The sequence below is a fragment of the Streptomyces barringtoniae genome (assembly GCF_020819595.1).
GTDB classification, from domain to species: domain Bacteria; phylum Actinomycetota; class Actinomycetes; order Streptomycetales; family Streptomycetaceae; genus Streptomyces; species Streptomyces barringtoniae.
This window is the reverse complement of sequence record NZ_JAJHNP010000001.1, coordinates 286,427-401,769: the sequence shown is the minus strand read 5'-3', so window position 1 is coordinate 401,769 and position 115,343 is coordinate 286,427. Positions and strand designations below refer to the sequence as shown.

Here is a 115,343-nt window from a genome sequence, read left to right as displayed (position 1 = left end):
GGCGACGTCAGCGACCGTGTCGAGGGCCTGGAGATCGGCGCCGACGACTATCTGCCCAAGCCCTTCGCGTTCAGCGAGCTGATCGCGCGCGTGCGCGCCCTCGGCCGTCGTACGAGTGTTCCCCTGCCGCCGGTCCTGGAGCGCGCCGGAATCAAGCTCGACCCGAACCGCCGCGAGGTGTTCCGCGAGGGCAAGGAGATCCAGCTCGCGCCCAAGGAGTTCGCGGTGCTGGAGGTGCTCATGCGCAGCGAGGGCGCGGTGGTCTCGGCCGAGCAGCTGCTGGAGAAGGCCTGGGACGAGAACACCGACCCGTTCACCAACGTCGTGCGGGTGACCGTGATGACCCTGCGGCGCAAGCTGGGCGAGCCGCCGGTCATCGTCACCGTCCCCGGCTCCGGCTACCGGATCTGATCGGCCATGGCCGCCACACCCGCGCCGCCCCAGGCGCCACCGAAACCCACCTGGGACCCCAGAAGGCCGCAGGCCCCCTTCCCGTGGCTGCGCCCGACCATCCGCATACGGCTCACGCTGCTGTACGGCGGCATGTTCCTGATCGCCGGCATCCTGCTGCTGTCGATCATCTACCTGCTGGCCGCGCAGGCGATCAGCACCGGCAACCAGCCACTGTTCAAGATCGTCAGCGGCACGTCGATCCGGGTCTCCAGCGACAACTGCCCCGCGATCAACACCACCAGCCTGCCGCTGTCGGAGTTCAACGACGCGATCGCGCAGTGCGTGGACCACCAGCGCCAGGCCGCCCTGGACGACCTGCTCAGCCGCTCGCTGCTGGCCCTGCTGGGCCTCGCCGTGATCGCGTTCGCGTTCGGTTACGCGATGGCCGGCCGGGTGCTGTCGCCACTCGGCCGGATCACCCGTACCGCCCGCCAGGTGGCCGGTTCCGACCTGTCCCGCCGGATCGAGCTGGACGGCCCGGACGACGAGCTGAAGGAGCTGGCGGACACCTTCGACGACATGCTGGAGCGGCTGCAGCGGGCCTTCACCGCCCAGCAGCGCTTCGTCGGCAACGCCTCCCACGAGCTGCGCACCCCGCTCGCGATCAACCGCACGCTCCTCGAAGTGCATCTGTCGGATCCGAACGCGCCGATGGAACTGCAACAGCTGGGCAAGACCCTGCTCGCCACCAACGAGCGCAGTGAGCAGCTGGTCGAGGGCCTGCTCCTGCTCGCCCGCAGCGACAACCAGATCGTCGAGCGCAAGCCGGTCGACCTGGCCGAGGTCGCCACCCAGGCCATCGACCAGGTGCACGGCGAGGCCGAGGCCAAGGGCGTGAAGATCCGCGGCGAGCGCAGGCCGGCGGTGGTGCAGGGCAACGGCGTGCTGCTGGAGCGGATCGCGCTGAACCTGGTGCAGAACGCGGTGCGGTACAACGTGGCCGAGGACGGCTGGGTCGAGGTGGACACGGAGGTCCAGCACGGCCGGGCGGTGCTGACCGTCGCGAACACCGGGCCGGTGGTGCCGGCGTACGAGATCGACAACCTCTTCGAGCCCTTCAGGCGGCTCCGTACGGAGCGCACGGGCAGCGACAAGGGGGTGGGGCTCGGCCTCTCCATCGCCCGGTCCGTGGCCCGCGCGCACGGCGGCCACATCGTGGCGCAGCCCCGCGAGGGAGGCGGTCTGGTGATGCGGGTCACCCTGCCGCTGTGATCCGTGACCGGGCCGTTCCGACCGGGCGGCCCGGGCCCGCGGCCGACACACGCGGGAGATGTTCGCTTGACGCGGAATTTTCCAGCCGCCGAATGAGCTTGCTGTTGTGTGATCGATCACATGGGCGGATTTTCGGCCATGTACGCTCCGTGATCATGAAACATGGCGGAAAGCCGGGAAAGTCCTGGTTTTCAGGGCACTTGATCACGGGAAGTACACGGTGAGGCGCCTTTGAGGTGCGGCATTGGAACCGTGTACGGTCCTCACCGCCATCCAAGCCGATCACTCTTGAGGGGTCGGGTTGGGTGTCGATTGAGTAACAGACCTTGATGTGAGGCAAAATCTCCGCCTCAGGTCGGGCACAAGTCCGGCCTCTCACGCGTTACGTGCGCTGGAGACACCGCAGACACCCAGAGGGGGAGAGCGATATGGCAACCGATTACGACACTCCACGCAAGACCGACGACGACGTCGACTCGGACAGCCTTGAAGAGCTGAAGGCCCGGCGGAACGACAAGTCCACCTCGTCGGTGGACGTCGACGAGTTCGAGGCCGCCGAGGGCCTCGAGCTGCCCGGCGCCGACCTCTCGAACGAGGAGCTGGCCGTCCGGGTGCTGCCCAAGCAGCAGGACGAGTTCACCTGCATGAGCTGCTTCCTGGTGCACCACCGCAGCCAGCTGGCCCGGGAGAAGAACGGTCAGCCGATCTGCCGCGACTGCGACTGAGGTCGGGTCGGCCGTGTCTGGCTCGACCCCTCCCCGGAAGCGCCGCTTCCCCCTGGGGAAAGCGGACGAAGGGCCGTCCGACGGCCCGCACGGCGCGCGTGACGACGAGCGGGGCGCACCCGGAGTGGTGGCCCCGCTCGAACCGGCGACCGACCGGGCAGACCACCCGGCGCCGGTGCGGCAGCCCGCGCCCGCCGCCCGGCGGCGGGCGGCGGTGATGAGCGACAGGGCCCGCGCCATGGCCCGGGAAGGGGTCCGCAGGGGCGGCAGCCGTGCTCGCGCGGGCCTGGGCTACCTCGCGGACCGGATCATCGAGATCGCCCCGCGGGTCCCCGTGCGCGACCTCGCGACCCTGCGCCGGCAGTTCCCGGGTCTCGGCCCCGAAAAGCTCGCCGACAAGCTGGTGGCGGGCGCGGCGGCCGGCACCTCGACGGTCGGAGCGGGGATCGGAGCGGCGGCGATGCTGCCGGTGCCGCCCGCGATGCCGACCGAACTGGCCGCGGAGATCACCGGGGTCGCCGCGATCGAGCTGAAGCTCATCGCCGAACTGCACGAGGTCTACGGCGTACGGCCGCCCGGGAACCTCAAGACCCGCAGTACCGCGTATCTGTCCTCCTGGTCGGGGGAGCGCGGGATCGACGTGATGAAACCGGCGACGTACGACGCCGCCCTCGGCGGCCGCATGAAACGCGAACTGCGCCAGCAGATCATGAAGCGGATGGTCCGGGACCTGCCCAACCTGATGCCGTTCATGGTCGGCGCGGCGGTGGGCGCCGTCATGAACCGCCGGGACACCAGGAGGCTCGCCGCCCATGTCCGGGCCGACCTGCGCAAGATCCAGGTGCCGTGGGACGAACTGCCCGAGCTCCCGCCGCTGGAGGAACCGGCCGAGCCCCTGAAGCTGCGCGACCTTCCCGAAGAGCTCTAGACGCTCGCCAAGGGCTTCGAGGCGCTCGCCGGGAGTCTCTAGGCGTTCGCCTTGCGCGCGGCCTCGATCGCAGCCGCCAGCCGCTCCGGCTCCCGCGTCGACAGGTACAGGTACGGCGTCGGGTCCTCCGGGTCGGTGACCTCCACCCGCAGCGCCGTGGGGATGTAGGCGCGCAGCAGCAGGAAGGCGCGGGTGTCGGCCTTGTACGTCCGCCAGGCGCGGGCCTCCTCCGCGTCCAGCACCTCGGACTCGCCCAGCGCCGACACCGGGATCTTCGCCTCGCCCGCGATCAGCGAGTCACCCACCACACGGATGCGCTGGGAGCCGTACGCGCTGGCGACCACCGCCGCCGCGGCCGTACCGCCGACCAGGCCGCCGAGCAGCGGCAGGGTGCCGAAGGGAAGCAGGATCAGGGCGAAGGAGACGCCCACGAGAAAGCTGATCAGCCACCACGAGCGGGGGGCGGTGAGACGTTCTTCGTAGGGGGCGGCGGAGAGCTGCATGGAGCCAAGCTTGGCACGGGATCCGAAGCTGGCCACTATCAGGGGGAGTCAGCGCGAAGCGCTGTCAGGCGGGGCGCCGGTGGGTGACGGGCGGGCGGGTAAGGTCTGCGCCTGTGAGTGGTAGTTCCGCAAGCCTTCAGCCTCCCGCCGACGCGGTGAAACCGGTACGGCACCCCGACGCGCCCGCGCCCGGGGAACTCCTCGGTGCGCACTACGAACACTGTTTCGGCTGTGGCCCCGGGCAGTCGCACGGACTGCACCTGGAGGCCCGGGCCGGCGAGGGCGTCTCGCTGACCGCCGAGTTCACCGTCCAGCCCGCCCACCAGGGCGCCCCGGGCCTCGCGCACGGGGGTGTGCTGGCCACGGCCCTCGACGAGACCCTCGGCTCGCTGAACTGGCTGCTGCGGACCATCGCCGTCACCGGCCGGCTGGAGACCGACTTCGTGCGGCCCGTGCCCCTTGGCACCACGCTCCACCTGGAGGCCGAGGTCACGGCCGTCGCCGGCCGGAAGATCTACTCCAAGGCCACCGGACGCATCGGCGGTCCCGACGGGCCCGTCGCCGTCCGCGCCGACGCCCTCTTCATCGAGGTCAAGGTCGACCACTTCATCGACCACGGCCGCACGGAGGAGATCCAGGCCGCCATGAGCGACCCGGACCAGGTCCGGCGTGCCCGCGCCTTCGAGGTGAACCCGTGAGCCGTGGCCCCCTGAACGTGCTGCTCCGCCGCGTCGACCCCGACGTACCCCTTCCGGCGTACGAGCATCCGGGGGATGCCGGAGCCGATCTGCGCACGACCGAGCCGTGCGAACTGGGTCCCGGAGAGCGGGCCGTGCTCCCCACGGGTGTGTCGATCGCCCTGCCCGAGGGGTACGCGGCCTTTGTGCACCCGCGCTCCGGGCTCGCCGCTCGCTGCGGCGTCGCCCTCGTGAATGCCCCGGGGACGGTTGATGCCGGGTACCGTGGGGAGATCAAGGTGATCGTGGTGAATCTCGACCCGCGCGAGTCCGTGCGGTTCGAGCGCTTCGACCGGATTGCCCAACTGGTCGTCCAGCAGGTCGAGAGGGTCCGCTTCCAGGAGGTCGCGGAGCTTCCCGACTCCACGCGGGCCGAAGGGGGCTTCGGGTCCACCGGCGGCCATGCCGCGGTGGGCGGCGATAGCGGCACAAGCGGTCAGGCCGCCGATGGCGGTCCGACGGGTGGGAATCGATACGCTTCGGTCGTATCCGACCGGGAAGGACAGTGACGTGTTCGGACGTCGCAAGAAGAAGGGTGCCGCCGAGGACGCGGCCGGCGAGGCCGAGCAGGTCGTCGACAGCGTCGACACCGAGGCGGACGAGGAAGAGGAAGAGGCCGGGCGCGAGCGCGTCCGGCTGGAGCCCGGGCCCCGGCCCGACGGGCCCTGGGACAGCAGCGAGGTGCGTGACCCGGCCGAGGGCCGTGTGGACCTCGGCGGACTGTTCGTACCGGGCGTCGACGGCATGGAGCTCAGGGTCGAGGTCGCCGGTGACGCGATCGTCGCAGCCACCGTCGTGCTGCGCGACAGCGCCATCCAGCTCCAGGCCTTCGCCGCGCCCAAGCGCGAGGGCATCTGGGGCGAGGTCCGCGAGGAGATCGGGTCCGGCATCACCCAGCAGGGTGGCATCGTCGACGAGGTCGAGGGCCCGCTCGGCTGGGAGCTGCGCGCGCAGGTGCCGGTACAGCTGCCGGACGGCACGGGTGGTTTCCAGGTCGTGCGCTTCGTGGGCGTGGACGGCCCGCGGTGGTTCCTGCGGGGAGTGATCTCCGGGCAGGGCGCGGTGCAGCCGCAGGCCGCGGGGCTGCTGGAGCAGATCTTCCGCGACACCGTCGTGGTGCGTGGTGAGGGGCCGATGGCACCCCGCGACCCGATCGTCCTGAAGCTGCCGAACGACGCGCAGATGGTCCCCGAGGGGGTGCAGCAGGAGGAGTCCTCCCGCTTCTCCGGCGGCATGGGCCAGCTGCAGCGCGGGCCGGAGATCACAGAGGTCCGCTAGGCGCTCCGCTGGGTTCAGCGGGGATGTACGGGCCGTGCCTCTGCGGGGTGCGGCCCGTTTTGCGGGGTCGCGCCGTCGCCGGGTGCGGGTTCGTCGTGGCTGCTCGCGCAGTTCCCCGCGCCCCCTCCGGGGCGCCATACTGGCGCCCGGTCGACCGGGGGAGGCGGTATGGGCGGTCAGGTGGTCACCGGCACCATGGTGCGGGTCGAGGACGTCCACAAGTCGTACGGGCGCGGTGCCGCGGCCGCGCATGCCCTGCGCGGGGTCTCCCTCGAGGTGCGGCGGGGTGAACTCGTCGCTCTCAAGGGGCGTTCGGGGTCCGGCAAGACCACCCTGCTGAACATCGTCGGCGGGCTCGACACACCCGACCGGGGGCGGGTCGAGGTCGACGGGCGGCAGCTGGGGGAGCTCGGCGAGAGCGAGCTGCTGCGGCTGCGCCGGGACCGGATCGGGTTCGTCTTCCAGTCCTTCGGGCTCATCCCGATCCTCACCGCGGCCGAGAACGTCGGCGTACCGCTCAGACTGCGCCGTGCCGACCCGCGCGAGCGCGAGGAGCGGGTCGAGCTGCTGCTCTCCCTCGTCGGGCTGGCGGGGCACGCCGCCCAGCGGCCCGGCGAGCTGTCCGGCGGGCAGCAGCAGCGCGTCGCCATCGCCCGCGCCCTCGCCAACCGGCCGGCCCTGCTCATCGCCGACGAACCGACCGGCCAGCTGGACGCCGAGACCGGGCACGCCGTCATGGAGCTGCTGCGGGCCGTCGTACGCAGCGAGGAGTCGGCCGGCCGGGACGGAGCCCCGTCCGCGCTGGTCGCCACGCACGACGCGACCCTCCTCGACCTGGCCGACCGGGTACTGGAACTGCGCGACGGCGAGATCGTCGAGCACTGAACCGGCCGGCTGGGCAGCGGTCTCATCAGGGTTGCGTCAAAGTTGTCCGCCGCACGCCCCCCTGCCCCGTTTGCCGTAATTGTTGGCCGTAAGGTCGACGCTGCGTAGGCGGCAGTCACGGGAAGAGAATGGAGTCATGGCACGCGGCAAGCTTCGGATCTACCTCGGTGCGGCACCCGGCGTGGGCAAGACCTACGCCATGCTCTCCGAGGCACACCGCCGCGTGGAGCGGGGCACCGACTGCGTCGTGGCCTTCGTCGAGCACTACGACCGGCCGCGCACCGAGGTGATGCTGCACGGCCTGGAGCAGGTGCCGCGCAAGCGGCTGGAGTACCGGGGCGCCACCTTCGGCGAGATGGACGTCGACGCCGCGCTGCGCCGGGCGCCTGCCGTCGCCCTGGTGGACGAACTCGCCCACACGAACATCCCCGGCTCGCGCAACGCCAAGCGCTGGCAGGACGTGGAGGAACTGCTCGCCGCCGGGATCGACGTGATCTCGACCGTCAACATCCAGCACCTGGAGTCACTGGGCGACGTGGTCGAGTCGATCACCGGGGTGCGGCAGCGCGAGACCGTCCCGGACGAGGTCGTACGGCGGGCCGACCAGATCGAGCTGGTCGACATGTCCCCGCAGGCGCTGCGCCGCCGTATGGCGCACGGCAACATCTACCAGCCGGACAAGGTCGACGCGGCCCTGTCCAACTACTTCCGCCCCGGCAACCTGACCGCCCTGCGCGAGCTGGCGCTGCTGTGGGTGGCGGACCGGGTCGACGAGTACCTCAACGCCTACCGCAGCGAACACCGGGTCTCCAAGATCTGGGGCTCCCGCGAGCGGATCGTGGTCGGTCTGACCGGCGGTCCCGAGGGGCGCACCCTGATCCGCCGGGCCGCGCGGCTCGCCGAGAAGGGCGCCGGCGGCGAGGTGCTCGCCGTGTACATAGCCCGCAGCGACGGACTGACCTCGGCCTCCCCGAAGGAACTGGCCGTCCAGCGCACCCTGGTGGAGGACCTGGGCGGCACCTTCCACCACGTCGTCGGCGACGACATACCGGCCGCCCTGCTGGACTTCGCGCGGGGCGTGAACGCCACCCAGATCGTGCTGGGCTCCTCGCGCCGCAAGGCCTGGCAGTACGTCTTCGGGCCCGGCGTCGGTGCCACGGTCGCCCGCGAGTCCGGTCCCGACCTCGACGTCCACATCGTCACCCACGAGGAGGTCGCCAAGGGCCGCGGACTGCCGGTGGCCCGGGGCGGCCGGCTCGGGCGGGCCCGGATCATCTGGGGCTGGGCGGTGGGCCTGGTGGGCCCGGCGGTCCTCGCGGTGCTGCTGAACACCGTCGACCTCGGCCTCGCCAACGACATGCTGCTGTTCCTGTCCGTCACCGTCGCGGCGGCACTGCTCGGCGGCCTGCTGCCCGCGCTGGCCTCGGCGGCCTTCGGCTCGCTGCTGCTGAACTACTTCTACACCCCGCCCCTGCACCGGCTGACCATCGCCGATCCCAAGAACATCGTCGCCATCGCGATCTTCTTCGGCGTCGGCATGTCGGTCGCCTCGGTGGTGGACCTCGCCGCCCGGCGCACCCACCAGGCCGCCCGGCTGCGCGCCGAGTCGGAGATACTCTCCTTCCTCGCCGGGAACGTGCTGCGCGGCGAGACCAGCCTGGAGGAGCTGCTGGAGCGGGTCCGGGAGACCTTCGCGATGGAGTCGGCCGCACTGCTGGAGCGGGCGGGCGACGTCGAGCCGTGGACCTGCGCCGGGCGGGCCGGATTCGGGCGCCCGCTGGAGCGGCCCGAGGACGCCGACGTCGACATGCCCGTCGGCGACCACATGGCGCTCGCGCTCACCGGCCGGGTGCTGCCCGCCGAGGACCGCCGGGTGCTCGCCGCCTTCGCCGCCCAGGCCGCCGTCGCCCTGGACCGCCGGCGCCTGCAGGAGGAGGCCGACCAGGCCCGGGCGCTGGCCGAGGGCAACCGCATCCGCACCGCGCTGCTCGCCGCCGTCAGCCACGACCTGCGCACGCCCCTGGCCGGCATCAAGGCGGCGGTGTCGAGCCTGCGCTCCGACGACGTGGACTGGTCCGAGGAGGACCGGGCGGAGCTGCTGCAGGGCATCGAGGAGGGCGCCGACCGGCTGGACCACCTCGTCGGCAACCTCCTCGACATGTCCCGCCTGCAGACCGGTACGGTCACCCCGCTGATCCGCGAGATCGACGTGGACGAGGTCGTGCCGATGGCCCTCGGGGGCGTCCCCGAGGGCAGCGTCGAGCTGGACGTGCCCGAAAGCCTGCCGATGGTCGCGGTCGACCCCGGGCTGCTGGAGCGGTCCGTGGCCAACCTGGTGGAGAACGCCGTCAAGTACAGCCCGAAGGGCCGGTCCGTGGTGGTCTCCGCCAGTGCCATGGCCGACCGGGTCGAGGTGCGGGTGGTGGACCGCGGGCCGGGCGTGCCGGACGCGGCCAAGGACCGGATATTCGAGCCGTTCCAGCGCTACGGTGACGCCCCCCGCGGCGCCGGGGTCGGGCTCGGCCTCGCGGTCGCCCGGGGCTTCGCCGAGGCCATGGGCGGCACCCTCAACGCCGAGGACACGCCGGGGGGCGGACTGACCATGGTCCTCAGCCTCCGCGCGGCAGGATCGCGTCCCGAGCCCCTCGAAGCGGGCCGGGACCTCGCAGAACCAGAAAGGCAGACGACTCTATGACCCGGGTGCTCGTGGTCGACGACGAGCCGCAGATCGTGCGCGCCCTCGTGATCAACCTCAAGGCGCGCAAGTACGAGGTCGACGCGGCGCCCGACGGCCGTACCGCCCTGGAACTCGCCGCCTCCCGGCATCCCGACGTGGTCGTGCTCGACCTGGGTCTGCCCGACATGGACGGCGTCGAGGTGATCCGGGGCCTGCGCGGCTGGACCCGCGTGCCCATCCTGGTCCTGTCCGCCCGGCACTCCTCGGACGAGAAGGTCGAGGCCCTCGACGCGGGCGCCGACGACTACGTCACCAAGCCGTTCGGCATGGACGAGCTGCTGGCCCGGCTGCGGGCCGCCGTGCGCCGGGCCGAGCCGGTCGGGCCCGGCGAGGACGACCTGACGACCGTCGAGACCGAGGGCTTCACGGTCGACCTGGCCGCCAAGAAGGTCAACCGCGCCGGCAAGGACGTCCGCCTCACCCCGACCGAGTGGCACCTGCTGGAGGTGCTGGTGCGCAACACCGGCCGCCTGGTCAGCCAGAAGCAGCTGCTGCAGGAGGTGTGGGGGCCGTCGTACGGCACCGAGACCAACTACCTGCGCGTGTACATGGCCCAGCTGCGACGGAAGCTGGAGGCGGACCCCTCGCACCCGAAGCACTTCATCACCGAGCCGGGCATGGGATATCGCTTCGAGAAGTGAGCGGACCGCGAGGTGAGCGCCGCGAAGTGAGCTGGGCTACGGCGGTGTCGGTGTGCCCCGGTACGCTTCACGTATGAGTGCTGTTCCTCGTTCCGAAAAGCCGGCGGGCCGGTTCCGGCGCATGCTCGACCGGCTCTCCTCGTCGCAGGAGGACCTGGAGTCCGAGGAACTGCGCGAGGACGCCGAGACCACGGGCTGTACGAAGATCGGCGACTGCCACGACCGGCAGATCGTCACCGTAACTGGTACCTTGCGCACGGTCACCCTGCGTCCGCGCGCCGGGGTCCCCGCCCTGGAGGCCGAGCTGTTCGACGGCTCCGCGGCGCTGGACGTGGTGTGGCTCGGCAGGCGTTCCATCGTGGGCATAGAACCGGGGCGCATGCTGATCGCATCGGGCCGGATCTCGATGAGCCGGGGCCGCCGGGTGCTGTTCAACCCGAAATACGAACTGCGACCCCTCGGACGGGAGTAGCCGGTGACGTCCCTCGACAAGCCGACCGAAGGCACCGACCAGAGTCCGCCCGACGAGACCGGCGATGTCCGTGCGGTGACCGAGGCCGCGCTCTTCGAGGCGTTCGGCGGTGTCCGTGGCATGGTCGAGACGGTCGTGCCGGGCCTGCTCTTCGTCGCGATCTTCACGGTGAACAAGAACCTGCACGTGTCGGCGATCGCCGCGCTGGCCGTGTCCCTGGTCCTGGTCGTGGTCCGGCTCGCGATGAAGGACACCGTCAAGCACGCCTTCAGCGGCGTCTTCGGGGTGGCCTTCGGCGTCGCGTTCGCGATGTTCACCGGCAACGCCAAGGACTTCTACCTCCCCGGCATGCTCTACACGCTGGGCCTGGCGCTGGCCTACATCGTCACGACCCTCGCCGGTGTTCCCCTGATCGGCCTCATCCTCGGCCCGGTCTTCAAGGAGAACCTCTCCTGGCGCACCCGCAACCCCGGCCGCAAGAAGGCCTACGCGAAGGCCAGTTGGGCCTGGGGCCTGATCCTGCTGGCCAAGTGCGCGATCCTCTTCCCGCTCTACTGGTGGTCCGACACCGCCAAGCTCGGCTGGGTGCTGGTCATCCTGAAGATCCCGCCGTTCCTGCTGGCGGTCTGGCTCACCTGGGTCTTCCTCGCCAAGGCCCCCGCGCCCATCGACGTCTTCGCCGAGATGGAGGCCGAGGAGCAGGCCGAGAAGGAGCGCAAGGAGGCGCTGGCAGCCGAGGGCGGCGAGACGAGCGGGGGACGGCACCGCCGGGAGGCCTAGGGACTGTCGTCACGTTCCCGTCTGCCGCGCGACGCCCGGCACGCTCCCCCAGCGGGGGCACCCCCGCGACAGGCCCCTGCCGAGCGCGGCATCGCGGGTTCGCACCGGCCCGGGACCGCCGAGGTCCCGGGCCGTTCCCATGGCCTGCCTGCGGTGAAGGGGCGTGTGCTGCCGCGGCACCGGCGTGGGCGAGCGGCGCGCAGCCGGCGGTCAGGGGCAGCGTTCGAGCGTGACTGGCGGGTGGCGCTGCGCGTCCTCGCCCACCGCACCAGGCAGGCCGCCCTCCGTCACGTCGCCGCCGGGCCCGACGCCCGCTGGTCGAGCAGCTGCGCGCCGAGGCGCCGGCCCGCATCGAGGCCGGCGGCGGCCGGCCACAGCGGCTCGCCCGGCTGGAGGACCATCGGCGGCCACGGTGTCGAGGGCCGGCCCCCTGCCGCTGTTGTCCGCACGCGAAGGGCCCGGCAGATCCGACGATCCCCGGGCCCTCGGCGCGGCAGCGCACGGGCTAGCCCGACGTGTCCTCGCGGCGCACCGACAGCAGCTCCTCCAGCTGTTCCTCGCGAGCCTGGGCGGCCACGAAGAGGAGTTCGTCGCCCGGCTCCAGGGAGTCCTCCTTGGACGGGGTCAGGACGCGGGTGCCGCGGATGATGGTGACCAGGGAGGTGTCCTCGGGCCACTCGACGTCGCCCACCTGGGTGCCGGCCAGGGCCGACTCCTCGGGCAGGGTCAGCTCGACGAGGTTGGCGTCGCCGTGGCTGAAGCGCAGCAGCCGGACCAGGTCGCCGACGCTCACCGCCTCCTCGACCAGGGCGGACATCAGGCGCGGGGTGGACACTGCCACGTCCACGCCCCAGGCCTCGTTGAACAGCCACTCGTTCTTCGGGTTGTTGACGCGGGCGACGACGCGCGGGACGCCGTACTCCGTCTTGGCGAGCAGCGAGACGACCAGGTTGACCTTGTCGTCGCCGGTCGCGGCGATGACGACGTTGCAGCGCTGCAGCGCCGCCTCGTCCAGGGACGTGATCTCGCAGGCGTCGGCCAGCAGCCACTCCGCCTGGGGCACCCGCTCCACCGAGATGGCGGTCGGGGCCTTGTCGATGAGCAGGACCTCGTGGCCGTTCTCCAGCAGCTCGCCCGCGATCGAGCGGCCGACGGCACCGGCTCCGGCAATGGCGACCCTCATCAGTGACCGCTCTCCTCTTCCGGGCCCTGGGCGAACGCCGCCTCGACCTTCTCGACGTCGTCCGACCGCATCATCACATGCACGAGGTCGCCCTCCTGCAGCACCGTCTGCGAGGTCGGCAGGATCGCTTCGCCGAGGCGGGTCAGGAACGCCACGCGGACGCCCGTCTCCTCCTGCAGCTTGCTGATCTTGTGCCCGACCCACTTCGCGGAGGCGTGCACCTCGGCGAGCTGCACCCCGCCGGTGGGGTCGCGCCACAGCGGCTCGGCACCGGAGGGCAGCAGCCGGCGCAGCATCTGGTCGGCGGTCCAGCGGACCGTCGCCACGGTGGGGATGCCGAGGCGCTGGTAGACCTCGGCGCGACGCGGGTCGTAGATACGGGCGGCCACGTTCTCCACGCCGAACATCTCGCGGGCCACGCGCGCGGAGATGATGTTGGAGTTGTCACCGCTGGAGACGGCGGCGAAGGCACCGGCCTCCTCGATGCCGGCCTCGCGCAGGGTGTCCTGGTCGAAGCCGACACCGGTGACCCGGCGGCCCCCGAAGCCAGGGCCCAGCCGACGGAAGGCGGTCGGGTCCTGGTCGATCACGGCGACCGTATGGCCCTGTTGCTCCAAGGTCTGGGCGAGAGCGGAACCCACTCTCCCGCAGCCCATGATGACGATGTGCACGACCGTCCTTCCGATGTCAACAAGTTCTCTGAGGTTATTGACCTGGTCTTAACAGGTTCTCAGACCGAGGCCCAAAGCTACACATGGGCGCCGGGGGGTGGGCACCCCCCGGCGCGGGTTCCTCGTGATCACGGTCGGCGATCATGCGCCTGGGCGGCGTCAGCGATCGGTGTCCGCGATCACCGGGGGCGGGGGCCGGCGAGTGATGCTGCGCACGCTGCACAGGGTCAGGATTCCGAGGCCGAGCAGGGCGAGCGTCGCCCCGATCAGCTCCGCGGTCGCGGGCATGGGACCTCCGAGGTGCGATGACATGCGGGGTCTGCCATCTAGGCACGGGGAGTGCGCGGACCGCGGAATCCGCAATTCCGGGCGCCTCTGAATTCACTCGTGAGGCAGATCCGGGACACCGGGTGGGCGGGCGGCTGTTCGAAGGCCTACGATCCTCTCTCGTGTCCAAACTGACCGACGTGCCCAAACGGATCCTCATCGGGCGCGCACTGCGCAGTGACCGGCTGGGCGAAACGCTCCTGCCGAAGCGCATCGCACTCCCCGTCTTCGCCTCCGACCCGCTGTCCTCCGTCGCCTACGCGCCGGGGGAGGTCCTGCTGGTCCTGTCCATCGCGGGCGTGTCGGCGTACCACTTCAGCCCGTGGATCGCCCTCGCGGTCGTGGTGCTGATGTTCACCGTGGTCGCCTCCTACCGGCAGAACGTCCACGCGTACCCGAGCGGCGGTGGCGACTACGAGGTCGCCACCACGAACCTGGGCCCCAGAGCCGGCCTCACGGTCGCCAGCGCCCTGCTCGTGGACTACGTCATGACCGTCGCCGTCTCCATCGCCTCCGGCATCGAGAACCTCGGGTCTGCGATCCCCTTCGTGGTCGAGCACAAGGTGCTGTGCGCGGTCGTCGTGATCGTGCTGCTGACGCTGATGAACCTGCGCGGCGTGAAGGAGTCCGGCAAGCTCTTCGCGATCCCGACGTACGTGTTCGTCGGCGGCGTCTTCGTCATGATCGCGTGGGGCGCCGTCCGGGGCCTGATCCTCGGGGACGCCATGCGCGCCCCGAGCGCCGGCTACCACATCAACGCCGAGCACCAGGGCCTCGCCGGCTTCGCGCTGATCTTCCTCCTGCTGCGCGCCTTCTCCTCCGGCTGTGCGGCACTGACCGGTGTGGAGGCCATCTCCAACGGTGTCCCGGCCTTCCGCAAGCCCAAGTCGAAGAACGCGGCGACCACCCTCGCGCTGATGGGCGTGCTGGCCGTCACCATGTTCTGCGGCATCATCGTGCTCGCCATGACGACCAAGGTCCGCATGGCCGAGAACCCGGCCACCGACCTGATCCGGGGCGGCCACCCGCTCGGCTCCGGCTATGTCCAGAACCCGGTGATCTCCCAGGTCGCCGAGGCCGTCTTCGGCAAGGGCAGCTTCCTGTTCGTCGTCCTCGCGGCGGCGACGGCCCTTGTCCTCTTCCTGGCGGCCAACACGGCGTACAACGGCTTCCCGCTGCTCGGCTCGATCCTCGCCCAGGACCGCTACCTGCCGCGCCAGCTGCACACCCGCGGCGACCGCCTCGCCTTCTCCAACGGCATCGTGCTGCTCGCGGGCGCCGCGGCCCTGCTGACCGTCATCTACGGCGCCGACTCCACGCGTCTGATCCAGCTGTACATCGTCGGCGTGTTCGTGTCCTTCACGCTCAGCCAGACCGGCATGGTCCGGCACTGGAACCGGCACCTCGCGGTCGAGCAGGACCCGGCCAAGCGCCGCCACATGATCCGCTCCCGCGCGATCAACGCGTTCGGTGCCTTCCTGACCGGCCTGGTGCTGGTCGTGGTGCTGGTCACCAAGTTCACGCACGGCGCCTGGGTGGCCGTCGTCGGCATGTGCATTTTCTACGCGACGATGACCGGGATCCGTAAGCACTACGACCGTGTCGCCGAGGAACTCGTCGCTCCGGACGACCCGGACGACGAGATGGTCCGCCCGTCCCGGGTCCACTCGGTCGTCCTGATCTCCAAGATCCACCGCCCGACGCTCCGTGCCCTGGCCTACGCCAAGCTGATGCGCTCGGACACCCTGGAGGCGCTGACGGTCAACGTCGACCCGGTCGAGACCAAGGCGCTGCGCGACGAATGGGAGCGGCGCGGTATCGACGTACCGCTGAAGGTCCTGGACTCGCCGTACCGCGAGATCACCCGGCCGGTGATCGAGTACGTCAAGAGCCTGCGCAAGGAGTCGCCGCGCGACGCGGTCTCCGTGATCATCCCCGAGTACGTGGTCGGCCACTGGTACGAGCATCTGCTGCACAACCAGAGCGCCCTGCGCCTGAAGGGCCGCCTGCTGTTCACGCCCGGCGTGATGGTGACCTCGGTGCCGTATCAGCTGCAGTCCTCCGAAGCGGCCAAGCAGCGGGCCCGCAAGCGGCAGGAGTGGAGCGCGCCGGGTGCGGTGCGGCGCGGTCCGGCGGCGGACCGGCCCAAGCAGCCGTCGGCGACGAAGGACTGACCCCGGGGCTCGGCCTGTGGTGAGCGGCCGGACGACAGCCACGTAGACTGGTGGGCTGTTGTCCGGCCGTTTCCCGTTCCTGATCTGGAGTCACCCCGCCATGCAGGCAGAACCGAAGAAGTCGCTGGTCGGGGAGGAGTACGAGGTCGAGATCGGCCCCGTCGCCCACGGCGGCCACTGCATCGCCCGCACGGCCGAGGGCCAGGTGCTGTTCGTCCGGCACGCGCTGCCCGGCGAGCGGGTGGTGGCGAGGGTGACCGAAGGCGAGGAGGGAGCCCGCTTCCTCCGTGCGGACGCCGTACGGATCCTGGAGGCGTCCAAGGACCGCATCGAGGCCCCCTGCCCGTTCGCCGGCCCCGGCCGCTGCGGCGGCTGTGACTGGCAGCACGCCAAGCCCGGCGCCCAGCGCCGCCTGAAGGGCGAGGTGATCGCCGAACAGCTCAAGCGGCTCGCGGGCCTCACGCCCGAGGAGGCCGGCTGGGACGGCACGGTGATGCCGGCCGAGGGCGACAAGCTGCCGTCGGGCCAGGTCCCGCAGTGGCGCACGCGGGTGCAGTACGCCGTCGACGCCGAGGGCCACGCGGGTCTGCGCCGCCACCGCTCCCACGAGGTCGAGCGCATCGACCACTGCATGATCGCGGCGGAGGGCGTCAGCGAGCTGGGCATCGAGCGGCGGGACTGGACCGGCATGGAGTCGGTCGAGGCGATCGCGGCGACGGGCTCGCAGGACCGCCAGGTGATCCTGACGCCGCGCCCGGGCGCCCGCCTCCCCCTGGTCGAACTGGACAAGCCGGTGTCGGTCCTCCGGGTCGACGAGAAGTCCGGCGGGGTGCACCGCGTCCACGGCCGCCCCTTCGTCCGCGAGCGCGCCGACGGCCGTACCCACCGCGTGGGCAACGGCGGCTTCTGGCAGGTCCACCCGAAGGCGGCGGACACCCTGGTGACGGCGGTCATGCAGGGCCTCCTCCCACGCAAGGGCGAGATGGCCCTGGACCTCTACTGCGGCGTGGGCCTGTTCGCGGGGGCACTGGCCGACCGGCTCGGCGAGAAGGGCGCGGTCCTCGGCATCGAGTCCGGCAAGCGCGCGGTGGAGGACGCCCGGCACAACCTGGCCGACTTCCCGCGGGTCCGCATCGAACAGGGCAAGGTCGAGTCGGTCCTGCCGCGCACGGGCATCACCGAGGTCGACCTGATCGTCCTGGACCCGCCCAGGGCGGGCGCGGGCCGCACGACGGTCGCCCACCTCTGCTCCCTCGACGCCCGCCGCATCGCCTACGTCGCCTGCGACCCCGCGGCGCTGGCCCGCGACCTGGCGTACTTCCGCGAGGGCGGATACCGGGTGCGGACGCTCCGGGCGTTCGACCTGTTTCCGATGACGCATCACGTGGAGTGCGTAGCGATTTTGGAGCCCGCGGCAAAGGGGCTCTGACCTGCGGTTTTCCTGGGTTGCTCCGGCATGGCCGGGTGCGCTCGACCTGTTTCCCGACGTCCACCGCGTGGAACATGTCGCAGGCTCGCGCCGTGCGTCCCGCCTGCGGCTTCGCACAGCGATGCGCGGATGAGGGGCGCTTTCCCTCGACTTGTGAGGGTGGTTGAGGAAACGTCCTGACGCTCGTTCGACGCTGTCACCCGACTGCGGCTTGCCCCACGTAGGAGCAACCGATCGAAGACCGGTTGCCGGCTCGGGGACAGGAGCCGTGCCGGGCCGCGGCGTTGTTGTTGCGTGCTCGGTCAATCGGTTTGCGCGCGGTGCCGATGCCCTCCCCGGCGTGCCGCCGAAGACTGGACGCCCCGTCATCTGGAGCGATGAGGAGGCGGCGCGCGGTGCGGATCGTCTGTGTCGACGGTGGTCGCGAGTGGGACGTGGAGGTGCGTTTCGGCCGGCCGGACGCCACCCTCGCCGATCTGGCCGCGGCCGTGGGGATGCCGGGCCATGTGCTTGCCGTCGACGGCCGGGTGATGCCCCCCGAGACGGTCGTGCACGAGTCCGGCCTCGTGCACGGGTCCCGGGTGGCCGGTGCCCGGGGGCCTGTGGCCGGTGGGCTGCGGAAGCCGGTGGTCGTCCTGCGGTTGGTGGGAGGTCTGGAGGCAGGCCGTGGTTTCCCGCTGGCGGCGGGCCGCACGATCGTCGGGCGTGGAGCGGAGGCGGACGTCCGTGTGGCGGCCTCGGGCGTGTCACGGCTCCATGCCGCATTCGACGTCCTGCCCGACGGCCGGGTGACCGTCACCGACCTCGGCTCGGCGAACGGCACGGACGTCGACGGCGCCAGGATCCGCGAAACGGTCCAGGTCCATGCGGACGACCTGGTGTCGCTCGGCGGTGAACTGCTTCTCCGTGCACTGCCCGCCGACCGGCTCGGTCCGGTGCAGCGGATCAACGCCGTCCGCGAGGCCGGGCCCGGTGGGGTGCTGCCGTTCAACCGCCCGCCCAGGGGCGGGCGTCCGGCCGGCTCGGTGCCGATCGTCGTCCCCGCGCCGCCGGCTCGCACGCACAAGGCTCCCTTCAGCGTCGCGGCCCTGCTCGGCCCGCTGGCCATGGCCGCCGCGACCGTTGTGCTGACCGGCGATCCGCGCTACGCGGCCATCGCGGCGCTCACCCCGCTGATGTTCCTGACCAACTTCGCCGAGGAGCGCCTACGCGGCAGGTCAGCGCTGCGCCGGGGGAGCCGCGAGTACGCGGCCCGGCTGGCGGAGTTCGAGACGGTGGTGGAGCGCAGGCACACCGAGGAAGTACGGTCCCGCCGCGCGGCCCACCCCGATCCGGCCGAGGTGCTCCACCGGGCGACCGCTCCCGGGACCGCGCTGTGGGAGCGGCGTCCGGGCGCGGACGACTTCCTCCAACTCGTGGCCGGCACGGCTGACCTGCCCTGGGATCCGCCGTTGGACCGGGACTCCGGCGAGCCGCCCCCGGAACCCGCGGCCGTTCTCGCGCGCAGGTCCGTATTGCCGCAGGTGCCCGTGGTGGTGGGTGTCTCGGCCGGTGAGGCGGTGGGCTTCGAGGGCAACCGGAAGGCGTGCCTGGCCGTCGCCCGGTCCCTGCTGTGCCAGGCCGTGGTGGGCAGCGGGCCCGCGGACGTCACGGTCGCCGTGTTCACCGACGCCGACCGGCTCGCCGACTGGGACTGGACCAAGTGGCTGCCGCACGGGGCCGACGTACGGTCCGGGACGACACGGCTGGTGGCGGTCGGTCCGGAGCAGGCCGACGCGCTGGCCCGGCACCTGCTCGCCGCGAGGCCGCCCGCACAGCCCGCGGCCGGCCGGCCGGCCACAGGTCCGGTGCTGCTCGTGGTCGTGGACGGCGCCACCTTGCTGGAGGGCCGCCCCAACCGGCTTCGGGACCTGATCGCGGGCACCTCCGTACGCTGCGGAGCGCTGGTGCTGACCACCCGCCTGCCCGCGCTGTGCACCTCCGTGGTCACGGCCTCGCCCGAGGGCATCGGGCAGGTCCGTGACGTGGCCCTGGGTGTCACCGTGGAGCGGGTGGTGCTCGATGGCGTGCCGTTCGCCGAAGCGCGGGACACGGCGCGGGCGCTGGCCCGCTTCGAGGATCCGGAACTGCGGATCGAGGGCGCCGGACTGCCCGACCGGATCTCCCTGCTCCCTCTGCTGGACCTGGAGAGCGTGGACGGCGCCGCGGTGGCCGGCCACTGGAAGAAGCGGCTGCCCGAGCTCCGGGTCCGGGCGGTGCTGGGCGTCACCGAACGCGACCTGTTCACCGTGGATCTCGACGACGACGGTCCGCACGCGCTCATCGCCGGAACGACCGGTTCCGGCAAGAGCGAGCTGCTGCGCACCCTCATCGCGAGCATGGCGGTTGACGCGGACCCGGAGCACCTCACGTTCGCGCTGATCGATTACAAGGGTGGCGGCGCGCTGGACGAATGCGCCGCCCTGCCGCACACCGTCGGCCTGGTCACCGACCTCGACGAGCAGCTCAGCGAACGGGCCCTGCGCTGCCTGGAGGCCGAACTGCACCACCGCGAACGGCTGTTGCGCGAGACGGGCCTGAGCCACGTACGCGACTACCAGCGGCTGCGGGACACCGGGCGGACCGAACTGGAGCCGATGCCGCGGCTGGCCGTGGTCATCGACGAGTTCGCCACGCTGGTCAAGGCGCTCCCCGACTTCGTGGACGCCCTCGTTGGCATCGCGCAGCGCGGCCGCAGCCTGGGCGTGCACCTGATCATGGCGACGCAGCGGCCCGCCGGCTCCGTCAACGACGCGATCAAGAACAACGTCAAGCTCCGCATCGCGCTCCGGCTGGAATCCACCGGCGACTCGCAGGACGTCATCGACAACCCGGCCGCCGCCGCGATCGGCAGCCGGCAGTGGGGCCGCGCCTTCTACCGGCTCAGCGCTCGTGAAGTCGTACCGGTGCAGACCGCTCTGTCCACCGGCGTCACCCCCGAGACAGCCGTCACGGCCCCGGCGACCGCGGGCCCCTTCCTGCTGGCCCTGCCCGCCGCCGAGCCGAGCACGGCGGAGACCGACGGGGCAACCGACCTGCAGCGCCTGGTCGCGGCCGCCAGGGAAGCGGCAGAGTTGGCCGGTTTCGCCGAGCCACGGCGGCCCTGGCCCGACCCCCTGCCCGCTGTCGTACGCGCCGCCGATCTCCCGCCCGTCGCGGAACGCGGCCTGCAGACGGAGGCCGTCGGTCTCCCCGCGTACGCCCTCGCCGATGACCCCGAGCGGCAGCGGCAGTACCCGGTCGGCTGGGATCCCGCCGCGGGAAACGTCCTGATCTACGGCGGCGGCGGTTCCGGGACGTCCACCGCTCTGGCCGCCCTCGCCCTGGCCTGTGCCGGCGTCCAGGGGCCCGAGCGGTGCCACATCTTCGCCCTCGACATGGGCGCGGGCGACCTGGCGCCGCTGGCCGGCCTGCCGCACACCGGGGCCCACATCGGGCCGGCGGAACGCGAGCGGCAGATCCGCCTCGTCCGGCTGCTGCGCCGGGAACTCGACGAGCGCAAGACGCGTGGCGTCGCGGCATCCGGCCAGGGGGTGTCGGCCCCGGACTGGCTGGTACTCCTGGACAACCTCGGGGCGCTGCTGTCGGACTTCGACAAGGACATCGCCGGGATGAACCTCATCGACGAACTGGCCCGGGTCTACGCGGACGGGCCGGCCGTCGGCATCCGCTTCGCCGTTACCGCCGACCGCTCCGGCGCCGTGCCGTCCGCGTGGGCGGCACTGACCCAGCAGAAACTGCTGATGCGCATGGCGGATCCCGGCGAGTACGGCTACTTCGACGTGCCGCGCGGCGCGGTCCCCGGCTACGTACCCGGACGCGCACTGGTGGCCGCGAGCCGCCAGGTGATCCAGATCGCCCTGCCCGCCGAGGACCTCGCCACCGCGGTGGCCGCCTGCGCCGCCCGCCGGCCCGGCGCCGCCACCACCGCGCCCCGCGTCGGCACGCTGCCCGCCGAGATCACCCTCGGCGCCCTCGCGGCACCGGCTGCGGTGGCCGCCGAACCCTGGTACATCCCGGTCGGCCTGGACGCGGACACCCTCGGTGGCACGGCCCTGCGGCTGTACGAACAGGAACACGCGCTGATCGCCGGGCCGCAGCGCTCCGGCCGCTCCGGCGCCCTGAGCACGATCGCCCGCCAGGTGACCGCCGCGGCGGACCCGCCGGCCGTGGTCGCGTTCACCCCTCGCCGTTCGCCGCTGCGCGAACTGCCCGGGCTGACCGCGCTCGTCATCGAGTACGGCGCCCTCGAAGCGGCCCTCGCCGCGCAGCCGGGCCCCACCCTCCTCCTCGTCGACGACGCGGACACGGTCGAGGACGACCTCGGCGTCCTGGACCGCTGGCTGTCCGCGGCCGGACCCGGACACCACCTCGTCGCCGCCGGCCGCGCCGACGCCCTGCGCCGCACCTACGGCCACTGGACCCAGCGCGCCCGCGACAGCCGCTGCGGCATCCTGCTCGCCCCCGACCACGACCTCGACGGCGACCTGCTCGGCACCGCCCTGCCCCGGCACGACCGCCTGGCACCCCTCCCGGGGCGGGGCTATCTGGTCACTGACGGCATTGCGGGCGGGGTGCAGGTGGCGCGGTGACGGTGGGCCGGGGCACTGTGCGCGCAAGGTCAAGGGCATTGCGTCTCCCGTCAAGGACGGGCCGAGGAGTGGCTGGGAAAATTGACGGATGTGGACCACGCCCTGTCGGGAGGGGTTCGCCGAATGAAGACCGGTCGTCCGACGTGCGGAGTTCACCATGCCACCACAGGGGAAGGTCAAATACGACTTCGCTGCAGCCGACGAACTGAGCAGGGCGCTGAACCAACTGGTGGACAAAATCCACTGGTTGAACTGGTATCGCGACACCCGAAGCAGCAAGTACTTCGACTGCGGGCAACAGTCGTGGCGCGGAAAGAACCATGACCAGTTTGTTCGGGACCTCCACGCCCAACGGCGGGCCCTGAACGCACTTGCCGAAGAGGCGGCGAGCCTCAAGAGCCAGGTGGACGATGCGACCGCTGCGGCGACGGCGAAGCTGAGCGCCAACCATCACTGACAGGGAAGGACCATGACCGACAGCGGAACGGCGTCAGCGACGCCGCAGTTCCTCTTCGACTACTCCACGACGGCGACCAACGCGGCGCGTCTTCTGGAGGAGTTCGTCCGCGGCACGCTGGCTCCCGCCGTCGCCGGTTACCAGGCGACCGCCGTCGACTTCGGCAGCCACATCTTCCGGGCTTCCGCGGGATACGCGCCTGGTGCGCCGGGCACCATCGACGGGCAGGTGACCGCACTGCTGCCGCGGATCATCGCAACGGACGAACACGTGGCCCTGGTGGGCAAGCTGTTTCAGCTGGCCGGCGGCACCCGTGAGACGGTGGTGAACCGGGTGCCGTTCGTCAATGGACCGCGCCCGGTGCTGGGACAACCGCCCCTGGCTGCCCCGGATCCGATCCTGACCGTCTTCACCGACGATGCGGCGCTCGCCGCCGCCGAGCGGTCCGTCGGACACTACGGCGCCGGAAACGCCTTGGCACTGTCCTTCGACTGGAGTTCGACGGATACCGGCGACTTGGCGCCCGGGCTGAAGGAGCTTGCCAAGCACCAGGACGACGAGGCGTTCTGCGTGGAGTTCTTCAACTCCCTGCCGCGCGGCACGGTGGCGGAGCTCATCATCTACGGCGGTCCGACCGTGAACCACGCTTTGGCCACTGCCTATGCGAGCGGACTGCTGGACGCCCGCGTCGAACACGAGGTGGTGCGGTCGCTGGAACTGCAGATGGAGCAGCCCAGTGGCAACCCGGCGCCGGCGGCGACCCTCAACGCCCTGGCCGCCGACCCTGCCGCGGCGGCCGCCTTCGCCAGGTACCTCAGCAAGGATCCCAAGGCACTCCTGCATTTCATGGGCGGGCTCGGTTACCGGCATGAAGCGGACCCCGGTTACACCCTCGAAGCTCAGACCGGTTCGCAGCGCGCCTATCTGTCCCTGCTCACCTCCGCGGTGCCGGAGATGCACCCCGGGGAGGTGAAATCTCTGATCGTCGCGATGGGAGCCCATTTCCCCGACGTGACCCCGGAGGATCTCCAGGCGATTCTGCCCGACATGCGGCATTTCCTGGCCACTGCCGCCGGCGCCATGAGCGGTCCCCTGCCGAGTGATCACACCATCGCAAAACACCCCGAGGCCCTGTCCAAATGGGCCAACGGCTTCGGCGCCAACATGCGTGCGTTCAACGGGATCTACGAGCACATCGCGAAGGTCTTCATCGATGCCCAAGCGAGCGACGACAAGGTCCAGGGAATCCTGACCGATGCCATGTTCGCTGTGGGTTTCACCTTCGTCCCCGAAAGCGTCATGGCAGCCGGCGTCAGCCTGCCGCTCGGGAAGTGGGACGTCGGTTCCAAGGTCGCGTCCGCGGTGAACGAGGATCTGGTCAAGGTGATCAGTCCGCCAATACCCTGGCCCAAGGGCGGGGATGGTGCGAAGATCTCCGACTTCGTCCAGGCCATGAACAGGAACAGTGCCCTGTACTTCATGTGCAACACCCTTTACTCGCACGGCATGATCACGCACAAGTCCGGCGGGAAATGGGTCGCGACCAAGTGGCCCGACCTGAACGGACCGGACGGCCCGAACCAGCTCTTCGCGAGTCTGCGCGGCCCGCACGCGACGATGGACGACCCCGCCACGTCGGCATGGGCCTGGACCCAGCACGCCAAGGGCGGCCGGAAACTGGCGGAGCTGATCAATCAGTTCATGGCAACGGCCGACTCCGTGCCGACCTCTGCCCCGAGCGGCGGCTAGGCGTCGCAGGGCAGACGGGATTTGTCAGACTCGACCTGGTGCCGAAACCCGGATGGTGCCCCCTGCGCCGCGCCGTGGATTGCGCACTGCGTCATGCCGTGTGCACTCGTAATCAATGACGTGGCACGAGGTCGGTGGTGATACTGGCGAAAGTTCAGAAATCTCGAAGGAGAGAAAATGGCGACCGTAAAGTCCACCGACCTCGCGCATCAGGAAGCCGGGAAGATGCTGAGCCTCATCACCAGTCAGCTCCCCGGTCTGATCGGGCAACTCAACAGTCATGGGCAGACTTTGAGCGACCCCAACAACTGGGACGGCCCGCTGGCGCAGAGGTTCAGGGGTGAGGTGTGGCCGCAGGCCAAGGGGGACCTGGACAAGATGAGGGCGTCGCTGGAGCACCTGCAGCAGCAGGTCCAGAAGATCCTCACCAACATCTCGCACGCGGGCGGCGCGTAAGAGCCGCGAAGAGGACCGAGGACGCCCCATGCCCGAGAAGAATCCTGCTGCCTCCGGAGCCGACCGCCTGCCGACGGCCGAGTTGTCCGCGGACGACCTGGCACTGCTCGGCGCAGAGCCGCTGCGCCGGTCCGACCCGCCGGAGATCGGCCCCTACCGGTTGCTGGCTCGGTTGGGCGGCGGGGGGATGGGACGGCTGTACCTCGGGCGGGAGTCCGACACCGAGGGGACGTACGGGGCGGGGTCGCTCGTCGCGGTCAAGGTGATCCGCTCGGAGTACGCCGAGGACGAGCGGTTCCGCCGCCGCTTCGAGCGCGAAATCGAGGCCGTACGCCGGGTGCACGGGACCTACACGGCCGAGCTGCTCGACTCCGGCTTCGACCGCGATGAGCTCCTGTGGATGGCGACCGCCTACGTGCCCGGGCCCAGCCTGGGTGACGCCATCGAGCGGTGCGGGTCCCTGCCCGCGCCGGTCGTGTGGCGGCTGGCGTACGAGATCGGGCAGGCGCTCACAGCGATCGCCGCCGTGGGCATCGTCCACCGCGACCTCAAACCGTCCAACGTGCTGCTGGGGCCGGACGGTGCGCGCATCATCGACTTCGGGGTCGCGCACACCGCGGACGCCAGTTCGCTCACCATGACCGGTCAGCACCTGGGCACACCGGCCTTCATGTCTCCGGAGCAGGCGGACGGACGTGAAGTGGGCACGGACTCGGACGTGTTCTCCCTCGGCTCGGTCCTCGCCGCGGCGGTCACGGGCTCAGCTCCCTTCGGTGAGGGCACCACCGGTGACGTCATCCACCGGATCATCTACGCGCCGCCGAACGAGCATGTGATCGCCGAGGTGGCCCGGCGCGATCCCGACCTCGCTGAACTGATCGGCCGGTGCCTGGACAAGGACCCGCGGCGGCGCCCGAGCCCGCAGGACGTCGTCGAGGCCGCGCGGGCGCATGCCGCCGACGCGGAGTGGCCTGATGCGGTCGCCGGGACCGCCGCCGCACGGGCGGCGTGGAGCGGGACGGCGGTGGCGGTGCCGCCCATGGACCAGTTGACGATTCTGCGGCGCACCAAGCCCGAGAACCCGGGGAAGGAGGCGTCCGGCCGACGCCGGTGGCCGCTCGTGGTGGGCGCGGCGGCGGCGGTCGCGATCGCGGGAGCGGCTGTCGCCCTGGCGGCTTCCGGAGGAGACACCGCCCGCCAGGAAGCCGCGACCACGTCCGCCGGGTCACATTCCTCCGCCACCACCACGAACTCCCCGCGCGCCAAGCCGGCCTCTCCGCGGCCGCAGTCCCGGCCCAGGACGTCCGCGACCGCGACTGTCGCGGCTCCACCCCCGCCGGGGAACCCGCCGGCCGGCGGCGCCACGGACCCTGCCCAGCCGCAGCAGCCGTACGATCCCCCGCCGGCCACGCAGCCCACCACCTCCGCCCCGACCACGAAACCCGCGCCTGCGCCCACCACCCCCGCCGAGCCCTGGAAGTCCTGCACGTACTACTCCGGCACCACCCTCACGGTCTACGGCCAGAAGGGCTCCCGCGTGAAGGAAGTGCAGTGCATCCTCAAGGCCCGCGGCTACAACATCGGCCCCAGCGGCGTGGACGGCATCTTCGGCTACGACACGGTGACCGAGGTCAAGAAGTTCCAGAGCAACAACCACCTCCATGTCGACGGCGAGGTCGGCGTCAACACCTGGGCCGCGCTGCGGTCGTGACCGACGTGCCGCGGCCCCGGGCCCGATCGCATGCCCGGGGCAGGCGGCTCCGAGGCCGCCTGCCCATGGCTGTCCGGATCACCACTGCAGCCGCTGCTCGCGGTACCTCCCGGGCGTGACCCCGTAAGCCGACTTGAACGTCCTGTTGAACACCGCTGGGTCGCGGAAGCCCCAGCGCCTCGCGATCTCGCACACGCTGCGCCGGGCCTTGGCCGGGTCGGACAGATCGGCCCGGCAGTGTTCCAGGCGGCGTTCGCGCAGGAACGCGCCGACGGTGCGCCCGTCCCGCTGGAAGAGGTGGTGCAGGTAGCGCAGCGAGATGTGGTTGGCGGCGGCGATGGAGGTGAGTGACAGGTCGGGGTCGTGCAGGTGGTGCTCGATGTACGTCTTGATGCCGTGCAGCAGCGGGTCGGCGGGCGGGGTGGTTGGGGGGCAGGTGGGTAGCGGTTCGGCCGGGCGTGGGCCGGTCCGGCCGCCCTGAAGCAGTGCGGTCTCGCTGTCGAGGAAGGCCGTCGCGAGGTTGACGGCGGCGGTGCCCAGCCAGGCGGTGTGTCGGTCCTCGGCGGAAGGCACGTGCGTGGCCAGCTCGAAGACGAAGGACGAGAGGAGGGCCGCCGGCCCCGACCCGGTCGGCGCGGGACGCCTGGCGACGTCGCGCAGCACCTCGCCGGGCAGCGGCAAGGCCGCTTCGGGCAGGTGCAGGACCAGCGCGCGGACTGGGTCGGAGCCGGCGGACGTGCCCGCGGAGAGCCGGAACGGCTCGGCGGGCTCCCACAACATCACGCTGCCGGGCTCCAGCCGGATGAGCCGCCGATCGCGGCCGAGGACCAGTGGCCCGCGGGGTGCGAAGACCAGGTGCCAGGTCAACGGCAGGCCGCCGACGTACCGTCCCCCCATCTCCAGAACGGCCGGTGGCACGGGCAGGCTGAGCGACGACAGCCGTACCGGCCCCAAATCGACATGGTGGCGGTCTGTGGGGTCGGGCACACCCGTCCGTACCGGAACCTGAGGCTCGCCGGGCAGGGCGGTTTCCAGTGCTGCCGGGCGGTCGTCGGCTCGGTACCGCTGTCCCGCGCCCAGGCCCTGCCTTCTGGCGGCAGGCTGCCCACGGCGCCTGCCGGTGGTGGTCGACGTGGTGTTCGCGATCTCCAGCTCGTCCGTGCCGGGCGAGCTGCCGTGAGCCGTCATGTCGGAATTCCCCCGCAGCGTGCATAAGTGGCGTGCGCACCCGCGGCGGCCGGACCGGAAGCCCGGGCGTGGGCCGAGGGCTTCCGTGTCCAGGGCGTGTCGTGCCGTCGCACGGTCCCACTCTCGGGGCGGCGAGGGCGGCCGATCCGGGGCCGTCATGCAGGTGCCTCTCCGAGTCTGGGGCGGGCGGACGGCTGCGGGCCAGAGCAGCCCGCCAGTTGCCTCAATCGTGGGACTGATGCCCTTCTGACCTGCGGAGACGTCCGGCGTATGGGTCGCGGGACGGGACGTCTGTGAAAGAGTGGGCCCTGGTGGAGAAGGGGGGCCGTCATGGGACGCTGGCAGCCGCTGCGGGGCGACCTGCCCGCCGAGGTGGTCCGGCTGGTGCGAGAACTGCGCCAGTACGTGGACCGGTGCGAGATGAGCACCATGACCGTCGCCGCCAAGACCGGTTACAGCCGTAGTTCCTGGCTGCGCTACCTCAACGGGCGGAGACTGCCCCCATGGGCGGCGGTGGTCGAGCTGGGGCGGCTGGCGCAGGCCGATGTCGAGTTCCTGCGTGTGCTGTGGGAATCGGCGGCCCACGCCTGGACGGGGGAGCGCCCGGCCGACGACACCGGCTCGTCACCCGCACCGCTGCGTCCGGCAGGCGACGTACGGGACCCGGATCCGCCGGACGCCGTGCCCACGGGCTCCTTACCGGCTGAGGACCGGCTGTCCTCGCGCGGCTTTCGAGTGCCGCACGCGGGCGTACTGGCCGCTGTTGCCGCTTGCTTGCTGCTGGCCACCCTGCTGCTCGCCCGGCCATGGGACAGCGGGACCAGCGGGACGGAGGCCGACCGCCTGCCGACCGGCGCTCCATCCGGAGCGCCGGCCTGGCCGTGGCCCTTGCGCAGCGCGGCGGGCGGGGCGGCCGCCGGGTGCCGGGCGGCCGGCTGCCGGGGCCTGGACCCCTACCGCGAGAGGTGCGACCGCGACAGTGTCGTCGTCCACCGGCTGCGCGCGTACGGCCGCGTCCTGACGCTTCAGTACAGTCCCGCCTGCCGGGCGAGCTGGGCGGAGGTGGACACCGCGGCGGCGACGTCCGGGTTGCGGATCGCCACGACGGGCGGCGACCAGCAGACGGCCACCGGCGGCGGGGCGTACACGGCGATGGTGGCGAGCGGGCCGGACGCGGCACGTGCCACGGTCGTCGTTCATGGCCGGCAACTCGGCGTCGCGCAACACGACAGCTGGATCGACGCCGTCAGCGGCAGCGCGTGAGGGTGACGGAGTTCGTGCGCAGCCGATGGAACCGCCCGGCGTCATAGACCTCGTAGACGCCGTCCGGGGCCTGGCGCAACGGGAGACCGTAGCGTTCGCCCTGGTAGACCATCCACTGCCCGACGGGGACCATACGCTCCGCTGCGGCGCCCCAGGTGGCCGAGCCGACGATCCCGTCCGCGGAGAGGTGGTGGTTGCTCTGCCAGACGCGGGTGGCCTCCGCCGTCGCCTCGTCGTACGTGCAGGTGACCCCGGAGCGTGCCGCGTATCCGTCGGCCCACAGCACGCTCTGCCACAGGCCGATCAGGTCGCTGCGCCGGGTGCGGCCGACCGCCAACTGCTGTGTGGCGCCCAGCTCGTCGGCGACGAGCACGCCGCCACGCCGGTCGCGGGACTGCTGGTTCCGCGGGGCCCCGGAACCCGCACACACCACCGCCAGAATCAGTACGCACAGCGCGGCGCGCCGTCGTCCCTTCACCCATGGCTCCGTCTCACCGTCGTGACGTCAACTGCGTTGCGAATGCGCACAGTTATGCAAAACCAGCGGTTCCGGAATCGCCCGCGTAGATACAGTAGGGAAGAAAGTGATGATCCCAGAGAGCACTGGGCCCGGAGGGCGTACGTGACTGACTGGAAGCCGTTACCCGGCGGCCTGGCCTCGGACGTCCGTCATCTGGTCGCCGAACTGCGGACCTTGAAGGACCGCGCCGGGCTGAGTCTGGCCATCCTCGGCGGCCGCACTCCGTACAGCAAGTCCTCCTGGGAACGCTATCTCAACGGCAAGGCACTGCCACCGCAGCACGCGGTGATCTCCCTCGGCAAGCTGGCCGACGCCGATCCCGCCCGGCTCGTGGCGCTGTGGGAACTGGCGAACACCGCTTGGCACGGCCACAGAGCCAGTGACACGGACGGGGCCCGCGATGCCGACGACGGCCACGACCGGCCGTTCGAGGAATCCGCTCCCGTAAAGGAGCGCGCTCCCGCCGCGCAGGCCGAAGAGCCGCCGTCCGTGAGCCGTCGGTTCGGCCGGCGGCAGCTGATCCGGACGGTGGTCGCCCTGGCCGCCGTCGTTGGCCTGTCCGTCTCGCTGTACGCCGTTTTCGGCCGGCATTCGGGCGCGCACGCCGACCGGGGCGGCACCGTGGGCAAGGACGCACCGACCAGGCAACTCGACGTGAACTGCTTCGCGGACAGCTGTGCCGGAAAAAATCCCGGGCAAACCGGCTGCGGCGGCGACGCGTGGACCGCTGCGCTGTACAAGGTCGCCGGGGTCTACGTGGAGCTGCGCTACAGCGATGCCTGCAAGGCCGCCTGGTCCCGCATCAGCTGGGGACGTCCCGGCGACATCGCCCGGGTTGTCGGCGAAGGAGGCCGGACATACCAGAACAAGGTCCACTACGACACCGACACGTTCAGCGCGATGGTTGCAGCGCCAAGCCCCTCAACGGCCAAGGCGTGTGTCGTGCTCACCTCCGGGGTGCACGCCTGCACCTCCCCGGGCGGTACCCAGCACCTGACCGAGCCCCCGAACCCGCCCACCTCGGTCCCTCCCTCCGTGACGGCCGGCCCGAGTCAACACTCCGGCGGACGTGACCTGTGACGCTCGAGTGCGTGGCCGTTCTCGAGCCCGCCGCAAAGGGCCTCTGACCGCTGCTTACCGAGTGCCGCTTTGTCAGTGCTGGGCATCGAGCTCTTCTCCCTGGGCAAGTGGGGGAGAGGCGGCGAGACGCAGAGGCAGACATCGGTCTGACGCGATTCGCGCCTTTTGGGTGATTGACCGGATGGTGCTCTGATGTGTGACAGCGCCGTCACGATTCCCGTTCGAGGCCGGCCACCACCCGGCTAACCCTGGACGAAGGTGACCGTCTCGTCGAGCGGGGCCCGGCCCGTACGGGCGTAACCCACCGTACCGTCCTCGTACCCGATCGACATGCCGCAGTAGAGGATGAGCCCGTCCGGGGGCGACAGGATCTCCGCGACGGTCCTGCGATACACCGACCACGCCATTTGCGTGCAACTGTGCAGCCCTTCGGCGCGGAGCAGCAGCATGACGGTCTGCAGGTACATGCCGACGTCGGCCCATTGGGGCGGGCCCATGTCGCGGTCGATGTAGCAGAACAGGGCGGCGGGCGCACCGAAGCAGTCCCAGTTCGCCGCAGCGGCCCTCTGGCGCGCCTCCCCGTCCTCGCGCGAAATACCGAGTGCGCCGTAGCGCTGCTCGGCGAAGGCGGTCCGGCGCTCGCGGTAGGGGGTCTTGAGGGTGGGCGGGTACATCTCGTACTCCCGCTCGTCCCAGGGGTCGCCCGAGGCCACGCGCTCGCCGGCGCGTTTCTTGAGCTCGGCCAGCGGCCCACCGGTCAGCACGTATGCGTGCCACGGCTGGAGGTTCGACCCGGAGGGCGCCCAGGCCGCGGCGGACAGCACGCGCTCCAGCACCTCCCTCGGGACATGCCGGTCGGTGAATCCGCGCACCGCCCGTCGGCTCCTGACCGCCTCGTAGACGTCCAAGATGGCCCACCTCCCAAAATGACCGCTCTGTGATCAATTGAGGGTCAGGGTCCGGAAAATGTGACAGAGTGCCACCACCTCGCGGGTGACAGACACACCAGGGCGCCCCCGCACGGGTGACCACGAGACTCCCATGCGAGGGTAGGTTTTGTGCATAAAGCTACGTACTGCATATAGTCGTCGAAAGATGGGCGATGCTATGAAATTGGCGGTCATCGGAGGAACCGGGCTGATCGGGTCACGAGTCGTGGAGATCCTCGACGCGGCCGGCCACCAGGCCGTCCCGCACTCCCCGGCCACGGGCGTGGACCTCGTGACCGGCCGGGGCGTCGAGGAAGCCGTGGCGGGCGCCGATGTCGTCATCAACCTGACGAACTCCCCGGCTTTCGGGGAAACCTCGCCCGCCTTCTTCCGCTCGTCGATGGACAACCTCCTCGCCGCGAGCGTGAAGGGCGGCGTCGGACACTTCGTCATCCTCTCGATCGTCGGCGTGGACCAGGTGCCCGAGCTGGACTACTACCGGGCCAAGGTGCTTCAGGAAGACATCCTCAAGGCCGGCCCGATTCCGTACTCCATCGTCCGCGCCACGCAGTTCATGGAGTTCATTGACGCGATCCTGTCCTGGACCACCGACGGCGAGACCGTAAGTCTGCCGCGTACGCCGCTCCAGCCGATCGCCGCCGCGGACGTCGCCCGCATAGTCGCCGAAGTGGCCGCCGGCGCCCCGCTCAACGGCATCCTCAACATCGCCGGACCCGACGTCTACCCCCTCGACGAAATCGGCCGGCTCTTCCTCACGGCCAAAGGCGACAGGCGCTCCGTCGTCACCGACGACACCGCCAGCCTGTACGCCGCCGTCCACGGTGACGTCCTCACTGCCGGGAACGACGCCCGCATCGCCTCCACCCACTACACGGACTGGCTCTCCTGAACCAGCCGCGATCCCCGACGGTCCATCAGAACCGCGAGTTTCGTCCCCGCGCTCATGCGTGTGGTCACGGTCGCCGTCGGACCTGCCGAGCAGCAAGGGTTGCGCACAATGCCGTCGAAGAACGATCCAGCGGATGACGCAGAGGACCTCCGGGAAGCAGAGGCGGCGTTCACGGACGCCCGTGGCTACCTGTTCGGGATCGCCTACCGGATGCTCGGCAGCGTCAGCGAAGCGGAGGACGTCCTCCAGGAGGCCTGGATCCGATGGCAGACCTACGACCGGTCCAGGGTGGAGAACCCACTGGCATTCCTCACGACGACTGTGACGAGGCTCGCGATCAATGTGCTGCAGTCGGCGAGGGTCCGCCGTCAGACCTATGTGGGCCCGTGGCTTCCGGAGCCGGTCGACACCAGTGCCGACCCGGCGCTGGGCGCCGTGAACGGGGAGGCACTGGAAGTCGCGGTGCTGATGCTGCTGGAGAAGCTCACCCCCACGGAACGGGCGGCGTACGTGCTCCGGGAAGCATTCGACTACCCGTACGAGCAGATCGCGGAGATCATCGGCCAGACCAACGCCAGTGCCCGCCAACTGGTGAGCCGGGCACGCAAGCGCCTGGCCGCGGAGAAACGGGCAAGTGTCGCGGCCGCTGACCACCAGAGGTTCCTGACGGCGTTCGTGACGGCCGCCCAGCAAGGGAATGTGGCCGTACTGGAGAAGCTGCTCGCGGACGACGTCGTCTCGTACTCCGACGGCGGAGGGGTCGTGCGGGCGTCCAGGTTCCCCGTCGTGGGCCGTCACCGCGTGGCGAGGTTCTACCACGCGTTCGCCGACCGCTTCTGGCCCGGCGTCACCGTGGAACCGGCCGAGGTCAACGGCAGGCCGGCGGTGAGCCTGTCCCGCGACGGCACCGTGTTCGCCGTCCTCACCGTGAGCGTCACCCCGGACGGCATCGACCGCGTGCTCGTCATGATGAACCCGTCGAAACTCGCTGCCATGACCGTCTGAGCCAATGAAAGGACCCCGCCCCGCGGGTCCGCTACAGCCTCTCGCAGGGGCGGGGCCGCCCGCCCTCGTTGCTCGGTCGGCGGGCCGCGGGCGGCTGTCCCCTGACGCCCGCCTTCCTCGAAAGTAAAACGAACGGTTATTTTTTACAAGCCCCGGGCCTGCATGGAAAACGAATGTTCGTCTTGACCTGGTCTCGCCGAAGCCTGCAGGATGGAGGCGAAAAAAGAACGATCATTCCGGGAAGGGGGTGGTGGCATGAGGCGTCATTGCGGGCGCCGCACTCAATTTGCCGCCCCCGTGGCCGGTACGGCGATGAGCAGCGGCTCGCACCGGACCGAGCCGCGCGAGCACGGACACGACCAGCGCACTCGACCGCGCGCCGCGCTCACCATGGGCGCCGTCGTGGCGTTGCTCTGTGTCGAGCTGGCGTTCGTCGCGCCCTACGCACGTTGTGCGGCGGACCAGCTGTCCCACGCTCAACCCGCCTGGTTTCTGCTGGCTGTCGCCGCGGAGGCGGTGTCGATGGCGGCCTTCGCCCGGCTGCAGCGCCTGGCGCTGAGTACGGGCGGGCTGCGGGTGGGACTGCGCGCCGCGGTTTCCGCCGTGTTTGCCGGGAACGCTCTCAGTGCGACCCTGCCCGGCGGCAGCCTGGTGTCGATCACCTACCGGACACGACGTATGCGCGCCTGGGGTGCCGGCTTGCCGTTGATCGGCTTCACCCATGCTGTCACCGGCGTGCTGAGCGCGGTCGCACTCGTCGTGCTCGCCGCGGTCGGCGGGACTCTGGCTGGGGACAGTGCCCGGCTTGCAGGGGCGGCCCTTCAGGTTTCAGCGGCTTGTGCGGCCACCGTCGCCGCGCTCGCGCTCGTCCGGCACACCGATGTGCTGCGCCGGCCGGTGAGCGCCCTGCTTCGTGTGTGGCAGAGACTGCGGCGCGGCAAGGGCGGGCAGACGTCGGCCGACGGCCTGCTGGGGGAGTTGGCTGCCATGCGGCCTCCAGCTCGCTTCTGGATCCTGGGACTCGGCGCTGCCCTGATCAACTGGGCCGGCGATCTCGTGTGTGTGCTCGCTGTGTGCCATGCGGTGGGCTCGGCCCCGGCCTCGGACAAGGTGCTGCTCGCCTACGTCGCCGCGATGACGGCCGTATCGGCTCTGCCTCTGTTGCCCGCGGGGCTCGGCCCTCTCGACGCGGCTCTGGTCCTGACTCTGCATCACGGCGGAATGCCGATGGCGGCCGCCACGGCCGCTGATCTTCTCTACCGGACCCTCAACCCGGGACTGATCGGTGTCGCCGGGTGGTCGGTCCTGCTCGTCCGGCGGCGGAGCCGGTCAGTGCGTGGCCGGATCCGGCCACAGGGCCCGTACCGCGTCGCCGACCCCGTCCACGAGCGTGGGGTCGAGCATGGCCACCTGGAGGATGTAGCCGGGTAGGAAGCAGACCAGCGCGCCGGCGATCGACTCGGCGGTCACCTCCTTGGGCAGAGCGCCACTTTTCTGGTGCTCTCGCACGATCTCTGCGAGGTCGGAGCGCATCCGGGTCAACAGGGTGCTGAACTGTCCGGCCAGCGTGGGGTTTCGCAGGGCCTCGGACCAGGCCAGCACGGCCAGCCTTGCGATGTCGTGTTCCGCGGACCGAGCTGACACGAGGTCGAGGACATCGGCGATGACCGCTCCTACGGAACCCCTGGGCCGAGTTGTGGCGACGGTGTGGACCAGCGTCAGAACCTCACGCATGTTCTCTTCCGCGATAGCCAGGATCATCTCGTCCTTGCTCGCGAAGTGCCGGTAGACCGCGCCCGCCGAGAGCCCGGACTCCGCGAACAGGTCCTGCATCGACGTGGAGTGGAACCCGTCGCGCAGGAAGCATCGTCGGGCCGCGTCCAGAATCTGGGCACGGCGAGCGTCCATGTACTCCTGGGACACCTTCGGCATGGGGCACCCTATCCAATGAAAAACGAATGTTCGTCTTGACTCTCTGATGCGGAGCCTAGCAGACTGGGCCCCTGGAGAACGATCATTCGTTTTTTGGAGGCAGGGTCGTGAAGTCCCCGTTGGCGGGAAACCAGTCATGGCGTCGCGTGGCCATCATGACAGTGGCGTTGCCGCTGGTGATCTCACTGGCGGTGATGGCCTACGCGTGGCCTGCGGCGCGCATGGGGCCGCGTGACCTGCCAGTGGGGATCGTGGGCACGAGTACGGCAAGCCAGGGCGCGGTCGAGGGCCTGGCGCGCAGCAAGCCGGGCGGCTTTGACTTCCATCTCTACCCCGACGAGGCGTCGGCGCGGTCCGCCATCAGGGAGCGGGACGTCTACGGTGCCTTCGTCGTCACCCCCGGCAGTTTCACCGTGCTGGAGTCCACTGCCGCGAGCCCGGCCGTCGCCCAGTTGCTGGGCGAGGTGGGTCGGCAACTGGCCGCCCATGCATCCAGGGCGGCCGCGGACCGTGCATCCAGGGCGGCCGCGGACCGCCCTGCCTCATCTGCCCATGGGAGGTCCGCTCGCTCCAAGGGAGGCAGGTCCGGCGCCGAAAAGCCGGCGCAGGTCCGCGTGAGGACGGTGGACGTCGTTCAGACCTCGGCGGACGACCCCCGCGGCGTCGTCTTCAGCTCGTCGCTTCTGCCGCTGACGATCTGCAGCATCATGATCGCCTTGGTCGTTGCCATGTCACTGAGGCTGAGACCTGTGTCGCGTCTCCTGATCTTGATCGTGATGAGCGCAACGGCAGCCCTCGGGGTCTACGCGGTGGCCCAGGGCTTTCTCGGCGCCCTGCCGCACGACCATCTGGCAACCTGGGCTTCCCTGGCACTCACCGTTCTCGCTATCAGTGCCACCACTGCCGGGGTGGTCGCGCTCGTGGGTTCGGCGGGGCTTGGACTGAGCGCGGCGCTCATGGTCTTTGTCGGCAATCCGTTTTCCGGCAGCACATCCGCACCAGAGCTGCTGCCCAAGGCGGTTGACGACATCGGCCAGTGGCTGCCGCCGGGCGCCGGCGCGAGCCTCGTGCGCGGTACGGCCTACTTCAACGGCAATGACAGCGCGGGCCACATTGCCGTCCTCACCCTGTGGAGCGTGCTGGGACTGGCAGCCGTCCTGTTCGGCCACCGTGCGTCCCCCTTCGCGAAGGGCCCCCTCGCCGACGAGAGCGCGACGGTGGGTACGGAGGCTCCGGCGAACGACGCCACGCCGCCCCATGCGCCGTCGTCCCCCGAGGAGTCCGCACACTCGTCTTCGCCTGCACCGATCGGGATGCACGCACACGCGCACGCCCGACACGCTGCGGGCGCCTGATCCGGCCCTTGAGGAGAAGGCGGCGCCGCCTGGGCCCCGTTGGGGGCCGGTCAGCCGCGTCGCGCGGGTTGGGACGCGGACAGGTTCTGGTCGGCGGCCCAGGAGGTGAGGACGCGCAGCCGTTCGTGGGTGGGGGAGCCGGGCTCGGCGGTCCAGACGGTCAGGTGCTGGTCGGGGTCCGTGTTGGCGGTGGGGGTGTCCCGGTCCAGGACGAGTTCGCCGACGACCGCATGGTTGAGGGTCTCGGTCCCGGCGGTGCGGGCGGCGACGCGGTGGTCGCCCCACCACTGGGCGAACTGCTCGTCGGGCGTGGAGAGTTCACCGACCAGTTCGATCAGGCGAGGAGCGTCGGGGTACTTGGCCGCCTCCATCCGCAGCTGGGCCACGGAGATCTGGGCAGAGGCCTCCCAGTCGGCGTACAGGGTGCGCATCGCCGGGTCGGTGAACTGGTTCCGCGGGTGGTTGCGGTGCTTCCCCGGGATGCGGGAGAAATCGGTGATCAGGGCGGCGGCCAGCGCGTTCCAGGCCAGGATGTCGCCGCGCCGGCCCTGCGCGATGGCCGGGGTCGCCGTCAGGTCGTCCAGGACGCGCTGGAGCTGCGGCTGGACCTTCTGCCGGCCGCGGCGCCGGGTGCGGGTGGTGGGCTTGCCGGCGAGCTGGAAGATCGGCGGCCTGACCCTCGCCAATGTCATCGGCGTGCCGGTCGGCTCCTTCGCCGGCCGGCTCACCGGCTGGCGCGGCCCCTTCTGGGCCCTGGCCGCTCTTGCCGGGCTCGCCGCCGTGTTCATCGGCCGCTTCGTCCCGGCCCGGGAACAGCGCTCCGGGGTGTCCCTCCGGGCCGAGGTCCGCGCGCTGCTGCAGGGCCGTCTGTGGCTGGCGCTGAGCGCTGTCACGTTCATCATGGGCGGCGTCCTGGCGACCTACAGCTACATCAGCCCGCTGCTGACCGAACGCGCCGGTGTCCCCGAGGGCGCCGTACCGGCCGTGGAATCCCCTCCGGCCCAGTCGCGGGAGCCGGGAGCCGACACAGGCCCCGCTGGACGCCCCGTAACGCGGCTCAGCCCCCCGCCGGGCCAGTCGTACTCCCCCCGCCCCAGAACGCCTCCAGAATGCGTTCCGCTGCCCGTGTCGCCGTCAAGCTGCCCTGCCTGACCTGGCGTTCGAGGTCCGGTGCGGTTTCGCGGACCGCCGGGTCGGAGTGGAGGCGGTCCAGCAGTTCGTCGCGGACCATGGCCCAGGTCCAGCGGACCTGTTGGTCGCGTCGCTTGGCGGTCAGCCGGCCGGTGGAGTCGAGCAGCGTACGGTGCTGTTCCAGGCGCTCCCAGACCGTGTCCAGACCCGTGGTCTCACGGGCGCTGCAACTCAGCACCGGCGGGGTCCAGAAGGCCTCCTTGCCGTGCATCAGACGCAGCGCGCCCGCCAGTTCGCGGGCGGCGGCCTTCGCGTCGCGCTCGTGCGGGCCGTCCGCCTTGTTGACGGCGATCACGTCGGCCAGCTCCAGGACGCCCTTCTTGATGCCCTGCAGCTGGTCGCCGGTGCGGGCCAGGGTGAGGAGGAGGAAGGAGTCGACCATCTCGGCGACCGTCGTCTCCGACTGGCCCACGCCGACGGTCTCCACGAGGATCACGTCGTAGCCCGCCGCCTCCATCACCACCATCGACTCCCGGGTGGCCTTCGCGACCCCGCCCAGCGTGCCCGCGCTGGGGGAGGGGCGGACGAAGGCCGCCGGGTCGACCGCCAGGCGTTCCATGCGCGTCTTGTCGCCGAGGATCGAACCGCCGGTGCGGGTCGAGGAGGGGTCGACCGCCAGGACCGCGACCCGGTGGCCCAGCGAGGTCAGCAGCGTGCCGAACGCGTCGATGAACGTCGACTTGCCGACTCCCGGCACCCCGCTCACGCCGATCCGCCGCGCCCGGCCGCTGTGCGGAAGGAGCTGCGTCAGCAACTCCTGTGCCAGCGACCGGTGTTGGGGACGGGTGGACTCGACGAGCGTGATCGCGCGAGCCACGATCGCCCGCTTTCCGTCGAGCACGCCCTTCACATAGGCGTCGAGATCGATCGCTGCCATCGGCGCCCTACAGCTCGCGGCCGGCGTCGGCCGACGACGCGTGGCCGAGGTCTGCCGACAGCCGCTTGACCAGGTCGTACGCCGCGTCCGGGATCACCGTCCCGGGCAGGAACACCTCCGCCGCGCCCATCTCCCGCAGCGTCGGCACGTCCTGGGGCGGGATCACTCCGCCGACCACGATCATGATGTCCTCGCGGCCCTCCTCGGCGAGCTTCTCGCGCAGCGCGGGGACGAGGGTGAGGTGACCGGCGGCCAGCGAGTTCACGCCGACCACGTGCACATCCGCCTCGACCGCCTGCCGGGCGACCTCCTCCGGCGTCTGGAACAGCGGGCCGACGTCGACGTCGAAGCCGAGGTCGGCGAACGCGGTCGCGACCACCTTCTGGCCGCGGTCGTGGCCGTCCTGGCCCATCTTGGCGACCAGGATGCGCGGCCGGCGACCCTCGGCCTCCTCGAAGGCGTCGACCAGGGCACGGGTGCGGTCCACGGACGCGGACCGGCCTGCTTCGTTGCGGTACACGCCGGAGATGGTACGGATCTGGCTCGCGTGCCGGCCGTACACCTTCTCCAGGGCGTCGGAGATCTCGCCGACGGTCGCCTTGGCGCGGGCCGCGTGGACGGCCAGCTCCAGCAGGTTCTCCTTGCCGTCGGCCGCCCGAGTGAGCGCGTCCAGGGCGTCCTGGCAGGCCTGCTCGTCCCGTTCCGCGCGCAGCCGCCGCAGCTTCTCGATCTGCTGGGCGCGTACGGAGGAGTTGTCGACCTTGAGGACCTCGATCGCCTCGTCGTTCTCCACGCGGTACTTGTTCACGCCGATCACCGGCTGACGGCCCGAGTCGATGCGGGCCTGGGTGCGGGCCGCCGCCTCCTCCACGCGCAGCTTCGGGATGCCGGCGTCGATGGCCTGCGCCATGCCGCCCGCCTGCTCGACCTCCTGGATGTGCGCCCAGGCCTTGCGCGCGAGGTCGTACGTCAGCTTCTCCACGTACGCGCTGCCGCCCCAGGGGTCGATGACCCGGGTGGTGCCCGACTCCTGCTGGATGAGCAGCTGGGTGTTGCGGGCGATGCGCGCGGAGAAGTCGGTCGGCAGGGCGAGCGCCTCGTCCAGGGCGTTGGTGTGCAGCGACTGGGTGTGGCCCTGGGTCGCGGCCATCGCCTCCACGGCCGTGCGCGTGACGTTGTTGAACACGTCCTGCGCGGTCAGCGACCAGCCCGAGGTCTGCGAATGGGTGCGCAGGGAGAGGGACTTGGTGTTCTTCGGCTCGAACTGCGAGACCAGCTTGGCCCACAGGAGCCGGGCCGCCCGCATCTTGGCGATCTCCATGAAGAAGTTCATGCCGATCGCCCAGAAGAAGGACAGGCGCGGTGCGAACGCGTCCACGTCCAGGCCCGCTTCCCGGCCCGCGCGGAGGTACTCGACGCCGTCCGCGAGCGTGTAGGCCAGCTCCAGGTCGGCCGTCGCGCCCGCCTCCTGGATGTGGTAACCGGAGATGGAGATGGAGTTGTAGCGGGGCATCTTCTGCGAGGTGTACGCGAAGATGTCGGAGATGATCCGCATCGACGGCTTCGGCGGATAGATGTAGGTGTTGCGGACCATGAACTCCTTCAGAATGTCGTTCTGAATGGTTCCGGCCAGCTTCTCGGGCGGTACGCCCTGTTCCTCCGCAGCCACGATGTACAGCGCCAGCACCGGCAGCACGGCGCCGTTCATCGTCATCGACACCGTCATCCTGTCCAGCGGGATGCCGTCGAACAGCTGCCGCATGTCGTAGATGGAGTCGATGGCCACGCCCGCCATGCCGACGTCACCGGTCACGCGCGGGTGGTCGCTGTCGTACCCCCGGTGCGTGGGCAGGTCGAAGGCGACCGACAGGCCCTTCTGGCCGGCCGCCAGGTTGCGCCGGTAGAAGGCGTTGGACTCCTCGGCGGTGGAGAAGCCCGCGTACTGGCGGATCGTCCAGGGCTGGTTGACGTACATCGTCGGGTAGGGGCCGCGCAGATACGGCGCGATGCCCGGGTAGGTGCCCAGGAAGTCCAGGCCCTCCAGGTCACGGCCGGTGTACAGCGGCTTGACCCCGATGCCCTCCGGGGTCTCCCACAGCGGCTCTTCGCTCCCGGTCGCCCGCGCGACGGCCGCACGCCACTGATCGGCACCGCCGTCGGCGACCGGTGTCCCCAGCTCGATGCCGGAGAAGTCGGGGATTCCCATCAGGACACTCCCATGCGGTCGAGGGTCGCGGACAGCACGTCGATGGCGTCGCAGCCCGCGAAGACGTACGAGTCGATGCCGGCGTACTCGCCCCGGCCCGCCAGGAACACGTGCCGGGCGCCGGCCGCCCTGAGCGACTCGGCGGCCTGCTCGGCCTGTTCGGCGTAGAGCGCGTCGCTGGAGCACAGCACGGCCTCCGTGGCGCCGCTGTCCTCGAAGGCGCCCTCCGTGACCGGCTCGATGCCGCCCGCCTGGAAGAGGTTGGCGGCGAAGGTCGCGCGCGCGGTGTACGCGGCGGCCGGGCCGATGGTCGCCAGGAAGACCCGGGGGCGGGCGCCGGTCGCCGCGAGGTGGGCGTCGGAGCGGGCGCGCAGCTCCTCGTACGCCTCGTCGCGGCGCACCCGGGGCAGACCGCCGGACGGCGGCTCGGGCGCGGGCTCGCGCTCCACCGGCTTCTCCGCCAGCAGCGGGAACTCGCTGACGCCGGTGATGGGTTCGCGCCGCTTGGCGAGCTTCTTGGAGCGCTCCGCCCAGGTCGTCGCGAGGTCCGTGCGCAGCCGGCCGGAGCGCAGCACGGCCGCCTGGCCGCCGTCGCGCTCGACGGTCCGGAAGAACTCCCAGGCGGCCTGGGCGAGTTGGTTGGTGAGCTGCTCGACGTACCAGGAGCCGCCCGCCGGGTCGATGACCCGGGCCAGGTGCGACTCCTCGATGAGGATCGTGGAGGTGTTGCGGGCGATCCGGCGCGCGAACGCGTCGGGCAGGCCGAGCGCGTGGTCGAACGGCAGGACGGTCACCGAGTCGGCGCCGCCGACCCCGGCGGCGAGCGTCGCGACCGTCGTGCGGAGCATGTTCACCCACGGGTCGCGGCGGGCCATCATCACCGGCGAGGTCACCACGTGCTGCACCTGCGCGCCCGGGGCCCCGCAGACCTCGGCGACCCGGGCCCACAGCCGGCGCGCGGCGCGGAGCTTGGCGACGGTGAGGAACTGGTCGGCGGTGGCGGCGTAGCGGAACTCCAGCTGTCCGGCGGCCTGTTCGACGCCGAGCCCCGCTTCGGTGAGCTCCCGCAGATACGCCACACCGGTGGCGAGCGAGGCGCCCAGCTCCTGCGCGGCCGAGCCGCCCGCCTCGTGGTACGGCAGCGCGTCCACGGTCAGAGCGCGCAGACCGGGGTACTGCTCGGCGCAGCGCGCGGCCAGGGCGGCGTACGGCGCGAAGTCCAGCGGGGTGCCGGTGCGGGCCTCGTACCCGAGCGGGTCGCCGCCCAGATTGCCGCGTACGGCCTCGGCGGCCACGCCCTTCTCCGCGTACAGCCGCAGCAGCGCATCGGCGGCCTGCCCGGTGTCCCGGCCGGCGTCCAGGACGACCGGCGCCAGGTCCAGGTACACACCCTCCAGCGCCCGGCCCAGCCCGTCCACCGGGATGCCGCCCTCGCCCAGCACGAGCCACAGCGAGGTGCCGCCGTTCTCCAGGTCGGCCAGGACGGCGTTCTCCGTGAGGGCGGTGTGCCGCTGCCGTACGTCCCAGCCACCCGCGGTGTTGCCCTCGGGGCGGCCGCCGCGCACGTACGGCGCGAAGCCCGGCAGGCCGGGATCGGGCGCGGCGTCGCGAGCGGTGTACAGGGGCCGGGTGCGGAGCCCGTCCTCCAGCGTCGTGGACAGGGCGTCCTCAGCTGCCGCGCCCGAGACTTCCTTGCCCGACTTGCGCAGCACGCCCTCGACCAGGCGTTGCCACTGCTCGTGTGTCGCGTCAGGGAACTCGGCGGCCAGTGTGAGCCCGTCGTCAGGCAGGACCGTCATGGCTCGGATGCTAGGGCAGCACGCTCGAATGAGAGTAAACCGGGGCCTGTGACGTTGCCCTCCTCGCGGTTGTGACCTGTGCCGCTCAGCCGTTGGACGGCTCCTCGTCCGGGTCCGGCAGGTCCGGGACGAGGGCGCACATGGCCGCGTGCTGCTCGGGGCCCATGGAGTCGGCGAGGGCCTGCCGCACGGTTCCGGCGAGCAGGGCGGAGGTCTCGCCCAGCAGCTCGCGCGCCTTGGCGGTGAGGGCGACCTGTACACCGCGCTTGTCGCCGCACACGGACGTGCGGGCGACCAGACCGGCCCGCTGCAGGCAGGCGATCTGGTAGGTGAGCCGGGTCTTGGGGCGGCCGAGGAGGTCGGCGACCTGGGTCATGCGCAGTCCCGCCCGGGGCTGTTCCGCCAGCAGGCACAGGATCAGGAACTCGTCGTGGGAGACGTCGAGGGTCTCCTTCACGACCGAGCGCAGCCGCTGCTCCACGGCGCCCGTGGCGGCCAGCAGGACCATCCAGGCGCGCAGTTCCGCGGGCAGCAGGCCGTCCGCCGAGGCGGGACATTCGAGCTGGTCGGCGGGGTGCGCGTCGGAGGCGGACATGGGTCGAGTCTACCCGTTGTCCAATTTTGGACCAGGAGGTTGTTCAGTTTTGGACTTACGGGTTGTTCAAATTTGGAGGACGCGCTAGCGTGGCGGGAGTCATCCAAATTTGAACCACTCACCTCCGGAGTACGACCATGACCGTCGCCGTGCAGACAGGCACCTGGCAGCTCGACCCGGCCGCGTCCACCGTGGGACTGCGGCACAAGACCATGTGGGGGCTCGTCACCGTGAAGGGCACGTTCGCCGCCGTCACCGGCGGCGGCGAGGTGCGCGCCGACGGCTCGGCCGGCGGCACCGTGACCCTGGAGGCGGCCTCCCTGGACACCGGGCACGCCAAGCGGGACACCCACCTGCGCTCGGCCGACTTCCTCGACGCCGCCAACCACCCGGAGATCACCTTCGCCGCCCGCGGCGCCGACCGCCTCGACGGCGACGGCGTGCGGGTCACCGGTCAGCTGACCGTGCGGGGCATCAGCAGGCCCGTGACCTTCACCGCGCGCCTGACCGACGCGAGCGACGAGGCGCTCACGCTGGACGCCGAGTTCACCGTGGACCGCGAGCAGTTCGGCATGGGCTGGAACCAGCTGGGCATGATGCGCGGGCTCACCACTGTGACGGCGAAGCTGCGTTTCACGCGGACCGAGGCGTGAGCCGCCCGATCGGCCCTGGAGGCCGGCCAAGCCCTTGAGGCCTGCTCAGCGCTTGGATGCTCCTGATCCCTCGGGCGCTCCCGACCCCTTGGATGCTCCTGAGTCCTTGAGGCCCAGCTCGGCCCGGCTCACGTCCTTGGTCGAGAGCGTCTGCGGGGTCGCCGTGAAGGCGCGCAGCCGGATGTGCGTGTACTTCTTCGTGGGCACCGGGAAGCCGCCCTGGGGTGCCCGCAGCTCGACGGTCGCCGTGGTGTGCGCGGGGATGGTGGCCGGGCCGTGCGCCAGGGACCAGTACCGGTTCATGCCCTGACCCGTCGTCAGCATGTAGTGCGGGGTCAGCGCGTTGCCCCCGGTGTTGGTCACCCGCACGGTCATCGTGGACAGGGTGCGCGCCGAGCCCTGCCGGACCGCCGTGATGGCCATCCGCAGCGGCGGCCTGCCCGTCACCGCGAGGGTCGCGCTCACCAGCGGGGGCGTGATCAGCAGGACGACCGCGGCGGCCAGGGCCGGCCTGCGGCGCGGACCGGTCAGCCACCGGGGCCGCGGCTGCCACGCCTTCCTGAACTCCGACAGGGGCACGGTGATCGCCGCCGCCAGCCACAGCGGCGTGTACATCAGGTAGTAGCCGTCCTGGGACCGGGTCGCCAGGTAGAAGGCGCACCAGGGCAGCACGGTCGCGGCCGGGCCCAGCCGCCGTACGAACAGCACGAACAGCGCCAGCAGGGCCGCGGCGAGCAGCATGCTCGCGTGGCCGTACCAGTCGAGCCGGTCGCTGCCGTGGGTGAAGTACAGGGAGATGCCGACCAGACCCTGGCCGTGCACCACCGCACCCTGGGTCAGCGGCAGGGCGATGCCCCGGAACCACGGGCCCGGCTCGCTGACGATGAAGTACGCGTTGATCAGCAGCCAGGTCAGGACCGCGGTCCCGGCGATCCGCAGGACCACCCGCGCCGCCTGTCGCCCGCCGAGCTCACCGCGGCGCACGGCGTAGATCCCGGCCAGCAGGAACGGGGTGACGAACCAGGGGAGTTGCTGTGCCGCGCACGCGGCCCCGATGCACGCGGCCCGCGCGATCCCGGCGGCACCCAGCCGTCCCCCGGCGCCGAACCGCGGCCAGCGCACGACCACCGGCATCAGCAGGACCAGGCCGACGATCGCCGGGTAGCCCTGACGGGCGTACATCGGCAGGAAACCGAAGCCCAGGCAGAGCATCGTGGCGGCCGATCGCCACGGCGTCGGCAGCAGCCGCCACAGCACCACCGCGCCCACGACCAGTACGACCGTCACCGCCAGGGTCGCCGGTGCGCCGACGTGGCCGAGCCACAGGAAGGGCACGGTGAGCAGCGGCGTCAGCGGAGGATAGCCGTACGTGTAGTCGTAACCGCCGGTCGTCGTGGCGGTCAGGGCGACGCCCTTGATGTGGAACAGCCACGGCCACGGATGGTCGTACACCTGGTGTCCGCCGACGATCTCCTTCGCGGCCTGTGTGGTCAGGACCGCCTCGTCACCGCCCGCGTGGTTCAACGCCCAGGCGCACAGGGTGAGTGCGATCGCGGTCACCAGCACCACGGCGTCCAGGCGGGCCAGCGAACGCGCCCGGCGGACCGTCAGCGCGAGCACGCCGGTCACCAGGATCGAGGCGTAGCAGGCGGAGATGACCCCAGCGAGGACCAGCTTGTGCGTGGCCGCCTGCGCCCACACCGTGCGCGTGCCGATGAACAGGCTGACGTCGGCGAGCAGCGTCAGCACGCGGTGCCACTGCGCGGGTGGCTCACGGAGCTCCGCGGGGGCGACCGGTACGGCGGACACCGCCGACTTCGTCCGCCGGCCGGCTGTCACCTGCTGTGTTTCTGCCAAGTGCACGGCATCGGACGCTACTGGCGGCCGGTGAACACGGCGTGGCGGCATGTGAAGAGTCGGATATGAGCGCGGTAAGAAACGGACGTACTCGTACATGTGACGCAGGACGCTCCCCGCCGGGTGTCACCTGAGCGGTCGCGCAGTGTGTCGTTGTTGGGCCGAACGGGTGACTTGGCGTAAGAATTGGCTGGTGCAGGCATGGAGTACGAGTCAGGTCGGGGGGAGCCGGTGAGCCGTTACGACGTCACCGATGAACAGTGGGAAGGGCTCGCCCAGGTCGTGCCGCTGCGGGGGCGGGACGCGTGGCCGTCCGCCGTGAACCACCGCTCGCTGCCGGACGCCGAGACCGAGACCCGGCGCCGGTTCGTGGTGCTGCGCGTCAACGTCTTCGCCGACGCCCGGGAAGTCGCCGAGACCCTGATGGCCGGCGCGCCGGTCCTGCTCGACCTCTCCGGCGCGGAGACCGAGGTCGCCAAGCGCGTCCTCGACTTCAGCACGGGCGTGGTCTTCGGCCTGGGCAGCGGAATGCACCGCGTCGACCGCAACGTGTTCCTCCTGACCCCGCCCGGCACCGAGGTGAGCGGGTTGATGGAGGGGGCGGGGGTGTCGGGGGGCTGAGGGTGCCTTCGGTGACCGAGGCGGTATGCGGGGTGGCCTTCACCCGACCGGGTGGCCCCGGTCCCGTTCGGGGCTGCCGGACCGCCCGTTCGTAGGAAGGTTCCGGCAGGAAACGGTTCGGCAGGTGGGGCGGGTTCTACGGTCCGGGCATGGCCCTGCCCTCCGTGCCCGCTGAGCCCCCCGCCGTCCACGCGTCCGCCGGGACCGTACCCGCGCAGTCCCGGCGGTCCCCCGATGTGCGCGCCCGTATCACCGAGTTGCGGCTGTCGGCCTTCGCCGGACATCGGCGGGCCGGCTTTCCGCTGGGGTCCGTCACCTTGTTCGCCGGGCGCAGTGGAGCAGGCAAGACGACCGCGCTCACGGCGTACGCGGCGCTCGCCCGGCTCGGTGGCGGAGCCTCGCTCTACGAGGTGTTCCCGGACCCGGTCGCCTGCGTGCCGCAGCGGGCACGCCCGGATGCCGGAGGGCGGCGCGGCTTCCGGATCGGCTGTACGGCCGACGGCGCCGCGGGGCCGGTCCGGCTCGACGTCGCCGTACAGGCCGAACCGGAACTGAGGATCGTGGGGGAGCGGCTGACCGCGGGCGGGCTCGTCCTGCTGGAGACCGCGCTGCGCGACCCCGGGCGCGGTACCGTCCAGGCCGCCTGGCACACCGCGGGCTCCGCCCCGGTGACCCGTGCCCCGCTCCCCGACGATCGCCTCGGCACCGCCCTGCTGCCGCTGCGCGTGGCCGGCAAGACCGACGGACAGCGTCATGTGCTCGCCGCCGCCGAGCAGATGGTGGTCGCCCTGCGCTCCGCCTTCCCCTGCGACCCCCGCCCCGAGTACATGCGTGCTCCCGTGCCCACCGGCTCCGGCCGGCTGCTGTCCGGCTGCGACAACCTCGCCGACGTGCTGTGGCGCACCCGCGCGGAATGCGCCCGCCGGCACGGCCTGCTGGTCGACGCCCTGCGCGCGGGCTGCGCGGGCCCGGTGACCGATCTCGTCGCGGAGCCGCTGCCGGACGGCACGGTACGGGCGCTGCTCGACCGCGGCGACGGTCTGCGCACCGAACTCGCCCGGCTCGGCGACGGCGAACTGCGCTATCTCGCGCTGACGCTGGTGCTGCTGACCGGGCCCGGCGTCCTGGACGTGGACACCCCGGGCGAGGTGCCCGACGCCCTGCGGACCCTCACCGTCCTCGCCGACGGCTTCGACCGCGGCCTCGACCCCGCCCAGCGCCGGGAACTGCTGCGGACGGCCGTCCGGATGGGCGAGCGCGGGCACATCCGGTGTGCGGGCGCGGTGAGCGACGCGTCGTGGGCCGCCGGGACCGAGGGTGTCACGGTGGTACACCTGGACGCGTGACGGAACCTCTCGACCTGGCCCGACTCCAGCGCAGGCTCGCCGAGTTCGCGGCCGCGCGGAACTGGCAGCCCTACCACACCCCCAAGAACCTCGTCGCCGCGCTCAGCGTCGAGGCCTCCGAACTGGTCGAGATCTTCCAGTGGCTGACGCCGGAGGAGTCCGCGCGCGTGATGGACGACCCGGACACCGCGCACCGGGTCACCGACGAGGTCGCCGATGTCCTCGCCTATCTGCTGCAGTTCTGCGACGTCCTCGGCGTCGACCCGCTGGCCGCCCTGGCCGCCAAGATCGACCGCAACGAACGGCGGTTCCCGGCGCCGGGGGCGCAGCGCGCGTCCGAGCGCCCTCAACCGCCGGAGGGGTGAACTCCGTTATTACTCTCCGGAGTTGAAATGGCTGTTGAATCCGAATTGTTGTCCATAGATTTCCGTCTACCTCTGGTTTTTCGTCTTCAGTGCCCTCACGCTGGGTAGTGGACAAGGGAGTCCAAGAGGGCGTGTGAGGAAGCACGCGGAAGGACGGGGGCGACGCATGGACGCGATACGGCTCATCCTCACCAACAGGCGTGCGCTGGCGTACGCCGCCGACTCGGGCGAGATCATGGCGGAGGTGTGGCAGGCGCAGGCCCTGGCCCAGGCGGTCGGCAGCCGCCTCGCGGTCTCCGGCCCGCCCGAGCTGCGCGGCGAGGCGCTGGGCCTGACCGAACTGGCGGGCCGGGGCTGCGGGGTCCTGGACCCGCCCGAACTCGACCTGGGCGACCTGCGCGCCGCCCAGCTCACCGAGCTGGCCGACGCCCGCGAGACCCTGCTCTGCCTCGGGGGTCTGCTCGGCGAGGTCGGCATGGCCCTGGTCGGCATGGCCAGCGGGGCCGACGACGAGACGACGTACTGGCAGTGCATGGAGGCCATCGACGCGGCCGACGAGTCCCGCGACCGCGTCCTGGAGATGCTGCGCAAGCTGGCGGCGCGGGAGGAGACGTTACGGGAGGACGAGAGCCGGAAGAGTGCGAACGGCGATCAGAAGAGCCTGAACGACAACCGCAGTAGCCCGTCCGGCGTTTGAGGACGGGGCCGTTCAGGTCGAAGCGGGGGTCCGGGGCGGCAGCCCCGAGGACGGCACGCCGGACGAGGACGGTCCACCGCCCTGTCGGCACCGGCGCGCTCGGCGGGCGAATTTCACCCGACCGGGGACGGCCGCGCCGGGCGGTACCGGCGCGGTCGGCGTGGCGTGCGGCGTGCAGGATGGATGTATGGACCTTCGAATCTTCACCGAGCCCCAGCAGGGGGCCACCTACGACACCTTGCTCACCGTGGCGAAAGCCACCGAGGACCTTGGCTTCGACGCCTTCTTCCGCTCCGACCACTACCTCCGCATGGGCAGCGCCGACGGGCTGCCCGGTCCCACGGACGCCTGGATCACGCTCGCCGGACTGGCCCGTGAGACCAAGCGGATCCGTCTCGGCACGCTGATGACCGCCGGAACGTTCCGGCTGCCCGGTATGCTCGCGATCCAGGTCGCCCAGGTCGACCAGATGTCCGGCGGCCGGGTCGAGCTCGGGCTCGGCGCGGGCTGGTTCGAGGAGGAGCACAAGGCGTACGGCATCCCGTTCCCGAAGGAGAAGTTCGCGCGGCTGGAGGAGCAGCTCGCGATCGTCACCGGGCTGTGGGCGACCGAGGTGGGCAAGACCTTCGACTTCCACGGCACGTACTACGACCTGACCGACTCGCCCGCACTGCCCAAGCCGGCCCAGAAGAAGGTCCCGGTGCTCATCGGCGGCCACGGCGCGAGCCGTACGCCGCGGCTGGCCGCCCGGTTCGCCGACGAGTTCAACATCCCCTTCGCCTCCGTGGAGGACAGCGAGCGGCAGTTCGGCCGGGTGCGTGCCGCCGCGGAGGAGGCGGGCCGGGGTGCGGACGCGCTGACGTACTCCAACGCGCTCGTGGTCTGTGTCGGCCGGGACGACCGGGAGGTCGCCCGCCGCGCCGCCGCGATCGGCCGTGAGGTCGACGAGCTGAAGGCCAACGGCCTGGCCGGCTCGCCGGCCGAGGTCGTCGACAAGCTGGGCCGGTACGCCGCGATCGGCTCCCAGCGGATCTACCTGCAGATCCTGGACCTCACCGACCTGGACCAACTGGACCTGATCTCCACCCACGTCCAGCCACAACTGCCGTAACACCACCCACCCCGACCCCGACGTCCGTGCCGCGACTCCTGGCCTCCGTTCCTCGGGCCCTGTCCCAGGGGGTCCGGCCTTTCGGGCGCCTGGCCTCCGGTCCTCGGGTCCCGGCCTCCGGGCCCCGAACCACGGTCCAGGTCTCCGGCCCTGGGTCGCGGTCCTGGTCTCTGGTTTCCGGGTCTGGGCCGCGGTCCTGGTCTTTGGCTCCGGTCCCAGCCCTTGGCCTTCGGCCCCCGGGCCCTGTCTCCGGGCCCCGGCCCCCGGGCTGCGGCCACGTGCTGCGGGCCCTGGCCTCCGGTTTCCGGGCCCGACCCCGGGCCAGGTGTCTGCCCCCGGCCCCAACCCTTGGCCTCCGGCCTCCGGCCTCCGGCCCCCGGGCCCCGGGCACGGTCCTGGTCTCCGGGTCCGGTCTCCGGGCCGCGGTCCAGGTCTCCGGTCTCCGGCCTCCGGCCCTGGCCCCTGGTCTCCAGCCCCCGGCCCCGGCGAGGGGCTGCCGTCGTGGTGTGTCGCGGTGGTGGTTTTTCGGCTGCCTTGCTGCCGCCCTCGGGCTGCGGCGCTGGCCTACGATGCCGTAACTGTGGACGACTTGTGTCGGAACTGTGGGCTCCATCACAGCGCAACCGGTCAAGGCTTGATCGGATGGCGGGGTGCGCAAAGTTCTCCCTCTCGCCCTCAGTGGCCTGTTCGCCCTGTCGGCATGTCAGTTCGCCGGTAACGGCGACGACCCCGTCGACGAGGCTCGCCGCCTCAACACCATGGCGGCGTTCCCGCTGCACGCCTACATCCCGGATCCCGCGTCGGACGGCGCGAAGACCGTCAGCCGGGCACAGTGGGTCCTCGGCAGGCAGTGCATGGTCCGGCTCGGCTTCTCCGGCTTCGCGACGCTCGACCCCAAGGCCGTCGAGTCGACCTACCCGGTCCGGCAGGGGACGTTCACGAGCGAGGACATGCCGGGCGACGACACCCCGTACGGCGTCGTCGACCCGGACCTGGCCGCCGAGCACGGCTACCACAACCGGAAGACGGACACGTCCGCCCAGCCCCAGCAGTGGCCCGCCGACCAGTACGCCGCGCTCACCGGCACCTTCGAATCAGGGGACAGCCGCGTCACGCACGGCCACCGCATTCCCGAGGGCGGCTGCCTGGGAGAGGCGACTCGGAAGATCTACGGCCCTGCGCCCAAGGCGACGAAGGTCAACGGCGTGAAGCTGTCCGGCTATTACTCGCTCGCCCTCGAACTGTGGTACGAGTCCCACAAGCGGGCGAGCAAGGACCCGGCCTGGAAGAAGGCCGACAGCGCATGGTCGGCCTGCATGAAGAAGAAGGGCTTCCACTACTCCGACCCGGACAAGGCGTCGATCGACTCCCACTGGTTCGGGCCCGGCAAGCCGTCGGACAAGGAGAAGAGGACGGCGGCCGCGGACGCCCGCTGCAAGCTCGACACCGGCTATGTCCCCGCCGTGCACTCCCTCGACGTGCGCACGCAGAAATCCTCCATCGGCAGCAACAAGGAGAAGCTGGAGGCTCTGCGCGCCGCCGACGAGCGGGCGGTGCGCAACGCCCGGACGATCGTCACCCGCGACTCCTGACCGGCACGGAGCGAAATCCGGTGGTCAACGGGGATTCCGGACGGAAGACTCGGTCATGTGTTCCTGACGATCTCCATGCGCGGCGACGCCGCCCACCCGGCCACCGACCTCGGGTACCTGCTGCACAAGCACCCCGACAAGGCGCAGCAGTTCTCCACGTCCTACGGCACTGCGCACGTCTTCTACCCCGAGGCGGACGACCGGCGCTGCACGGCCGCGCTGCTGCTGGAGATCGACACCGTCGCGCTGGTCCGGCGGGGCAAGGGCAAGGGCCGCGGCGGAGCCCCCGACGCGGCTCTCGCCCAGTACGTCAACGACCGCCCGTACGCGGCCTCCTCGCTGCTCGCGGTAGCGCTGAGCGGCGTGTTCTCCAGCGCGATGAAGGGCACCTGCCAGGCCCGGCCGGAACTCCCGGCCCGGACCCGGCCGTTGCGCATCGAGGTGCCCGCGCTGCCCGCCCGCGGCGGCCCGGAGCTCGTACGGCGTCTCTTCGAGCCGCTGGGCTGGACGGTCACCGTCGAACCGGTCGCCCTGGACGCCGAGTTCCCCGAGTGGGGGGACTCGCGCTACGTGCGGCTCGTCCTGGAGTCCGAGGCGCTGACCCTCGCCGAGGCCCTGCGCCACCTCTATGTCCTGCTGCCGGTCCTCGACGACGCCAAGCACTACTGGGTCTCCTCCGACGAGGTCGACAAGCTGCTGCGGGCCGGTGAGGGCTGGCTGCCCGAGCACCCGGAGCAGAAGCTGATCACCAGCCGCTATCTCTCCCGCCGCTGGTCGCTGACCCGGCAGGCGATGGAGCGGCTGGAGCTGGTGCGGCTCGCGGAGGCCGACGACAGCGAGGTCGAGGAGATCGACAACGCCGTCGAGGAGGAGAGCGAGACGGAGGAGAAGTCCACCCCGCTCGCCGTGCAGCGCAGGGAGGCGATCCTCGCCGCGCTGCGGGACAGCGGCGCCGGCCGCGTGCTCGATCTCGGCTGCGGCCAGGGCGAGTTGCTGCGCGAGCTGCTGAAGGACCCGCGGTTCACCGAGATCGTCGGCGTCGACGTGTCGGCGCGCGCCCTGACCATCGCCTCCCGGCGGCTGAAGCTGGACCGCATGGGCGAGCGGCAGGCCTCGCGCGTCAAGCTCTTCCAGGGCTCGCTCGCCTACACCGACAACCGGCTCAAGGGCTATGACGCCGCCGTGCTCAGCGAGGTGATCGAGCACCTCGACCTGCCCCGGCTGCCCGCCCTGGAGTACGCCGTGTTCGGGCACGCCCGCCCGCGCACGGTCCTCGTGACCACCCCGAACGTCGAGTACAACGTCCGCTGGGAGACCCTGCCCGCCGGACACGCCCGGCACGGCGACCACCGCTTCGAGTGGACCCGGCAGGAGTTCCGCACGTGGGCGCACACGGTGGCCGAACGGCACGGCTACGACGTGGAGTTCGCGCCCGTCGGGCCGGACGACCCGGAGGTCGGCCCGCCCACCCAGATGGCCGTCTTTGTGATGAACACAGCCGTGATCAGGACCGAGAAGGAGGTGAAGGCAGCATGACCGGGTCGACACGGAACCAGGGGCGGATCCTCCCCGTCACCGATCTGTCCCTCGTGGTCCTCGTCGGTGCCTCCGGCTCCGGCAAGTCCACCTTCGGCCGCCGGCACTTCAAGCCGACCGAGGTGATCTCCTCGGACTTCTGCCGCGGTCTCGTCTCCGACGACGAGAACGACCAGAGCGCCACCCGGGACGCCTTCGACGTCCTGCACTACATCGCCGGCAAGCGGCTGGCGGCGGGCCGCCGCACGGTCGTCGACGCCACCAGCGTGCAGCAGGACGCCCGGCGCCAGCTGATCGAGCTGGCCAGGAAGTACGACGTGCTGCCCATCGCCATCGTGCTGGACGTGCCGGAGGAGGTGTGCGCCGAGCGCAACGCGGCCCGCACCGACCGCGCCGACATGCCCCGCCGGGTCATCCAGCGGCACATCCGCGAACTGCGCCGCTCGCTGCGGCACCTGGAGCGGGAGGGCTTCCGCAAGGTGCACGTGCTGCGCGGCGTCGAGGAGGTGGAACACGCCACCGTCGTCACCGAGAAGCGCTTCAACGACCTCACCCACCTCACCGGCCCCTTCGACATCATCGGCGACATCCACGGCTGCTCCGCCGAGCTCGAGTCGCTGCTCGCCAAGCTGGGCTACGCGGACGGCGTCCACCCGGACGGCCGTACCGCCGTGTTCGTCGGCGACCTGGTCGACCGCGGCCCGGACACCCCGGGCGTGCTGCGCCGGGTGATGTCCATGGTCGAGACGGGCAACGCGCTGTGCGTGCCCGGCAACCACGAGAACAAGTACGGCCGCTACCTCAAGGGCCGCAAGGTCCAGCACACCCATGGGCTGGCCGAGACCATCACGCAGATGGAGGGCGAGAGCGAGGAGTTCGAGGAGCGGGTACGCACGTTCCTGGCGGGCCTGGTCAGCCACTACGTCCTCGACGGCGGCAGGCTGGTCGTCTGCCACGCCGGCCTGCCCGAGAAGTACCACGGCCGCACCTCCGGCCGGGTCCGCTCGCACGCCCTGTACGGCGACACCACCGGCGAGACGGACGAGTTCGGGCTGCCGGTGCGCTACCCGTGGGCGGAGGACTACCGGGGCCGCGCGGCGGTGGTCTACGGCCACACCCCGGTCCCCGAGGCGAGCTGGCTGAACAACACCATCTGCCTGGACACCGGGGCGGTCTTCGGCGGCAAGCTGACCGCGCTGCGCTGGCCGGAGCGCGAGCTGGTCGACGTACCGGCCGAGCGGGTCTGGTACGAGCCGACGCGCCCGCTGCGCTCGGAGGCGCCCGGCGGTCAGGACGGCCGGCCGCTGGACCTGGCGGACGTGTACGGCCGCAGGGCGGTGGAGACCCGGCACGCCGGCATGGTCGCGGTCCGTGAGGAGAACGCGGCGGCGGCGCTGGAGGTCATGAGCCGCTTCGCGACCGACCCGCGCCTGCTGCCGTATCTGCCGCCGACCATGGCGCCGACGGCGACTTCGCAGGTGGATGGCTACTTGGAGCACCCGGCGGAAGCCTTCGCGCAGTACGCGGCGGACGGCGTCGAGCGGGTCGTGTGCGAGGAGAAGCACATGGGCTCGCGAGCCGTGGCCCTGGTGTGCCGGGACGCGGAGGCGGCACGCAGGCGCTTCGGCGTGGACGGGCCGACCGGGTCCCTCTACACCCGCACCGGGCGGCCGTTCTTCGACGACACGACGGTGACCGAGGAGGTCCTCGGCCGGCTGCGCGCGGCGATCGGGGCCGCCGGGCTCTGGGACGAACTGGCCACCGACTGGCTGCTGCTGGACGCCGAGCTGATGCCGTGGTCGCTGAAGGCCTCGGGGCTGCTGCGCAGCCAGTACGCGGCCGTCGGCGCCGCCTCCGGCGCGGTCTTCCCGGGCGCGCTGGCCGCCCTGGAGGCGGCCTCGGCCCGGGGTGTCGGCCTCACCGGCCTGCTGGACCGGCAGCGGGACCGTGCCGCCGACGCGGCCGCGTTCACCGCCGCCTACCGCCGCTACTGCTGGACCACCGACGGCCTGGACGGCGTCCGCCTGGCGCCCTTCCAGCTGCTGGCCGTCCAGGGCCGCAGCCTCGCCGCGCTGCCGCACGACGAGCAACTGGCCCTGATCGACCGGCTGGTGGAGCACGACGGCACCGGACTGCTGCAGACCACCCGGCGGCTGTACGTCGACACCGGTGACCCGGAGTCGGTGCGCGCGGGTGTCGACTGGTGGCTGGAGATGACCGGCCGCGGCGGTGAGGGCATGGTCGTCAAGCCGGCCGGCGCGGTGGTCCGGAACGCCGACGGGCGGCTGGTGCAGCCCGGCATCAAGTGCCGCGGCCGGGAGTACCTGCGGATCATCTACGGGCCCGAGTACACCCGGCCGGACAACCTCGCCAGGCTGCGGCAGCGGTTCCTCAACCACAAGCGGTCGCTCGCCCTGCGCGAGTACGCCCTCGGCCTGGAGGCACTGGACCGGCTGGCGGAGGGGGAGCCGCTGTGGCGGGTGCACGAGGCGGTGTTCGGGGTGCTGGCCCTGGAGTCGGAGCCGGTGGACCCCCGCCTGTAGCCCGTCACGGCGCACTCGGCCTGTTGTTCCGCGGCAGGGCCAGGTGTCCCCGCCGGCCCGGGGTCGGCCGGCGGGTGGTCCGGCGGGCCGTGGGCAGGCCGATCGTGACGGTCCTGGACCGGGGGCAGGAGGGCACGGGCTTACGGCTGCTCACCCCTCGACCACCCCGGTCCGCTCGCCGCGTTCCTGCGCCTTCAGGAGCCGGCCCCGCCGGACGCGGTCGACCGGGGGGCCGTCGAACTCCTCGTCGCCGAACGGCTGGTGCCGGCCGCCGGAGGCCGGGCGGTGGCCCTGCCCCCGCGCATCCGGCGCCGGCCGGTGCCCTGCACCGTGATCCGACCGCCTGCGCCGAGGCGAGCCGGAGTCCCACGGACCGACCGTTTGTCGTCGATGAGACGAAAACAGGAAGGGGCGGAAACGGTCCGCAAGGGCGTGAAGACGGTCGGGTGCGGCCAGGATGGAGGCATGGCATACCACGTGGACTCCGAGGCCGGGCGGCTGCGCCGCGTGATCCTGCACCGGCCCGATCTGGAGCTCAAAAGGCTCACCCCCAGCAACAAGGACGCCCTGCTCTTCGACGACGTGCTGTGGGTGCGCCGGGCGCGCGCCGAGCACGACGGGTTCGCCGACGTCCTGCGGGACCGCGGCGTCGCCGTCCACCTCTTCGGCGACCTGCTCACCGAGACCCTGGAGATCCCCGAGGCCCGCACCCTCGTCCTCGACCGTGTCTTCCACGACAAGGAGTACGGCCCCCTCGCCGCCGACCACCTGCGCGCGGCCTTCGAGGCCCTGCCCGCGCGCGAGCTGGCCGAGGCGCTCGTGGGCGGCATGACCAAGCGGGAGTTCCTGCAGGCGCACGCGGAGCCGACCTCCGTGCGCTTCCATGTGATGGACCTCGACGACTTCCTCCTCGGCCCCCTGCCCAACCACCTCTTCACCCGCGACACCTCCGCCTGGATCTACGACGGGGTCGCCATCAACGCCATGCGGCTGCCGGCGCGGCAGCGCGAGACCGTCCACTTCGAGGCGATCTACCGCCACCACCCGCTGTTCCGCGACGAGCTCTTCCACGTCTGGTCCCAGGGGCAGGCCGACCATCCCTCCACCATCGAGGGCGGTGATGTCCTGGTGATCGGCAACGGCGCCGTGCTGGTCGGCATGAGCGAGCGCACCACCCCGCAGGCCGTGGAGATGCTGGCGTACAAGCTGTTCGCGGCCGGCTCCGCGCGCACCATCGTCGCGCTCGACATGCCCAAGCGGCGCGCCTTCATGCACCTCGACACCGTGATGACCATGGTCGACGGCGACACCTTCACCCAGTACGCGGGCCTCGGCATGCTGCGCTCGTACACCATCGAGCCGGGGGTCTCCGAGAAGGAGCTGAAGGTCACCGACCATCCGCCGGAGCACATGCACCGCGCGATCGCCGCCGCCCTGGGCCTCGGCGAGATCCGGGTGCTGACCGCCACCCAGGACGTGCACGCCGCCGAGCGCGAGCAGTGGGACGACGGCTGCAACGTCCTCGCCGTCGAGCCCGGGGTCGTCGTCGCCTACGAGCGCAACTCGACCACCAACACGCATCTGCGCAAGCAGGGCATCGAGGTGATCGAGATCCCGGGCAGCGAGCTGGGGCGGGGCCGGGGCGGCCCGCGGTGCATGAGCTGTCCCGTAGAGCGAGACACCGTATAAAAATGTGGAGCATCGTATAGACTTCCAGAGTCCCTGTAGTCGCAGTACATCTGGAGCGCCCCCCATGGCGACAGTCCCGACCGGCCTCGCCGGCCGCCACTTCCTCAAGGAGCTGGACTTCACCGAGGAGGAGTTCCGCGGTCTGGTCGAGCTGGCGGCCGAGCTGAAGGCGGCCAAGAAGGCGGGGGCGGAGACGCAGTACCTGCGCGGCCGGAACATCGCGCTGATCTTCGAGAAGACCTCGACGCGCACCCGCTGCGCGTTCGAGGTCGCCGCCGCCGACCAGGGTGCCCACACGACGTACCTGGATCCGTCCGGCTCGCAGATCGGCCACAAGGAGTCCGTGCGGGACACCGCGCGGGTGCTGGGCCGGATGTACGACGGCATCGAGTACCGCGGGGACAGCCAGGCCAAGGTCGAGGAGCTGGCGGCGTACGCCGGCGTGCCCGTCTACAACGGGCTCACCGACGACTGGCACCCCACCCAGATGCTGGCCGACGTGCTCACCATGACCGAGCACAGCGACAGGCCGCTGAGGGAGATCGCCTTCGCCTACCTCGGCGACGCCCGCTTCAACATGGGCAACTCCTACCTCGTCACCGGGGCCCTGCTCGGCATGGACGTGCGGATCGTCGCCCCGAAGGCCTACTGGCCCGCCGAGGACGTCGTCAGCCACGCCCTCAAGCTCGCCGAGGAAAGCGGCGCCCGGATCATCCTCACCGAGGACGTCCGGGAGGGCGTGTCGGGGGCGGACTTCGTCGCCACCGACGTGTGGGTCTCCATGGGTGAGCCGAAGGAGGTCTGGGCGGAGCGCATCGCCGCGCTCACGCCGTACGCCGTGACCATGGACGTCCTGCGCGCCACCGGCAACGCGGACGTGAAGTTCCTGCACTGTCTGCCGGCCTTCCACGACCTCGGCACGAAGGTCGGCGGCGAGATCCACGAGACCTACGGCCTGGACTCGCTGGAGGTCACGGACGAGGTGTTCGAGTCCGCGCACTCGATCGTCTTCGACGAGGCCGAGAACCGTCTGCACACCATCAAGGCGGTGCTGGTCGCCACACTCGCCCGCTGACCCTGGTCCACCGCCCCGACCAGGCCTTATCCTGACCGGCGGCCCGGCACCACCCCAGCCCGGACCGACGCCGCGACCTCACCCGGTCGCCCGCACCACCCAGAAACGAGCACCAACCCGCAATGCCCGCTCCCCGCATCAAGTCCCCGCACCTGCTCGTCGCCGAATCCGGCGCCGACCGCGAGGGTCACGGCCTCAAGCGCACGATGGGCCTCTTCCAGCTCATCTGCTTCGGCGTCGGCGCCATCGTCGGCACCGGCATCTTCGTCGGCCTCTCCGACTCCGTCGCCCAGGCCGGCCCGGCCGTCGTCGTCTCGTTCATCCTCGCCGCGATCACCTGCGTCTTCACCGCCTTCTCCTTCGCGGAGCTGGGCGGCGCGATCCCGGTCTCCGGCTCCTCGTACTCCTTCGCCTACGCCGGCCTCGGCGAGTCCACCGCCTTCCTGGTCGGCTGGTGCCTGCTGCTGGAGTACGGCATCTCCATCTCGGCCGTCGCCGTCGGCTGGAGCCAGTACGTCAACGAGCTGCTGCACAGCCTCACCGGCGTCCAGCTCCCGGCCGCCCTGTCCGCGGGCCCGGGCGACGGCGGGATCATCAACCTCCCGGCCGTGATCGTCATCGCCATGGCCTCCGTGCTGCTGGTGCGCGGGGTGCGCGAGAGCGCCCGGGCGACGGCCGCCATGGCCGCGGTCAAGCTCGTCATCCTGCTGGCCTTCTGCGCCATCGGCTACAGCGCCTTCAAGCACGGCAACCTCACCCCGTTCTCGCCGGCCGGCCTCGGCGGCATCGGCGCGGGCACCACGGCCGCGTTCTTCTCCTACATCGGCTTCGACGCGATCACCACGGCCGGTGAGGAGGCCAAGAACCCGCGCCGTGACATCCCGGTCGCGATCATGGTCTGCATGGGCATCGTGACCCTGCTGTACTGCGCGGTCGCGCTCGCCGCGATCGGCGCCATCGGCGGCAAGCAGGTCGCCGGCCGCCCCGCCGCCCTCTCCTACGTCGTCAACGAGGTCACCGGCTCGGCCGTCGGCGGCGGGGTGATCGCCTTCGGCGCGGTCGTCGCCATCGCCTCGGTCGTCCTCGCGGTGATGTACGGCCAGACCCGCATCCTGATGTCGATGTCCCGCGACGGCCTGATCCCGCGCGTCTTCGAGAAGGTCAACCCGAAGACCTCCACGCCGGTCGCCGGCACGCTGATCGTCGCCGTCGTCTTCGCGCTCCCGGCGGCCTTCGCCTCCCTCGACGCCGTGATGAACCTGTGCACCATCGGCACCCTGGCGATCATGGCCGTCGTCAACATCGTGGTGATCGCCCTGCGCCGCCGCGAGCCGGGCCTCACCCGCAGCTTCCGCGTGCCGCTCTACCCGGTGGGCCCGCTGCTCGGCGTCGCCTTCTGCCTGTACCTGATGTACGAGACGGGCTGGCAGACCTGGGTCCAGTTCGCCGTGTTCCTCGTGGTGGGCCTCGCGATCTACGCCGGCTACGGCCGCCGGCACTCCACACTGGCGCGGACGGCCGCCCCCGAGGTCACGCCCAGCGCCGCCGCTGAGCGGGAACCGCAGGCAGTCTGAACCACACCGCCTTGCCCGACGGGGTGGGGCGGTGACCGCAGGACGAGCTGAGGGCGCGGATCAGCAGCAGCCCGCGCCCGCCCTCCTGCCAGACATCGGGCTCCTCGATCACCGGCGCGGTCAGCCGGCCGGGCGGGGCCGGGTCCGGGTCGTGTACCTCGACCTGGCAGCCGCCCGGCAACAGCTCCACCACGAGCTCTATCGGGCCGCGCCCGGCGGTGTGCTCCACCGCGTTGGCCACCAGCTCCGCCGTGAGCAGCTCGGCGGTGTCGCTGTCGGCCGGATGCTCCACCTCGGCGAGGGCCGTGCGCACCAGGGCACGGGCCACGGGCACCGCGGCGGCGGTGTGCGGCAGTGCGATGCGCCAGGAGGCCGGTTCGGTGGGGCGTTCGTGCAAGGCGAGTCCGTTCATGGAGCAGGCTGTCCTGCTTTCGACTGTAGGAATGGTACGGGCCCGGCCACTTCGGACCTTCGGCGGGCTTCGGCCGGGACCCTCGGCCCCGGTACCGGCGGCTTACCCAGGCCGGCGGCCCGTCTCGCCCGCCCGAGCCCACTGTTACGGCTCTGTCGACGACCGGTGACGCATGTGACGGGACTCGGCCGGCCGGCCGCCGTCTGTCGCGTACTCGTGACGACAGTCACAAACAGGTGATAACTTCATGGGACAGCGCAACGTACGGCACCGCCCCCCTAGGAGGCCGCACGTCATGAGTCCCTTCACCGGCTCCGCCGCCCGCACCTGCGACTGGGAGCATCTGCGGGTCCAGCTCGCCGACGGGGTCGCCACCGTCACCCTCACCCGTCCCGAGAAGCTCAACGCGCTCACCTTCGGCGCCTACGCCGACCTGCGCGACCTGCTCGCCGAGCTGTCCCGGGAGCGCGCCGTACGCGCCCTGGTGCTGGCCGGCGCGGGACGCGGCTTCTGCTCCGGCGGTGACGTCGACGAGATCATCGGCGCCACCCTCGGCATGGACACCGGCCGGCTGCTCGACTTCAACCGGATGACCGGCCAGGTCGTACGGGCGATCCGCGAGTGCCCGTTCCCCGTGATCGCGGCCCTCCACGGCGTGGCGGCAGGCGCCGGGGCGGTCCTGGCGCTCGCGGCCGACTTCCGCGTGGCGGACCCCACCGCCCGCTTCGCCTTCCTCTTCACCCGCGTCGGCCTGTCCGGCGGCGACATGGGCGCGGCCTACCTGCTGCCCCGCGTCGTCGGCCTCGGCCACGCCACCCGGCTGCTCATGCTGGGCGAACCGGTCCGGGCCCCCGAGGCCGAGCGCATCGGCCTGATCAGCGAGCTGACGGAGGACGGCCGGGCCGACGACGCGGCCCAAGCGCTGGCCCGCCGCCTGGCCGACGGCCCGGCCCTGGCCCTCGCCCAGACGAAGGCCCTGCTCACGGCGGAACTGGACATGCCCCTGGCGGCGTCGATCGAGCTGGACGCATCGACCCAGGCGTTGCTGATGCACGGCGAGGACTACGCGGAGTTCCACGCGGCCTTCACGGAGAAGCGCGCGCCGAAGTGGCGGGGAAGGTGAGCCTTCATGCGGGTGGCGATCATCGGCGGTGGCCCCGGCGGCCTGTACGCGGCAGCGCTCCTCAAGCGGCTCGATCCCACCCGTGAGGTGACCGTCTGGGAGCGCAACGCCCCGGACGTCACCTTCGGCTTCGGCGTGGTCCTCTCCGACGAGACCCTGGGCGGCATCGAACACGCCGACCCCGTGGTGTACGAGGCACTGCAGCGACGCTTCGTACGGTGGGACGACATCGACATCGTGCACGCAGGCACCTGCCAGACCTCCGGGGGACACGGCTTCGCGGCGGTGCGCAGGCGGACCCTCCTGAGGATCCTGCACGAGCGCTGCCTCTCCCTCGGCGTGACCATCGCGTTCGGCACCGAGGCCCCGTCCGCGGACGAGCTCTCCCGGACCCACGACCTCGTCATCGCCGCCGACGGCGTGCACAGCACCACCCGGGAGACCTACGCGCAGGTGTTCCGTCCGCGCATCACCGAGCACCGCTGCCGGTACATCTGGCTCGCGGCCGACTTCGCGTTCGACGCCTTCCGCTTCGAGATCGCCCAGACCGAACACGGCGTGATGCAGCTGCACGGCTACCCGTACGCGGCCGACGCGTCCACCGTGATCGTCGAGATGCGCGAGGAGGTCTGGCGGGCGGCGGGATTCGACGAACTCGGTCCGGACGAATCCGTCGAGCGCTGCGCCAAGATCTTCTCCGACGCGCTGCGCGGCCGCCCGCTGCACTCCAACAACTCGACGTGGACCACCTTCCGTACGGTGGTCAACGACCGCTGGTCCCACGGCAACGTGGTCCTCCTCGGCGACGCCGCGCACACCGCCCACTTCTCCATCGGCTCGGGCACCAAGCTGGCCGTGGAGGACGCCCTCGCACTCGCGGCGTGCCTGCGCGAACAGCCCGCACTCGACAGGGCGCTGGCGGCCTACGAGGAGGAGCGAAAACCCGTCGTCGCCTCCACCCAGCGAGCCGCCCGCGCCAGCCTCGAATGGTTCGAGAACCTGCGGCACCACCTCGGCCAGCCGCCCCGGCAGTTCGCCTTCAACCTGCTCACCCGCAGCCGCCGCGTCACCCACGACAACCTCCGGCTGCGCGACGCCCGCTTCACCGAGGCGGTCGAGCGCGAGTTCGGCTGCCCGCCCGGCACACCCCCGATGTTCACGTCGCTGCGGCTGCGCGGCCTGACCCTGCGCAACCGGGTCGTGGTGTCGCCGATGGACATGTACTCCGCCACCGACGGCGTCCCCGGCGACTTCCACCTCGTCCACCTCGGCGCCCGCGCGCTCGGCGGGGCCGGGCTCGTCATGACCGAGATGGTGTGCGTGAGCGAGGAGGGCCGCATCACGCCGGGCTGCGCCGGTCTCTACACCGGCCGGCAGGCCGAGGCGTGGCGGCGGGTCACCGACTTCGTGCACACCCAGGCACCCGGCACCGCGATCGGCGTGCAGCTCGGCCACTCCGGCCGCAAGGGGTCCACGAAGTTGATGTGGGAGGGCATGGACGAGCCGCTGACCCGCGGCAACTGGCCCCTCGTCGCCGCCTCCCCGCTGCCGTACAAGCCGGGCAGCCAGACCCCCCGGCAGCTCTCCCGCGCCCAACTCACCGACATACGCGAGCAGTTCACCGCCGCCGCCTGGCGGGCCGCGCGGGCCGGGTTCGACCTCCTCGAACTGCACTGCGCGCACGGCTATCTGCTCTCCGGCTTCCTCTCCCCGCTCACCAACCGGCGCACCGACGCCTACGGCGGCTCACCGGAGCGCCGGCTGAGGTTCCCGCTGGAGGTCTTCGACGCCGTTCGCGCGGTGTGGCCCGCGGAGCGGCCCATGACGGTGCGCATCTCGGCGACCGACTGGGCCGAGGGCGGCACGACCGCGGAGGACGCGGTGGAGATCGCCCGCGCCTTCGCCGCGCACGGGGCCGACGCGATCGACGTCTCCACCGGGCAGGTGGTGGCCGAGGAGCGGCCGGAGTTCGGGCGGTCGTACCAGACGCCGTTCGCCGACCGGATCCGGCACGAGGCGGGTGTCCCGGTCATCGCGGTCGGCGCGATCTCCTCCTGGGACGACGTCAACTCCCTGATCCTCGCCGGGCGTACGGACCTGTGCGCGCTGGGCCGTCCGCACCTGTACGACCCGCACTGGACGCTGCACGCGGCGGCCGAGCAGGGCTACGAGGGTCCCGGCGCGGTCTGGCCCGCGCCCTACCGCGCGGGCAGCCGCCGCCCCCAGACCGGCCGCACGGACGCCCCGAAGCCCCGGCTGACCCTCGGCGGCTGACTGTCAGTACCGTCTGCTCTACTCGGATGGGAGAGGCGAGGGGACGGAGTGCTGATGGGCGTGCTGTTCGACTACTTCGCGGCGGCCGACCGGCCGACGGCGGTGGACTGGGCGATCGGACCGGGCGGGGACTGGACGGCCGAGGGGCAGTCCCTCGACGAGGCCGGCGCGGACTGGATCGACATGAAGGGCATCGACCCCCATGTCGCCCTGGGGCAACTCGTCGCGTTCACCGAGGGAAGACCGTACGACGTCCACGGCACCGGGCCGGAGCTGCTGTGGCCCGACCAGCGGGAGTGGCTCCCCGAGCGGCCGGCGGCGCCCGGTGCCGAGTCGCCGTGGGAGTCGGGGCTGCATCTGACCGAGCTGCCCGACGCCTGGCGCGACCGGCTCGCCTCCATAGAGGACGAGCACGTGCCGATGCTGGCGCTGCAGTGGTACGACATCGAGGAATTCGACTTCGCCGACTTCCCGGCCTGCGAGGACTGCATCCGCACCTTCGCGGGCCTCGCCCGCCGGGCCCGGGACGCGGGCGCGCACCTGTACTGCCGGTGCTGCGTCTGAGCCCGGCGCGCGGGGGCCGGCCGGGCTCGGTCACATGCCCTCCACGCGATTCGCACGGTTCCTGACCCGGTCTGTTATCGGCGGCTGTCTAGGTTCTTTCGAGCCATTCGGAACCCCATGCACGACCCCCAGGGATCGAGACTGCGATGACTGACACCAGGCCGCTGCCCGAGCAGCCCGGACACGGATACGGCCCCTACGGCCATGCCCCGGCCCCGGGCCCCCAGTACGCGGAGCCCGCGGTGCCGCCCGTCGCGCCGGTCGCGCCCCCTCGGCAGCGCCGACGGGACGGCTCGGGCACCCGGCGCGCCGCGCTGGTCGTCCACACGATCGCCGACGTCGCGGCGGCGTTCCTGGGACTGTGGATCCTGCTGTACCTGCTCAAGGCCAATCACGCGAACGTGTTCGTGGGGTTCGTGGAGGACGTGGCCGACTCGCTGTCCTGGTGGTCGCAGGACATCTTCACGATGGACGCGGAGAGCCTGCGCGTCCTGCTCAACTACGGTCTGCCCGCGGTGATCTACCTCGCGGTCGGGCACGGCATCGCGCTGCGGCTGCGCCGCTTCTGAGAGACCCGGAAAGCCCCTCACAGCCCGGCGAACTCGGCCCCCGCGTCCCGCAGCCGCCTGTGCAGCCCCTGGAACACCTCCGCCGAGCGGACGCCCGGCCAGCCCGCGGGCAGCAGCCGGCCGGGCAGGCCGGGATCGGTGTACGGCAGGTGGCGCCAGGAGTCGAGGGCGAGGAGGTAGTCGCGGTAGGCCTCCTCGGGCGGGGTGCTGCTGCGGCGCTCCCAGGCCCGCAGGACCGGGGCGTGCGCGTCCAGGAAACGCTCGTGCTCCTTGGCGATCGCGGTCAGGTCCCACCAGCGGGCGACCGCCTCGGCCGTCGGGGCGAAGCCCAGGTGCTCGCCGCGGAAGAGGTCGACGTACGGGTCCAGGTGCAGCCGGCGCAGGGTGTGCCGCGTCTCCTCGTAGAGGCGGGCCGGGGCGATCCACACCCCGGGGGCCGCCGTACCGAAGCCCAGCCCGGCCAGCCGGGAGCGCAGCACGTGCCGCTTCTGCCGCTCCGACTCCGGCACGGAGAACACCGCGAGTACCCAGCCCGTGTCCTCCATGGGCGTCGTCGCGTAGATGCGCCGGTCGCCGTCCTCCAGCAACTGGCGTGCCTCCGGCGAGAGTTCGTAGCCGGCCGCGCCCTGCTCGGTGCGGGCCGGCAGCAGCAGGCCGCGCCGTTTGAGCCGGGACACCGAGGAACGGACGGAGGGCGCGTCCACGCCGACCGCGGCCAGGAGCCGGATCAGCTCGGCGACGGGCACCGGGCCGGGCATGTAGCGGCCGTACGCGCCGTAGAGCGTGACGATGAGGGACCTGGGGGCGTGCTGCTCGGACACGTTGATCATTTTAGGTCGTCGGCATCACTGCCGGTCACCTTCGCTGCGCAGCCGGAAGCGCTGGAGCTTGCCGGTGGCGGTGCGCGGGAGCGCGTCGAGGAAGACGAACTCGCGCGGGCATTTGTAGGGTGCCAGCTCGGACTTGAGGAACGCGCTCAGGGCCTCCGGGTCGCGCCGGGCGCCCTCGCGCAGCACGGTGTAGGCGACCACCACCTGTCCGCGGGCCTCGTCCGGGCGGCCGACGACCGCCGTCTCCACCACGTCCGGGTGGCGCAGCAGCGCGTCCTCCACCTCCGGTCCGGCGATGTTGTACCCGGCGGAGATGATCATGTCGTCGGCGCGAGCCACATAGCGGAAGTAGCCGTCGGGCTCGCGGACGTAGGTGTCGCCGGTGATGTTCCAGCCGCCGCGCACGTACCCGCGCTGGCGCGGGTCGCCGAGGTAGCGGCAGCCGACCGGGCCGCGCACGGCGAGCAGGCCGGGCTCGCCGTCCGGCACCGGCGTGCCCTGGGCGTCCTGCACCCGCGCCTGCCAGCCCGGTACCGGCACTCCCGTGGTGCCCGGTCTGATCCGCTCGTCGGCCGCGGAGACGAAGATGTGCAGCAGTTCGGTCGCGCCGATGCCGTTGATGAGGCGCAGTCCGGTGCGCTCGTGCCAGGCCCGCCAGGTGGCCGCGGGCAGGTTCTCGCCGGCCGACACACAGCGCCGCAGCGACGAGACGTCGTACCCGTCGAGCTGCTCCAGCATGGCGCGGTAGGCGGTCGGCGCGGTGAACAGGACCGTGACGCGGTGGCCGGCGATCGCGGGGAGCAGCCGGCGCGGGCCCGCCTCCTCCAGGAGCAGGGAGCTGGCCCCGGCCCGCATCGGGAAGACCACCAGGCCGCCCAGGCCGAAGGTGAAGCCGAGCGGGGGCGAGCCGGTGAAGACGTCGTCCGCGTGCGGGCGCAGCACATGCCGGGAGAAGGTGTCCGCGATCGCCAGTACGTCGCGGTGGAAGTGCATGCACCCTTTCGGGCGACCCGTGGTGCCCGAGGTGAACGCGATCAGGGCCACGTCGTCGGCCGCGGTGCGGACCGCCGGGTACGGCGTGTCGGGAGCCGGGCGGTTGAGGAGGTCGTCGGGGCCGTCACCCCCGTACGTCGTGATCCGCAGCCCGGGTATGTCGGCCTTCGCCAGGTCCTCCACCGACCGGATGTCGCACAGCGCGTGCCGCACCAGGGCGATCTCGCACATGGTGGCCAGCTCGTGCGGTCGCTGCTGGGCCAGCACGGTCACGGCTATCGCGCCCGCCTTCAGCACGGCCAGCCAGCAGGCGGCCAGCCAGGGCGTGGTGGGGCCGCGCAGCAGCACCCGGTTGCCGGGGACCACGCCCAGGTCGCCGGTGAGCACATGCGCGATCCGGTCCACGTGCCGGCGCAGCTCGCCGTAGGTCCAGGTGGGGCCCGCCGGGGTGTGGAAGACCGGCCGGTCCGCCTCGGCGTGGTCGAGGAGTTCGGCGGCGCAGTTCAGCCGCTCGGGGTAGCACAGCTCCGGCAGGTCGAGGAGCAGCTCGGGCCACTCGTCCGGCGGCGGCAGATGGTCGCGCGCGAAGGTGTCGACATGGGCCGAGCGATGCATGGCGGTTCGCCCCCTTGCCGTGACAGGCGTCGAAGACGGGCGTCGTGGTGGGCACCGGCGTCCTGATGGGCCAGGGCATCGAGCGTATCGCCTTGGTGACGGCAGTCAACCTTTCGCGATAACGTCGACGGGAGCCGGGAGGGCAGGCCAACGGGATGCCCCGGACGGTGACGGGAAGGGTCAGGGTGGCCCGGACCGGAGGGAGGACCGGCAGTGCCCGCATTCTCGCTCGAACCGCAAGCGACCGCCTGGTGTGCCGAGCTGCGCACGATGGCCGCCGAACGGCTGCGCCCGCTGGCCGACAAGGGCGAACCGGGCCGCGTCAACCGGCCGCTCCTCGCCGAACTCGGCCGACTGGGCCTCCTGGCACGGCTGTTCACCTCCGGCGCCCTCGACCTGTGCCTGATGCGGGAGTCCCTCGCCCAGACCTGCACCGAGGCCGAGACCGCGCTCGCCCTGCAGGGCCTGGGCGCCCATCCGGTGCACGCCCACGGCAGCCCCGCCCAGCGCGAGCACTGGCTGCCCCGGGTCGCCGACGGCAGCGCGGTCGCCGCCTTCGCGCTGAGCGAGCCGGGGGCCGGTTCGGACGCGGCCGCGCTGTCCCTCGCGGCCGAGCCCGACGGCACCGGCGGCTGGCGGCTCACCGGCGCCAAGACCTGGATCTCCAACGCCCCCGAGGCCGACTTCTACACCGTCTTCGCCCGCACCACACCCGGCGCCGGAGCCCGGGGCGTGACCGCCTTCCTCGTCCCCGCCGACCGGCCCGGACTCACCGGCACCGCCCTGGACATGCTCTCGCCGCACCCCATCGGCGCCCTGGACTTCGACGCCGTGCCGGTCACCGCCGACGACGTGCTCGGCGAGGCCGACCGCGGCTTCGCCGTCGCCATGGGCACCCTCAACCTCTTCCGCCCCAGCGTCGGCGCCTTCGCGGTCGGCATGGCCCAGGCCGCGCTCGACGCCACCCTCGGCCACACCCGCCGCCGCGAGGCCTTCGGCGGCCGGCTGATGGACCTGCAGAGCGTCTCCCACCAGGTCGCCGAGATGGCCCTGCGCACGGAGGCGGCCCGGCTGATGGTGTACGCGGCGGCGACGGCGTACGACGAAGGCGCGGCGGACGTGCCGGGGCGCGCCGCGATGGCCAAGCTGCTCGCCACCGAGACCGCGCAGTACGTCGTCGACGCCGCCGTCCAGCTGCACGGCGCCCGCGCCCTGCGCCGGGGCCACCTCCTCGAACACCTCTACCGCGAGGTGCGCGCCCCGCGCATCTACGAGGGCGCGAGCGAGGTCCAACGGGGCATCATCGCCAAGGAGTTGTACGCCAGGACCGAGGAGGTGTCCCGGTGACGGCCGAGCGTGTCAACCCGCCCGAGCTGTCCCCGCCGACGGGGTTCTCGCACGCCGTCGTCGCGTCCGGCTCGCGCGTGGTGTTCCTCGCGGGCCAGACCGCCCTCGACGCCGACGGCAAGATCACCGGCGACACGCTCCCCGAGCAGTTCGAGCGGGCCCTCGGCAACCTCCTCGCGGCCCTGCGCGCGGCCGGCGGCACCCCCGCCGACCTCGCCCGGGTCACCGTCTACGCCACGGACGTCGCCGCGTACCGCGACCACGCCGGCCGACTCGGCCGCATCTGGCGGGAGTCGGCGGGCCGGGACTACCCGGCGATGGCCGTCGTGCAGGTCGTACGGCTGTGGGACGAGCGGGCGATGGTGGAGCTGGACGGGTTCGCGGTGCTGCCGTAGGGAGCCCTGATCAGGCGGCCACGGCGAGCCGTTCCGCCGGGACCCGGCACGGCGGGACCACGCTGCCGTCCGGGTGCAGTTCGCCGCTGTCGTCGAACACGATCGAGCCGTCGCACAGCAAGGTCCAGCCCTGCTCGGGGTGGGCGGCCACCGCGTGCCGCAGGGCGGCGTCGGACGCGGGGCACGAGGACCGGTTGGAGCACATGGCGCACCTCCACATCGGGATGTGAGGGGCCGGCGGATGCGGCCGCGGGCCCGTCATACACAGACCATGCTCCCGTCGTGAACGCGCCGGAACCGCGCGCCGTGAAGCGTGACAACACCCGGACAACTCCCGGACGGTTCCATGACGCGCCACCGATGGAGTGACGGTCACGCCCGACGGCCCGGCCGACCGGTACCAGTGGAACCCACCATTCCGTGTATCCGGAGGTACCCGTGCCCGTACGCCCCGCTCTCGCCGCGGCCCTCGGCGCAGCCGCCCTGCTGTGCGCCGCCGTCCCCTCGGCCGCCGCCGGCCCGTCCGAGACCGAAACCGTGACCGTCGATCCGACCGGCCACATCGCCAAGGACGGCACCATCACCCTCACCGGCACCTATCGCTGCTCCGGGGCCAGTGGCCTCGCCTTCGTCAGCTCCTCGATCAGCCAGGGCGACCGCACCACCGTGTACGGCATCGGCGGCACCCCCGCCCAGTGCGACGGCGCGGAGCACCACTGGGAGAACTCCGGCAAGATCTCGCCGAAGTCCCTGAAGGCCGGCAAGGCCCATGTGCAGGCGACGGTCACGGAACTGCGCTCCGGCGACCTGCTGCTGTTGCTGCCGGCCTTCCACGCGCTGAAGGAGCAGGACGTCAAGCTCACCGAGAAGTGACGGTCGTCCGTACGCAAGGGCCGGGAGCCGGACCGGCTCCCGGCCCTTCGCCGTCGCGTCACTCGGTCCCGCCGCCCGGCAGGATCCTCCGGAAGCCGGTGTACGGCACCAGCGCCTCGGGCAGCACCACGGACCCGTCGTCCCGGACGCCCCGCTCCAGCAGCGCGGGCCCGGTCTGCCCGACGGGCAGCGCCGAGCCGTTCAGGGTGGCCGCCGGGGACTTGCGGCCGTCGCCGCGTCTGACCCGGATGCCGGCGCGGCGGGCCTGGAGGGTGCCGCAGTCGGAGACCGAGGAGATCTCGCGGTAGGAGCCGCCGCCCGGCAGCCAGACCTCGATGTCGTACGTCGTCCGCGCCGAGAAGCCCATGTCGCCGGCGGGCAACCGCACTGTACGGAAGGACAGTTCGAGCCGGCGCAGGCGTTCCTCGGCGTGCCCGACCATCAGCTCCAGCTGCTCCTGCGCCGCTCCGGCGCGCAGATCCGCACCAGCTCCACCTTCTCGAACTGGTGCAGCCTGAGCCCCCCGCGTGTCCCGCCGCCGGGTCGGTCAACGGCACCTCGGCGGTCGGGATCAGGAACAGCTCCCGTTCGCCGACCCGGGTACGGAACAAGTCCTCCTCGAATTTGGGCAGTTGACCGGTGCCGGTCATGGTGTCCCGGCTGACCGGGAACCGCACGGACTGCTCGGTGTAGCCGTGCTCGCGGGTGTGCGGGTCGAGGAAGAAGTCGCCGAGGGCCCGCTCCAGCCGGGCTCCGGCCCCTCGGGCCACGCTGAACCGGGCGCCGGACAGCCGGGCCGCGGCGGGGGAACCGAGGATGCCCAGCGCCTCACCGATCCCGGCATGGCGGCGGGCCCCGTCCGCCGGACGCGGCGCGGGCCCGTCCCGCCGTATCTCCACGGCGTCCTTCTCGGAATCACCGTCCAGGACCGAGCCCGGCGGCAGGTTGGGGATGGTGAGCAGCAGCCCGGACGGCTCGCCGACGGCCTTCCGGACGGCGGCCTCCGCCTGCTGCACCTCGGCCCGCAGCGCACGCGCGGCCTCCTTCTCCGCCTCGGTCGGCGGGCCGGACCGGCGGGCCTTGGCCGTGCGGTTCAGCTCGGTGCGCAGCAGGTCGTGGCGGCGCCGGGCCAGACGCCGCACGGCGTCCGGGCCCGCCTCGATCAGCTCTTGGGGATCGTGGATGGCGGTCTCCTGTCGGTGCGGGGAGGATGCCGGGGCGGGGCAGCCAGGTGCCGACCGCGACGGGCGTGGTCGGACAGGGCGACCCTGGCAGCGGAATCCGACTCCGCGCTGACAGCGGACCGATCCGCCGAGTGCCTTGCCGGAAGGTGTCGGTGGGGCGCCGGTTCAACGAGCCGCCGACCGCCCCTTTCGTCGACCGGCCGACCCGGGCCTCGTGGACCACCCGACCCGGGCCCTGCGCGTGGTCACCCCCGCGCCGGGCGGCGCAGGGCGGCCACGAACTTGTACCGGGAACCCCGGTACACCGAGCGCACCCATTCCACCGGCCGGCCCTCCGCGTCCCGCGAGTGCCGGGACAGCAGCAGCATCGGCAGCCCCACGTCCGTGGCGAGCAGGTGTGCCTCGCGTGGCGTGGACAGCGAGGTCTCGATGGTCTCGTCGGCCTCGGCGAGATGGACGCCGTACACCTCGGTGAGCGCCGTGTACAGCGAGGGGTGCGTCGCCAGCGAGCGGCGCAGGCCGGGGAAGCGCCGCGCGGACAGGTGGGTCGTCTCGATCGCCATGGGGTCGCCGCTGGCAAGGCGCAGCCGCTCGATGCGCAGGACGCGTTCGCCGATGCCGATGCCGAGCAGCTCCGACAGCCGTTGGTCGGCCGGGATCTCCCCGATGTCCAGCACCTGCGAGGCGGGCGTCAGGCCCTGGGCGCGCATGTCCTCGGTGTGCGAGGTCAGCTGGAGCGTGCGGTACAGCTTGGGCTGGGAGACGAAGGTGCCCTTGCCCTGGATCCGGTCCAGGCGGCCCTCGCCCACGAGTTCGGTGAGCGCCTGCCGGATGGTGGTCCGGGAGGTGTCGAACCGCACGGCGAGCAGCCGCTCGGCCGGCATCGCCGAGCCTGGCTGCAACTCCTCGGCCATGGCCAGCAGTTGCTGTTTGATCCGGTAGTACTTCGGCACGCGCGCGGTGCGGCCGGACGCCCCCCTGTGCGGCTGGGCGCTGCTGACGTCGGTGGTCATGCCTGCCTTCCCGGCTGTGTCGACGGTCTCCCGTTATAGCGACCAACTGCCCTATGGTCTAGTCCAACCCGCCCGCTCAGGTCCGGTCCAACCCGAGGGCCGGATGAATCGGGCGGATGTGGACGGACGCGCTCCGGTGACGTTCTCGTAACGGCCGGAATCGGCTTCCTGGACCACCCTTGACACCCCGAAAGGTCTAGGCCAAGCTCCACCGTACTGGTCTACACCATTAGTGGCCAGGTCCCGAGCCCTACGTGCAACAGCGTCGTACGCAGGTCACCGCCGAGGGCGTGGGGGGTTAGTGGCATCCCTGAGGAGGGTGGCGTGAAGCGCAAGCTCGCTGCCGCGATCGTGATCGCGGGCATGATGGTCTCCGTTGCCGCGTGTGGCGGAAACGACGGCAAGGACAGCGGCAAGGACGCGGGACCGGACAGCTGGAAGGGCCAGACGCTCACCGTCTGGACCATGGACGGCTCCGCGCCGCCGCAGTGGAGCAAGGACGTCCAGGCCGCCTTCGAGAAGAAGACCGGCGCGAAGCTGAAGTTCGAGATCCAGAAGTGGGACGGGATCCAGCAGAAGATCACCACCGCCCTGTCCGAGGACACCCCGCCGGACGTCCTGGAGGTCGGCAACACCCAGACCCCCGCCTACGCGGCCACCGGCGGCCTCGCCGACCTGAGCGACGTCAAGCAGGCGATCGGCGCCGACTGGACCCCCTCGGTCTCGCAGTCCTCCGTGTACGAGGGCAAGCAGTACGCCGCCCCCTGGTACTTCGCCAACCGCGTCGTCATCTACAACAAGGCCATCTGGGCGAAGGCCGGCATCAAGTCGACCCCGAAGACCCGCGACGAGTTCTTCAAGGACCTCGACACCATCGGCAAGAAGACCGACGCCGAGCCCCTCTACCTGCCGGGCCAGAACTGGTACTTCCTCGACGGCCTGATCATCGGCCAGGGCGGCGACCTGGTGAAGAAGCAGGGCGGCAAGTACGTCTCCAACCTCGCCGACCCGAAGGTCACGGCGGCCATGGAGCTCTACAAGAAGTACGCCGCCTACTCCAAGGCGCCCAAGGACAAGGACGAGGCCACCCCGCAGCAGGCCACGATCTTCGCCAAGGGCAAGACCGGCGCGTTCATCGGCATGGGCTGGGAGGCCGCCACCGCCATCCAGGCCAACAAGTCCATCGAGAAGGACCTCGGCTACTTCACCGTCCCGGGCGCGACCGCCGACAAGCCCGAGGGTGTCTTCCTCGGCGGCTCCAACCTCGCCGTCGCCCAGAACAGCAAGAAGCAGTCGCTGGCCAAGGAGTTCCTGAAGATCGCCCTGTCCGACCAGTACGAGGGCGAACTGGCCAAGCTCAACGGCGTCATCCCGAACAAGACGGCCCTGCAGAGCAACCTCAAGGGCAACGGCGCCGCCGAGGCCGCCGCGCCCGCCGCCGCGGCCGGCGGCACCACCCCGCTGATCCCGGAGTGGGCCGCGGTGGAGAACACCCCGAACCCGATCAAGTCGTACATGACCGCGGTCCTGAACGGCAAGGCTCCCGCGGCGGCCGCCAAGGACGTCGAGGCCGAGATCGACAAGCGCCTGGCCCAGCAGAACTGATGACCACGCCGGGGGCGCCGCGCGGCGGCGCCCCCGGCTCAGTCGTTCCCACGGCCCGTTCGGCCACGGAAGAGATGGCAACTCATGTCAGTGCAGACCCAAGGCACGGACACGGCCGGTGAGCCCGCTGTCCGCAAGGCCCGGATACCGGGTGTGCCGCGGGGGGCGGACCACGCGACCGGGTCCCCGTCCCGCCGCGGCGCCGCCGCCCCCTACCTCCTCCTGCTGCCCGCGCTGCTGGCCACAGTGGTCCTGCTCGGCTGGCCCCTGGTCAAGAACGGCATGCTGTCGTTCCAGAACCTCAACCCGCGGCAGCTCATCCAGCACCTCACCGAGTGGAACGGCGTCGGCAACTACCGGCAGGTGCTGTCCGAGCCGGAGTTCTGGCACGTCGTCGAGCGCACCGTCTTCTTCACCGCCGCCAACGTCGTCCTCATCATGGTGCTCGGCACCCTGATCGGACTGCTGCTGGCCCGGCTCGGCAAGCGGATGCGGCTGCTGCTCATGGTGGGCCTGGTCCTGGCCTGGGCGATGCCCCCCATCGCCGCGACCACCGTCTACCAGTGGCTGTTCGCCCAGCGCTTCGGCGTCGTCAACTGGACGCTGGACAAGCTCGGCTGGCACTCCATGGCCGACCACAACTGGCTGGGCAGCCAGTTCTCCACCTTCTCCGTGGTCGTCCTGCTGATCGTGTGGCAGTCGATCCCGTTCGTGGCGATCAACCTGTACGCCGCCACCACCACGATCCCCAAGGAGCTGTACGAGGCCGCGTCCCTGGACGGCGCCGGTGCCCGGCAGAGCTTCACCTCGGTGACCCTGCCCTTCCTGCGGCCCTTCCTGTACGCCACGACCTTCCTCGAGGTCATCTGGGTCTTCAAGGCGTTCACGCAGATCTTCGCCATCAACCAGGGCGGCCCCGACCGCCTCACCGAGACCCTGCCGATCTACGCCTTCGTCGAGGGCGTCGGCAACCAGCACTTCGGCGTCGGAGCGGCGATCTCCTTCCTGACCATCCTGGTGCTGCTCGTCATCACCTCGTACTACCTGCGCATGGTGCTCAAGCAAGAGGAGGACGAGCTGTGAACCGCTCGCTCATCGGCCGCATCTGGCCAGGCGCGACCGCCGTCGTCCTCTTCGTCGGCTTCGCGTTCCCCGTCTACTGGATGTTCGCGACGGCCTTGAAGCCGACCGGCGACATCATCTCCGAGAACCCGGTGTGGTTCCCGACGAACGTCACCCTCGGCCACTTCGAGAAGGCGATCCACGCCGACCACTTCTGGACCCTGGTCGTCAACTCCGTCACCGTCACGGTCCTGTCGGTCGTCTTCTCGCTCGTCATCGCCCTGTTCGCGGCCTTCGCGCTCGCCCGGATGCGGTTCAGGGGCCGGCGCGGGCTCATCGTGACGTTCATGCTGGCGCAGATGGCCCCCTGGGAGGTCCTGATCATCGCCATCTACATGATCGTCCGCGACAACGACATGCTGGACAGCCTGGTCCCGCTCACCGTCTTCTACACGATGATGGTGCTCCCGCTGACCGTGCTGACGCTGCGCGGCTATGTGGCCGCCGTACCGAAGGACCTGGAGGAGGCGGCCATGGTCGACGGCTGTACCCGCACGCAGGCATTCGTCCGGGTCATCTTCCCGCTGCTGGCCCCCGGCCTGATGGCGACCTCGCTGTTCGGGTTCATCACCGCCTGGAACGAGTTCCCGCTCGTCCTGATCCTCAACAAGGACGTCGAGAAGCAGACCCTGCCGCTGTGGCTGTCGCAGTTCCAGACCGCCTTCGGCGACGACTGGGGCGCCACGATGGCGGCCTCGTCCCTGTTCGCGCTGCCCATCCTGATCCTCTTCGTCTTCCTGCAACGCAAGGCCGTCAGCGGCCTGACCGACGGCGCCGTGAAGGGATGACCCCGCCGATGACCACACTCGCCACCGGCCCTGACACCCTCACCCGGGACGCCCTCGCGGTGCTGCAGCCGGGGTTCGACGGCACCACCGCGCCCGACTGGGTACGCCGCCGCCTCGGTGAGGGCCTCGCCTCCGTCGCCCTGTTCGGCCGCAACGTCGTCACCGAGGATCAGGTCGCCGCCCTCACCGCCCAGTTGCGTGCCGAGCGGGACGATCTGCTCGTCGCCATCGACGAGGAGAGCGGTGACGTCACCCGCCTCGACGTACGCACCGGCTCCTCCTTCCCCGGCAACCACGCGCTCGGCGCCGTCGACGACCCCGCCCTCACCCGGGCCGTCTCCCGCGAGCTGGGCCGGCGCCTGGCCGCCTGCGGCGTCAACTTCGACTGGGCGCCGTCCGCCGACGTCAACGCCAACCCCGACAACCCCGTCATCGGCGTCCGCTCCTTCGGCGCGAGCACCGACCTGGTCGCCCGGCACACCGCCGCCTGGGTCGAGGGCCTGCAGTCCACCGGCGTCGCCGCCTGCACCAAGCACTTCCCCGGCCACGGCGACACCAACGTCGACTCCCACCACGCCGTACCCCGCATCGACGTCGACGCCGACACGCTCTACACCCGCGAGCTGCCCCCGTTCCGCGCGGCCATAGCCGCCGGCACCCGCGCCATCATGAGCGCGCACATCCTCGTGCCCGCGCTCGACCCGGACCGCCCCGGCACCCTCTCCCGCCGCATCCTCACCGAGCTGCTGCGGGGCGAACTCGGCTACCAGGGCCTGATCGTCACCGACGGCATGGAGATGCGCGCGATCTCCGGTACCTACGGCCTGGAGCACGGCGTGGTCCTGGCGATCGCGGCCGGCGCCGACGCCATCTGCGTGGGCGGCGGGCTGTGCGACGAGGGCACCGTGCTCAGGCTCAGGGACGCGCTCGTGGCCGCCGTACGCTCCGGCGAACTGCCCGAGGAACGGCTCGCCGACGCCGCCGCCCGGGTGCGGGACCTGGCCCGGTGGACGGCCAGGGCCCGCAGCGGCGCGGCGGACACCGAGGCGAACCCGCAGATCGGCCTGGTCGCGGCCCGCCGCGCGCTCACCGTGACCCGCGCGGGTACCGCCACACCGGTCACCGCACCGGTGTACGTCGCCCAGTTCGAGCCGGCCCGCAACATCGCCGTCGGCGACCAGACCCCGTGGGGCGTGGCCGCCGAGCTGGAGCGGCTGCTGCCCGGCACCGCCTCCGCCTCCTTCACCGGCGACGACGCGGGCAGCGCGGCCCTCGCCGCCGCCGGCGGCCGGCGGATCGTCGCCGTGGTCCGCGACGAACACCGGCACGGCTGGATGCGCTCCGCGCTCGACACCCTGCTCGCCGCCCGCCCCGACACCGTCGTCGTGGAAATGGGCCTGCCCCAGGCCGCGCCGCGCGGCGCCCTGCACATCGCCACCTACGGCGCCGCCCGGGTCTGCGGTGTGGCGGCGGCCGAGGCCGTCGCAGCGGGCTGAACCCGCTTGCCCCACCGGCCGCCCGCCGACGCGGGCGGCCCGCTCGCTCTTGCTCTTTTCCCGGATCCCCACCGCTGTTGCTCACACGTGTTGTCCAGAGGAATCGCATGCAGACGCCCCACCCCTTCCTCCACCGGGCGGCCTCCACCCGCCCCTACTTCAGCGCCGACGGCGAGACCTACCTCGCCCCGACCCCGCTGCGCCACATCGAGAAGTCCCAGCCCCTCAGGGTCCTCTCCGCAGAGGACTTCGCCTTCTGGCAGACCTACGGCTACGTCGTCGTCCGCGAGGCCATCACCCCCGGCGAGGCCAAGCAACTCCTCGACTTCGCCTGGGAGTTCACCGGACTCGACCCCGACGACCCCGAAACCTGGTACAGCGAACCGCCGTTCCGCTCCGAACTCGACCAGCACCTGTTCATCTACGGCTTCGTCGAGGCCTACCACCACCAGCTCATCTGGGACAGCCGCCAGACCAGGCGGGTCTACGACGCGTTCGTGGACGTCTGGGACTGCGAGGAGCTGTGGGTCACCCTGGACCGGCTCAACCTCAACCCTCCCAACACACGCACCCGTTCCCGCTCCCTGATCGAGCCCACCGACGAGGGCTTCGACATCGAACTGCACTGGGACGTCGACACCACCCTCGCCGTCCTCCCGCAACGCGTCCAGGGCATCATCGCCCTGGGCGACACCCGGCCCGAACTCGGCGGCTTCCAGTGCGCCCCCGAGCTCTTCCGCCGCCTCGAGGAGTGGCGCGTGGCCCAGCCGCCCGGCCGCGACCCGGTCCGGCCCGGCACCGACCGCGCCGAGTTCCCGGTGATCCGCCCCGACCTCCAGGCCGGAGACCTGCTCATCTTCAACGGGCTGCTGGCGCACGGCGTGGCACCGAACCTCTCTGACAACGCTGTCCGAGCCGTCCAGTACCTGTCGATGATGCCCGCCCTGGAGGAGCACACCGCCCTGCGCGACTCCCGCGTCCACTCCTGGCGGACCCTCGCGACCCCCGACTGGAACGCCACCCTCCTCGGCGACGCCCGCCGGCCGGAGGCCGAGCGCTACGGACCCGCCACGCTCGACCCGCTCGGCAGAAGACTGCTCGGACTGGACTCCTGGGCCGCCGCCGTGGAAGAGGCGCAGTGAACCGGATCTGCCTCTGCCTGCCCACCAACCGGGCCTGCTCCGCCACCCTCACCGCCGTTCACCGGGAAGCCGCCCACGCGGCCGAGCACTTCGGCGCCGACGTCCAGCTGCTGATCCTCGACTCCTCCGGCGCCCGCGCCGAGCACGCCCGGGTCCTCGCCGGACTCCGCCCGGTACCAGGTGTCACCGTCCACCACCTCGACGAGGTGACCCAGCGCGCCTTCCTGCGCCGGACGATCGAGCGAGCCGGGTCGGCGGAGCCCGAGCGCCTCCTGCACCTCATGCTCCCGCCCGCCGTCTCCTACGGCGCCTGCACCAACCGTGCCTTCCTGCTGGCCGCCGCCCTCGGCTGCGACTCGCTGCACCGCAGGGACTCCGACAGCGCCTACCAACTCCACGCCGGGCAGCCGGTGTTCCCCGTCCACCACGAGCTGCCCTGGCTGGGCCGCCCCGCCGCCGAGGCCACGACCTCCGTCGCCCGCACCGACCTCGCCCCGGCGCTGCTGGCCCGCCCGGTGTCACTGGTGGGCGCCTCCTTCATCGGCGAACTCTCCGTCGACATCGGGGAGATACGGCGTCTGGACGAGGGCGTGTACCACGACGTCGTCAGCCTCTGGGCGCCCGGCGACTGGCCCGAGGAACGCAAACGGCACCTGGTCGAGGAGTCCTTCACCGGCGCGGGCACGGCACCCTTCACCGGCGACCGGGCGACCCTCACGGTGGTCGACCCCATGCGCGTCGACATGTGCAACATCGCCTTCGGCCGCGCGGTCTACGAACGCATCCCGCTCCCACCCGCCACCGACACCATCGGCAGCGACTACTTCCTCCTCCATGTGGTCCACGACGCCGCCCTGCCCGGCATCCTGCACAACCGCCACATCGAGAACTTCCACACCCCCGAACGCCGCACCGACACCGGCTTCCCGGCCTACCAGCTCCGGTTCGTGAAGTTCCTGCTGTCGATGCTCTACTTCCACCACGTCTACGACCGGATGGCGGACGAGGGCGCCGCTCTGCTGGACGAACGGCACCAGGTACGGGACGACCGGATCGTGCGCTTCCTGCGGGAGAGCACCGACCTGGACCGCACGGAGAACGTCTGGCGGCTGGACCGGGTGGACACGGCCTATCGCAAGCTGGGTGGCCGGTATGCGGCGTTCGCCGAGCAAGTCGCCTTACAGCGCCACGCTTTGCTGGATCAGGCAGCGAAGGACATCGAGGACCACGCATACCTGGCCGAGGCCTGGCCGGCACTGATAGAAGCGACCCGCATATGAGCGCCCCAAAGGGGCGCGGGGAACTGCGCGACAAGCCACAACGAAGGCGCAGCGAACCACTCGGCAAGCCCCTCACCACAGAACTCGCCGCCGCCGAAACCGACCGAATCATCTACGACCTCACCGGCATAGAGCGCCAATTCGACGATCTCCTGAGCGAGTTGCCCGGCACCCACATTCGCTTCGCGCTCAAGGCCTGCCCCGTCGACGATGTCCTGCACTGCCTGGCTGCCCGCGGAGCCGGGTTCGACGCAGCCGGCCCTGCTGAAATCACGCAGGCACTACGCGCTGGCGCCTCAGCTGACCGCATCCACTACGGCAACACCATCAAGTCCGACCGGGACATCGCCGAGGCCCACCGCCTGGGTGTCCGTACCTTTGCCACCGACAGCGTCGAGGACGTCACCGCCATCGCCGCGCACGCGCCCCGCGCCCGGGTGTTCTGCCGCCTGACCACCAGCGGGGAGGGCGCCCTGTGGGGCCTGAACCGCAAGTTCGGCTGCGCCCCCGACGACGCCGTCCGCGTGCTGGAGACGGCCCGCGAGGCCGGACTCACCCCGGCCGGCCTGTCCGTGCACGTCGGCTCCCAGCAGATGACCGGCGAGGCCTGGCAGCAGGCCCTCGACACCCTCGCCGGGACCCTGACGGCGCTGGCCGGGCGGGGGATCGTGCCCGACCACGTCAACCTCGGCGGCGGTCTGCCCGCGCTGGGCTACCAGGACCGTCACGGCAACCCCCTCGACCCGCCCCTGGACAAGATCTTCACCGTGCTCCGCGAGGGCATGGACCGGCTGCGCGACCTCACCTCCGCCCCGCTCGACTTCGTCATGGAACCGGGCCGCCACCTGGTCGCCGACCACGGCGCCGTCCGCGCCCACGTCTCCCGGCTGACCCGCCGCAGGCAGCCGGACGGCACCGACGCCCACTGGCTCTACCTGAGCTGCGGAAAGTTCAACGGCCTCTACGAAATGGACCAGTTGACGCACCGGATGGTGTTCCCGGGCCACCACGGGACACCGGAGCATGTCTCCGCGATCGTCGCCGGCCCCACCTGCGACAGCGACGACGCCTACGGCGAGGGCCGGCACCCGGTGCGCGTGCCGGCGTCGGTCACCTCCGGCGACCCGGTCTGGATCCTCTCCGCCGGCGCCTACGCCACCAGCTACATGACCCAGGGCTTCAACGGCATCCGCCCGCTGCCCTGCGTGTGCATCCGGGGCCAGGAAGGACAGCACTGACATGACACACCTGATACGCGGCATCACCGAGGCCGACTGGCCCGAGGTGGGGGCCCTGGAAGCGGAGGCGTACGCGGACACCGCGCTCACGGAGGGGGAGGCGGCGCTGCGCTCCCGGGCCTCGGCGGGCACCTGCCTCGTCCTGGACCTCGACGGCCGGATCGCGGGCTACGCACTGACCCTGCCGTACCCGAGGTTCCGCTGCCCCGACCTGACCCGCGCCGAGCAGACGGCCCACTGCTCCACCAACCTGCACCTGCACGACCTCGTCATCACCGCGCCCCTGCGCCGCAGGGGGCTCGGCAGCCGTATGGCCCGCCATCTCACGGACATCGCCCGCACCCGCGGCTTCCAGACCATGTCCCTGATCGCGGTCGCCGGCAAGGAGTCCTTCTGGCGGGCCAACGGCTACCGCGCCCACCGCGAGGCCCCCGTCCCGGCCGGGTACGGCAGCGGCGCGGTGTACATGTCGGCGCAGGTCGCCGCCGTGCGGAAGGCGAGCTGATGCCCACACCGTCCTTCGAGCGAGCCAAGTGGTCCATCGCGGCGCTGTTCTGCTTCCTCGGCTTCCAGTACGGCACCTGGGTCTCCCGGCTTCCCGCGCTCAAGACCCGGCTGGGCCTGGGCGCCGGGGAGGTGGGCCTGCTGCTGATGGTCTGCGGGGCCGGTGCGGCGGCCTCCTTCCCACTGGTGGCCCTCCTGATGCGCCGCCTCGGCTCCCGGCGGCTGTCCCTGGCCTCCGCCCTGTGCCTGGTGGCCGTACTGGCCGCTCTGTCCGCCGCACCGAACTACCCGCTCGCCCTCCTGGCGGTCTGCGCCGACGGAGTGGCGGTCGGCTGCCTCAACGTCGCCATGAACGCCCAGGGCGCCGCGCTGGAGAAGGCCCACGACCGCACCGCCATGTCCCAGCTGCACGCCACGTTCAGCGCCGGTCTGCTCACCGCCGCCCTGCTGACCTCGGGTGTGACCTCGCTGACCGGGTCGGTGCCGGCCCATTTCACCGTGGCCGGAGCCCTGTTGTTGTTCCTGCTCGCCGGTGCCCGCTCCGGGCTGCTCACGGATACGGAACCGGTGACGCCGGGCGGGCCGAAGCGGAGCCGCCGCCCGGCCCTTCCCTCCTGGACGACCCTGCTGCTGGGCTGCGCCATGGTCTTCGGCACCATCACCGAGGGCGCGATGAACGACTGGTCGACGCTCTACCTGAAGGACGTCGTCAAGGCCTCCGCGTCCGTGGCGCCGCTGGGCATCGCGGTCGTCTCCGTGATGATGCTGCTGGCCCGCCTGCGCGCGGACCGCTGGCGCGGTCGCTGGGGCGACGGCCGGGTGGTGCGGGCCGGCAGCGCGGTGGCCGCCGCCGGTCTGGCCCTCGCCCTGCTCACCGGCGGGCTGGTCCCGACCCTCCTCGGCTTCGCCTGTGTCGGCCTCGGCGCGGCCGCCGTCACCCCGTGCGTCTACGTCGCGGCCGCCGGCCACGGCTCCGACGCCCTGGCCCTGGTCGCCGCGATGGGCACCACCGGGCTGCTGGCCGGCCCGGCACTGATCGGATTCGTCGCGGGCAGCACGAGCCTCACCGTCGGCATGGCGACCGTCGCCGCGTCGGCCCTGATCGTGACGCTGACCGCGTTCCGGATCCCCTGGCCCGAACGACGCACCCCGGCACCCGCGGCCGAACCGCGACCTTCGTCGTCCTCGAACAGCGCGCCGGTCCGGACACCTGCGGGGTCGGAGCCTCCGGGTGCGGCTTCTTGACGTGCGAGACGTACCCGCCGGGGACCCGCTGCTCCATCGCCTTCGCGCCGAGCATGTGATACGGCACGAGCAGGAACTTCTTCCCGTCCGTGGTCAGCCACTCGTGCTTGGTGAACAGCGGGTCGAACTCCTGCCGGGCACGGGCGGGCCGGCCTGCCGCTGAGCAGCGCGTGCAGTACGGCCATGGAGTGCGACTTACCGGAGCCGAAGCAGCCGTGCAGGTAGGGCGCCTTCGACTTGTGCGTGTCAAGGGCCGTCTTGATGTACCCGAGCACCTCGTCGAAGTTCTCCAGCAGCCGCTCGGTGACCACGTGGTCCTTCAGCGCGCGCTCGGCGCCATGACATCGCGGAGCAGGGGCGGCTGCTGGGCCTGGGCGATCAGGGGCTCGCTCTCCTGCCGGCGCCGCGTGCGGTGTCGCTGCCGCTCGCGGCGCAGGTCGGGTGGTTCATCACGGCCGGCGAACGTCACCGGCGGCGGGGCAGACGCCGTACCAGCCGCCTGCCGCGGGCCCGCCAGGACGGCCGCGACTGGGTGTGCACCGAGACGAGGATGAGCGCCCGCTCCTGCGGAGTGGCCCCGCGCGTCAGCCAGATCAGCGAGAGGTGCCGCACCGCGGTCCGCGCGAGGACGAGCGCGGCGGTCACGGTCCCGGCCGGCCCGGAGGCGTGCGGCAGCGCGTGCAGCAGGTCGAGGATCGTGTCGAGTGCCATATTCGATTCCCTGCCCGAAAGGGGACTCTCCCTCGGCTCGGACCTCAACTGGCCCTGGGGAGAGGCCGGTCGGCGACCGGCCCCCATAGACCACCCCGGCACGCCTTTTCTTCGCCCGCCCCGCCCGGCCGCACCTCCCGAAGCACCTTTACCGGTCGCCACGACCTGGCAGGATGTGGGGAATTCTTCAGCGCGGTACGCCGGGGGAAGTGGTGAAGAAATCGGTGAACGCACGGCCGCTGCCACCGGGACGCGGCCGTAAGCTCGACTGGACGTCGGTGGCGGGCTGCTACGACGAGGACACTCGTCCGAATACCGCCTGGCTGTGGCGGGCTCTGGCGCACTGGACAGCCGAGCACGGCGACCCCGAGACCGGGTTCCAGCCGCGGAACAAGACGGTCGCGGAGTGGATCGACCATCGCGAGTCCGCGGTGACGGCCTGGCGCAAGGGCGAGTTGTGGAACCTCACATGGTTCGCAGCCGTGCGCGCCCGGGTGGGCTGTGACCCGGCCACCTGCGATTCGCCCTACGCGGACGAGGACGAGCTGTTCGAGAGGCGCTATGCCGCCGATCAGGAGGAGAAGGCGCACAGGGCGTCCTCTTCCGTGCCTGCCCGCCTGCCCTCGCCCCGCACCGGCACCGTCACGACCCGGCCCGTCGGGATGCCGGCCCGGGCTGCGTTTGTCCCTGATCTGTCCGTCCCTGCCCAGCAGGACGAGACCAGTGTCGCCCTCCGCAAGGTCGACTCGGCCGACCGTCGCACCGTCCGCGCCTGGGAGGCCGTCGTACCCTTGCTCGACGACCCTGATCGGGCCGCCGTCCACCTCCGCGACGTGTACGTCACCCGCCGTGCCCAGAAGGTGCTCGTCCGGGGCCTCAAGAACCAGTTGGTGAACCGCAGCCCGCAGGGCAACGCCGTGCTCGGGGAGCCCGGCACCGGCAAGAGCTGCGTGCTGTGGGGAGTGCGCGAGGAACTGCGCACCGCTGGGTGGACGGTCGTGGCGGTCTCGGCCTCCGCCCTGCTCGGCACCCCGGACGACCCGGCGGACCTCAGGCTCCAGGAGCTGATCGCAGCCCTCGAGGCGAGGCTGTCGGGCGCGCGGGACCGACGGGGAGCCCGTCCAGTCGCCCTCTTGCTGGACACCGTGGACCTGCTGCTCCACGACGACACGGACCAGGGACGCAACCGTCTGGTGACTCTGGTCCGGGGTGCCCGCAAGCTGGGTGTCGCCGTCGCCGTGGCCTGCCGGTCGGCCGAGGCGCGCAGGTTGGAGGACCACGACCCGGCGGGCATCGAGGCACTGCTCAGCAAGGAGCACCTGGAGGGCTACGACGACGGCCGCGCCGCAGCGGCGGCCACGCAGCACGTCGGCGCCCCCTGGGAACCGGACTCCGAACTCGACCGTGCCGTCGAGGCACACCTGCGGGTCTTCTGCCGTGACCCCGGGCGGCCGAGCCCGCGCGAGGAAGACAGCGAGGAGGGCAGTCATCACGGACGTGGCCCTGTGGAGCCGCTGGCCCAGCGGATGCGGTCGACGCTCGTGTACGCGGCGGCCCGGGGACTGCCGCTCGGACAGCTGATCCGCCACCCCCTGTCCCTGCGCATGCTGTTCGACGTCTACGCCCCCGCCGGTCCACGCGACAAGGACATCGACGTCACCGACCTCTTCCGGGAGTACTGGGAGGCCCGTGTGACCGAGGACGTCCGGCACGCCGTCTTCGGCGACGAACCGGTGGACGACGAGGCCCGGTGGAACCTCTCGGCGGAGGTACGGGTACTGGGCCTCGCGATGCTCCGCGAGGGCAAGCCGGAACTGCACCGCGCGGATGCGCTGACCACCCTGGTCGCGCACACGGACCTCAAGCGGCGCCGTGCCCAGCGGGCGGTGGCCGTGCTGCTGCGCCGGGGCGTGCTGCGCAAGGTCGAGGGCGGCCGCGTCTCCTTCCACCACCAGGCGTTCGCCGAGCACGCGGCCGGACAGGCCCTGCGGTTCGCCAGGCGCGGGCTCACCGCGACGGCCGATCGCGTCACGGCCCACCCGGACGACCTGCTCCTCGCCGAGGCCGCCCGGCACGCCTTCCACATCGCGGACCGCGACGGCGCCGCGGGCTGGTACCCCGCGCTGGAGACGCTGATGCGGCACGACCACGCGGCGACCCGGCTCACCGCCCTGCGCATCCACGCCGGCCTGCGCCACCCGCCGGAGAGCGCGGTGTCCCTGGCCGTGGAGACCCTGCGGGACGCCGACCCGTGGCAGACCGCTTCGTACATGACGGTGCTGACCGGCACCAGCAACCCGGCGCCGTCCGCCTGGCCGCGCACCCTGCGCGCCGTCTGGGACCGCGAGGACACCCAGGACCGCCGTCGGGTGCTGATCGCCGCCACCCACCTCGCGCACCAGCAGCGGGACCAGGTCGCGAGGTTCCTCTCCGGCCTCGGCCTGCTCGACTTCGCGGGCCGGGAACAGCTGAAGTGCCTCCCCTACGGCCGGGATCTGACCCTCTTCCTCCTCGGCCTGCACATCGCGGCACCCGGGAAGTGCGCGACCGGCGTGACCAAGCTGCTGGAGGCGGCGGTCACCTTCCGCAACAAGTCCGTCCTGCTGCACACCCTCATCGCGCTGGCGCACCTCGTCGCCAGGCATCCCGGCCAGTACGACGACCACGCCGCGAGCCTGCCCGAACTCCTCGACGGCCTCCAGCAGAAGCAGTGGCAGGCGGACCTCGACAAGCTCGTCGAGACGGCGGCCCCGGCGTGGGCGTCCACCCTACGAGCGGCCACTGCCACGCAGATCGAGGACATCGTCCGATCCCTGGCCGAACGTCTGAAGGCCGGCCCACCGGGCCCTTCCAGCGCACTGCGGCTGCGTGCCCTGGCCGAGGTGCTCGCCACCGGGTCCCGCAGACTGGTCCAACGCTGCCTGGATCTCCTCGCGGACGCGGCGACCTCACCCGAATCCGCCGAGCCCGTCGCCAAGTACCTGCTGGCGCCTCTCCTCTCCCGGGAGCCGGACCAGACGGGCGTCGCCGCCGCCCGCGAGTGGTGCCGGCGCCATCTGTCGCCGACGGAGCTGACGGACGGACCGGACGCCGAACGCGGTGCCACCGGCGTGATCGCCAAGGCCCTCGCGGCGGACAAGGTGCCCCTGCCCGCCGCGACGGTGGCGGCCTGCCTGCCCAGGCCGCCGGACCCGGCCCGCTGCCGCGAGTCGACGCTTCGGCGCTGGCTGAGCGACCCGTGGCCGCCGTCCCTCACGGTGGCGGCCGCAGCCGGAGGCCACCCCGTCGCCGTACGAGCCCTGGACCTGCACGTCACCACGGAGCCGCCCGCTGACGGGGCCTACGCCGTACGGCTGCGGGAGACGATCGGCCGCCGTGCCGCGGACCATCCCGGCGCTCTCCTCGGTCGGCTCCAGGAGGACGCCGCCCGGAGCGGCGACCTGAGCGGGCTGAAACGCCTGGCCAACATGGGCCCCGACATGATGACTGCCGTCCTGGAGGACCCCGAACACAGGGAGACCCTGCTCACTATCGCCAAGATCCTCCAGGACTCGCCCGCCGGGCTCAAGGCCGTCGGCGTCAAACTGCAGACGCTGGCGACCACCCAGGGCGGCCTGCTCCCGGCCACCGTCGACGAGGCGGTCGCCCTCCTGAAGGCCACACGCAACGGCGAGGTCCAAAAGGGCGTCCTCAGCAGCGTCGGCGAGCAACTGCACAGGCACGCCGCGCAATGGCGGGCACAGGACCCGTTCGGAAAACTCATCCCGGTCCTGGAGGCCATGGAGGACCGAGGGCGCGAGATGCGGGCCACGGCCGGCCAACCGTACGACCACCACGCCCGGCAGTTCATGCTGGCCGCCAACGAGGCATATCTTCTGCGGATCGCCCTGCACGCCCACTTCGACGACCTTGCCGCGCAGCCCGTGGACGAACTTCTCGGCGCCTTGGCGGGCTTGGTCTTCGCGGACCTCCCCCTCTTCCTCCCACCGGGCGACCGGGAGATCGCCCTGCACGCGTGGCGCCGCCGCTTCGAGCACCTGCCCCACCTGTGCCGCCGCCTCGCCGAGGCGGACCACCGGGCGGCTGCCCGAGGCCTGCTGGACCGCGTCCTCGACTTCACCAACCGGGTCCATCCCTCGGGCAAGGGCAACTGGCGCGACGGCCTCGCCAACGACTGGCGGCGCTATTTGCGCGTGGTCAGCTTGGAGGACCGGGAGCAACTGACCAACACCATCCTCGACTTCGCCGTCCGGGACATCGCCTTCGCCAAGCAGCTGGTGGAGGTCGCCGGCCAGAGCCTGGGCGACATCTCGCCGGAGCTGTACACCCTGATGCGCGACCCGAGGACTCCACCGGCCCTCATGCCGGCGCTGCGCAGTACGGCGTCCTGGGCGGGGCGGGCGGGGCATGGGGAGGCTTGGACGGAGGTGTTCGCGGAGGTGGGGTGAGAGCACCGGTACGTGGGCCCGTATGCCGGGGCCCATGCATTCGGAACGTGGGCGCGCGTGTCAGATCTCGGTGCCGCCCGCGAAGCGCCCAGGGGACACGAGAACGATGCGGACCTCATGCGTGACCTCGGCAAAAACCGCCTGCTACTCCTCGGTCATCCGGAGATCCCCCGGACCGCGAATGTCGGCGGCCGTGGCGACAGCGGCGTCGAATGCGGAATCCTGGCGGGCGACGACCCGGCCGCGGAACTCCTCCACCAGGCGGACGACACCGGAGAGGTCGGCGGGATCGGCGTGGTTGATCTCGCGAGCGAGCTCGGCCTCGAAGTCGTCGGCGTCACTGGGAAAGCCGTAGCCCAGGACGAGCGCCGCTCGGAGCTCGCCGCTGCGCATGGGTCCCTGGCGGCATCGGCGGAGCCTATGGCGGAGGCTGAACCGCGGCGGCGTCAGCCCCGTTCACGCCGAGCCGGGTCCGGCTGCGCTCGTTGGCATCGGCGAGGCGGGCGCGAAGCAGTTCGGCGGGGGTGAGCGGATGGACGTGGTGCGGGGCGACGTCCCACTCCCGGCCGCCGGAGAGGGGGCGGAGCTGGAGGTACGGGCCTTCGTTGCCCATGACGACGCCGACGCGGTCGCGGGTGGTGTCGCGGACGGTGGTGCCAGGTGGGAGTGGGGGAGGGGCGGGGTTGGGGGTGGGGGTGGTGGTCATCGGGCGGCGCCCTTGGCGATGACGGCGGCGAGGTCCAGGGCGACGGGAGCGGAGCAGACGCCGAGGTGGACGAGGGCATAGCGTGCGCGGGTGCCTGCGGTGGTGTCCTCGGCGTCGTCGGGGAGCGGGTCGCCCCAGGGGGTGCGGACGTCCATCGCGGGGAGCTGGATGCCGGCCTGCGTGAGGGCAGCAGCGAGGGCGTCTCGGGCGGCGGTGGCTTCCTGGAGCTTCGGGGGGAGTGGGTTCAGCATGGGTGTCCTCCGGCGGCGGTGAGTGGCAAGGGGCGTTGATTTCCCTTTTGCCAGCGACGTCGACACACGGTGAATTACCGTGTGTAGTCGGCGCATTACGAGAATGCCGTCGGGTGGGTCGGGACATGCCGTGGGTGGGGCGTGGTTCCCCGCCTGATCACGCACGTTCCACAACTTCCACAGCTGGTGGGGCGTGCGGGCATGGGTGATGTGCGTGCACCAGTACGTCTGCGCATGGAGGGAGCCGCGATGCCGCAGCGACGTGTTGTCACCGGCCGCAGCCAGGAGCCGCGCCAGCGGTTCGCGGAGGAGTTACGGCACCTGCGCGCCGAAAAGGGGGCCAGCCTGCGGCAGCTCGGGGAGCGGCTGGGCTGGGACTGGTCGCTGTTCGGCAAGATGGAGAAGGGGGAGACGCTGGGCGGGCCGGAGGTCGTCCAGGCGTTGGACCAGTACTACGGGACGCCGGGGATGTTGCTGGCGTTGTGGGAGTTGGCACGGGCCGATAAGACGCAGTTTCGGGAGCGGTATCGGCAGTACATGGCGCTGGAGGCCGAGGCAGTGAGCCTGTGGCACTTCGCTGTGAGCGTGTTGCCTGGGTTGCTGCAGACGCCGGGGTATGCGCGGGAGGTACTGGCTGCTGGTGGGCTGAAGGGGGCTGAGCTGGACCAGCAGGTTGAGGCTCGGATGGGCCGACGGGAGCTGCTGGAGGGGGAGGAGGCGCCGCCGTTCCGGACGATCCTCTCGGAGGCCGCCTTGCTCACGCCGCTTCGAGAAGCGGACGAGTGGCGCGCACAGTTGGAGCACCTGGTGGGGATGTCGGACCGCGAAAACGTGACCGTCCATGTGCTGCCGAACAACGCCGGACTGCACGCGCTGCTGGGCTTCGATGTGTGGTGTCTGCTTCTGCCGGACGGCCGGACTGTGGCCTACACCGAGAACGGGTACAGGGGCGAACTCATCGAGGAAACCGCGCCGGTTGTGCGCCTTCAGACGGCGTACGATTCAGTGCGCGACCTGGCACTGACACCAGCCGAGTCGCGGAAGTACATCTTGCGCAAGTTGGAGGAAGTGCCGTGCGGATCGTCGACCTGAGCGCCGCTTCGTGGCGTAAGAGCAGCCGCAGCAATCAGGACGGTGGCGCGTGCATTGAGGTCTCCGACGACTTCGACGCCGTTGTCCCCGTGCGTGACAGCAAGCGTGTGAACGGCCCTGTGATCGTGTTCGCGTCTGATGGCTGGGCCTCGTTCGTAACGGCCCTGAAGAGGGGCGATTTCGGCGCCTGACTTGCCTCTGGAGCTACAACGGCCCCACGCCCACCGAAATGGTGAGCGTGGGGCCGCTGCCGTTACTTCTTGGTGCTACGGCGTCCACGGGTCGCGGCGGGCGATCCGCCGGGACTGCCCTGCCGGGCCGGCGAGTCGGCCCAGCGGAGCCGGCGGACAGTCAACTCCTTTTGGTCACACAGGGTTTACGTGCGTTCGACCCGTCGACCGGTGGGACTTGTTATGGTGTTACTCGTTGGTAGCAATTGAGTGGGGGGACACGGGGAGACCTGTGGCCATCTCGCCGCCGGGCGAGTGGCGAGACGGATGACCTGGCAAGGGGGCCCGGTCAACGGCTTCTGCGCGTGCGCATCACGCGGCCGTCGAACTCCAGTTCCCTCACCCGCTGACCCGGACAGGTGGGACTCCTCACATGGCTCGTTCCCTGGTCGAATTACTGACCGCGCACGCCCAGCAACAGCCCGACCGCACCGCCTACCGGTACCTCCTCACCGGCGACTGCGACGGGGACATCCAGGAGATCTCCTACGGCCGACTGGCCCACCGCTCCCGGGCCGTAGCCGGCTGGCTCCAGGACCGCGGCCTGGCCGGCTCGCGCGCCCTGCTGCTCCATCCGCCCGGCCTGGAGTTCGTCTCCGCCTTTCTGGGCTGCCTCGCCGCCGGCGTGGTCGCCGTGCCGGGCGTGCCGCCGCAGGGACGGTCGCAGAACCACCGCGCTCTCGTCCGGATGAAGCGTCTGATGGCCGACTCCGACGCCAAGGTGATCCTCGGAGGCCGTGAAGTCATCGGCGCCCTGCGCACATGGAACGAGCACCTGCCCGAACTGGACACGGTCCCCCGCGTCGCCACCGAGGACATTCCCGACGACGCGGCCGGCTCCTGGCAAGACCCCGGCCTCACCGCCGACTCGGTGGCCTTCCTCCAGTACACCTCCGGCTCCACCTCCGCCCCGCGCGGCGTGGTGGTCACCCACGGCAACCTGCTGGACAACGAGCGGATCATCACCGAGCGGATGGGGCACACCCCGGACGCCCTCGCGGAGCACGGCCGCGAACTGATCCTCAGCTGGCTCCCCGTCTACCACGACATGGGCCTCATGGGCCCGGTGCTGAACACGCTGTACCTGGGCGCCACGGCCACGCTCTTCTCACCCCTGCACTTCCTGCAGAGCCCCGACCGCTGGCTGACCGCGATCAGCCGTTACCGTCCGCACACCAGCGGCGGCCCCAACTTCGCCTATGAGCTGTGCCTGAAGCACGCCACCGCCGAACTGGTCGACAGCCTCGACCTGAGCGCGTGGAAGGTCGCCTTCAACGGCGCCGAACCGGTGCGCGCGGCCACGCTGCGACGGTTCACCGAGACCTTCCGCGCGGCCGGCTTCCGCCGGGAGGCGTTCTACCCGTGCTACGGCCTGGCCGAGGCCACCTTGATGGTCACCGGCGGTGCGACGGACGCCCCGCCCACCCTGCTGGACGCCGCCGAGACCGGCCCGCACGCCGGCGAGGCGGACGCGGCCGCCGTGGGCTGCGGCCGGCCCGGGACGGGGATCACCGTGGTGATCGCCGACCCCGAACGGCGGGAGGAACTGCCCGAGGGCGAGGTCGGCGAGATCTGGGTCGCCGGCGCGAGCGTGGCCAAGGGCTACTGGCGCAACACCCTGGCCACCCGCGAGACCTTCCGCGCCACCCTGACCGGCCGTGAGGGTCGCTTCCTGCGCACGGGCGACCTCGGCTTCCTGCGTGACGGCGAACTGTTCGTCACCGGCCGCCTGAAGGACCTCGTCGTCATCGACGGGCGCAACCACTACCCGCAGGACCTGGAGCTGTCCGCGGAGTTGTCCCACCCGGCACTGCGGCCCGGCTGCACCGCGGCGTTCTCCGTGGACGCCGGCGGCGTGGAGGGCGAACAGGTCGTCATGGTCGCCGAGGCGGCGCCCGATGCGGCCGGCGAGGCCGAGAAGATCACCGACCTGGTGCGCAGCGCGATCGGTGCGGCCCATGGCCTGTCGGTGCGGGACGTGGTGCTGGTCCACCCCGGCACCATCCCGAAGACGTCCAGCGGGAAGATCCAGCGCCGCGCCTCCCGGGCGGCCTACCTCGACGGCACCCTCGCCCTGGTCGGCGTGCCCGTCACGGGATGACCCCACGGCCGCCGGCGCCCGCCCGCGCCGGCCGCACGCCCGCCCGCCCCTCCGGGCCGTACGTCACCCGATGTCAGCCGTACGCCGCTGCCGCATGCGGTCGTGCGGAATCCGCCCGCACCACCGTTGCTTGAGGACACCTGCCCAGATGCCTGCGAACGAGCCCCGGAAGCAGTCCACCATCACGCCCCTCACCACCGCCGAGGACGTACGGGCCTGGCTGGGGTCGGCCGTCGCCGAGGCCGCCGGGATCGACCCGCCGGCCGTCGACCCGGACCGGCCGATCGCGGAATTCGGGCTGGGATCACGCCAGTTGGTGACACTGGCCGCCGAACTCTCCGGACGGACCGGGCGACCAGTGGAGCCATCGCTCGTCTTCGACCACCCCACGATCGCCGCGCTGGCCGACGCGGTCCTCGGCGAGCCGCCCGCCACGGCGGCCGGCCCGGCCCGTGCCGAGGCTGCGCCGCGGGCGACGGAGGACGACATCGCCATCGTCTCCATGGCCTGCCGCTTCCCCGGCGGCGCCGACGACCCCGAAGGGCTGTGGCGGCTGCTCGCCGCCGGCGAGGACGCCATCTCCGAGGTACCGGCGGGCCGTTGGGACACCCAGGGTCTCCACGACCCCGACCCCGAGGCCACCGGAAAGGCGTACACGCTGCGCGGCGGCTTCCTCGACGGCATCGACCGCTTCGACGCCGCCTTCTTCGGGATCTCGCCCCGCGAGGCCGACGCGATGGACCCGCAGCAGCGGCTGCTGCTGCAGACCAGCTGGGAGGCGATCGAGCGCGCCGGGATCGTCCCCGAGACGCTGCACGGCAGCTCCACGGGCGTCTACATCGGCCTGTACGACAGCGGATACCTCGCCTCGGCCTCGCTGGCCCAGCTCGACGGACATGTCGGCACGGGCTCGGCGACCAGCGTGGCCTCCGGGCGCATCGCCTACACCCTCGGTCTGCAGGGCCCGGCGGTCACCGTCGACACCGCCTGTTCCTCCTCCCTCGTCGCCCTGCACCTGGCGGCCCGCGCACTGGCGGCAGGCGAGTGCGACCTCGCGCTGGCGGGCGGCGTGAGCCTGCTGGTGACCCCGCGGGGACACGTGGAGTTCAGCAGGCTGCGCGGGCTGTCGCCGTCCGGGCGGTGCAGCCCCTTCTCGGCCGACGCGGACGGTGTGGTGTGGGCCGAAGGCTGTGGTGTGGTGCTGCTCAGGCGGCTCGCCGACGTCCGCCGCGACGGCGACCGGGTGCTCGCCGTGGTCAAGGGCTCGGCCGTCAACCAGGACGGCCGCAGCCAGGGGCTGAGCGCCCCCAACGGCCCGGCGCAGGAACGGGTGCTGCGCGCCGCCCTCGACGCCGCCGGACTCGCACCGGACGACGTGGACCACGTCGAGGCGCACGGCACCGGCACCCCGCTCGGCGACCCCATCGAGGGCCGCGCACTGGCCGCCGTCTTCGGACCGGGCCGCCCCGCCGACCGGCCTCTCGGGCTCGGCTCGCTGAAGTCCAACATCGGTCATACCCAGGCCGCCGCGGGCATCGGCGGCGTGATCAAGACGGTGCTCGCCCTCGGGCACGAGCTGATCCCGCCGTCCCTGCACGCCGAGACCCTCACGGAGCACGTCGACTGGGCGGGCAGCGGCCTGACCGTGCACGGCAGCGCCCGGGCGTGGCCGCGCGGCGGCCGCGTGCGGCGGGCCGGGGTGAGCGCGTTCGGCATCAGCGGCACGAACGCGCACGTCGTGCTGGAGGAGGCACCGCAGGACGTCGACGCACCGGCCGGGGCACAGGCGGAGCCGACCGGTCCGACGCTCTTCCCGCTCTCCGCCCGCACCCTGCCCGCGCTCCAGGGGCAAGCCGACCGACTCCACGCACGTCTCGTCGCGCAGCCGGAGTTGCCGCTGCCCGCCGTGGCCGCGACGCTGGCCCACCACCGCACCCACTTCGAGCACCGTGCCGTCGTGCAGGCGGCCGGCCGGGACGAGCTGCTGACCGCGCTGCGGGCCCTCGCGGAGGACCGGCCCGACCCCGGCCCGACCGCCGGACCCCGGCGGACGCTGCCCGCGGGCAAGGTGGCCTTCGTCTTCCCCGGCCAGGGCGCCCAGTGGGCCGGCATGGCCCGCGACCTGCTCGAACGCGACCCCGTGTTCGCCGACGAACTCGACCGCTGCGACGCCGCCCTGCGACCGTTCACCGTCTGGTCCGCGGCGGCGGTCCTGCGCGGTGAGGCGGGAGCCCCGTCCCTGGACCGTGTGGACGTCGTCCAGCCGGTGCTCTTCGCGGTGATGGTGTCCCTGGCCGCGGTGTGGCGGGCCCGTGGCGTCCGGCCGGACGCCGTGATCGGGCACAGCCAGGGCGAAGTGGCCGCGGCCTGTGTCGCCGGCGCGCTCAGCCTCAACGACGCGGCCGCGGTGGTCGCCCTGCGCAGCCGGGCCCTGACCGAGCTGTCCGGCACCGGCGCCATGGCCGTCGTCGGCCTGCCGCACACCGAGGTCGGCACCCGCCTCGAGGGTCTCGGCGGCCGGGTCTCGGTCGCCGCCGTGAACAGCGGCCGGGCGACCGTGGTCGCAGGTGACGTGGAGCCGCTGGAGGGCCTGCTCGCCGACCTCGACCGGGAACAGGTCTTCGTCCGGCGCCTCGACGTCGACTACGCCTCCCACAGCGCCCGGGTCGAGCCGGTCCGCGCGACGATCCTCGACGAGCTCGACGGCGTGACCACGTACCCCACGTCGGTCGTCTGGTACTCCACCGTCTCCGGTGAGCCGGTCACCGAGGAGCTGGACGCCGACTACTGGTACACCAACCTGCGCGAACCCGTCCGCTTCGCGCCCGCGGTGGAGCGCATGGCGGCCGACGGCTACCGCCACTTCGTCGAACTCGGCCCGCATCCGTCCCTGCTCACCGCCCTGCACACCATCGGCGAGGAATCCGGCCACGAGCTGGTCGCCGTCGGCTCCCTCCGCCGCGACGAGGACGGACCGGCCTGCCTGGACCGCGCCGCCGCCGAACTGCACGTCCACGGACGGCGGATCGACTGGCGGCGCCTGGTCGCCGACACCGTCGGGGCGGACCTGCCGACCTACGCCTGGGACACCCGGCGCCACTGGATCGAACCCGAGTCCGCCTCGGGCGGCCCCGGCCTGTTCGACCGCGCCGCGCACCCGTTGCTCGGCGTCCAGCTGCAGTCGGCCGACGAAACCCGCTGGACCTTCCGCAACGAGTGGTCCCCGGCCACCGCCGACTGGCTGTCCGACCACACCGTGTTCGGCCGGACCGTGGTCTCCGGCACGACCCTGCTGGAGCTGTGCCGGGCCGCCCTCGCGGTGGCCCGCCCGGACGACCCGGCCGACGTGACCGACCTGCTGCTGCTCGCACCCCTCGTGCTGCCCGCCTCTGGCACGGTGGAGGTGTCCGTGGAGGTGGTCACCGCCGGCCCGGCACCGGAGATCACCGTGCACAGCCGCCCGCGCGGCCAGGAGGGCACCGGCTGGACCCTGCACGCCACCGCCTCGGCGGCCGCGGCGACCGCGGTGGCCGGGCCACCGCCGGTGTGGCCGGAGGCGGCGGAGCCCGCCTGGAGCACGCAGACCTACGAGCGGCTGGCCGGGCTCGGCCTCGGTTACGGTCCGGCCTTCCAGGGCGTACGGGAGGCGCTGGTGACCGGTGCGGGCGAGCTGCAGGCCCGGCTGTCGCTGCCGTCCGTGGCCCGCGACCTGGCCCACCCCTACCCGGTCCACCCGGCGCTGCTGGACGCCGCGCTGCACGTCGCCGCCGCCCTCGAAGGGGGCGCCGCCTGCGACGGCCGGGTGCTCCTTCCGGTCGCCGTGGGCCGCGCCGCGCTGTCGCACGGCGGCGCCGACGACCTCACCGTGTCCGTGCGGCGCACCGGCACCGCCGGCACGGATCTCACGCTGGACGTGACGCTGTGGGACGCCGACGGCTTCCCCGCGGGCCGGCTGGAGGGCGTACGGCTGCGGGCCGCGAACCCGGCGGATCTCGCCGGCGGTTCGGGCAACGGGCGGCACCTGTACGAGGTTGCCTGGACGGCCGCATCCGAACCGCCCGCCGAGGCACCGTCCGGTGACTGGACCGTCGTCGGCGACCCGTCCGACCCGGACGTCGCCGCGGCCCTGCGCGGACTCGAAGCCGCGGGGATCCAGTGCCGCGACACGGGTGGCGAGGTGCTCGTGCGGTTCTGGCCGCAACCGGCCGAGGACGCCGAACCCGCCGCCACCGCACGGGAGACGGCGGAGGCCGCGCTGGCCGAACTGCAGACACTCGCCGCACAGGCGGAGCCACCCGCCCGGACCGTCTGGGTGACCCGCGGCGCGGTCGCGGCCGACGACCGGGACACCGTGCCGGGCCTCGCGCAGTCGGTGCTGTGGGGCCTGGCCCGCAGTGCCCGCACCGAGCATCCGGACCTCGGGCTGACGCTGCTCGACCTTGCGGACACCGATCCCGCGGCTGCCCTGCTCGCCGCCGTCGCTCACGGGGACGAGCCCGAACTCGCCGGGCGCGCGGGCAGCTTGCTCGTGCCCCGGCTCGTGCGCGCCCGCGCCGCCGGCACCGGCCGCGCGCGGACACCCCTCGACGGCACCGTACTGATCACCGGAGGCCTCGGCGCCGTCGGACGCCACATCGCCCGGCTCCTCGCCGAACGGGGCGTGCACCGCCTGCTGCTGACGTCCCGGCGCGGAGCCGACGACCCGCGCACGGCCGAGGTCACCGCGGAACTGACGGCGCTCGGCGCTGAGGTCGAGGTGGCGGCGTGCGACGTCGCCGACGCTGCGGCCCTGGCCGACATCGTCGGTCACGTCGCCGACGACCTCCGCGGCGTCGTGCACTGCGCCGGCGTCCTGGACGACGGGGTGGTCGCCGAGCTGACCCCCGAACGCCTCGCGCGGGTGCTGCGCCCCAAGGTGGACGGCGCCGCCCACCTGCACCGGCTCACCGCCGACGCGCGGCTCGACCTGTTCCTGCTGGTCTCCTCCGCCGCCGGTGTCGTCGGCAACGCGGGCCAGGCCAACTACGCCGCCGCCAACGCCTTCCTCGACCAGCTCGCCCACCACCGGCGCGCCCTCGGGCTTCCCGCCGTGTCGGTCTCCTTCGGCGCCTGGGCGGGCGAGGGCCTCGCCGCCGAACACGCCGACCTGGAGCGGATGGCACGCCTCGGCCACCGCGCGCTGACCCCGGAACAGGGCCGCGACCTCGTCGAACTCGCGCTGCGCCGGGGCGCCCCGCACCTGGTCGCCTGGGCGCTGAACCTGCCCCGGCTGCGCGAGACCACGGCCGGGGCGGGTGACGGTGCGGCCGCGCTGTGGCGCTCGCTGCTGCCCGCGCCCCGCACCGGGCGGGACGGCAAGGACGCACTGGCGGACCGCCTGGCCCGGCTGCCGGAGGCCGAGCGCGCCGACCGCGCCCTTGACCTGGTCCGCGAGGAGGCCGCCCGTGCCCTCGGCCTGCGCTCGGCGGAGTCCGTCCGCCCCGGCCAGCCGCTGCGCGAGCTCGGCATGGACTCGGTGACGGCGGTGGAGCTGCGCAACCGCATCGGTGCCCGCCTCGGCTGCCGGCTCCCCGCCACCCTGCTGTTCGACCACCCCACCCCGGCCCGGCTCGCCGAGCACCTGCTGGCCACCGCTCTCGCGACGAGCGGCCCCGCCGCCCGTCGTCCCGCGCCCGCCGCGCCGCCCATCCGCACCGCGGCGCACGACGAGCCGGTCGCCCTGGTGGCCATGGCCTGCCGCCTGCCGGGAGGCGTCGGCGACCCGGAGGAGCTGTGGCGGCTGGTCGCCGAGGGCCGTGACGCGGTCGGCCCGTTCCCGGCCGGGCGCTGGGACGTCGAGTCGCTGTACGACCCCGACCCGGAGGCCCCGGGCAAGTCGTACGCCCGGGAAGGCGGCTTCCTGGACGACATCGAGTCCTTCGACGCGGGCTTCTTCGGCATCACCCCGAAGGAGGCCGCCGCCATGGACCCGCAGCAGCGGCTGCTGCTGGAGACCGCGTGGGAGGCGCTGGAGCGCGCCGGGACCGTGCCCGCCGAACTCGCGGGCAGCACCACAGGCGTGTACGTCGGCATGTTCGGCAGCGACTACCTGTCGGGCTCCCGGCTCGACCAGCTGGACGGGTACGTCGGCACCGGGTCGGCGCTCAGCGTGGCCTCGGGCCGGCTGGCGTACGCGCTCGGGCTGCACGGCCCGGCGCTGACGGTGGACACGGCGTGCTCGTCGTCGCTCGTCGCGGTGCACCTGGCGGCGCAGGCACTGCGGGCGGGCGAGTGCGACCTGGCGCTGGCCGGCGGCGTGACGCTCATGGTGACCCCGCAGACCTTCGTGGAGTTCAGCCGGCTGCGGGGCCTGTCCCCGACCGGCCGGTGCCGCTCCTTCTCCGACGACGCCGACGGCGCCGTCTGGGCCGAGGGCGCCGGCATGCTCGTATTGAAGCGGCTGAGCGACGCGCGGCGGGACGGCGACGAGGTGCTGGCGGTGCTGCGCGGCACGGCCGTCAACCAGGACGGCCGCAGCCAGGGCCTGTCCGCGCCCAACGGCCCGGCACAGGAACAGGTGGTCTGGCGGGCCCTGGAGCTGTCCGGCCTCGAACCCGCCGACATCGACTACGTGGAGGCGCACGGCACGGGCACGACGCTGGGCGACCCGATCGAGGCGAACGCGCTGGCGCAGGTCTTCGGTGACTCCCGCGCCCCGCACCGCCCGCTGTACCTGGGCTCGCTCAAGTCCAACCTCGGGCACACGCAGGCCGCATCGGGCATCGCCGGGCTGATCAAGGTGGTGCAGTCGCTGCGCCACCGGATGCTGCCGGCCACCCTGCACGCCGGCACACCCAGCCGGTACGTCGAGTGGGACGGCAGCGGTCTGCACCTGCTGCAGGAGGCCGTGCCCTGGCCGGCGGTGAAGGAGCGCGTCCGGCGGGCCGGCGTCAGCGCCTTCGGGATCAGCGGGACCAACGCCCATGTGATCGTCGAGGAGGCCGCGCCGTTCGCGCCGGAGCGCGAGCCCGCAGGCCAACTGCCTTCCGGAAAGCGCCTGTTCATCCTGTCCGGGCGGAGCGAGGCCGCGCTGCGCGGGCAGGCCGCACGGCTGGCACGGCACCTGACCGGCGACACCGTGCTGCCGGACGTCGCCTACACCCTGGCCCGGCACCGCAGCCACTTCGCCTGGCGGGCGGCGGTCACGGCGGGCGACTCGGAGGAACTGCGCGCCGCGCTGGAGGCGGTGGGCAGCGGACGGGTGCGGCCGGCCACGCCGCGCGAGGAGGAGACGGGCAAGGTGGCCTTCGTCTTCTCCGGGCACGGCGGCCAATGGCCGGGCATGGGGCTGGGGCTGCTGGCCGGGTCGGAGGCGTTCCGCGAGGAGCTGACCCGGATCGACGAGGCGGTGCAGCGGAACGTCGGCTGGTCGGTGCTCAACGCCCTGCGGGCGCCCGAGGAGTTCTCCCCGCTCCACCGGACCGAGTGCCTGCAACCGGTGCTGTTCGCGGTCAACGCGGCGCTGGCCGCCGCGTGGCGGCCCCTCGGCGTCACCCCGGACGCCGTGGTCGGGCACAGCCTGGGCGAGATCGCCGCCGCGTACAGCGTGGGCGCCCTCGGCCTGGACGACGCCGTGGCCGTGGTGACCGGGCGGGCCCAGGCCGTCCTCCCGCTGGTCGGGCAGGGCGGCATGGTCGCGGTGGAGCTGCCGCGGTCGCAGGTCGAGGAACTGCTCGCGCCCTACGCGGACCGGCTGTTCGTCGCCGCGGTCAACAGCGCAGGCTCCACGGCCGTCTCCGGCGCCGCCGACGCGCTGGCCGAGCTGCGCCGCCGGCTCGAGGAGCGGGGGATCGCCGTACGACGGCTGTCGACCCCGTTCGCCTCGCACACCCCGCTGATGGAGTCCCTGCGCACGGAGTTGCTCGACCGCTTCTCCGGCATCCGGGGGGCACAGGCGCCGACCCCGCTGTACTCGACGGTGCTGGCCGAACCCGTCGACGGCGACCGGCTGGACGCCGACTACTGGTACGCCAACCTCAGGCAGCCCGTCCGTTTCGCCGACACCGTCCGGCGGATGCTGGACGACGGCTACCGCTGTTTCGTCGAGCTCAGCCCGCATCCCTCGCTGCTGTCCTCCATCGAGGCGGTCGCGGCGGAGGCCGGGATCGACGTGGCCGGCGTCGGCTCGCTGCGCCGCCAGCAGGACGGTCCCGACGTCCTGCTGCGCAGCGTCGGCGAGTTGTACGTCGCGGGACACACGCCCGACTGGCCGGCGCTGTTCCCGGAAGGCCGTCGCGCCGATCTGCCGACGTACGCCTTCGCCCGCGAACGCCACTGGCTCACGCCCGCCCCGGCCACCGCCACGGGCTCCTCACCGCTCCTCGGTACGCACGTCGAGTCCAGCGACGAGCCCGACCGGCACCTCTTCCAGAGCGACATCGACCTGCGGGACAGCCGCTTCGCCTATCTGGCCGACCACCGGGTCGACGGCGAGGTCTGGCTGCCCGGCGCCGCCTTCCTCGGCATGGTCCTGGAGGCCGCCTCAACGGTGCAGGACGGTCGCCAAGTCCACCTGAACGAGATCGAGTTCCTGCAGCCCTTGCGGATGGATCCCGAACGGCCCGTACGGCTGCAGCTGGTGCTGCGGCCCGCCCGGGACGGCTTCCGGTCCTTCACCCTCGCCTCCGCGGCCGCCGGTGAGCGGCGCCCGCGGTGGGAGCGGCACGTCGGCGGACGCGTCGCGGTGACCGGCGAGCAGCCCCCGTCCGATGTACGGCTCGACGAAGTGCGACTCGCCGCCGTGCGGGACCGGTGCACGCAGGACGCGGACCTGCCGGCGGTGTACGCCGGGCTGAGCGCCCTCGGTATCGACTACGGCCCCGCCTTCCGGGGCCTGGAGCAGGGCCGCCGCGGCCACTCGGCGGCCCTGGGCCGGCTGGCCGCCAGGCCCGCCGCGGGTCATCTGCTGCACCCCGCGGTCCTCGACGCCGCCTTCCACACGGCCGCCCTGCCTCAGGACGCGCCCGAGGGCCGGGCGTTCGTGCCCGCCGGGGCGGGACGGCTGCGGTTCACCGGCCGGCGCACCACGCCTGCCTGGGCCGGCTGCGAACTGCGCTCCGTGTCCGGCGACACCGCCACCCTGGACATCAGGATCTGGGACGAGGACGAACAACTCGTCCTGGAGATCGAGGAGTTCCGGCTGGCCGCGCTCTCGCCGCTGGACGGCGCCCTCTTCGAGACCCGCTGGCACCCGCGCCCGGTGGCGCAGGAACCGCCGGTGAAGGGCAGCTGGCTGATCCTGGCCGACGACACGGGGGTGGCGGACGCGCTCGGCGAGCGGCTCGGCTCCTCGGTGCCGCATGTCGTCGCCCGCAGGGGCAGCGCCTTCGCCGTCGAGGGGCCCGGCCGCTACGTCCTCGATCCGGCCGACCCGCACCACCTGGCCCGGCTGCTGGAGGAGGCCTTCGCGGGCGGGCAGCCCGAGCAGGTGGTCCAGCTGACCGCCCTCGACGCCCCGGCGATCGGCGACGCCGGATCGGCCGAGCAGGCGGCGCGGCTGTGCTGCCTGAGCACCCTGCACCTGGTACGCGCCCTCGCCGGCCGTCCGCAGGGCCGGGCTCCGCGCCTGTTCGTGGTCGTACGCGGCAGTCAGGCCGCCGGTGACAGCACCGGGGTGACCCACCCGCAGCAGGCGCTCGCCTGGGGCTTCGGGCTCGCGGTGGCGCAGGAGTACCCGGAGCTGTCGACCACGCTGATCGACCTGCCGTCCACCGACGGCGTCGACGCCCTGTGGAACCAGCTCAGGCACGCCGACGACGAACGGCTCGTCGCGCTGCGCGGGACCGGCCGCCTGGTGCCGCGCCTGGCCCGCACCCGCCCGGACGACGGCGGCCACGGCGGGACCGCCGTGGACGGCGTGCACTTGATCACCGGTGGTCTGGGCGGCCTCGGCCGCGTCGTCGCCGAGCGGCTGGTCCGCCGCGGAGCCCGCCGAGTGGCCCTCATGAGCCGGGGCACGCCCGACGCGGAGACCGGGAACTGGATCACGGGTCTCGAAGAGCGAGGCGTCACCGTGCACCTGGCCCGCGCCGACGTCGCCGACCGGGAAAGTCTCACGGCCGCCCTGGACGCCGTACGGCACGCCTGTGGCCCGATCGCCACGGTCGTGCACGCGGCCGGAGTGCTCGACGACGCCACGGTGGCGAACCTGACCGACGAACGCGTCCTGCGCGTCCTCGCGCCGAAGGTCCTGGGCACCGCTCTCCTCACCGAGCTGATCCCGGAGGCCCAGAACCTGGTCCTGTTCGCCTCCGCGGCCGGACTGCTCGGGTCGGCCGGCCAGAGCCCGTACTCGGCGGCGAACGCCTTCCTCGACGCCTGGGCACACCACCTCTCCCGCACCGACCGTCGGGCGCTGAGCCTGGACTGGGGTGCCTGGGCCGGTGTCGGCATGGTCGGCGACTCCGGCACCCGGGCCGCCGAGACCAGCCGCTCGGGCCTGGTCGCCTTCTCGCCGCAGGAGGGCGGCGAGCTGTTCGAGCGGGTCCTGGCCACCGCCCGCCGCCAGCTCGCGCCGATCGCCCTGGACCGGGAGATGCTGACGCTCGTCCCCGACGCCGTGCGCACCCGCCCCATCCTGGGCGACCTGGTCACCGTCCCGACGGGCACGGCCGCCTCGGACGACCTCGTCGAGAAGGTGTTCGCGGCGACGACCGACCAGGACCGCGCCGCCTGGCTGGAGGCGTACGTCCGGGCCCGGGTCGGCGAGGTCTCCGGAGGAGTGGTCGACGCGTCGGCGACCACGGCCCTGAAGGAACTGGGCCTGGACTCCCTGATGCTGGTGCGGCTGCGCAACGCCTTCGTCCGCGAACTGGGCGTGGAGCTCCCGGCCGCGGACGTGTTCGCGGCGTCCGACAGCCGCGGCCTCGCCCAGGCCCTGGCCGAGCGCCTTCCGGAGCGGAGCACCGTGGCGCGGCAGGACTCCGGAGACCTCGCCGGGGAGGTTCCGCAGACCGAACTGCGGCCCGCGCCGCGCGACGTGGTACGACTGCTGCGCAGCGCCCGGCCGGGCATGCCGGACGCGGCACACGGCATCGGCCTCGCCGTACGGCTGACCGCGCCGACCACCCGGGAGACGCTCACCGGCATCCTCAACCGGCTCGTCGCGCGGCACGCGGCCCTGCGCACCGCGATCGTCACCGGCGAGGAGGGCGTCCGGCAGCTGCGCGTGGACCGGGAGCCGGCGCAGCCGGTGCTGCGCTGGACGACCGTCGAAGGCCCACTCGACGGCGCCGAGCGGCTGCGCACCCTGCTGGAGCCGCCGTTCGACCTGGCGACGACACCGCTGTGGCGGTTCGAGCTGGTGGACGGCGGTGCACACGGCCAGATTCTGGTGTTCGGCGCCCACCACGCGGTCAGCGACCTGCAGTCGCTGCTGCTCGTGGCCGGGGAGATCGACACGGAACTGTCCGGCACCCCCCTCGACGCCACCGTCACCAACCGCGACATCGCCCTCCTCGTCGAGGCCCAGCAGGGCGGTGAGGGCACGGGCGCCGAGTGGCGCGAGCACTTCCACGGCAGCGAACGGCTCGACCTGGAGCTGGCCCGGCCGCGCCCGGCGACCCGGTCGTACCGGGCCGGCAGCGTGACCGTGACGATTCCCGAGGGGCTGATGGAACGGGTCGCGGCGGCCGCGAGCAGGCTGGCCGTCACCCCCGCCGCCTTCTGCCTCGGAACCCTGACGGTGCTGCTGGCCAGAAGGCGGGAACGGGAGCGGTTCGTGCTCGCCGTGCCCGTGGACACCCGCATCCACGCCGACGCGTACGACGCGGTGGGCTTCTTCGGCGTGCCGGTGCCGTTCCCGGCCGAGGCCCGCGCCGGCGAACAGGCCGCCGAGGTGCTGCGCCGCACCGACGCGCGCCTGCAGCGCGTCCTGGCCAAGGGCGCCATGTTCTCCGACGTCCTGGCCACCCTGGCCCGGCAGGGCCTGCACCGGCAGAACGCGCCGCTCGTCGAGGTCTACTTCAACTACGTACGGTCCTCGCGCCGCCTCACCCGGCTGGAGGTGCTGCCGGCCGGCACCGGCTACTCCGACCTCGACCTGATGATCACCATGACCCCGGACGCGGCACGCATCCGGCTCGACCACAACCTGGACATCCTGGACGCCGCGACCACCGCCGAACTGGGGGAGGAGTTGCTGCGGTTGCTCGCAGAGACGGCCGGGGATCCGGCGGTGCCGGCGCGCGCCGGCATCCGGGCCGGCGCCGGTACGGCGCCCGCACCTCGCCGGTCCCTGGCCCTCGCCGCCACCTTCGCCCTCGGCAACCTCCCGCTGATGTGCGCGGCGGCCGTCGAGGACGGGGCCGGGGACGGCGCACCGGCGATCACCGAGGCGCCGTACCACCACGTGCTCGCGAGTCTCCAGGACCCCTCGGGCGTCTTCGCCGACCCCGCGACGGCGGTGGGTGCGGTGCTGCTGCGGGCGGCGGACCTGGAGCGCTTCGGCCCGGTCGACGACGCGCTGCTCGCCGAGCTGCGCACCGCCTACCCGGCCGCGCTGAAAGCCCTGTCCGAACGCACCCGCAAGCCGCTCGTCGTCGGCTTCCTGCCCGCAGCCCGGCAGAAGGACCGCCTGCGGCGGTGGGAGCGCGAGGTCGCCGCCGACCTGACACGCCTGCCCGGCATCGCGGTGCTCGGCCCCGACGACTGGACCCGGCACCACGCCGTCGGCGAACGCTTCGACGAGCGGACCGAGCGGCTGGCCCACCTGCCCTTCACCCCGCCCTTCCAGGCGGCCGTGGCGCTGCGGCTCGCCGAGGTCGTACGGGCGGTGCTGCGCCCCACGCCCAAGGTGATCGCGGTGGACGGCGACGAGACCCTGTGGGGCGGGGTCGCCGGCGAGATCGGCCCCGAGGCCGTCGACCTGACCGGCCCGCGTGCCCTGCTCGCGCGCAGGCTGCTGCAGTGGCGCGCGGCGGGCGCGCTGCTGGCCCTCGTCAGCAACAACGACGAGGCCACGGTCCGCGCCGTCCTGGACCGCCCGGACAGCCTGCTGAAGGCGGAGCACTTCAGCGTGCTGTCGGCCGCCTGGGGGCCGAAGCCGGGCCGCCTCGCCGAGGCCGCGCGCGTGCTCGATCTCGGCCTGGACAGCTTCCTGTTCCTGGACGACAACCCCGCCGAGATCGCCAAGATGCGCTCGGCGCTGCCGCAGGTGCTGTCGGTGACCTGCCCGCCCGTGGACCAACTGGAGGACTTCCTGGGCCGGTTGTGGCCGCTGGTCCCCACGGCGGCGACCGCCGAGGACGGTCTGCGGGCCCGGTTCTACGCGCAGGAGCGGGAGCGGGAGGCCGTCCGCGAAGCCGCCGGATTCGAGGAGTTCCTCGCGCAGCTGGAGCTGGAGGTCGACATCCGGGCGCTGTCCGAGGCCGACGTGCAGCGGGCCGAACAACTCGTGCGCCGCACCAACCAGTTCACGCTCCACTCCCGGTCGGCCGACGGCGGCGACGTGCGCCGGTGGCGGGAGCGGGGCGAGGTGTGGACGGCGGAGGCCAGGGACCGGTTCGGCGACTACGGCCAGATCGCCCTTCTCGCCCTGTGCGCGGACCGCGACCAACTCGAGGTCATGGGCTGGCCGATGAGCTGCCGGGCGCTCGGCCGAGGGGTCGAGGAACGCCTGTTGCAGTGGCTGGCCGACCGTGCCGAGCAGCTGGGCTGCGCGAAGGTCCGGCTGACGGCGGAGCGCACGGAGCGCAACGTACCGGCGCGGCGTCTGGTGGCCGCGCTCGGTGGTGGCGACCAGGACGACGAGCGCCTGGAGGCCGTGGTCACACCGGACCACCTGAGGGCGTTCCGGTCCTGGGAGCAGCAGTGAGGACGTGCCGCGGCGGGCAAGCGAGGGCTTGGCTTCCTCAGGGGAGCAAGGGCCTTGTCGGAAGGTCGCAAGCAAGGGAAAGGACGCGCACATCGTGGTGAAGGGCTCTCATGCGTGACATGACCGAGGAATCCGGGCAGCGGGCGACCGCCGAGGCGATCGAGCGCGGTGGCGGCGGGCTCGGCGTGAACGACCTGCTGGCCAGGGTGATGCAGGCCGCCACCACTGCGGACTCCGGCGCCGCCCCCGCCCCGCCCCGGGACGTGGAGGGCGTGGCCACGGCCATCGCCGCCGCGGCGGGCCGCTACCTGCCCGCGGGACACCTGCCGCCCGACGCCGACTTCTTCGACGCGGGGGGCACGTCCGTGCACGTCGTGGAACTCGTCGCGGAGCTGGAGGGCGAGCTGGGCATCGAGTTCGATCTGGACGAGGTGTTCGCCGACGCCCGTCCGATCAGCCTCGCCCGGCGCTGGCTGGAGGCGACCGGGGCCGAAGCGTCGAGCCAGGCCGCCCCGCCGACCGTGCCCGCAGGCACCCCCGCCCCCACCGCCCAGGGCACTCCGCCCGCTCCGGCCGCCGGCACGCTGCCGGTCTCCGGTGCGGGTGCTGTCGCGGTTGCGGCCCCTGGCACGTTGCCGCCTTCCGGTACGGGCGCTGCTGGGGCCTCGGCCTCTGGCACGCCGGTGCTTTCCGGTGCGGGTGACGTCCCAGCGCCCGCGCCGGAAACCTCGGCCTCTGGCGCCCTTCCGGTCTCCGCGGCGGGCGCGCTTGGGACCATCGCCCCGCGCACCCCACCGGCGCTCCGCCCCCGTGTCGGCAGTGGCGACGACCGGTCTGCCAGGGCCCGCCGCGAGGACCTCGAGCAGATCCTCGCCGATCTGAGCCTCGCCGACCGTCTGCCGTTCGCCGACGTGCCCGAGCCGCTGCCGCCCCGCCGGATCCTGCTGACCGGCGCCACCGGCTTCCTCGGCAGCCACATGCTGCTCGACCTGCTCCGGCACAGCGACGCGCATGTCCACTGCCTGGTGCGCGCGGCCGACGAGGAGGCGGCCGTCGCCCGGCTCGGCGCGGCGCTGAAGAGTTACCGGCTGCCCTGGTCGTCGGAGGTGCGGCGCCGGGTGACCGTGCTGCCCGGCGACATCCGGCGGCCGCGGCTCGGCCTGTCCGACGAACTGTGGCACACGCTCGCCCACGAACTGGACGGCGTCGTCGGCGTCGCCGCGGCCGTGGACTTCCTGCGCGGCTACCAGTCGCTGCGGGCGAGCAACGTCCTCGGCGCGCTCACCCTCGCCGAACTCGCGGCCACCGGCCGGCCCAAGCCGCTGCACCACATCTCCTCGATCGCCGTCTTCAACGAGGTCGGCATCACCTCCATGGGCGAGGACGACCCTCTCGCCCACGTCGACCGGCTCGTCTCGGGCTACGACCAGTCGAAGTGGGCCGCCGAGGTCGCCCTGCGCCGTGCGCGCGACCACGGCCTGGTCGTCACCGCGCTGCGCCCCGGCGGCATCGGCGGCCACACCCGGACCGGCGCCTACAACCCGCAGGACCTCAGCAGCGGCCTGATCTCGGCCTTCGGCCGCTTCCGCACCGTACCCGCCTTCCGCCACCTGAACGCGGCCCCGGTGGACTGGGTGAGCCGGGTCGCCGTCGCCGCGATCTGCGAGCCCGACGCCTGGGGCTACGACTACAACCTCACCGGTGTGCCCAACACCCTCGACGACGTCGTCCGTGACATGGCGCTCGGCGGCATGCACGTGCGCATCCAGGAGTGGGACGAGTGGCGCACCGACGCCCTGGCCCGCCTGAAGGCCGATCCGGTTACCGAACTCGCCTTCCTGACCAGGGTGTTGCAGAGTCCCACCGCCCTCAAGCTCTGCGAGGCGACCCTGAAGGGCCCGGCGGCCACAGGCGCACGCACCGCCGCCCTGGTCGAGGCTCTCGGGCTGCCGCCCGCGGCCCGCTACGACGCGCAGGCCCAGCTGACGACCTTCGAGCGGCTCGCCCAGGACGGCCTCGCCAGGCTGCCGCACAAGGACGACCAGCCCTACCTGTGGTTCCCCGAGACGACGGAGGGCAGCGTGGGGCCGGTCGACGCCCCCGCCGACAGCCCCTGCTCCATGGCGCTGACCCTCTCCATCGCGAGCATGTACCAGCTGGTGAAGGAGCGCCGGGTGGACGTGACCGGCGAGGTCGTCTGCACCGCCGTACATCCCGAGCCGCTGACCGTCGAGCGCGGCGACGTCTGGGTCCGCCCCGAGGAGGGGATCCCGCAGCAGCACGGACTCGGGCACCAACTCCTGCGCTACCGGCTGCGGTTGCGCGACGCCGACGGCGGCCACTGGTGGCTGGAGGGCCACAAGTACGCCCGGGCCCGCCGCGACCTGTGGCGGCAGACCCGCGCGCTGACCGTGCGGATCGGCCGCGAGGGCGAACCGGCGAGCCTGGCGGGCGAGGTCGTCGTGCCCGCGGACTCCTACGTCCGTGACCAGATCGACGGCATCGAGGTCGACCCGCGTCTGACCAGCCAGGAGAAGCGGGCCGCCAAGCTGACCTGGCTCGCCTGGTTCGGCCTGGAGATGGGCCGTGGCCTGCTCGGCCCCTTCGCCCGCGCCGCCGCGGACCTGCTCGACCTGCGCCGCACCCCGACCCTCACGGAGCACCACCGATGATCTTCAGGACGACCGCCTCCCGCACCAGCCGGCCGGCGCTGCCCCGGGTCAGGACCACCGCGGCCCTGCGCCCGCTGCACCACCGCCTCGACCCGGCCTGCGTCGAGGAGATCCCCTTCCGGGCGGACGACGGCGTCCGACTCGGCCTGACCCGCGTGCACACCGGCGCCGCGGACCGCCCCGCCGTGCTGCTCCTGCACGGACACACCGCGTCCGCGGACATGTTCCTGCTGCCGGAGACCCGCAATCTGGTCGACGTCCTCCTCGACGACGGCTACGAGCCCTGGCTGCTGGACTGGCGGGGCAGCTGCCGGCTGCCGTACAACGAGACCGGCCAGAGGTACACGTACGACGACGTGGCCCTCTACGACATCCCCGCGGCCGTCAGGCACGTCCGCGAGCGCACGGGCGACCGCCCGCTGTTCGTGGTCGCCCACTGCATCGGCTCGCTCACGCTGTCCCTGAGCATGGCGGCGGGACTGGTGCCGGGCCTCGCCGGCGTGGTCTCCCAGGGTGTGTTCCTGACGCCGAAGCTCGCCGGCCGGACATCGCTGCGGATGTCGCTGGCGGGGGAGCTGCTGAAGACGCGGATCGACCACATCCCGGTCGACTTCCGCAAGGTGGGCCTGTGGTCGAAGCACACCCCGCTGTTCGCACTCGCGTCACGGAAGGCGAGCTGCCCGGACCCGACCTGCCAGATCCTGCACAACTCCGCCTGGGGCACGGGCGCCTCGCTCTTCGTGCACGAGAACCTGGCCGAGGCCACCCACGGCCGCCTCGCCGACCTCCTCGGCCCCGCGCCGCTGTGGATCCTGCCCCACCTGCGCCGCATCGAGCTGGCCCGCAGCGTGGTCCGCTGGCACGACACCGACCACCGCTACCGGGCCCTGCCTCCCAACGCGCTGGACGCGGCCGGCCGTATCGACACCCCCGTGCTGCTGCTCGCCGGCAGCGAGAACGGGCTGTGGCTGGACTCCCAGCGGCTCTGCCACGACGTACTCGCCCACCGGCAGCCCCAGTTGGACGTGTCCTACGCCGAGATCCCCGGTTACGGCCACCTGGACACGTTCCTGGGCCGGGGCGCCGCCCTGGACGTCTTCGGCCACATCCTCGATTTTCTCGGCGGACGGCGATGACGGACGGCCGGCTCGCGTGGTTTCGTCGGACTCTCAGATGTCCCGGAAGATCTCGATCTGCGCCCCGATGGAGTTGAGCCGCTCGGCGAGATCCTCGTAACCCCGGTTGATGACATACACGTTGCGCAGCACCGACGTGCCCTCGGCCGCCATCATCGCCAGCAGGACCACCACGGCGGGGCGCAGGGCCGGCGGGCACATCATCTCGGCGGCGCGCCAGCGGGTCGGGCCCTCGACCAGCACCCGGTGCGGGTCGAGGAGCTGGAGACGGCCGCCGAGGCGGTTGAGGTCGGTGAGGTAGATCGCGCGGTTGTCGTAGACCCAGTCGTGGATGAGCGTCTTGCCCTGCGCCACGGCCGCGATCGCCGCGAAGAACGGGACGTTGTCGATGTTCAGGCCCGGGAAGGGCATGGGGTGGATCTTGTCGATCGGGGCTTCGAGCTTGGAGGGGCGGACGGTCAGGTCCACCAGCCGCGTACGGCCGTTGTCCGCGAAGTACTCGGGCGACCGGTCGTGGTCGAGGCCCATCTCCTCCAGGACCGCGAGCTCGATCTCCAGGAACTCGATGGGGACGCGGCGCACGGTCAGTTCGGACTCCGTCACCACGGCGGCGGCCAGCAGGCTCATCGCCTCGACCGGGTCCTCGGAGGGGGAGTAGTCCACGTCGGCGTCGATGTTCGGCACGCCGTGCACGGTCAGTGTGGTGGTGCCGATGCCCTCGACCTTGACGCCCAGCGCCTCCAGGAAGAAGCACAGGTCCTGGACCATGTAGTTGGAGGAGGCGTTGCGGATGACCGTCACGCCGTCGTGCCGGGCGGCGGCCAGCAGCGCGTTCTCGGTCACGGTGTCGCCGCGCTCGGTCAGCACGATCGGCCGGTCGGGCAGGACCGTGCGGTCGACCCGCGCGTGGTACTGGCCCTCGGTGGCCGCGATGTCCAGGCCGAACCGGCGCAGCGCGATCATGTGCGGCTCGATGGTCCGCGTGCCGAGGTCGCAGCCGCCGGCGTACGGCAGCTTGAAGTGGTCCATGCGGTGCAGCAGCGGGCCGAAGAACATGATGATCGAGCGGGTGCGTACGGCGGCCTCCGCGTCGATCGCCGCCATCTCCAGCTCGGCCGGCGGCACCAGTTCCAGGTCGACGCCGTCGTTGATCCAGCGGGTGCGCACGCCGATGGAGTTGAGCACCTCCAGCAGGCGGTACACCTCCTCGATGCGGGCCACCCGGCGCAGCACCGTGCGGCCCTTGTTGAGCAGCGAGGCGCACAGCAGCGCCACGCAGGCGTTCTTGCTCGTCTTCACGTCGATGGCGCCGGACAGACGGCGACCGCCGACCACGCGCAGATGCATCGGGCCCGCGTAACCCAGTGACACGATCTCGCTGTCCAGGGCCTCGCCGATGCGGGCGATCATCTCAAGGCTGATGTTCTGGTTCCCGCGCTCGATGCGGTTGACCGCGCTCTGACTGGTGCCGAGCGCCTCCGCGAGCTGCGTCTGTGTCCAGCCTCGGTGTTGCCGGGCGTCACGGATGAGCTTGCCGATGCGTACGAGGTAGTCGTCTGCCATGAGGTTGAGGTTATCTCAGATATGAGATGGTGCCTGCCAGGGGGGCCGTTCGGGTGACATGGTGACGGTCCGTCAGTGCCACCTTTCGGAAGGGCGCGCCATCACCCGGAAAGATACGGGCAAATGCCGTGATGTCGTATGAGTTGCGGTTACCCCCGTTCGGCGTATTGATGGGGGAGAGCCGGGGGTGTGTCCGCTCCGCGTCAGGCAACCCCGGTCCGCGCGTGTCCCTCTCCTTCCCCGAAGGGGGATGCGCATGAAGACCAAGTTGTGCCGGCACCTCGTCACCGCGGTGCTCGTCTGCTGTTCGCTCGTTTCCTGTGGCGCGCGGCGCGCAGACGTGGCAGAGGGCGGTTCGCCGGCGCCGCGACCGTCCGTCGCCGACAAGGCGTGCGACGTCGAGGACGTTCCGGACACCACGTCCGACGACCAGGAGCTCCCGGACACCACGTCCGACGACCAGGAGCTCCCGGACACCACGTCCGACGACCAGGAGCTCCCCGACACCACGTCCGACGACCAGGAGCTCCCCGACACCACCAGTGACGACCAGGGCTCGCCCGTGGGTGACACCACGGAGGACGGCGCGGGCGCGCCGCAGGTCGGCCCGCATCGCTGGTTCCCGATGACCCGCGACTTCCGCGCGTACCTGAGCGCGAGCACCCGGAAGGCGGACGCCGCCATCGCCGCCCACGTGGAAAGAGTCTGCGTCCGCACGCCCGAGGGCGGCGGACGCACCCTGTCCGAGGTGCGGGTCGACTACGGCGTGTGGGAACAGGACGCCATGGACCGCACCGCCAGGGTGTTCGCCCACTGGCGAGAGTCCGTGTACGGCGATCACGGTCATGTGGACGTCATGGCCCCCGCCAAGATGGACGCCGAACAGGACTGGTAGATCACTTGCCCGGGACCGGCCGGGTCGGGCATGACCATCCAGCGGCCATGTACTAGAGTTATCTCGACATCGAGATATCTGCCAGGCGCACCGCAGTCGCCACCCACTAAGGGTTACCTAACTTAGCCTTACCTTAGCGGAACGGCCCCGTCGGGGTGGCGGCACGATTGACGGTGGTACGCGCACATCAATGAAGGAGACTGTCGTGTCGGCGAACAGCTTCGACGCCCGCAGCACGCTGCAGGTGGGCGACGAGTCGTACGAGATCTTCCGGCTGGACAAGGTGGAGGGCTCGGCCCGCCTGCCGTACAGCCTCAAGGTCCTGCTGGAGAACCTGCTCCGCACGGAGGACGGCGCGAACATCACCGCCGACCACATCCGCGCCCTCGGCACCTGGGACTCCCAGGCCCAGCCCAGCCAGGAGATCCAGTTCACGCCGGCCCGCGTGATCATGCAGGACTTCACCGGCGTGCCCTGTGTCGTGGACCTCGCCACCATGCGTGAGGCCGTGAAGGAGCTCGGCGGCGACCCCGCCAAGATCAACCCGCTGGCGCCGGCCGAGCTGGTCATCGACCACTCCGTCATCGCCGACAAGTTCGGCACCAACGACGCCTTCAAGCAGAACGTCGAGCTGGAGTACGGCCGCAACAAGGAGCGCTACCAGTTCCTGCGCTGGGGCCAGACCGCCTTCGACGAGTTCAAGGTCGTCCCGCCGGGCACCGGAATCGTCCACCAGGTGAACATCGAGCACCTGGCCCGTGTCGTGATGGTCCGCGACGGCAAGGCCTACCCGGACACCCTGGTCGGCACCGACTCGCACACCACGATGGTCAACGGCCTCGGCGTCCTCGGCTGGGGCGTCGGCGGCATCGAGGCCGAGGCCGCCATGCTCGGCCAGCCGGTCTCCATGCTCATCCCGCGCGTCGTCGGCTTCAAGCTCACCGGCGAGCTGCAGCCCGGCACCACCGCCACCGACCTCGTGCTCACCATCACCGAGATGCTGCGCAAGCACGGTGTGGTCGGCAAGTTCGTGGAGTTCTACGGCGAGGGCGTCTCCGCCACCTCCCTCGCGAACCGCGCCACCATCGGCAACATGTCCCCGGAGTTCGGCTCCACCGCCGCGATCTTCCCGATCGACGACGAGACCCTGAACTACCTGCGCCTGACCGGCCGCTCCGAGCAGCAGGTCGCCCTCGTCGAGGCCTACGCCAAGCAGCAGGGCCTCTGGCTGGACCCGAAGGCCGAGCCGGACTTCTCCGAGAAGCTCGAGCTGGACCTGTCCACGGTCGTCCCGTCCATCGCCGGCCCGAAGCGCCCGCAGGACCGCATCGTCCTCGCGAACGCCGCCGAGCAGTTCAAGCTGGACGTCCGCAACTACGTGGACGACATCGACGAGGCGGGCAAGGAGTCCTTCCCGGCCTCCGACGCCCCGGCCGTCCACCCCAACGGCTTCCCGTCCAACCCGGTTCCGGTCACCGCCCCCGACGGCACGACCTACGAGCTGGACCACGGTGCGGTGACGGTCGCGGCCATCACCTCCTGCACCAACACCTCCAACCCGTACGTCATGATCGGCGCCGCCCTCGTCGCCAAGAAGGCGGTCGAGAAGGGCCTGACCCGCAAGCCGTGGGTCAAGTCCACCCTCGCCCCGGGCTCGAAGGTCGTCACCGACTACTTCGAGAAGGCCGGCCTCACCCCGTACCTGGACAAGCTGGGCTTCAACCTGGTCGGCTACGGCTGCACCACCTGCATCGGCAACTCCGGCCCGCTGCCGGAGGAGGTCTCCAAGGCCGTCAACGACCACGACCTCGCGGTCACCTCGGTCCTGTCCGGCAACCGGAACTTCGAGGGCCGGATCAACCCCGACGTCAAGATGAACTACCTGGCGTCCCCGCCGCTGGTCGTCGCCTACGCCATCGCGGGCTCCATGAAGGTGGACATCACCCGTGACGCCCTGGGCACCGACCAGGACGGCAACCCGGTCTACCTGAAGGACATCTGGCCGTCCGAGGCCGAGGTCAACGACGTCGTCGCGAGCGCCATCGGCGAGGACATGTTCTCGAAGTCGTACCAGGACGTCTTCGCGGGCGACGCCCAGTGGCAGTCCCTCCCGGTCCCGACCGGCAACACCTTCGAGTGGGACGCCGAGTCCACCTACGTCCGCAAGCCCCCGTACTTCGAGGGCATGGGCATGGAGCCGGCCCCGGTCGAGGACATCGCCGGCGCCCGCGTGCTCGCCAAGCTGGGCGACTCGGTCACCACCGACCACATCTCCCCGGCCGGTGCGATCAAGGCCGACACCCCGGCCGGCCAGTACCTCACGGAGCACGGCGTCGAGCGCCGCGACTTCAACAGCTACGGCTCCCGCCGCGGCAACCACGAGGTCATGATCCGCGGTACGTTCGCCAACATCCGCCTGCGCAACCAGATCGCGCCGGGCACCGAGGGCGGCTACACCCGCGACTTCACCCAGGACGGCGGTCCGGTGTCGTTCATCTACGACGCCTCCCGCAACTACATCGAGCAGGGCATCCCGCTGGTCGTCCTGGCCGGCAAGGAGTACGGCTCCGGCTCGTCCCGCGACTGGGCGGCCAAGGGCACGGCCCTGCTCGGCGTCAAGGCCGTCATCGCCGAGTCCTACGAGCGCATCCACCGCTCCAACCTCATCGGCATGGGCGTGCTCCCGCTGCAGTTCCCGGAGGGCGCCACCGCCCAGTCCCTCGGCCTGACCGGCGAGGAGACCTTCTCCATCTCCGGCGTGACCGAGCTGAACGAGGGCACCACGCCGCGCACGGTCAAGGTCACCACCGACACCGGTGTCGAGTTCGACGCGGTCGTCCGCATCGACACCCCCGGTGAGGCCGACTACTACCGCAACGGCGGCATCATGCAGTACGTGCTGCGCAACCTGATCCGCAAGTAAGCGGACCGGAACAGCGGTTCAGGGCCGCACCCCCGGCAATGGGGGGTGCGGCCCTTCGCCGTCCCCCCGACCGGGTCGTCGCCCCGCCCCAGCCGGAACACAGCCTTCTCCCGGCGGACCGGCACAGAATCGCCGACCGGCGGCGGCGATCACCGGCGCGCACCAGGGCCGTATCGACGTCGCAAACGCACCGGGCCGCGCGCGAACTCCCTCGGCGCACCGGTCCGGGCCGCTGCACAGCCCCCTCCGAGCCGCCCGGCCGCGCCCTACGGCAGTGCCTGCTCCGCCCAGATCACCTTGCCCTGCGGGCTGTAGCGGACGCCCCAGCGCTCGGTCATCTGCGACACCAGGAACAGCCCACGGCCGCCCTCGTCGGTGGTGGCGGCGTACCGCAGATGCGGCGAGGTGTTGCTGCCGTCGGCCACCTCGCAGATCAGCGTGCGGTCACGGATCAGCCGCACCCGGATCGGCGCGCCGCCGTACCGGATGGCGTTGGTGATCAG

The 115,343-nt window shown here is 71.9% G+C and carries 88 protein-coding genes and 3 pseudogenes (2 of these 91 running past the window's edge); 63 read left to right on the top strand and 28 right to left on the bottom strand.

Going from position 1 to position 115,343, the window contains the following annotated elements; all coding sequences use genetic code 11:
* From LMU33_RS01685 to LMU33_RS01670, 4 genes are all read left to right on the top strand, one after another.
* Nucleotides 1-411, top strand: partial view of a response regulator transcription factor gene (locus LMU33_RS01685; RefSeq protein WP_023546086.1) — the 3' portion only. 243 nt of this gene lie to the left of the window's left edge; only the last 411 of its 654 coding nucleotides appear in the window; the start codon falls outside the window, past its left edge; its stop codon occupies nt 409-411.
* Nucleotides 412-417: 6 nt separating this feature from the next.
* Complete coding sequence (locus LMU33_RS01680; protein WP_228616620.1) at nt 418-1,665, top strand: sensor histidine kinase; 1,248 nt, start codon at nt 418-420, stop codon at nt 1,663-1,665.
* A gap of 428 nt (nt 1,666-2,093) precedes the next feature.
* A complete protein-coding gene (locus tag LMU33_RS01675; RefSeq protein WP_003997302.1) occupies nt 2,094-2,390 on the top strand; it encodes a DUF4193 domain-containing protein in 297 nt (98 codons plus the stop codon).
* Between the two features lie 13 nt (nt 2,391-2,403).
* Nucleotides 2,404-3,318 carry a hypothetical protein gene (locus tag LMU33_RS01670; RefSeq protein ID WP_228616616.1) on the top strand — a complete coding sequence of 305 codons (915 nt, stop codon included), beginning with the start codon at nt 2,404-2,406 and terminating at the stop codon, nt 3,316-3,318.
* A gap of 38 nt (nt 3,319-3,356) precedes the next feature.
* On the opposite strand, the gene LMU33_RS01665 is transcribed toward LMU33_RS01670, so the two are convergent.
* The gene (locus tag LMU33_RS01665; protein ID WP_228616614.1) at nt 3,357-3,821 is read right to left on the bottom strand and encodes a DUF3093 domain-containing protein; all 465 of its coding nucleotides are present in this window, start codon (nt 3,819-3,821) and stop codon (nt 3,357-3,359) included.
* Nucleotides 3,822-3,934: 113 nt separating this feature from the next.
* Between LMU33_RS01665 and LMU33_RS01660 the strand changes: the two genes are divergently transcribed.
* The 8 genes from LMU33_RS01660 (at nt 3,935) to LMU33_RS01625 (ending at nt 11,351) form a co-directional block, all read left to right on the top strand.
* Nucleotides 3,935-4,519 carry a PaaI family thioesterase gene (locus LMU33_RS01660; protein WP_228616612.1) on the top strand — a complete coding sequence of 195 codons (585 nt, stop codon included), beginning with the start codon at nt 3,935-3,937 and terminating at the stop codon, nt 4,517-4,519.
* Nucleotides 4,516-5,067 carry a dUTP diphosphatase gene (dut, locus tag LMU33_RS01655; protein ID WP_228616610.1) on the top strand — a complete coding sequence of 184 codons (552 nt, stop codon included), beginning with the start codon at nt 4,516-4,518 and terminating at the stop codon, nt 5,065-5,067. Before LMU33_RS01660 ends, dut begins: the two co-directional genes overlap by 4 nt.
* Before the next feature lies 1 nt (nt 5,068).
* Nucleotides 5,069-5,836: a DUF3710 domain-containing protein gene (locus tag LMU33_RS01650; RefSeq protein ID WP_228616608.1), complete on the top strand. Its 768-nt coding sequence runs from the start codon at nt 5,069-5,071 to the stop codon at nt 5,834-5,836.
* A gap of 168 nt (nt 5,837-6,004) precedes the next feature.
* Nucleotides 6,005-6,721, top strand: coding sequence for an ABC transporter ATP-binding protein (locus tag LMU33_RS01645; RefSeq protein WP_228616606.1), 717 nt, complete (start codon nt 6,005-6,007; stop codon nt 6,719-6,721).
* A gap of 136 nt (nt 6,722-6,857) precedes the next feature.
* Complete coding sequence (locus LMU33_RS01640; protein WP_228616604.1) at nt 6,858-9,416, top strand: ATP-binding protein; 2,559 nt, start codon at nt 6,858-6,860, stop codon at nt 9,414-9,416.
* Nucleotides 9,413-10,099: a response regulator gene (locus LMU33_RS01635; protein WP_228616602.1), complete on the top strand. Its 687-nt coding sequence runs from the start codon at nt 9,413-9,415 to the stop codon at nt 10,097-10,099. Before LMU33_RS01640 ends, LMU33_RS01635 begins: the two co-directional genes overlap by 4 nt.
* A 73-nt stretch (nt 10,100-10,172) precedes the next feature.
* Nucleotides 10,173-10,571 (top strand): OB-fold nucleic acid binding domain-containing protein, encoded by a 399-nt coding sequence (locus LMU33_RS01630; RefSeq protein WP_228616601.1) that lies wholly within the window; start codon nt 10,173-10,175, stop codon nt 10,569-10,571.
* A 3-nt stretch (nt 10,572-10,574) separates the two neighbouring features.
* The gene (locus LMU33_RS01625) at nt 10,575-11,351 is read left to right on the top strand and encodes a DUF3159 domain-containing protein (protein ID WP_228616599.1); all 777 of its coding nucleotides are present in this window, start codon (nt 10,575-10,577) and stop codon (nt 11,349-11,351) included.
* 505 nt (nt 11,352-11,856) lie between these two features.
* Here LMU33_RS01625 and LMU33_RS01620 read toward each other — a convergent pair.
* The 3 genes from LMU33_RS01620 to LMU33_RS41310 all read right to left on the bottom strand — a co-directional run bounded on the left by LMU33_RS01620 (nt 11,857) and on the right by LMU33_RS41310 (nt 13,493).
* The gene (locus tag LMU33_RS01620) at nt 11,857-12,534 is read right to left on the bottom strand and encodes a potassium channel family protein (RefSeq protein ID WP_228616597.1); all 678 of its coding nucleotides are present in this window, start codon (nt 12,532-12,534) and stop codon (nt 11,857-11,859) included.
* A complete protein-coding gene (locus LMU33_RS01615) occupies nt 12,534-13,205 on the bottom strand; it encodes a potassium channel family protein (RefSeq protein WP_228616595.1) in 672 nt (223 codons plus the stop codon). The genes LMU33_RS01620 and LMU33_RS01615 overlap by 1 nt, the downstream gene beginning before the upstream one ends.
* Nucleotides 13,206-13,364: 159 nt before the next feature.
* The gene (locus LMU33_RS41310; RefSeq protein ID WP_283844071.1) at nt 13,365-13,493 is read right to left on the bottom strand and encodes a hypothetical protein; all 129 of its coding nucleotides are present in this window, start codon (nt 13,491-13,493) and stop codon (nt 13,365-13,367) included.
* A gap of 161 nt (nt 13,494-13,654) precedes the next feature.
* Between LMU33_RS41310 and LMU33_RS01610 the strand changes: the two genes are divergently transcribed.
* The 7 genes from LMU33_RS01610 to LMU33_RS01580 all read left to right on the top strand — a co-directional run bounded on the left by LMU33_RS01610 (nt 13,655) and on the right by LMU33_RS01580 (nt 26,139).
* Nucleotides 13,655-15,706 carry an APC family permease gene (locus tag LMU33_RS01610; RefSeq protein ID WP_228616594.1) on the top strand — a complete coding sequence of 684 codons (2,052 nt, stop codon included), beginning with the start codon at nt 13,655-13,657 and terminating at the stop codon, nt 15,704-15,706.
* A 100-nt stretch (nt 15,707-15,806) separates the two neighbouring features.
* Complete coding sequence (locus LMU33_RS01605) at nt 15,807-17,135, top strand: class I SAM-dependent RNA methyltransferase (protein ID WP_228616592.1); 1,329 nt, start codon at nt 15,807-15,809, stop codon at nt 17,133-17,135.
* Between the two features lie 395 nt (nt 17,136-17,530).
* Nucleotides 17,531-21,766, top strand: a complete 4,236-nt coding sequence (locus LMU33_RS01600) for a type VII secretion EssC family protein (protein ID WP_228616590.1) — start codon at nt 17,531-17,533, stop codon at nt 21,764-21,766.
* 157 nt (nt 21,767-21,923) lie between these two features.
* Nucleotides 21,924-22,223, top strand: a complete 300-nt coding sequence (locus LMU33_RS01595; RefSeq protein WP_228616587.1) for a hypothetical protein — start codon at nt 21,924-21,926, stop codon at nt 22,221-22,223.
* A 12-nt stretch (nt 22,224-22,235) separates the two neighbouring features.
* Entirely contained in the window at nt 22,236-23,972 is a 1,737-nt protein-coding gene (locus LMU33_RS01590) for a hypothetical protein (protein WP_228616585.1), read from the top strand.
* Nucleotides 23,973-24,149: 177 nt separating this feature from the next.
* Nucleotides 24,150-24,428, top strand: a complete 279-nt coding sequence (locus LMU33_RS01585) for a pyrophosphorylase (protein WP_097251953.1) — start codon at nt 24,150-24,152, stop codon at nt 24,426-24,428.
* Between the two features lie 28 nt (nt 24,429-24,456).
* On the top strand, nt 24,457-26,139 hold the full coding sequence (locus LMU33_RS01580; protein ID WP_228616583.1) for a serine/threonine-protein kinase: 1,683 nt from the start codon (nt 24,457-24,459) through the stop codon (nt 26,137-26,139).
* Nucleotides 26,140-26,217: 78 nt separating this feature from the next.
* Here LMU33_RS01580 and LMU33_RS01575 read toward each other — a convergent pair whose 3' ends face one another.
* The gene (locus LMU33_RS01575; protein WP_228616581.1) at nt 26,218-27,327 is read right to left on the bottom strand and encodes an AraC family transcriptional regulator; all 1,110 of its coding nucleotides are present in this window, start codon (nt 27,325-27,327) and stop codon (nt 26,218-26,220) included.
* 330 nt (nt 27,328-27,657) lie between these two features.
* On the opposite strand from LMU33_RS01575, the gene LMU33_RS01570 reads away from it, so the two are divergent.
* Entirely contained in the window at nt 27,658-28,590 is a 933-nt protein-coding gene (locus LMU33_RS01570) for a helix-turn-helix domain-containing protein (RefSeq protein ID WP_228616579.1), read from the top strand.
* Here the strand turns inward: LMU33_RS01570 and LMU33_RS01565 are convergent.
* The gene (locus LMU33_RS01565) at nt 28,574-29,068 is read right to left on the bottom strand and encodes a peptidoglycan-binding domain-containing protein (protein WP_228616577.1); all 495 of its coding nucleotides are present in this window, start codon (nt 29,066-29,068) and stop codon (nt 28,574-28,576) included. The genes LMU33_RS01570 and LMU33_RS01565 overlap by 17 nt on opposite strands.
* A gap of 144 nt (nt 29,069-29,212) precedes the next feature.
* Between LMU33_RS01565 and LMU33_RS01560 the strand changes: the two genes are divergently transcribed.
* A complete protein-coding gene (locus LMU33_RS01560; protein ID WP_228616575.1) occupies nt 29,213-30,190 on the top strand; it encodes a helix-turn-helix domain-containing protein in 978 nt (325 codons plus the stop codon).
* A 242-nt stretch (nt 30,191-30,432) separates the two neighbouring features.
* On the opposite strand, the gene LMU33_RS01555 is transcribed toward LMU33_RS01560, so the two are convergent.
* Entirely contained in the window at nt 30,433-31,098 is a 666-nt protein-coding gene (locus LMU33_RS01555; RefSeq protein ID WP_228616572.1) for a nitroreductase, read from the bottom strand.
* Between the two features lie 199 nt (nt 31,099-31,297).
* Between LMU33_RS01555 and LMU33_RS01550 the strand changes: the two genes are divergently transcribed.
* From LMU33_RS01550 to LMU33_RS01540, 3 genes are all read left to right on the top strand, one after another.
* Complete coding sequence (locus LMU33_RS01550; RefSeq protein ID WP_228616571.1) at nt 31,298-32,029, top strand: SDR family oxidoreductase; 732 nt, start codon at nt 31,298-31,300, stop codon at nt 32,027-32,029.
* 108 nt (nt 32,030-32,137) lie between these two features.
* A complete protein-coding gene (locus LMU33_RS01545) occupies nt 32,138-33,034 on the top strand; it encodes an RNA polymerase sigma-70 factor (protein ID WP_228616569.1) in 897 nt (298 codons plus the stop codon).
* Nucleotides 33,035-33,346: 312 nt separating this feature from the next.
* The gene (locus tag LMU33_RS01540; protein WP_228616567.1) at nt 33,347-34,465 is read left to right on the top strand and encodes a lysylphosphatidylglycerol synthase transmembrane domain-containing protein; all 1,119 of its coding nucleotides are present in this window, start codon (nt 33,347-33,349) and stop codon (nt 34,463-34,465) included.
* On the opposite strand, the gene LMU33_RS01535 is transcribed toward LMU33_RS01540, so the two are convergent.
* Complete coding sequence (locus LMU33_RS01535) at nt 34,364-34,966, bottom strand: TetR/AcrR family transcriptional regulator (RefSeq protein ID WP_228616565.1); 603 nt, start codon at nt 34,964-34,966, stop codon at nt 34,364-34,366. The genes LMU33_RS01540 and LMU33_RS01535 overlap by 102 nt on opposite strands.
* A gap of 155 nt (nt 34,967-35,121) precedes the next feature.
* Between LMU33_RS01535 and LMU33_RS01530 the strand changes: the two genes are divergently transcribed.
* Nucleotides 35,122-36,321: an ABC transporter permease gene (locus tag LMU33_RS01530; protein WP_228616563.1), complete on the top strand. Its 1,200-nt coding sequence runs from the start codon at nt 35,122-35,124 to the stop codon at nt 36,319-36,321.
* A gap of 50 nt (nt 36,322-36,371) precedes the next feature.
* Here the strand turns inward: LMU33_RS01530 and LMU33_RS01525 are convergent.
* Nucleotides 36,372-36,986 (bottom strand): annotated as a pseudogene (locus LMU33_RS01525) (MmyB family transcriptional regulator); the annotation flags it as partial.
* Here LMU33_RS01525 and LMU33_RS41865 point away from each other — a divergent pair.
* Nucleotides 36,877-37,473 carry an MFS transporter gene (locus LMU33_RS41865; protein ID WP_372477846.1) on the top strand — a complete coding sequence of 199 codons (597 nt, stop codon included), beginning with the start codon at nt 36,877-36,879 and terminating at the stop codon, nt 37,471-37,473. The pseudogene LMU33_RS01525 and the gene LMU33_RS41865 sit on opposite strands and share 110 nt — an antisense overlap.
* Here LMU33_RS41865 and meaB read toward each other — a convergent pair.
* The 4 genes from meaB to LMU33_RS01505 all read right to left on the bottom strand — a co-directional run bounded on the left by meaB (nt 37,379) and on the right by LMU33_RS01505 (nt 42,989).
* Nucleotides 37,379-38,389 carry a methylmalonyl Co-A mutase-associated GTPase MeaB gene (gene meaB / locus LMU33_RS01520; RefSeq protein ID WP_228616561.1) on the bottom strand — a complete coding sequence of 337 codons (1,011 nt, stop codon included), beginning with the start codon at nt 38,387-38,389 and terminating at the stop codon, nt 37,379-37,381. The genes LMU33_RS41865 and meaB overlap by 95 nt on opposite strands.
* A 7-nt stretch (nt 38,390-38,396) precedes the next feature.
* A complete protein-coding gene (scpA, locus tag LMU33_RS01515; protein WP_228616559.1) occupies nt 38,397-40,595 on the bottom strand; it encodes a methylmalonyl-CoA mutase in 2,199 nt (732 codons plus the stop codon).
* Nucleotides 40,595-42,394, bottom strand: a complete 1,800-nt coding sequence (locus LMU33_RS01510) for a methylmalonyl-CoA mutase family protein (RefSeq protein WP_228616557.1) — start codon at nt 42,392-42,394, stop codon at nt 40,595-40,597. The genes scpA and LMU33_RS01510 overlap by 1 nt, the downstream gene beginning before the upstream one ends.
* Before the next feature lie 85 nt (nt 42,395-42,479).
* Nucleotides 42,480-42,989: a MarR family winged helix-turn-helix transcriptional regulator gene (locus tag LMU33_RS01505; protein WP_228616555.1), complete on the bottom strand. Its 510-nt coding sequence runs from the start codon at nt 42,987-42,989 to the stop codon at nt 42,480-42,482.
* Between the two features lie 137 nt (nt 42,990-43,126).
* Between LMU33_RS01505 and LMU33_RS01500 the strand changes: the two genes are divergently transcribed.
* The gene (locus LMU33_RS01500) at nt 43,127-43,642 is read left to right on the top strand and encodes a YceI family protein (protein ID WP_228616553.1); all 516 of its coding nucleotides are present in this window, start codon (nt 43,127-43,129) and stop codon (nt 43,640-43,642) included.
* Between the two features lie 45 nt (nt 43,643-43,687).
* On the opposite strand, the gene LMU33_RS01495 is transcribed toward LMU33_RS01500, so the two are convergent.
* Complete coding sequence (locus LMU33_RS01495) at nt 43,688-45,505, bottom strand: hypothetical protein (RefSeq protein ID WP_372477845.1); 1,818 nt, start codon at nt 45,503-45,505, stop codon at nt 43,688-43,690.
* A 195-nt stretch (nt 45,506-45,700) separates the two neighbouring features.
* On the opposite strand from LMU33_RS01495, the gene LMU33_RS01490 reads away from it, so the two are divergent.
* The 11 genes from LMU33_RS01490 to LMU33_RS01440 all read left to right on the top strand — a co-directional run bounded on the left by LMU33_RS01490 (nt 45,701) and on the right by LMU33_RS01440 (nt 59,648).
* Nucleotides 45,701-46,120, top strand: a complete 420-nt coding sequence (locus tag LMU33_RS01490; RefSeq protein WP_228616551.1) for a cell division protein SepF — start codon at nt 45,701-45,703, stop codon at nt 46,118-46,120.
* A 149-nt stretch (nt 46,121-46,269) separates the two neighbouring features.
* Nucleotides 46,270-47,466: an AAA family ATPase gene (locus LMU33_RS01485; protein ID WP_228616549.1), complete on the top strand. Its 1,197-nt coding sequence runs from the start codon at nt 46,270-46,272 to the stop codon at nt 47,464-47,466.
* Nucleotides 47,463-47,831, top strand: coding sequence for a nucleotide pyrophosphohydrolase (locus LMU33_RS01480; RefSeq protein ID WP_228616547.1), 369 nt, complete (start codon nt 47,463-47,465; stop codon nt 47,829-47,831). The genes LMU33_RS01485 and LMU33_RS01480 overlap by 4 nt, the downstream gene beginning before the upstream one ends.
* Nucleotides 47,832-47,997: 166 nt before the next feature.
* Nucleotides 47,998-48,528: a DUF6099 family protein gene (locus tag LMU33_RS01475; RefSeq protein WP_228616546.1), complete on the top strand. Its 531-nt coding sequence runs from the start codon at nt 47,998-48,000 to the stop codon at nt 48,526-48,528.
* Nucleotides 48,529-48,715: 187 nt separating this feature from the next.
* A complete protein-coding gene (locus LMU33_RS01470) occupies nt 48,716-49,639 on the top strand; it encodes an LLM class F420-dependent oxidoreductase (protein ID WP_228616544.1) in 924 nt (307 codons plus the stop codon).
* Nucleotides 49,640-50,289: 650 nt separating this feature from the next.
* Nucleotides 50,290-51,231 carry a hypothetical protein gene (locus LMU33_RS01465; RefSeq protein ID WP_228616542.1) on the top strand — a complete coding sequence of 314 codons (942 nt, stop codon included), beginning with the start codon at nt 50,290-50,292 and terminating at the stop codon, nt 51,229-51,231.
* A 57-nt stretch (nt 51,232-51,288) separates the two neighbouring features.
* On the top strand, nt 51,289-52,767 hold the full coding sequence (locus LMU33_RS01460; RefSeq protein ID WP_228616540.1) for a 3' terminal RNA ribose 2'-O-methyltransferase Hen1: 1,479 nt from the start codon (nt 51,289-51,291) through the stop codon (nt 52,765-52,767).
* Nucleotides 52,764-55,310 carry a polynucleotide kinase-phosphatase gene (locus LMU33_RS01455; protein WP_228616538.1) on the top strand — a complete coding sequence of 849 codons (2,547 nt, stop codon included), beginning with the start codon at nt 52,764-52,766 and terminating at the stop codon, nt 55,308-55,310. Before LMU33_RS01460 ends, LMU33_RS01455 begins: the two co-directional genes overlap by 4 nt.
* 465 nt (nt 55,311-55,775) lie before the next feature.
* Entirely contained in the window at nt 55,776-56,999 is a 1,224-nt protein-coding gene (locus LMU33_RS01450) for an arginine deiminase (protein WP_228616536.1), read from the top strand.
* Nucleotides 57,000-57,063: 64 nt separating this feature from the next.
* Complete coding sequence (gene argF, locus LMU33_RS01445; RefSeq protein WP_228616534.1) at nt 57,064-58,074, top strand: ornithine carbamoyltransferase; 1,011 nt, start codon at nt 57,064-57,066, stop codon at nt 58,072-58,074.
* A 122-nt stretch (nt 58,075-58,196) separates the two neighbouring features.
* Nucleotides 58,197-59,648 (top strand): amino acid permease, encoded by a 1,452-nt coding sequence (locus LMU33_RS01440; RefSeq protein WP_228616531.1) that lies wholly within the window; start codon nt 58,197-58,199, stop codon nt 59,646-59,648.
* Here LMU33_RS01440 and LMU33_RS01435 read toward each other — a convergent pair.
* Nucleotides 59,605-60,060, bottom strand: a complete 456-nt coding sequence (locus tag LMU33_RS01435) for an ATP-binding protein (RefSeq protein WP_228616530.1) — start codon at nt 60,058-60,060, stop codon at nt 59,605-59,607. The two genes, LMU33_RS01440 and LMU33_RS01435, sit on opposite strands and share 44 nt — an antisense overlap.
* A gap of 295 nt (nt 60,061-60,355) precedes the next feature.
* On the opposite strand from LMU33_RS01435, the gene LMU33_RS01430 reads away from it, so the two are divergent.
* From LMU33_RS01430 to LMU33_RS01415, 4 genes are all read left to right on the top strand, one after another.
* Nucleotides 60,356-61,183, top strand: a complete 828-nt coding sequence (locus LMU33_RS01430; protein WP_228616528.1) for an enoyl-CoA hydratase family protein — start codon at nt 60,356-60,358, stop codon at nt 61,181-61,183.
* Nucleotides 61,184-61,189: 6 nt separating this feature from the next.
* Nucleotides 61,190-63,457: a bifunctional salicylyl-CoA 5-hydroxylase/oxidoreductase gene (locus LMU33_RS01425; RefSeq protein ID WP_228616526.1), complete on the top strand. Its 2,268-nt coding sequence runs from the start codon at nt 61,190-61,192 to the stop codon at nt 63,455-63,457.
* A 54-nt stretch (nt 63,458-63,511) separates the two neighbouring features.
* Nucleotides 63,512-64,021: a hypothetical protein gene (locus LMU33_RS01420; protein WP_228616524.1), complete on the top strand. Its 510-nt coding sequence runs from the start codon at nt 63,512-63,514 to the stop codon at nt 64,019-64,021.
* 146 nt (nt 64,022-64,167) lie between these two features.
* Nucleotides 64,168-64,590 (top strand): hypothetical protein, encoded by a 423-nt coding sequence (locus LMU33_RS01415; protein WP_228616522.1) that lies wholly within the window; start codon nt 64,168-64,170, stop codon nt 64,588-64,590.
* Nucleotides 64,591-64,607: 17 nt separating this feature from the next.
* Here LMU33_RS01415 and LMU33_RS01410 read toward each other — a convergent pair whose 3' ends face one another.
* Entirely contained in the window at nt 64,608-65,420 is an 813-nt protein-coding gene (locus LMU33_RS01410) for a PaaX family transcriptional regulator (protein ID WP_228616520.1), read from the bottom strand.
* A gap of 15 nt (nt 65,421-65,435) precedes the next feature.
* Nucleotides 65,436-67,028, bottom strand: coding sequence for an AMP-binding protein (locus LMU33_RS01405; RefSeq protein WP_228616518.1), 1,593 nt, complete (start codon nt 67,026-67,028; stop codon nt 65,436-65,438).
* Between the two features lie 213 nt (nt 67,029-67,241).
* Between LMU33_RS01405 and LMU33_RS01400 the strand changes: the two genes are divergently transcribed.
* Both LMU33_RS01400 and LMU33_RS01395 read left to right on the top strand, forming a co-directional pair.
* Nucleotides 67,242-68,375: an acyl-CoA dehydrogenase family protein gene (locus LMU33_RS01400; RefSeq protein ID WP_228616516.1), complete on the top strand. Its 1,134-nt coding sequence runs from the start codon at nt 67,242-67,244 to the stop codon at nt 68,373-68,375.
* On the top strand, nt 68,372-68,770 hold the full coding sequence (locus tag LMU33_RS01395) for a RidA family protein (RefSeq protein ID WP_228616514.1): 399 nt from the start codon (nt 68,372-68,374) through the stop codon (nt 68,768-68,770). Before LMU33_RS01400 ends, LMU33_RS01395 begins: the two co-directional genes overlap by 4 nt.
* A 10-nt stretch (nt 68,771-68,780) precedes the next feature.
* On the opposite strand, the gene LMU33_RS01390 is transcribed toward LMU33_RS01395, so the two are convergent.
* On the bottom strand, nt 68,781-68,975 hold the full coding sequence (locus tag LMU33_RS01390) for a DUF5999 family protein (protein WP_228616512.1): 195 nt from the start codon (nt 68,973-68,975) through the stop codon (nt 68,781-68,783).
* A gap of 233 nt (nt 68,976-69,208) precedes the next feature.
* On the opposite strand from LMU33_RS01390, the gene LMU33_RS01385 reads away from it, so the two are divergent.
* Nucleotides 69,209-69,643, top strand: a complete 435-nt coding sequence (locus tag LMU33_RS01385) for a DUF6299 family protein (protein ID WP_228616511.1) — start codon at nt 69,209-69,211, stop codon at nt 69,641-69,643.
* Between the two features lie 58 nt (nt 69,644-69,701).
* Here the strand turns inward: LMU33_RS01385 and LMU33_RS01380 are convergent.
* Nucleotides 69,702-70,827, bottom strand: a pseudogene (locus LMU33_RS01380) (aminoacyl--tRNA ligase-related protein).
* Between the two features lie 245 nt (nt 70,828-71,072).
* The gene (locus LMU33_RS01375; RefSeq protein WP_228616509.1) at nt 71,073-71,840 is read right to left on the bottom strand and encodes a GntR family transcriptional regulator; all 768 of its coding nucleotides are present in this window, start codon (nt 71,838-71,840) and stop codon (nt 71,073-71,075) included.
* A 324-nt stretch (nt 71,841-72,164) separates the two neighbouring features.
* Between LMU33_RS01375 and LMU33_RS01370 the strand changes: the two genes are divergently transcribed.
* From LMU33_RS01370 to LMU33_RS01330, 9 genes are all read left to right on the top strand, one after another.
* Nucleotides 72,165-73,445, top strand: coding sequence for an extracellular solute-binding protein (locus tag LMU33_RS01370; protein ID WP_228616507.1), 1,281 nt, complete (start codon nt 72,165-72,167; stop codon nt 73,443-73,445).
* Between the two features lie 84 nt (nt 73,446-73,529).
* The gene (locus tag LMU33_RS01365; protein ID WP_228616505.1) at nt 73,530-74,528 is read left to right on the top strand and encodes a carbohydrate ABC transporter permease; all 999 of its coding nucleotides are present in this window, start codon (nt 73,530-73,532) and stop codon (nt 74,526-74,528) included.
* Nucleotides 74,525-75,355, top strand: coding sequence for a carbohydrate ABC transporter permease (locus LMU33_RS01360; protein ID WP_228616503.1), 831 nt, complete (start codon nt 74,525-74,527; stop codon nt 75,353-75,355). The genes LMU33_RS01365 and LMU33_RS01360 overlap by 4 nt, the downstream gene beginning before the upstream one ends.
* 8 nt (nt 75,356-75,363) lie before the next feature.
* Nucleotides 75,364-76,851 (top strand): glycoside hydrolase family 3 protein, encoded by a 1,488-nt coding sequence (locus LMU33_RS01355; protein ID WP_228616501.1) that lies wholly within the window; start codon nt 75,364-75,366, stop codon nt 76,849-76,851.
* Nucleotides 76,852-76,958: 107 nt separating this feature from the next.
* Nucleotides 76,959-77,993, top strand: coding sequence for a phytanoyl-CoA dioxygenase family protein (locus LMU33_RS01350; protein ID WP_228616499.1), 1,035 nt, complete (start codon nt 76,959-76,961; stop codon nt 77,991-77,993).
* Entirely contained in the window at nt 77,990-79,273 is a 1,284-nt protein-coding gene (locus tag LMU33_RS01345; RefSeq protein WP_228616497.1) for a DUF6271 family protein, read from the top strand. Before LMU33_RS01350 ends, LMU33_RS01345 begins: the two co-directional genes overlap by 4 nt.
* Entirely contained in the window at nt 79,270-80,511 is a 1,242-nt protein-coding gene (locus LMU33_RS01340) for a type III PLP-dependent enzyme (protein WP_228616495.1), read from the top strand. Before LMU33_RS01345 ends, LMU33_RS01340 begins: the two co-directional genes overlap by 4 nt.
* Before the next feature lies 1 nt (nt 80,512).
* A complete protein-coding gene (locus tag LMU33_RS01335; RefSeq protein WP_228616493.1) occupies nt 80,513-81,016 on the top strand; it encodes a GNAT family N-acetyltransferase in 504 nt (167 codons plus the stop codon).
* Nucleotides 81,016-82,260 (top strand): MFS transporter, encoded by a 1,245-nt coding sequence (locus LMU33_RS01330; protein WP_228616491.1) that lies wholly within the window; start codon nt 81,016-81,018, stop codon nt 82,258-82,260. Before LMU33_RS01335 ends, LMU33_RS01330 begins: the two co-directional genes overlap by 1 nt.
* A gap of 170 nt (nt 82,261-82,430) precedes the next feature.
* Here the strand turns inward: LMU33_RS01330 and LMU33_RS42285 are convergent.
* The 3 genes and pseudogenes from LMU33_RS42285 to LMU33_RS01315 all read right to left on the bottom strand — a co-directional run.
* Nucleotides 82,431-82,571: pseudogene (locus LMU33_RS42285) on the bottom strand (DUF6079 family protein); the annotation flags it as partial.
* An 8-nt stretch (nt 82,572-82,579) separates the two neighbouring features.
* Nucleotides 82,580-82,729: a hypothetical protein gene (locus LMU33_RS01320; RefSeq protein WP_228616489.1), complete on the bottom strand. Its 150-nt coding sequence runs from the start codon at nt 82,727-82,729 to the stop codon at nt 82,580-82,582.
* Nucleotides 82,726-82,971 carry a hypothetical protein gene (locus tag LMU33_RS01315; protein WP_228616487.1) on the bottom strand — a complete coding sequence of 82 codons (246 nt, stop codon included), beginning with the start codon at nt 82,969-82,971 and terminating at the stop codon, nt 82,726-82,728. The genes LMU33_RS01320 and LMU33_RS01315 overlap by 4 nt, the downstream gene beginning before the upstream one ends.
* A gap of 224 nt (nt 82,972-83,195) precedes the next feature.
* On the opposite strand from LMU33_RS01315, the gene LMU33_RS01310 reads away from it, so the two are divergent.
* The gene (locus tag LMU33_RS01310; protein ID WP_228616485.1) at nt 83,196-87,419 is read left to right on the top strand and encodes an NACHT domain-containing protein; all 4,224 of its coding nucleotides are present in this window, start codon (nt 83,196-83,198) and stop codon (nt 87,417-87,419) included.
* 144 nt (nt 87,420-87,563) lie between these two features.
* Here the strand turns inward: LMU33_RS01310 and LMU33_RS01305 are convergent, their stop codons facing one another.
* Genes LMU33_RS01305 through LMU33_RS01295 form a run of 3 tightly spaced genes read right to left on the bottom strand, consistent with a single transcriptional unit; the run spans nt 87,564 to nt 88,376 of the window.
* Nucleotides 87,564-87,812, bottom strand: a complete 249-nt coding sequence (locus LMU33_RS01305) for a hypothetical protein (RefSeq protein ID WP_228616483.1) — start codon at nt 87,810-87,812, stop codon at nt 87,564-87,566.
* A 25-nt stretch (nt 87,813-87,837) separates the two neighbouring features.
* Nucleotides 87,838-88,125: a hypothetical protein gene (locus LMU33_RS01300; protein ID WP_372477843.1), complete on the bottom strand. Its 288-nt coding sequence runs from the start codon at nt 88,123-88,125 to the stop codon at nt 87,838-87,840.
* On the bottom strand, nt 88,122-88,376 hold the full coding sequence (locus LMU33_RS01295) for a hypothetical protein (RefSeq protein ID WP_228616481.1): 255 nt from the start codon (nt 88,374-88,376) through the stop codon (nt 88,122-88,124). Before LMU33_RS01295 ends, LMU33_RS01300 begins: the two co-directional genes overlap by 4 nt.
* Nucleotides 88,377-88,625: 249 nt before the next feature.
* Between LMU33_RS01295 and LMU33_RS01290 the strand changes: the two genes are divergently transcribed.
* From LMU33_RS01290 to LMU33_RS01265, 6 genes are all read left to right on the top strand, one after another.
* Entirely contained in the window at nt 88,626-89,468 is an 843-nt protein-coding gene (locus tag LMU33_RS01290; protein WP_228616479.1) for a helix-turn-helix domain-containing protein, read from the top strand.
* Nucleotides 89,450-89,659, top strand: a complete 210-nt coding sequence (locus LMU33_RS01285; RefSeq protein WP_228616477.1) for a DUF397 domain-containing protein — start codon at nt 89,450-89,452, stop codon at nt 89,657-89,659. The genes LMU33_RS01290 and LMU33_RS01285 overlap by 19 nt, the downstream gene beginning before the upstream one ends.
* A 412-nt stretch (nt 89,660-90,071) precedes the next feature.
* Complete coding sequence (locus LMU33_RS01280) at nt 90,072-91,799, top strand: fatty acyl-AMP ligase (protein ID WP_228616476.1); 1,728 nt, start codon at nt 90,072-90,074, stop codon at nt 91,797-91,799.
* Nucleotides 91,800-91,947: 148 nt separating this feature from the next.
* Complete coding sequence (locus LMU33_RS01275; RefSeq protein WP_228616474.1) at nt 91,948-105,651, top strand: type I polyketide synthase; 13,704 nt, start codon at nt 91,948-91,950, stop codon at nt 105,649-105,651.
* Between the two features lie 119 nt (nt 105,652-105,770).
* The gene (locus tag LMU33_RS01270) at nt 105,771-108,323 is read left to right on the top strand and encodes a thioester reductase domain-containing protein (RefSeq protein WP_308280741.1); all 2,553 of its coding nucleotides are present in this window, start codon (nt 105,771-105,773) and stop codon (nt 108,321-108,323) included.
* Entirely contained in the window at nt 108,320-109,459 is a 1,140-nt protein-coding gene (locus LMU33_RS01265; protein ID WP_228616470.1) for an alpha/beta hydrolase, read from the top strand. The genes LMU33_RS01270 and LMU33_RS01265 overlap by 4 nt, the downstream gene beginning before the upstream one ends.
* Nucleotides 109,460-109,492: 33 nt before the next feature.
* Here LMU33_RS01265 and LMU33_RS01260 read toward each other — a convergent pair whose 3' ends face one another.
* A complete protein-coding gene (locus tag LMU33_RS01260; RefSeq protein ID WP_228616468.1) occupies nt 109,493-111,022 on the bottom strand; it encodes a helix-turn-helix domain-containing protein in 1,530 nt (509 codons plus the stop codon).
* A gap of 256 nt (nt 111,023-111,278) precedes the next feature.
* On the opposite strand from LMU33_RS01260, the gene LMU33_RS01255 reads away from it, so the two are divergent.
* The gene (locus LMU33_RS01255; protein WP_228616466.1) at nt 111,279-111,917 is read left to right on the top strand and encodes a hypothetical protein; all 639 of its coding nucleotides are present in this window, start codon (nt 111,279-111,281) and stop codon (nt 111,915-111,917) included.
* 205 nt (nt 111,918-112,122) lie between these two features.
* The gene (gene acnA / locus LMU33_RS01250; protein ID WP_308280740.1) at nt 112,123-114,840 is read left to right on the top strand and encodes an aconitate hydratase AcnA; all 2,718 of its coding nucleotides are present in this window, start codon (nt 112,123-112,125) and stop codon (nt 114,838-114,840) included.
* Nucleotides 114,841-115,106: 266 nt separating this feature from the next.
* Here the strand turns inward: acnA and LMU33_RS01245 are convergent, their stop codons facing one another.
* On the bottom strand, nt 115,107-115,343 hold the final stretch of the coding sequence (locus tag LMU33_RS01245; RefSeq protein WP_228616462.1) for a SpoIIE family protein phosphatase. The gene runs 2,433 nt beyond the window's last position; 237 of the gene's 2,670 nt are visible here — the last part of the coding sequence; the start codon falls outside the window, past its right edge — the gene reads right to left on this strand; it ends in the stop codon at nt 115,107-115,109.

Bases quoted from the DNA above. Each gene is read 5' to 3' on its own strand.
- LMU33_RS01680 (WP_228616620.1), top strand. From the start codon at position 418: ATGGCCGCCACACCCGCGCCGCCCCAGGCGCCACCGAAACCCACCTGG.
- LMU33_RS01675 (WP_003997302.1), top strand. From the start codon at position 2,094: ATGGCAACCGATTACGACACTCCACGCAAGACCGACGACGACGTCGAC.
- LMU33_RS01665 (WP_228616614.1), bottom strand. From the start codon at position 3,821: ATGCAGCTCTCCGCCGCCCCCTACGAAGAACGTCTCACCGCCCCCCGC.
- LMU33_RS01645 (WP_228616606.1), top strand. From the start codon at position 6,005: ATGGGCGGTCAGGTGGTCACCGGCACCATGGTGCGGGTCGAGGACGTC.
- LMU33_RS01640 (WP_228616604.1), top strand. From the start codon at position 6,858: ATGGCACGCGGCAAGCTTCGGATCTACCTCGGTGCGGCACCCGGCGTG.
- LMU33_RS01635 (WP_228616602.1), top strand. From the start codon at position 9,413: ATGACCCGGGTGCTCGTGGTCGACGACGAGCCGCAGATCGTGCGCGCC.
- LMU33_RS01630 (WP_228616601.1), top strand. From the start codon at position 10,173: ATGAGTGCTGTTCCTCGTTCCGAAAAGCCGGCGGGCCGGTTCCGGCGC.
- LMU33_RS01620 (WP_228616597.1), bottom strand. From the start codon at position 12,534: ATGAGGGTCGCCATTGCCGGAGCCGGTGCCGTCGGCCGCTCGATCGCG.
- LMU33_RS41310 (WP_283844071.1), bottom strand. From the start codon at position 13,493: ATGCCCGCGACCGCGGAGCTGATCGGGGCGACGCTCGCCCTGCTCGGC.
- LMU33_RS01605 (WP_228616592.1), top strand. From the start codon at position 15,807: ATGCAGGCAGAACCGAAGAAGTCGCTGGTCGGGGAGGAGTACGAGGTC.
- LMU33_RS01595 (WP_228616587.1), top strand. From the start codon at position 21,924: ATGCCACCACAGGGGAAGGTCAAATACGACTTCGCTGCAGCCGACGAA.
- LMU33_RS01590 (WP_228616585.1), top strand. From the start codon at position 22,236: ATGACCGACAGCGGAACGGCGTCAGCGACGCCGCAGTTCCTCTTCGAC.
- LMU33_RS01585 (WP_097251953.1), top strand. From the start codon at position 24,150: ATGGCGACCGTAAAGTCCACCGACCTCGCGCATCAGGAAGCCGGGAAG.
- LMU33_RS01580 (WP_228616583.1), top strand. From the start codon at position 24,457: ATGCCCGAGAAGAATCCTGCTGCCTCCGGAGCCGACCGCCTGCCGACG.
- LMU33_RS01575 (WP_228616581.1), bottom strand. From the start codon at position 27,327: ATGACGGCTCACGGCAGCTCGCCCGGCACGGACGAGCTGGAGATCGCG.
- LMU33_RS01570 (WP_228616579.1), top strand. From the start codon at position 27,658: ATGGGACGCTGGCAGCCGCTGCGGGGCGACCTGCCCGCCGAGGTGGTC.
- LMU33_RS01550 (WP_228616571.1), top strand. From the start codon at position 31,298: ATGAAATTGGCGGTCATCGGAGGAACCGGGCTGATCGGGTCACGAGTC.
- LMU33_RS01545 (WP_228616569.1), top strand. From the start codon at position 32,138: ATGCCGTCGAAGAACGATCCAGCGGATGACGCAGAGGACCTCCGGGAA.
- LMU33_RS01540 (WP_228616567.1), top strand. From the start codon at position 33,347: ATGAGCAGCGGCTCGCACCGGACCGAGCCGCGCGAGCACGGACACGAC.
- LMU33_RS01535 (WP_228616565.1), bottom strand. From the start codon at position 34,966: ATGCCGAAGGTGTCCCAGGAGTACATGGACGCTCGCCGTGCCCAGATT.
- LMU33_RS01530 (WP_228616563.1), top strand. From the start codon at position 35,122: ATGACAGTGGCGTTGCCGCTGGTGATCTCACTGGCGGTGATGGCCTAC.
- LMU33_RS41865 (WP_372477846.1), top strand. From the start codon at position 36,877: ATGGCCGGGGTCGCCGTCAGGTCGTCCAGGACGCGCTGGAGCTGCGGC.
- meaB (WP_228616561.1), bottom strand. From the start codon at position 38,389: ATGGCAGCGATCGATCTCGACGCCTATGTGAAGGGCGTGCTCGACGGA.
- scpA (WP_228616559.1), bottom strand. From the start codon at position 40,595: ATGGGAATCCCCGACTTCTCCGGCATCGAGCTGGGGACACCGGTCGCC.
- LMU33_RS01510 (WP_228616557.1), bottom strand. From the start codon at position 42,394: ATGACGGTCCTGCCTGACGACGGGCTCACACTGGCCGCCGAGTTCCCT.
- LMU33_RS01505 (WP_228616555.1), bottom strand. From the start codon at position 42,989: ATGTCCGCCTCCGACGCGCACCCCGCCGACCAGCTCGAATGTCCCGCC.
- LMU33_RS01500 (WP_228616553.1), top strand. From the start codon at position 43,127: ATGACCGTCGCCGTGCAGACAGGCACCTGGCAGCTCGACCCGGCCGCG.
- LMU33_RS01490 (WP_228616551.1), top strand. From the start codon at position 45,701: ATGGAGTACGAGTCAGGTCGGGGGGAGCCGGTGAGCCGTTACGACGTC.
- LMU33_RS01485 (WP_228616549.1), top strand. From the start codon at position 46,270: ATGGCCCTGCCCTCCGTGCCCGCTGAGCCCCCCGCCGTCCACGCGTCC.
- LMU33_RS01475 (WP_228616546.1), top strand. From the start codon at position 47,998: ATGGACGCGATACGGCTCATCCTCACCAACAGGCGTGCGCTGGCGTAC.
- LMU33_RS01470 (WP_228616544.1), top strand. From the start codon at position 48,716: ATGGACCTTCGAATCTTCACCGAGCCCCAGCAGGGGGCCACCTACGAC.
- LMU33_RS01455 (WP_228616538.1), top strand. From the start codon at position 52,764: ATGACCGGGTCGACACGGAACCAGGGGCGGATCCTCCCCGTCACCGAT.
- LMU33_RS01450 (WP_228616536.1), top strand. From the start codon at position 55,776: ATGGCATACCACGTGGACTCCGAGGCCGGGCGGCTGCGCCGCGTGATC.
- argF (WP_228616534.1), top strand. From the start codon at position 57,064: ATGGCGACAGTCCCGACCGGCCTCGCCGGCCGCCACTTCCTCAAGGAG.
- LMU33_RS01440 (WP_228616531.1), top strand. From the start codon at position 58,197: ATGCCCGCTCCCCGCATCAAGTCCCCGCACCTGCTCGTCGCCGAATCC.
- LMU33_RS01435 (WP_228616530.1), bottom strand. From the start codon at position 60,060: ATGAACGGACTCGCCTTGCACGAACGCCCCACCGAACCGGCCTCCTGG.
- LMU33_RS01430 (WP_228616528.1), top strand. From the start codon at position 60,356: ATGAGTCCCTTCACCGGCTCCGCCGCCCGCACCTGCGACTGGGAGCAT.
- LMU33_RS01425 (WP_228616526.1), top strand. From the start codon at position 61,190: ATGCGGGTGGCGATCATCGGCGGTGGCCCCGGCGGCCTGTACGCGGCA.
- LMU33_RS01420 (WP_228616524.1), top strand. From the start codon at position 63,512: ATGGGCGTGCTGTTCGACTACTTCGCGGCGGCCGACCGGCCGACGGCG.
- LMU33_RS01415 (WP_228616522.1), top strand. From the start codon at position 64,168: ATGACTGACACCAGGCCGCTGCCCGAGCAGCCCGGACACGGATACGGC.
- LMU33_RS01410 (WP_228616520.1), bottom strand. From the start codon at position 65,420: ATGATCAACGTGTCCGAGCAGCACGCCCCCAGGTCCCTCATCGTCACG.
- LMU33_RS01405 (WP_228616518.1), bottom strand. From the start codon at position 67,028: ATGCATCGCTCGGCCCATGTCGACACCTTCGCGCGCGACCATCTGCCG.
- LMU33_RS01390 (WP_228616512.1), bottom strand. From the start codon at position 68,975: ATGTGCTCCAACCGGTCCTCGTGCCCCGCGTCCGACGCCGCCCTGCGG.
- LMU33_RS01375 (WP_228616509.1), bottom strand. From the start codon at position 71,840: ATGACCACCGACGTCAGCAGCGCCCAGCCGCACAGGGGGGCGTCCGGC.
- LMU33_RS01365 (WP_228616505.1), top strand. From the start codon at position 73,530: ATGTCAGTGCAGACCCAAGGCACGGACACGGCCGGTGAGCCCGCTGTC.
- LMU33_RS01355 (WP_228616501.1), top strand. From the start codon at position 75,364: ATGACCACACTCGCCACCGGCCCTGACACCCTCACCCGGGACGCCCTC.
- LMU33_RS01350 (WP_228616499.1), top strand. From the start codon at position 76,959: ATGCAGACGCCCCACCCCTTCCTCCACCGGGCGGCCTCCACCCGCCCC.
- LMU33_RS01340 (WP_228616495.1), top strand. From the start codon at position 79,270: ATGAGCGCCCCAAAGGGGCGCGGGGAACTGCGCGACAAGCCACAACGA.
- LMU33_RS01335 (WP_228616493.1), top strand. From the start codon at position 80,513: ATGACACACCTGATACGCGGCATCACCGAGGCCGACTGGCCCGAGGTG.
- LMU33_RS01330 (WP_228616491.1), top strand. From the start codon at position 81,016: ATGCCCACACCGTCCTTCGAGCGAGCCAAGTGGTCCATCGCGGCGCTG.
- LMU33_RS01315 (WP_228616487.1), bottom strand. From the start codon at position 82,971: ATGGCACTCGACACGATCCTCGACCTGCTGCACGCGCTGCCGCACGCC.
- LMU33_RS01305 (WP_228616483.1), bottom strand. From the start codon at position 87,812: ATGCGCAGCGGCGAGCTCCGAGCGGCGCTCGTCCTGGGCTACGGCTTT.
- LMU33_RS01300 (WP_372477843.1), bottom strand. From the start codon at position 88,125: ATGACCACCACCCCCACCCCCAACCCCGCCCCTCCCCCACTCCCACCT.
- LMU33_RS01295 (WP_228616481.1), bottom strand. From the start codon at position 88,376: ATGCTGAACCCACTCCCCCCGAAGCTCCAGGAAGCCACCGCCGCCCGA.
- LMU33_RS01290 (WP_228616479.1), top strand. From the start codon at position 88,626: ATGCCGCAGCGACGTGTTGTCACCGGCCGCAGCCAGGAGCCGCGCCAG.
- LMU33_RS01280 (WP_228616476.1), top strand. From the start codon at position 90,072: ATGGCTCGTTCCCTGGTCGAATTACTGACCGCGCACGCCCAGCAACAG.
- LMU33_RS01275 (WP_228616474.1), top strand. From the start codon at position 91,948: ATGCCTGCGAACGAGCCCCGGAAGCAGTCCACCATCACGCCCCTCACC.
- LMU33_RS01270 (WP_308280741.1), top strand. From the start codon at position 105,771: ATGACCGAGGAATCCGGGCAGCGGGCGACCGCCGAGGCGATCGAGCGC.
- LMU33_RS01265 (WP_228616470.1), top strand. From the start codon at position 108,320: ATGATCTTCAGGACGACCGCCTCCCGCACCAGCCGGCCGGCGCTGCCC.
- LMU33_RS01260 (WP_228616468.1), bottom strand. From the start codon at position 111,022: ATGGCAGACGACTACCTCGTACGCATCGGCAAGCTCATCCGTGACGCC.
- LMU33_RS01255 (WP_228616466.1), top strand. From the start codon at position 111,279: ATGAAGACCAAGTTGTGCCGGCACCTCGTCACCGCGGTGCTCGTCTGC.